The sequence below is a fragment of the Jidongwangia harbinensis genome, from assembly GCF_020216025.1.
GTDB classification, from domain to species: domain Bacteria; phylum Actinomycetota; class Actinomycetes; order Mycobacteriales; family Micromonosporaceae; genus Actinoplanes; species Actinoplanes harbinensis.
Genome location: NZ_JAIWNC010000010.1, coordinates 172,787 through 286,113, shown reverse-complemented (window position 1 = coordinate 286,113; position 113,327 = coordinate 172,787). Strand labels below are relative to the sequence as shown.

Here is a 113,327-nt window from a genome sequence, read left to right as displayed (position 1 = left end):
CGGTCGCCTGCCCGGCGCCGGCACCGCCCGGCGCCTGGCCGCCCGGGCCGCCACCAGCCGGCTGCTGGCGCTCGGCGTGATCGCGATCAGCGGCCAGCCGCTGACCCCCGGCGAGGCCATGCACGCCCCGGTGCGGATCTTCGTGCTGGGCAGGTTCGACGTGGTGGTGGCCGGCCGCCCGGTGCCGCTGCCGGCCTGGCGCTCCCGGCAGGCCCGTACCCTGCTGAAGATCCTGGTGGCCCGGCGGTCCCGCGCGGTGCCGCGGCCGGAGCTGTGCGAACTGCTCTGGCCGGACGACGAACCGCGCCGCACCGCACACCGGCTGTCCGTCCTGCTGTCCGCGGTCCGCGCGGTGCTGGACCCGGACCGCCGCCGCCCGGCCGACCACTACGTGCGGGCCGACTCGGCCGGGGTGTCCCTCGACGCCGCCGCGGTCCGCGTGGACGCCGAGGAGCTGATCCGCGACGTGGCCCACGCCGACGATCTGGCCCGCACCGGCGATCCGGAGAGCGCCCGCAAGGTGCTCGCCGAGGTGGACACGGCCTACCGGGGCGACGCGTTCGACGACGAACCGTACGAGGACTGGGCCGACCCGCTGCGCGAACTGGCCCGGGCGGCGTGGCTGCGCGGGCTACGCCGCCTCGCCGCCCTGTCCCGGGCCGGCGGCAACCTGGACCAGGCGGCGACCTGCCTGGTCCGGCTGCTCGCCGTGGACCCGTTCGACGACTCCGCGCACCGGGCCCTGGTCCGGGCGCTGGTCGCCGCGGGCCGGCACGGGGAGGCCCGCCGGGCGTTCGACCGCTGGTCCGCCGCGATGCGGCAGATCGACGCGCCGGGGCCGGACCGGGCGGCGCTCGCCGCTCCGGCCCCGAGACGGACCGGTCAGCAGGCGTACGGCCCGGCGTAGGTCAGGTACACGATGTCGTAGGTCGCGGTCGCCCAGCTCTCCCAGCACTGGTCCGTACCGCCCTCGCCGTCCAGGTCGTCGACGCCCACGCCGGAGTACAACGTGTCGTCGCCGGCGCCACCGCGCAGCTCGTCGTCGCCGGCCAGCCCGGCCAGCAGATCCGGGCCCGGGCCGCCGGTCAGCGCGTCGGGGCACCCCTCGCCGAAGATCTGGTCGCTGCCGTGCCCGCCGTAGAGGGCGTCCGATCCGCCGCGGCCGTAGATCTCGTCGTCACCGCCGTTGCCGTGGATCTCGTCCGTGCCGATCGTGCCGATCAGCACGTCGTCGCCGTCCGTGCCGATCAGCGTCACGCCCGGGATCGACCCGCAGAGCGACGCCTCGGTGGCCGCGGCGGGCGCCGCGAGGACGGTCGACAGCAGGCTCCCGGCCGCCAGCGCCGCGATCGTGTTGCGGATGCGCATGAGTGCTCCTCCCCGTACCGGCCACCCGGTGCGGCCGGTCGGGGACACGGTGGCACCCGCACGTCAGCGTGGCGTCATCACGGCGGTCGCGCTGAGCCGGCGCTGACCCGGTACTGACGCCGCCGCGGAGTCTGGCATCGCACCGCCGCCGAGTCCCGGACGGCGGGCCGACCGAAGGGCAACACCATGACCAGAAGGATTCCGCGCCGGGTGCTGGCGACGTCCGCGGCGGCCGCGATGGCCACGCTCGGCGTCGCGGCACCGGCAGTCGCCGACCCGCCCGCCGACGGACCGGGCTGCGTGGTCACCGTGGACCACACCCGGCCCGACACCTGCTTCGCGACGTTCGCCGCGGCACTCGAGTTCGCCTCCGGCGGCCGGCTGGCGCCGGGGCCGAAGAACACGCCGAAGGACCTGCGGGGCCCCGGCCTGGACGCCCGGATCGACGCCGCCAACGCGGAGTCGGAGCGGCAGGTCCGCGCCGGCGCACGGGCCGCCGTGGTGTGGACCGTGCTGAGCATCGAGTACGCGGAGCCCAGCTACACCGGCGCCTACGTGATCTACAGCGGGTCGAACGGCAACTGCACCACCCGGACCACCGACCGGGACTACGCCACGCCGTCACTGCTCGCCGGGTGGGTCAACGAGATCTCGTCGTTCCGCTCGTACGCGAACTGCTGGGTGAAGCACTGGGAGAACCCGAACTACGGCGGTGCGTCGGTGGGACCCACCGGCTCGCGCGCCTCGCTGGGCCTGCTGGACGACGCGACCAGCTCGATCGAATGGACCTGATCGGCTGAGCGCCGGGCGGCGTCCGGAATATCCGGGGTACCGGATCGAACTTTCCGGGCGCCGCCCGCATCAGGCCGGTATGGGAACCTCGACCACCGCCATCGACTCGATCCACGACCTGCAGCCCCAGCTGGCCAACTGCCGCGCCTACTGGCTCGGCTGGGGCAGCGCCGACGACGTGCACGCCGACCTGCCGGTCTACCGCAGCGTCGTGCCGCGCCCCCTGCTCAACGGGGTGCTGCGGCTGCGCGGCCGGCGGGTGGCCCAGGTGCTGCCGGAGGTCCGGGAACGCCTGGCCGGCACGCCGTGGCTCTGGTGGGCCGGTGCCGACTCCGACCCCGCGGTGGGCGACGACCTGCGCGCCGAGGGCGCCACCGAGGTGCAGACGCTGCCGGTGATGGCGCTGTCGCTGGACCGCATCCCGGAGACGCCGCTGCCCGCCGGGACGCGCATCGACCGGGTCACCGACGCGGCGGACATCACCGCGTACGTCGAGGCGTACGCGCCGCCGCTGGGCGTGACCGGGACGGCCGTGGCCGCCACCGTCGAGGGCGAACTCCACCGCTCCGCCCGCTACGACGACCTGCTCCGCTTCGCCGCCCGGATCGACGGACGGGTGGTCGGCACCGCCGCGGTCTCGATCAGCAACGGTGTGGCCGGCATCTACGTCGTCGCCACCGACGCCCGCTACCGGCGGCGTGGCATCGGCGCCGCGGTCACCGGCGCGGCGCTGCGCGCGGCCCGGTACCGGGGACTGCGCGTCGCCACGCTGCAGGCCAGCCCGGCCGGCGAGCCGGTGTACCGCCGGCTGGGGTTCCGGACGGTCGGCTCCTACCGGCTGTTCAGGTTCTGACCTGGTCCGCCCGCGCGGGTGGGTGGAACAGCCGGAGGTGGCCCACCCGGCCGCCGTCGAGGTGTTTCACCCACACCGCGCTGGGCGGGCAGTGGAACGGGTCGTGCGGCGGGCTGATCAGGTCGGTCCGCAGGATCACGATGTCCCGGTCCGCCGCGACATCGGTCAGCCGGTACCGGACGCCGTCGCCGATGTCGCCGTCCATCACCCGGACCAGGAAGTCCTGGCCGCGGGAGCGCAGGCCGTCCGGCCAGGACGTGGTGACCGACGGTGCGTACGTCTGCGCCAGCGCCTCGGCGAACCGTCCCCGGTGCGCCGCCTCCAGCAACTCGACGGCCTCCCGCCGGCGGGCCCGCCGCAGCGCCGCCGCATCGTCGTGGACCTGGTCGGCCGTGGCCAGCAGCGCCTCCGCCAGCCGGGCCCGGGCCTGGCTGAGCCGGCTGCGCACGGTGCCGACCGGCACCCCGCACACGGCCGCGATCTGGTCGTATGCGGTGACGTCGGTGAAGTACCGCAACATGGTCACCAGGCGCAGGGCCGGCGACAGCTCGTGCACCGCCCGCCACACCCAGTCCCCGGTGGCCTGCCGGTCGACCAGGTCGGCCGGGTCCGCACCGGCGGGCAGGGCCAGCGCGTCGAGCTGGTCCACCGGAACCTCCCGGGCACCGCGGAGCTGCATCCGGCAGGCGTTGCGGACGATGGCCCGCAACCACGGCCCGACGGCGTCCGGATCGCGCAGGTCACCGATCCGCCGCAGCGCCACCAGCGCCGCCTCCTGCACCGCGTCCTCGGCGGCCGGCCGGTGACCGAGCAGGCTCAGCGCCACGGCGACCATCCCGGCGCGGTGCCGGGCCAGCAGCACGCCCAGGCATTCCACCGCGCCGCCCCGGGCGGCCCGGACCAACTGCGCCTCGTCGGTGTCCCGCACCGCCTCACCTCCGCGGGGCAGATTACCGGCGCCGCGCCATCCGGTTGTCGACAGTTGTCTTGGCAGGCCGGTCGGCGCACCGCTCAATGGCAGTGAACCAGGGCGGCCGCGGCGCGGTACACGCCGGTAGACGCTGGTGACAGGAGACGCCCATGACGGCAGCCGACGAGACCCTGACCCGGCCGGGCCGGCTGACCGGCCGGCCCGGCACCCTGCTGCCGGGCCGCCACCCGGCCACCCTGGCACGCGCGGTGCTGGTCGCGTTCGTCCTGATCAACGTGGTCGTCGTCGAGGCCCTGTTCGTCACCTCGGACGTGGCGTCCAAGCACGTCCTGATCGACGTGGGCAAATTCTTCGGCCTGCACGTGGCGCTCGTGATGATCTTCCAGCTGCTGCTGGTGGCCCGGCTGCCCTGGCTGGACCGGCGGATCGGCATGGACCGGCTCACCGCCTGGCACCGCTGGGTGGGATTCACCCTGCTCTGGACGCTGATCCTGCACGTCACGTTCATCGTGCTCGGCTACGCCCGGCGGTACGCCACCCCGGTGCCGCGCCAGGTGGTCAGCCTGGCCGGCTCGTTCCCGGTGCTGCTCGGCATGGCCGCGCTGGCCGTCATCGTGGTGGTGGCCGGGCTGTCCGTGCGGTACGCCCGCCGCCGGCTGCAGTACGAGACCTGGCACGCGCTGCACCTGGCGCTCTACCTGGCGGTGACCCTGGCCCTGGTGCACCAGATGTTCGAGGTCAGCACGTTCACCTCGTCCGCGCTCGCCACCGCGTACTGGTGGTCGCTGTGGGCGTTCGCCGGGCTGGCCCTGCTCGGCGGCCGGGTGGTGCTGCCGCTGTGGCGCAACGCCCGGCACCGGCTGCGCGTCGCCGCGGTGGTGCCGGAGTCGGACACCGTGGTCTCGGTCCACCTGCGCGGGCGCCACCTGGACCGGATGCCGGCCCGGGCCGGGCAGTTCTTCGTGTGGCGGTTCCTCAGCGCCGGACGATGGTGGCAGGCGAACCCGTTCTCGTTGTCCGCGGCACCGGACGGCCGGTCCCTGCGGCTGACCGCGAAGGCGGTCGGCTCGGGCAGCGCCGGCCTGCGTCACGTGCCGGTCGGCACGAGGGTGTTCGCCGAGGGCCCGTACGGCGCGTTCACCGCGCTGCAGCGGGTCACCGACGCCACCCTGCTGATCGCCGGCGGGGTCGGTGTCACGCCGATCCGGGCGCTGCTGGAGGAACTGGACGGTTCCGTGGTGGTGCTCTACCGGGTGCCCACCCGGGCCGACGCGGTGCTGCTGGCCGAGCTGGAGGCGCTGGCCCGGATGCGCGGCGCCCGGCTGCACGTGCTGACCGGCCGCACCGGCGCCGGATCGCCGCCGAACACCCCGTTCGCGCCGGAGAACCTGCACGCGCTGGTGCCCGACATCACCGGGCGCGACGTGTACGTGTGCGGCCCGCCGGCCATGACCGACGCGGTGCTGCGCAGCCTGCGGGCGTTGCGGGTGCCCCGCCGCCAGGTGCACGCGGAACGGTTCAGCCTGGCCGGCTGAGGCCGATGAACCGGCCCGTGCAGTTTAGATGAACGGGGCGTGCCACCGTCTCCGGACGTGGGCTGGCCGGTGCTCCCCCGTGGCGCCGGTCAGCCCCGCGGGGCCACCGGATCGCGGGCCGGGCCGGGTGGCCGGGCGGCGTTCATCACGCCGTTGCACCAGCCCACCGCCTGCAGGTACGCCTTGACCGCCTCGCCCGGCTCGAGCAGTTCCGCGAGCGCCGACGGTTCGCCCTGCTCATACCGGCGCACCGCGGTGAGCAGCCCGCCCAGCTTGCCCGAACCGTCGGCCAGCGCGGCGGTGACATCGGCGGACAGCGGCAACTCCCCGGCCAGCTCCGCCGGGGCCCGCCCGAGCAGGTCGGCGACGCCGGAGAGCAGGCCGGCGCTGAACGCGGAGGCGCCGGACAGCCGCACCTGTTCGGCCGCGGTCTGGCACATCCGGGCCCGGGTCATCACGGTGGCGAGCTGGTCGTCGGAGGCCTCGGCGAGGTCGCTGAGCAGCATCAGCGTGACCCACTGCCGGACCGTGTCCAGGCCGAGCAGCACCGCGGCCTCGCGCACCGACGAGACCCGCACCGAGAGGCCGGACGCCGCCGAGTTCGTCGCCTGCAGCAGCCGGTAGGTCAGCGCCGGGTCGCCGGCGATGTGCTCGACCACCTCGTCGAAGTCGACGTCCGCGACGGACAGCGCGGTGAGCAGCCGGACCCGGCTGAGCCGGGCCGGGCTCAGCGTCGCCGTGGAGAGCACGTGCGGGCGGCCCAGCACGTGGCCCTGGAAGAAGTCGAAGCCCAGCCGGAACGCGCGTTGCAGGTCGTCCTCGGTCTCCAGCCGCTCCGCCACGAGCTGGACGTGCGGATGGTCGGCGCGCACCCGGCGGACCACCGCGGCCACCTCCGCCACGTCCGCGTCGAGCACGTCGATCTTGACGTAGGTGGCCAGGTAGAGCAGCCGGTCGTGCGCGCCGGGCTGGTAGTCGTCGAGCGCGATGGTGAAGCCCCGCTCGATCAGCCCGGTGACGCCGGCCACCACCGCGTCGTCCACCTGCACGGTCTCGACGATCTCGAGTACCGCCTGGTTGGAGTCGAACGGCACGGGCAGGTCCCCGACCAGGAACTCCCGGGTGACGTTGATGAAGCAGGCCCGGGTGTCCACCAGCTGTTCCAGGCCGAACTCGGTGAACGCGGCCACCATCACCCGGCTGGTCGCCTCGGCCGAGCGGCGGGTCGCCCGGGTCGCCCCGGCCGCGTCGCGGAACAGCAGCTCGTAGGCGACGACGTCGCCGGACCGGTCGTAGATGGCCTGCCGCCCGACGTGGATGAGGGGGGCCTGGTCACCGTCTCGTGGCATCACTGAATCAGGCTAAACCGGAACAAGAGCCCTCGGAGGGTAATAGGCGCGGGGCCGCAACCGGACTGCACCCGGCAGGCACCGCGACGCCACCCGGCCCCGGGCACCGTGGCGGGTCGGAACCGGATCGGGGGCGACATGGCGACGTACACCTGGCCGCGTGCGGCCCCGGGCCTGCGCCCGCGGGCCTGGTCCGGCTACCTCGTGGCCACCGTGGTGGCGGGCGTGCTGTACTTCGCGCTGCCCCCGCTCGGCGCCCCGGAATGGTCCGGCGCCGTGCTGTACCTGGGGATCTGCGCCGCCACCCCGATCGCCATCGTGGCCGGCACCCGGCGGCACCGCCCGGCGAGCCGGCGCGGCTGGCGGCTCCTCGCCGCCGGGCAACTGCTGATCACCGCGGCCGAGGCGCTGACCTACGTGTCCGAGTACCTGGCCGGCGGCTTCGAGGAACCCGACCCCAGCGACGTGCTCTACCTGAGCGCGTACCCGCTGCTCGCGCTCGCGCTGCTCACCTTCGTCCGGCGCCGCACCCCGGAGTGGGACCTGGCCAGCGCGCTGGACGCCACCATCGTGGCGGTCGCGGCCGGCCTGGCCTGCTGGGTGTTCCTGGTACACCCGCTGGCCACCGACGCCGACTCGTCCACCGTGTCCCGGGTGATCCAGGGCCTGTACCCGATGCTGGACCTGGTGCTGCTGGTGATCACGGTGCGGATGATGCTCGGCACCGGCGTCCGTACCCCGGCCTTCGGTCTGCTGGTCGGATCGGTCGCCATGCTGCTGGCGGCGGACGGCATCTGGGCCACGCTGAGCATCCTGGAGGTCGAGACCTTCGTCAGCCCGCTGGACTCGCTCTGGATGGCCTCGTACGCCCTGATGGGTGCCGCCGCGCTGCACCCGTCGATGCGCCGGCTCGACGAGCCCAGCGGCGTCGCCACCCCGGACGCCTCGCTCGGCCGGCTGGCGATCCTCGGCGTCGCCGTGCTGGTCGCGCCCGGCGTCCAGGTGGTGCAGGACCTGCGCGGCGAGGACGTCCAGACGCCCCTCACGGCGGGCGCCTGCGCGGCGATGCTGCTGCTGGTCATGGCCCGGATGGCCGGCATGGTCGCGGCCCAGCGCCGGGCCGCCATCACGGACGGGCTGACCGGCCTGCACACCCGCCGCTACTTCGAGCAGTGCCTGGCCACCGAGGTGCACCGGGCCCGGCGCACCGGCCAGCCGGTCGGCCTGCTGCTGGTCGACGTCGACCACTTCAAGGCCGTCAACGACACCTACGGCCACCCGGGCGGCGACCGGGTGCTGATCGAGGTGGCCCGCCGCCTGCTCACGAGCAGCGGCGAGGGCGCCGTGGTGGCCCGCTTCGGCGGCGAGGAGTTCGCCCTGCTGCTGCCGCACACCGGCCCCGACGGCCTGGACACCGCCGCGGAGCGGATCCGCCGGGCGATCGGCGGCACCCCGATCGCGGTACGCGGCGAGACCCTGATCCGGGTCACCGTGTCGGTCGGCGCGTCCTGCCTGCCGGAACACGCCGACACGCCGGAGACGCTGGTGCTGACCGCGGACCACGCGCTGTACGCGGCCAAGGACGCCGGCCGCAACCGGGCCGTGGTGTCCACCGCCGCCGCCTGACCCGGCGGGCGGTTCCGGGCGTTCCGGCGGTTATCCCGCCCCGGAACGGGAAGTCTGAGCCCATCAGACCCGAAACCCGGAAGGCAGACCATGGCCGAGGACCAGTACGGCAAGCAGGACCCGCAGGATCAGTACCGGACCCCGGAGTCGCAGGACAGCGACAAGATCCCGCACCCCGGCCGGACCGCCGACATGGACGACAAGCCGGACCACGGCGAGGACAGCTACCGCGGCAGCGGCCGGCTCACCGGCAAACGGGCGATCATCACCGGCGGCGACTCCGGCATCGGCCGGGCGGTGGCCATCGCGTTCGCCCGGGAAGGCGCGGACGTGCTGCTGTCGTACCTGCCCGAGGAGGAGGACGACGCCCGGGACACCGCCCAGCTGGTGGAGAAGGCGGGCCGCCGGGCGGTGACCGTGCCCGGCGACATCCGCGACGAGTCGCACTGCGCCGCCATCATCGAACGCGCGGTCGCCGACCTCGGCGGCATCGACATCCTGGTGAACAACGCCGCGTACCAGATGGCGCAGGACGGCGGCATCGCCGACATCACCACCGAGCAGTTCGACCGGGTGATGAAGACCAACCTGTACGCGATGTTCTGGCTCAGCAAGGGCGCCGTGCCGCACATGCGGGCCGGCTCCACGATCATCAACACCGCGTCCATCCAGGCGTACCAGTCGTCGCCGAACCTGCTCGACTACGCCACCACCAAGGCCGGCATCATCGCGTTCACCAAGGCGCTCGCGGCCGGCGTGGCGGAGCAGGGCATCCGGGTCAACGCGGTGGCACCCGGTCCGATCTGGACCCCGCTGATCCCGGCCACCATGCCGGACGCGAAGGTCGAGTCGTTCGGCGCGGACACCCCGATGGGGCGGGCCGGTCAGCCCGCCGAGCTGGCGCCCGCGTACGTGTTCTTCGCGTCGCAGGAGTCCAGCTACGTCAGCGGCGAGGTGCTCGGCGTCACCGGCGGTAAGCCGCTCGCCTGACCGTCGCCGGTCCGGCAGGATGCCGGCATGGATGTCGATTCCGGAGCCGGGCTGCTGCACCAGCTGACGTCGTACCAGCCGGGCCGCGACTGGGACGAGGCGGCCGACGACCCCCGGATACGCCACGACCTGACACCGAGCGATCCGGCCACCCGGCCGCCGCAGGTCAAGGCGTACCCGGCGGACCTGCCGACGGTGGCGCTCCCGCGCGACCTGCCCGACCCGCAGGTCCCGGCGACCGCGGTCCTGGCCGGCGCCGCAGTCCCGGCGCAGCCGCTCGACGCGGCCCAGCTGGGCCGGGTGCTGTTCCTCGGCGCCGGGGTGGTGCGCACCGGCGTGCGCGACGGCCACGAGTTCCGCTTCCGGGCGTCCGGCTCGGCCGGCGCCCGGTTCCCGCTGGAGGTGTACGCCAGCACCCGCGGCGTGGCCGGCGTGCCGGACGGCGTCCACTGGTACGACCCGGACCGGCACGCCCTGGTGCGGATCGGCCCCGCCGCCGGTGGAGAGGCGACCACCCTGGTGGTGACCGGCGTACCGTGGCGCACCGGCTGGCGGTACGCCGAACGCGGCTGGCGCCACCTGTACTGGGACGCCGGCACGCTGCTCGCCCAGCTGTCCGCCGCGGCGGCCGGCGCCGGCTTCGAACCGCGGCTGCGGTCGCTGTTCCCGGACGCCGCGGTGACCGCCCTGGTCGGCGCGGACGGTGTGCACGAGTACCCGCTGGCCCTGCTGTCGCTCGGCGACGGCGCACCGGCCATCGACGCCGGCGGTCCCACCGCGACCGGCGACCTGCCGGCGGTGGAGTTCCCGCTGTGCACCGCCGCCCAGCGCGCCGGCGACCGGGACACGCTGGGCGAGCCGTGGCCGCCGGGTGACCCCCTGATCGACGTGCCGCCGTCCGACCCGCTCAACCAGGTGGTCCGGCGGCGCGGGTCGCAGCGGCTGATGGACCGGTCCCGTACGGTGCCGCGGGCGCTGCTGGACTGGCCGGTGGCCGCCGCCCTGCGCGGCGTGACGGTGCCGCACTGGGTCGTCGTGCACGGTGTCGACGACGTGCCGCCGGGGCTGTACCGCTGGCCCGACCTGACCGCGCCGATGCGGACCGGCGACCTGCGTGCCGAGCTGGAACGGCTCACCCTCGGACAGACGCTCGCCGCGGACGCCGCGTACGTGGTCATCGGCGCCGCGCCCGGGTCCGCACTGGACGACCGCGGCTACCGGGCGGCCCAGCTCGCCGCCGGGCTGGTCGAGGGCCGGCTGCACCTGGCGGCGTACGCGCTGGGCATCGGCGCGTCCGGGATGACCTTCCGCGACTCCGACGTGCCGGCGTTCCTCGGCGAACCGGACAACCTGGCGACGCTGCTGTTCACCTGCGTCGGGGTCCCGGAGTACCGGTCCCGGCCGGGCGGCGGGCCGGGTGCACCGGTCACGGTCCGCATGGTCATGCCGCGGCTGGTCGACTGAGCCACCGTTTCGCCGGCCGGCGACCGGGTACGCGGACCTCGGACGGCGGAACCGACGCCGAACGCACCACCGCGAACCGCGACTCCGACGGCGTACCCGTCGGCCGGGCGGACGCCGAAGCCGACGCCCGCCGGTCCGGAGCGGACACCGACTGACCACCGTGCCGTGCCACACCGTGCGCCCGGCGAGCAGCCGATGATCACGGTGTGGCACGGCGTCGCAGCCATCGGTGCTCATATCTAGTGAAACGTGACTATTTCCAGGTCGTCAGGTACGTTCACGCCCGGCCGCCGACATTGATCGAGCGGTGAGGAAAGCCATGGCGGACGGGGCGGCGGATGCGGGACGACGACATCGAGGAGAAGGACGCTCCCCCACCGGACAGCGACCGGCTCCTGGTGCGCCCGTACGTCCGGCGCCCGGACGGCGGCACCGACCCGGCCGACGACCCCTACCGGCTGCCGGAGAGCGGTGACTCCATCCGGGACGACGCCGCGCCGGCGTCCGTCTGGGACGGCGCTCCGGCCACGGCCGGCCGGGACGACGTTTCCCTCGCCGCCGTCTGGGACGACGGCCCGGCCGACGGGGATGGTCCGCTCCGGCACGACGCGCCCGCCGTTGATGACGCGGGTTTCCGCGGCGGGGCCTCGCCGGGCGACGACGCATACGTCCCGTCCGACGGGTCTTACCGGGACGACGCCGCCTACCGGGACGACGCCGCCTACCGGAACGACACAGACCTTCGGGACGACGCACCGTTCCAGGACGACACAGGCTTCCGGGACGACGCGCCTTACCGGGACGACGTCCCCTTCCGCGATGACGCGCCTCATCAGGACGACGCGGCGTACGGGGACGACGGTTCGGCTGGGCGCGACGCGGGCCGGGCCCCGGGAGCCGCATACACCGGCGCGGGGACGGCGGGCGCCGATCTGCCGACCGCCGCGCTCCCCCGCGTACCGGCGCCGGTCGAGCACCCCGACCCCGCCCTGGACGACCGGGACCGGCGGCAGGTGTTCTGGCTGGTCGGCGTCGGCATCGCCATCGCGGTGGCCGCGGTGGCCGGTCTGATCGCGCTGTGGCCCCGCGGCGAGGAGGCACCGCCGACGGTCGCCGCCCCGCCGGACAGCGTGGCCTGGCCCCGCGACTCCGGACCGAGCTCCGCCGTCTCCGGCGGCGCACCGGCCCGTTCCACCTCGCCGTCCGCCGCCTCCACCACCACCAGCAGCAGGCCGACGAGCCGGCCCGCCACACCGTCCACCACCACGGTGGCCCCGGGCGCCACGGTGACCGACGCGCCGCGGGACCCCGGCGCGCCCCCGCCGGCACCGCCTCGGACGACCGAGCCCACGCTGGCCCCGCCGCCCGCGTCCGACCGGGTCGGCCCGATCACCGCCGCCGGGCGGTGCCTGGACGTGGCGAACGGCATCGTGTTCCCGGGCAGTTCGGTGGCCGTGTACGACTGCAACGGCACACTGTCGCAGCGCTGGACGGTCGCCTCCGACGGCACGTTGCGGGCGGCCGGGTCGTGTGCCACCGCGGACGGATCAGGCGCCGTGGAAATCGCCGGCTGCGGCGACGCACCCACCGGCCAGTGGCGTGGCGGACCGGGCGGCACGCTGGTCAACGTCGATTCCGGCCGGTGCCTGACCGACCCGACCGGCGGCGACGAGAACGGCGCCCGGGTACGGCTCGCCGCATGCGGCGGCAACGGCCAACGGTGGAACCTCCCCTGACGCGGCCGATCAGGACCCAGGCCTGACGCCACGCGCCGCCGGCCGGAGAAGTCGTGCAGCCACGGCTCTATTTCGACCACAACTCCACGACATCGCCGCCGATCCGCGACGTCGGCGCTCAACGGTCGTGGCCGCCGCGTGCGCGTAGCTACGGCGCACCACAGCTCCCCACACACCCAACGCGGGACCTCCGTGTGCAGGGTTACGGCACGCAGCGCACCACAGCTCCCCACGCCCACAACGCAGCACCTGCGCGTGGACAGTTACGGCACGCAGCGCACCACAGCTCCCCACACACCCAACGCAACACCTGCGCGTGCACAGTTACGGCACGCAGCGCACCACAGCTCCCCACACACCCAACGCAGCACCTGCGCGTGCACAGTTACGGCACGCAGCGCACCACAGCTCCCCACGGGCGTCGCCGCCGCTGGACCGGGCGGCCGGGGTGGAGGCGGGATGGAGGCGAGGCGGCGCGGGGCCACGTGGCCGTTCAGCCGTGGGTGGGTGGCGCGCTGTCGGGCTCCGGCGTGCGCGGCTTCACCGGCGGCTCCGCCTCGCCCTGCCGGTTGAGCACCCGGCTGCCGCCCGAACCGCCCGACCCGCCCGAACCGTCCGACCCGCCCGACCCGCCCGAACCGCCCGACCCCGGCCACGGTGCACCGGCCCGGCCGCCGCCACGCGGCCCCTCCGCGGCGTCCGCGACCAGCCACCTGTCCCCGGACCGGCCCGCCACCCGTGCCCCCGTTCCGCGCACATCCGCAGCCCGGCGTCCGGCCTCGGCGCCCGGCCGCCGGTCCGGAACCTCCCCGCTCAACCGCTGTTCCCCCACCCACTCCCCATCCCGGCCCGCGCCCCGCTCCTCCGAATCCCCACCCTGCTCCGCCGAGGCCGGACGCCGCTCCACCGGGGCCGCACGCCGTCCCTCGGAGGCCGCATGCCGTCCCGCCAAGCTCCAGCGCCGCTCCACCGCCCGGCCGACCCGTTTCCCCAGCGCCTGGCCGGGCAGTTCGACCCACCGGTACGCCAGGCTCGACCCGATCAGCACGATCGACAGATAGCCCACCGCGATCAGGAGCTTCACCGGCACCGCGAGCCGGCGCGCCTCGTCCAGGTAGGGGTCGAGGATCCACAGCAGCAGGGGGTGCAGCAGGTAGACGGAGTAGCTGATCCGGCCCAGCCAGGCGGCCCAGTCCGGCACTCGCCGGTGCCGCCAGGCGTACCCGATGGCGAAGGTGACGGCGACCGCGAGCAACGTGCCGATCGCCACGGTCCGGGCCCGGTCGGCCGCCTCGGCGGACTGGCCGGGGCGGGGGGTGTTCCACCAGGCCGACAGCAGCAGGCAGGCCGCCGCCGTGGCCAGCGCGGCGGCCGCGGCGCGGCGGCGCAGGCGGCCGTGCTGGGCGGCGTGGATGACGCTGCCGCAGAACATGATCGCCAGGAACGTGAGCGCCTGCCAGGACCCGGAGGCGTGGCTGGCGGCGACGGCGGCACCGTTCAGCGCCGGCAACGCGATGATCCCCAGCCCGGCGCCGGCGGCGACCACGGCTGCGGTGCGCCGGCCACTCAGGTACGCGAGCACGCTGCCGATCACCACCGCGGTGACCAGGACCGTGGTGACCAGCGGGCCGGGGCCGCGTGCGGTGAACGCGCCGTCCGGCAGGTTCCAGCCGCCGGCCAGCGCGGCTGCGGCGATGCCGATCGCGAACACGGCCGGCCTGCGGTGCAGGCCGAACACGAACAGCGCGGACATGAACAGGTAGAACACCATCTCGTAGGACAGCGTCCAGAAGACGCCGAGCAGGTTGGGCAGCCCGAGCAGTTCCTGCAGCATGGTCAGGTGGGCCAGCGCGCCGGCCACCGGGTCGGCGGTCAGCGCCGCGGGCATCCGCCGGTGGTCCAGGACCGCGATCGCGACGCCGGCCAGCACCACGGCGAGCAGCCACGCCGGGTAGATGCGGAAGAGGCGGCCGAGCCAGAAGCGGCGGAGGTTGCCGTACCGCTCCAGGGACATCGGGATGACGTAACCGCTCACCAGGAAGAAGAGCATGACCCCGTAGCGGCCGGTCCACAACCAGCCGTCGAAGAGCCGGAGTACCCCGCCGAGCAGATGGTCGGCGAAGTGGTAGAACACCACGACCAGCGCGGCCAGGCCGCGGAGGGCGTCGAGCCAACCCATCCGGGGTACGGCCGGCGCCGGGCCGGACCGGGGCGCGGTGTCGGAGCCCGGGACGGAGCGTCGGGTCCGCGGTACGGGCGTGGCGGTGGACGCGCTGGGCAGCATGGTGCTCCGGACGGTGAACGGCTGGTGCGAACGCTGTTACGCCGTTCCAACCGTCCGGTTCCCGCCGCCGTTACGGCGCCGGGTGGGCATTCCTGAGAACGAGACCGAGGACCGGGGTCAGCCCGGGCCGGCGCCGCGCATCAGGCGGTACGACCGGTGCAGGTGCACCGCCCACACGGTGACCAGTTCCCGGGCGACGTCCAGCCGGCTCTGCCGCCGGTCGCCGATGCTCCAACTGCTGATCACCACCACTCGTCGAGTCTGGCGGCGGACCGGCGGTGGAACGGTAGCGGTTCGGCAGTGACCCGGGTGCGGGCCCACGGAAATCGGGCGGAGTAATCGTCCGTACGCGGGGTAGCCAAGCGACACAGACGCGACCTGCGGAGGAATCATGACCGACAACCAGACCGGCGACGTGATCGACATTCTGATCAGCGATCACCGCGACGTGACCGCCCTGATCGGTGAGATCTGGACGATCCGGGACCCGATGATCCGGCGCGACCTGACCGACACCGCCATCAGTGAACTCGTCCGGCACGCCGTGGCCGAGGAGATGTACGTCTACCCGGCGATGCGCAAGTACCTGCCGGAGGGCGACAAGGCGGTCGAGCACGACGTCGAGGAGCACAAGGAACTCGAAGTGACCATGAAGGCCCTGGAAGGGGCCGACGTGTCCAGCCCCGAGTTCGACGAGGCGCTGCGCAAGCTGGAGACGCTCCTGGCCGACCACGTGCAGGACGAGGAGTCCGAGCAGTTCCCGGAGCTGCGCCGGCGGATCCCGCGGGAGGAACTGACGGAACTGGCCGGCAAGGTGGAGACCGCTAAGAGGCTCGCGCCCACCCGGCCGCACCCGGGCGCGCCCAACAGCGAACTGTTCCACAAGGTGGTGGGCCCCGGGGTGGGCCTGGTCGACCGCCTCAAGGACAAGCTGACCGGGCGCGCCACCCGCTGACCGCTCCGCCCGGTGGAACGCCGGTCGCGGTCAGCGCCGCGGTCGAGCAGGTGGCCCGCGCACTGCTCGCTTCCGCCGTGGGAGGCGTTCCAGAACGCCGCGGTGACCTCGTCCGGACCGGGCGGCGCGGGGCCGGCGAAGAACGCCGCCACGTCGTCGATCCGGCCGAGTGTGGCCGCGTCGTGCAGGGTGATCCGGGCACCGCGCTCGATCAGCCGCTCCGCGGCCCGACGTCCCCGGCCCGGATGACGACCACCGGGACACCGTCACACCTGCAGGGCGGCCTCGAGCGCCTTCTCCGCCGGGCTGGCCACGTCCGGGACCACGCCGGTGCCCTCCCAGTTGCCGCCGGTGGCCGCGTCCAGCACGTACGCCTCGGGCAGGATTCCGAACACCTGCCGGGTGAGCCGGATCGGCGTGACGTGGTCGGCGGCGCCGCGGGTCGGTTCGCCCACCACGGTGACCCGGCGCCGCGCCTGCAGGTGGTAGGCGAGCGCCTCGGCCGAGGAGTACGTCCGGGGGCCGACCAGGACCGCGACCGGGCCGGTGAACGTGGTGCCGTCCGGCCGGTCGGGAGTCCACCACTGCCGGCGGCGGTCGCGGTAGACCACGTCGGACAGGTGGCGGGCGTCGTCGCCGAGCAGGCGGCCGGCCACCGCGGCGACGGTCGCCGGGTCGCCACCGCCGTTGCCCCGCAGGTCGAGGACCAGCCGTGGCGCGCCGGCGGCCAGCGTGAAGGCGGCGCCGACGTAGGGCAGCGCGACGACGGCCGACTCCAGCGCGTCGAGCGTGACGACGGCCGTACCGTCGTCGAGCCGGCGTACCCCGGTGACGCCGCCGCCGTGTGCCCGCGCCGCGGCCGGGTCCGCCGGTGGCCAGCCGGCCGGCTCGTCGTCCGGTCTGGCCGTGCTCGCCGACTCGAAGTGCAGTTCGAGGTGGCGGGAGTGGCGCTGGGCGCAGTCCTGCACCGCGCGGCAGGCGGCCTCGTCGAGCGGGGTCCGGTCGGTGGCGAACGCCGCGGTCAGGTCGGCGGTGAGCCGGTCGAGTCGCGGGCCGGCCGGCATCAGCCGGTGCAGCCAGTGGACGAGCCGGCCGCTGAGGTCGGCGACGGTGTCAGTGGCGTCGGTCGGCATGATCCGACGGTAGGGCAGCCCGGGCGCTTCCGGCGGGCGATCCGCTGCGCCTACGGCGAAACGCCCGGCGGTGAGGGGGTGTCGAGGTACGCCAGCAGGGCGGCCTGGCCGGACCGGAACCGGTCGATCTCCTCGCCCGCGTCGCAGGTGAGCAGCGCGACGACCACCTCGGTCGGGGTGCGGCCCAGCACCTTGAAGGTGCCGCCGGCGTCCTCCCAGCGGCGCAGACGGTCGAGGTCGTCGCTCATGCCGCCCACCTTACGATCCCGGCGGCCACGCTCAGCCGGACGCCGGCAGGTCCTCGTGCGGCCAGTTCAGCGCCCGCGCGCCGAGCACCGCCGCCTGCAGCGTGAAGCGCTGCGTGGGGTCGGCCGGGCGGTAGCCGGTGAGGACGTGGATGCGGTGCAGCCGGTAGGTCACCGCCCGCACCGACACGTGCAGGCGCTTCGCCGACTCGGTCGCCACTCCCCCGGTGTCGAAGTACGCCTGCAGCGTGTCGAGCAGCGGTTCGGCGCCGCCCCGGGCCTGCTGCAGCGGGCTGAGCACGGCGTGCACCAGTTCCACGATGGCCGGTTGGTCGCGCAGCAGCACCCGGTAGATGAGCAGGTCACGTGCGCTCACCACGGGAGAGTTGACGCGCAGCCGGGCGGCCATGGTGAGCGCCTCGCGCGCCTCTTCGTAGGAGCGGGCGATGCCGTACAGCCCGGGGTGCGGGCGGCCGACCGCGACCTGCCACGGCCGTCCGCGCGGCAGCCGGCACAGCTCGCCGTGCAGCAACCGGCCGAGGTCGTCCGCCGGGTCCCGGTCGGGCGGGGCCGGTCCCGTGCCGACGGCGGCCGGCGCCAGCACCACCAGCAGGCCGTCCTTCGTCGCCACCAGCACGTCGCGGTCGCCCAGCCGGTCGAAGATGACCGCCTCCAGCGCGGTGATCGCGGCGTCGGTGTCCGGCAGCCGCCGGCTCGGCGCGGCCAGGGCGACCTGATGCACGCGCGCCAGGTCCAGGCCGAACGGTTCGGCCCGGTCCATCAGCGCACCCAGGTCGGAGTCGCCGCGCAGCAGGTCGTCGACGAGTTCCCGGCGCAGGGACTCCTCCCGGCGGACCAGGTCGCGCCGGGCCACGGCGTACCCCTCGGCGAGCGTCGCCACGGCGTCGTCGATCACCTGCAGGACCGCGGCGGCCGCGGCGCGTACCGCCTCGCGGTCGCGGGTCTGCACCACCGCGGGCAGGTCGTGCCAGAGCCGGCGCGCCGCGGACAGGTACAGCTGGACCACCCGGCCCGCCGAGATGCCCTGTTCGGCGGCCCGCCGGCCGAGCACCTCGACCGCGTCGAGTTCCGCCCGCCTGGGCTTGCGCCCGGTGGTGGCGGCGTCGGCCAGCAGGGTCAGGTAGTCGCCGAGCAGCGAGACCGGGATGTCGCCGGCGTCGCGGCCGGCGCCGGCGGCGACCTCGGCGAGCCACCGGTCGTCGGGGGCCGGCGGTCGGCGATCGCGCTCCTTACCGGTAGGCACCCGTTCACGCTACGGCACCCGGGGCCCGGATGCGGACCCGCGGGGACGGCTCGTGAACCGCGGCTTCGTTGCCGGGCACCGGAAGCGTCCGGGGCCTTTTTCGACCGGCGCCGACTCCTGTGCGGGCCGGGCGAAAGGTGCAGTCTGGGCGTACCGCGACGCCCTCTCCGAGAGGAGTCACCCCCGTGCCCGACACCGTCCACCGCCCCACCGCTCTGCTCCGCGCGATGCTCGAGGAAAGCCTGCACACCCACACGATCTGGCTCACCGAACTGACCCGGCACGGCCGTCCGGCCGGCACCGACGAGTACCACCACGACGTCCTGGACGCGCTGATCACCGCGGCCCGGCAGGGTGTCACCGACACGACGCGGGCACTGCACCGGATGGCGGAGGGCAGGTACGGCATCTGCGAGGCCTGCGGTCACGACATCCCGCTGGGCCGGCTGCGGGCCGCTCCGGACGCCCGGTTCTGCACGCCCTGCGGCTCGGTCCGGGAGCCGTCCTAGCCGGGGCCGGTGCGGCCGGCCGGGCCGCTGCCGGCGTACCCCCGAAGGTCAGACCGCCTCGTCGAGCGCGAGCAGGCCCGCCATGCCGACGAAGCACACGCCCGCGCCGACGTCGACGCGGCGCTGCATCCGGGCCGGGACACCGACCGCGCCCAGACCCGCGCCGGCCGCCACGTAGCCCAGCCCGACGAGCAGCTCGATGCCGAGGTAGGCCGCGCCGAGGACGGCGATCTGCGCGCCGCCCCCGCCGCCGGTGACCGTGGCGAACTGCGGCAGCAGCGCGGCGAACAGCAGCAGCGCCTTGGGGTTGCTGATCGCCACGGCGAACTCGGTCGCGGCGAGCGGCCACCAACCCGGCGCCGGGGCGGTGGCCGGCCCGGTCACCGGCGGGGGCGCCAGCGCGGCCCGGCGCAGCGTGGTCACGCCGAGCCACACCAGGTAGCCGACGCCGATCCACTTGACGACGGTCAGTGCGGTGCTGGACGCGGCCAGCACGGCGCCCAGCCCGGCCACCACGAGACCGATCAGCACCACGAACGCGGCTAGTCGCCCGGCGATCCCGGCGAGCGCGCGGGCCACGCCGTACCGGACCGCGTTGCTGAGGCCGAGCAGCTGGTTCGCTCCCGGGATGAGCGACACCAGCACGGCGGCGAGGAGGAAGCCGGACCAGTTGATCATGCCGCGATGATGGCCGCCCGCCGGACGGTCCGCCGTCACGCCGGTCACATCGGGGCCGGATCGGGTCCGGTCGTACCCTCGTGCCGGGTTCGTCCGGACCGCGTCATGATGGGTGCACCGCGTGCGGACCGCCGCGGTTAGCGGCTCCGGCTGCGGGTAGCGACAACGGCAACGGCCAGCAATGGAGGTGACGGATGCCGATCGCGACGACGAACCCGGCCACCGGCGAGGTGCTCAAGACGTTCGATCCGATGCCGGACGGTGAGATCGACGCGGCGATCGGCCGCGCCTCGGCGGCCTTCCGGGCGCTGCGGGACACCACGTTCGCGCAGCGCGCGGCCTGGATGCGGGCCGCCGCGGACCTGCTGGAGGCCGAGCAGGACGAGCTGGGCGCGCTGATCACCCGGGAGATGGGCAAGACGCTGACCGCGGCGAAGGCCGAGGTGGTCAAGTGCGCCGCGGGGTGCCGGTTCTACGCCGAGCACGCCGAGCGGTTCCTGGCCGACGAGCCGGCCGACGCGGGCGCGGTGGGCGCGGCCCGGGCGTACGCCCGCTACCAGCCGCTCGGGCCGGTGCTGGCCGTGATGCCGTGGAACTTCCCGCTCTGGCAGGCCATGCGGTTCGCCGCCCCGGCCCTGATGGCCGGCAACACCGGCCTGCTCAAGCACGCCTCGAACGTGCCGCAGACCGCCCTCTACCTGGGTGAGCTGTTCGTCCGGGCGGGGTTCCCGGCGGGCGCGTTCCAGACCCTGCTGGTCGGCTCGGACGCGGTGGAGAAGGTGCTCACCGACCCGCGGGTCCGGGCGGCCACGCTGACCGGCAGCGAGGGGGCCGGCCGGGCCGTAGCCGCGATCGCCGGGCGGGAGCTGAAGAAGACCGTGCTGGAGCTCGGTGGCAGCGACCCGTTCCTGGTGCTGCCGTCGGCCGACCTGGACCGGGCCGCCCAGGTGGCCACCACGGCACGCTGCCAGAACAACGGCCAGTCGTGCATCGCGGCGAAGCGGTTCATCGTGCACACCGACGTCTACGACGCGTTCGTCGCCCGGTTCGTGGCCGCGATGGCCGCGCTCACCGTGGGCGATCCGATGGCGGACGGCACCGACGTCGGACCGCTGGCCACCGAGCAGGGCCGCGCGGACGTCGAGGCGCAGGTGGCGGACGCGGTCGCCAAGGGCGCCACGGTGCGCACCGGCGGCCGGCGCGGGGACGGTCCCGGCTGGTTCTACCCGCCCACCGTGGTCACCGATCTCACCCCGGACATGCGGATGTACGCCGAGGAGGTGTTCGGCCCGGTGGCCGGCGTGTACCGGGTCGGCTCGTACGACGAGGCGGTCGCGGTGGCCAACGGCACCTCGTTCGGGCTGGGTTCGAACGCCTGGACCACCGACCCGGACGAGCAGCAGCGGCTGATCACCGACCTGGACGCCGGCGCGGTGTTCGTCAACGGGATGACCACGTCGTACCCGCAGCTGCCGTTCGGCGGGGTGAAGAACTCCGGATACGGCCGGGAGCTGTCCGCGGCCGGCATCCGGGAGTTCTGCAACCTGAAGGCGGTGTGGGTCGGCACCGGCGCCAGGGCGGAGTGACCGAGGCGGAACCTAGCTCGCCCGGGCCTTGCGGGTGCTGCGGGCGTTCGCCTTGCGGATGGCGTCGACCAGCTCCGTCTTCGTCATCCGGGACCGGCCCCGGACGTCCAGCTTCTTCGCCACCTCCAGCAGGTGTTCCTTGCTGGCGTTGGCGTCCACGCCGCCGGCGGTCTTCGCCTTCGTGGCGCGCCCGCCGGCGGCCTTGGCGTCGCTGGGGCCCTTCTTCGCCTTCGGCTCCCAGTGGTCGCCCACCTTCTCGAACGAGTGCTTGACCGCGGCGAACGCGGTCCGGTGTGCGCGTTCACCCTCGCCGTACTCGTCGACCGCGGAGTCGTGCGCCTTCGCGTACGTGTCCTGTGCCTTCTTCGGCGAGCGCCGCAGGGTGCCGGGCATGTCCTTGCGCGCGGGCATGTCGAACCTCCTTCGAAACGAGCTTCCTCCCGTTTCGATGCCCGGCCCGGACCACACCCAAACGGCCGTGACCTGCGGGACTGCCGGGGTGCGGGTTTACTCGAATGTCACGAGGTGATCATCAGGGCACGCGGCAAACACTTGAGGATTAAAGGAAACAGGTGGTTCTTCACGGCCCAAGGAGTACGCGTGCCGCATCCCCCGCACCCCGCCGTCAGCGTCGTCGTGCCGACGCACAGTGAGAAGCGCTGGTCCTCGCTGCTGCGCACGATCGAATCGGTGCGCCCGCAGCAGCCCGCCGAGATCATCGTCGTGGTCGACCACAACCCCGCCCTGCGCCGCCGCGCCGAACGGGAGCTGCCCGGCGCGACCGTGCTGGACAACGCGTACGACCGGGGCGCCTCGGGCAACCGCAACACCGGCGCCGTCCACAGCCGTACCCCGCTGATCGCGTTCCTCGACGACGACACCGCGGCCTGCCCGGCCTGGCTCGCCGCGATGGTCATCCCGTTCGCCGACCCGGCCGTCATCGGCACCGGCGGCGGCATCGTGGGCGCCTGGGCGGGTTCCCGGCCGCGGTGGATGCCCGACGAGTTCCTCTGGACCGTGGGCATCTCGTACACCGGCATGCCCACCGAGACCGCCCCGATCCGCAACGTCTGGTCGGCGAACATGGTGGTACGCCGGGAGGCGTTCCAGGCGGTCGGCGGTTTCCGCACCGGCTTCGGCAAGCTCGGCGACCAGAACCGGCCCGAGGACACCGATCTGTGCCTGCGGATGAGCGCCGAGACCGGCGGCTGCTGGATGTACGTGCCGGGCGCGGTGATCCGCCACGAGGTGCCCGCGGACCGGACCACGTTCGGGTTCTTCCTGCGCCGCTGCTACGCCGAGGGACGCGGCAAGGTGCAGATGGCCGGGCTGCTCGACGACACCCACGACCTCGGCACCGAGCGGGACTACCTGCGCCGGACGCTGCCCCGCGCGGTGGGCCGCGGCCTCGCCGCGGCCGGCCGGGGGCGGGGTGTGGCGCACGCGCTGCGCGCCGGTTCGGTGCTCGCCGGCGTAGGCGCGGCCGGCTTCGGGGGCGCGGTGGAGTCGCTGGCTACCGCCCGCACCCGCCGCTCATCCCGGCTCGCCCACTGAACCGAGGCCCGGTCCACCCGTTGAACCGAGGCCGGGCCCGCCCGCTGGGTCGAGGCCGGGCAGCAGCGCGGACAGCGCCGCCTCGTGCGGCGCGAACTCGGCCCGCAGCCGCGCCCGCAGGTCCGGCGTCAGCTGCGACGGGCCGTCCGCGTCGGCGCGCCGGGTGTGCCGGGTCAGGTCCGGCGTGTGCCCGGCCAGGCCGAGGAAGTCCAGCACCCGGGGATAGTCGGTGCTCAGCCGCTCGGTCCGCAGCACCAGCATCCGCTCCCGGGGCACCTGCGCGAACCAGCGTTCGAGCTGCTCGGCGTACCGGCCGCGGGCCACGTACGACCAGCGGCGGCGGGCGGTGTGACCGGCGCCCGCCAGGCGGGCCGGTTCCGCGTCGAGCGCGTCCGCGAAGGACAACGGCTCCACGCCGTACGCCCGGGAGTGCAGGTAGTGCGAGTATGCCCGCTCGACCGGATCGCGCAGCAACGCGATGAACCGCGCCCGCGGCAGCAGCGCCGCGGCGCGCGCCGGGACGTCCGGGTCGAACAGGTAGTACGGGCTGGCCTCGAAGCTCAGCACGCCGGGCGGGCGGGCCGGGAAGTGGCCGCGGTACCAGCGCAGGCCCCGGCCGTGGTGCAGGCTGAGGAACTGCAGTTCCTTGCCGCTGGCGGTACGCACCGACGGATGCCCGGCCAGGTACCGGTACAGCGACGTGGTCCCGCAGCGCTGCGCTCCGATGATGACGAACTCCGGCAGCGCACCGGGCGCGCCGGGCAGCCCGTCGGGCACCGCGGCCCGCGCCCACGCCCGGGTCGCGCGCACCGTCCGGCGTACCGGATCGACCAGCGCCCGGCGGCTCACGACGCGGTCACCGCCTCGGCCCGGTCCGCGCCGGCCCGGCGGCGGACCAGCGCCCGCAACACCATCCGGTCCTCCCGGCTCAACCCCAGTCCCAGCACCACGCCCAGGTAGACCACCGCGATCGCGGCCACTCCGGCGGCCAGCGCGCCGAAGCCGGACGGCAGCAGGGCCCGCACCGCCAGACCGGCCAGCAACGCCGCCGCGCCCGCGGCCAGGCCCTTGAGCATGCCGGCCGACACCGGCAGCGCCCGGATCAGGCGCCGCACCTGCAGCACCCGGGCCGCGTTCACCACGGCCAGCGACACCGCCCAGGCGACCGCCGCGCCGACGATGCCGTGCGCCGGGATCAGCCACAGGTTCAGCAGCACGTTGAGGACCAGCGCGGCCAGGTTGTCCCACATGTTCAGGGCCACCCGGCCGGACATGTTCAGCACCGTGCCGCACGGTCCGGTGGCGGCGTTGACGAACTGCCCGGCGGCCAGGATCACGGTGACCGCCGCGCCGGTGACGAACGCGCCGCCGAACAGCCGGAGCAGCTCGTCCGGGAACGCCAGCAGAACGGCGAACGCGGGCAGCGACAGCCGAACCACCCAGCCGGTGACGGCCGCGTAGCTGCGGCGTACCTCGGTCATCCGGTCCTGGTGGTAGAGGTGCGCCAGGTACGGGCCGAACGCCGCGTTCAACGGCGCCAGCACGAACACCGCGACCGTGACCAGCCGGGTGGCGACGTTGTAGACGCCGATGTCGGGGTTCGCGTAGAAGCCGAGCAGCAGCGTGTCCAGCCAGATCAGGCCGGTGGACGACAGCGACGACACCCAGCTCACGGTGGAGAACGAGAACAACTGGCGGGGCCGGTAGGTGCGCCGCTCGCCGGCCAGCGCGCGCAGCCGCCGGCGCAACGCGAGCAGAGCCCACCCGGCGGCGGTCCAGCCGGCCACCACGATCGCCCAGAACGCACCGGTCAGCCCCGCACCGAGCGCCAGCAGGACGGCGGTCAGCACCAGCCGGCAGACCGGCTCGTACACCTGCCCGATCAGCGTGAAGGCACGCTGGCTGCGCCATCCGCGGGTGGCCGCCAGGGCCGCCTCGCAGATCGTCATGGCGGGCAGGGTGAGCGCCATCAGCCGCAGGCCGGTGGTGAGCGCCGGATCGTGCAGGCGGTCGGCCAGCCACGGCGCGGCCAGCGCCAGCCCGCCGCCCAGCACGGTGGCGGCGCCACCGGACACCAGCAGCGCCAGCCGGACCGTGCCGCGCACCGCGGCCGGGTCGTCGTCGGCCAGGTGCACCGCCACGAACCGGGTCACGCCGGCCCGGAACCCGGACAACGACAGCAGCCCGAGCAGCGACAGCACCGCGTAGCACTGGGCGTACCGGCCCACGTGCCGGATGTCGAACCAGCGGGCCAGCAGCAGCAGGACCGCGAAGACCGCGGCCTGGCCGAGCACCGCCCCGGCCAGGTTCAGGGTGCCGCCGCGAGCTATCCCGGTGACCTGGCGGTCGCCGCGCTCAGCCATGGCTCATCCGTCCTGGCGGGGCCGCAGCACTTCCAGCAGGACCACCACCAGGACCGCGATCAGCAGGCCCGCACCGGCCACCGGCGGCACCGTGCGCAGCAGCGAGGACAGCTTCGACGGCGTGCCGACCGCGCCGACGCTGGAGACCTCCGCCGGGTCCGCGGCACCGACCTGGGCGCGGGCCGCCTGCAACCCCTGCCGGGCCTCGGCCAGCGCGCCGGTCGCGGCGTCGCGCTGGGCGATCAGGGCCTGGTATCCGGGCAGTTTGGGGCCCAGGTCGTCGAGCCGCTTCTGCCCCTCCTCGAGCGCGTCGGCGGCCGCGTCGGCGCCGCGGGTGTTGCCCACCGCGGACATGCTCATCTCCTGCTGCCGCAGGCTGCTCTGCTCGCTGAGCGTGGCCTGGAACAGCTTGTCCGGCTGGGAGACCTTGTTCGACGCCTCCCACTCGCGGATCCCCTCGGTCGCCGCGGTCACGTCCGCCTCGGCCGCCGCCACCTGCTGGGTGGCGACGTCCACCTGGGAGGCGAACAGGAACGTCAGCGCCCGGCTGGTCATCGCCCGGGCCGCCGGGGCCACCTGGTCGCGGTCCGCGCCGGTGTAGGTCAGGGTGAGCTGGCTGCTGGCGCCGACCTGCTTCACCGTGACGCCGTCGCGCAGCTCCGCGGCGGGCACGCCGGTGTCCGCGGCGACCTGCTCGACCACCTTCGGCGAGGTGGCCGCGGCGGCGAACGCGGCCACGAACTGGTTGGCGCCCTGGCTGCCGGTGTACTGCTGGGCCGCCACGCCACCGACCAGGGCCGGCGCCGCCACGTACGCGGTGACCGCGTACCGCTGCGGGGTGAGCAGGACGACGCCGGTGGCGACCACCGCGGCGAGCAACGGCAGACCGGCCAGGATCCAGACCCGCTTCCGGGCCACGCGCAGGTAATCCACTGTCTCCATGTCTCCGACCAGCTAGTGCGTCAGTTGCTTCACGGGTTCCGCGGCCCGGGCCGCGAGCGGGACGCCGGCCACGGCGGCGAACGCCACCAGATACCACAACGTCGCCACGTTGGACAGCACGTTCGACACGGCGCTCACCGCGACGAACGCGACGGCGCAGCTGAGGAAGCCGGCCGCGACACCGCGCTGGAGGGTACCGGGCGGCGCCCGGCGCAGCGCCCGCAGCCCGGCGTGCACCAGCAGGACCACCATCGCCAGGTACGCGAGCAGCCCCACCACGCCGGTCTCCACGTACGCCCGCAGGAAGTCGTTGTGCGGCTTCTTCGCCTCGTCGGTCTGGAACTGGGTCATGTTCGGCCCGATCCCGGTGACCGGGTTGCGGTTGGCCAGCGGCACGATCTCGGCCCAGTAGCCGAGCCGCCACGCCAGGGTGTTGCCGGTGGGCGCACCGCCGACCTGCCGGGCGTCGGCCAGCTGCGCGAACCGCTCCCCCACCGAGGGCATCAGCGCCAGGCCGACCACGGCCGCGACCGCGAGCGCCGCCACCATCCGGGCGCTGCGCTGCACCAGCGCCACCACGACCAGGCCCACGGCCACCCCCAGAATGGCGCTGCGGGTGTTGGTGAGCAGCAGGAAACCCAGCGACAGCACCAGCAGCACGGCCAGCGCGGCGCGCAGCCGGCCGGACAGGTACCGGTAGATCGCCACCCCGAACACCACCATGAACATCAGGTAGCGGCCGAACGTGGTGGACTGCGCGAACGGCCCGCTGATCCGGACGAAGCTGCCCTTCACCTCGGCCGGCGGGTTGCCGCCCAGCGAGGCCAGCACCGTGTAGCCGATGGTCAGGGCCAGGGCGAGGTACGCGGCGAGCAGCACCCGGCGGGCGTACCGCTGGTCGGGCACCAACTGCTCCAGCACCACGAACATCACCACCACGGTGAGGATCCGCAGCGCCTCCAGCAGGCTGTTGGTGGGCCGGTCCGCCCCCAGCGCGCTGATCAGGCCGGTGGCGCCGACCAGCAGCATCGCCGCCGCGAGCGGGGACGTGCGCAGCCGGCCGTCGCGCCGGGCCCGGGCCGCGAGCCACAGCCCGGCGGCGACCAGGAAGAGCACCGCCAGCAGGGTGGACGGGTCGAACGTGCGGCTCACCCCGCCGCCGTCGACCCCGGCCCGGCCGGCGGTCGGCCCGCTCAGCTTGAACAGGTCGACCATCGGCCGGACCGCGAGCATCAGCAGGACGTACCCGGAGAACCGGGTGAGCGCGAGACCGGCCACGATCAGGCCGAGCACGGCCGCCACCGGCAGCACCGCGGCCAGCCGCTGCCCGGCCGCCAGCGACACCGTGGTGTACCCGGCGGCGCCGGCCGCGGCCAGCGCTCCGGCACCGATGAGGACGGTGTCGCGCCGCATCACCGCCGCCGCACCAGGTCCAGGTAGAGCTCCTCGAGGTCCAGGGCGGCGGCGTCCCAGGAGTACGCGGCCCGCAGCCGGGCTCCGGTGTCGACCGCCGCGCGGTGCTCGGCAGGCAGGTCGGCGAGCACCCGCCCGAGCGCCTCGACCAGGTCGTCGACGTCGCCGTCGCGGAACAGCCGGCGGCCCGGGGCGTCGCCTTCGAGCAGCTCGCAGTGCGGCTGGATGTCGCTGGCCACCAGCGGCAGCCCGTACGACGCCGCCTCCAGCAGGGTCAGCGGCAGCCCTTCCAGCCGGGACGGCTGCACGAAGGCGGCGGCGTTGGTGTACAGCTCGGCCAGCAGGTCGCCGTACGCGAAGCCGGTGAACACGATCCGCGGGTCGTCGCCGGCCACGTCGCGCAGCGTGGCCACGTAGTCGTCGGTGAACGACGAGCCGCCGACCACGGCCAGCTTGAGGTCCGTGTCGACCTTCCGGAACGCCCGGATCAGCAGGTCGGCGGCCTTCTCCGGGACCAGCCGGCCGACCAGCAGCAGGTAGCCGCCGGCGCGCAGCCCGTACCGGGTGGTGATCTGCTGCGCCGGGACCAGCCGCGGCGCCGCGACGCCGTTCGGCACGTACCGGGTGTCGGTGCCGAACCGGTGCCGGTAGTGCGCGGTGAGTTCCTGCGACACCGCGATCCGCACGTCCGGGACGTGCCCGCTGAGCCAGTGCGCGGTGCCGAGCGCGGCCCGGGCGGCGCGGTTCCACTTCGCCCGCCGGTTGTCCAGGCCGTGGATGGTCTGCACCACCCGCACCCGGGACAGGTACCGCGGCAGCGGCGCGACCAGGGCCGGCCCGATGCCGTGGTAGTGCAGCACGTCCGGGCGGTCGGCGAGCGCCGCGAAGGTGGCGGTGGCGGAGTGCACGATCGCGTCGAGGTGCTTGCTGGCCACGGTCGGCACCCAGCGCAGCCGCACCCCGCGGTACTGGTCCATCGGCATCGCATCGTAGCTGTGCCGGCAGTACACGGTGACCTCGTGGCCGAGGGCGACGAGCCGACTGCTCATCTCCTCGACGTGCCGCTCGATCCCGCCGTAGGTGGCCGGCATGCCCTTCTGCCCGACCATCGCGATCCGCAGCGGCCGCCAGCCCGGCGGGCGCTCGGGAACGACGTTCTCGACCGAGACACGGGGGCGGATGACCGCATGCCGGTGGCCGGGTGGCGCATGGCCGGCGTCCAGGTGGTGCAGCGTCACGTCGTCCTCGGGGGGTGTGAGGGGTCAGCGGTCCCGGACCACCACCTCCCCGGCGAGGGTGGCCAGGGCGGCACGCGCCTCCTCGCTGACCGGGGCTCCCGCCAAAGCCGCGATCGCCGATTCGGCGCGTTTGGTGATCATGTCCTCGACGCGGTCCCGCGCGCCGGTGGCGGCGATGATCGTACGCAGTTCACGCACCCCGTCCAGGTCCAGGTCGGACCGCCCGAAGAGATTCTTGAGTTTTTCGATCTGTTTGGGCTCGGCTCGGGCCCGCGCAAGGGCAATGAGGACGGTCGGTTTGCCCTCCCTGAGATCGTCCAGGACGGGTTTGCCGGTTATCGATGGGTCGCCGAACACCCCCAGCACATCGTCACGCAATTGAAATGCATCACCGAGCGGGTCGCCGAACGCCAGCAGCGCGGCGAGCGTCTCCGGGCCGGCGCCGGCCAGGGTCGCGCCCAACTGCAGCGGCCGGGTCACGGTGTACCGGGCCGCCTTCATCCGGATCACGGTCAGCGCACCGGCCACCGAGCCGTCACCGACCGCGGACACCAGATCCAGGTACTGCCCGGCGATCACCTCGGTGCGCATCAGCGAGAACACCCGGTGACCGCGCTGCAGCCACTCCGGCGGCAGGCCGGACTCGGCGTACATGTGGTCGGCCCAGGCCGCGCAGAGGTCGCCGGCGAGCAGGGCGGCGCTCAGGCCGTACCGGGCCGGGTCGCCGCGCCAGCAGCGCGCGGCGTGCACGTCGGCGAAGTGCCGGTGCACCGACGGCTGGCCGCGCCGCCGCTCGCTGCCGTCCATAATGTCGTCGTGGATCAGCGCGAACGCGTGGAACAGCTCCAGCGCCGCGGCGGCCGCGATGAGCTCCGGCCGGTCGTCGCCACCGGCGCCGCGCCAGCCCCAGTAGCAGAACTTGGGCCGCAGCCGCTTGCCGTCGGCCAGCACGAACCGGCGGACCGCGTCCAGCACGCCCAGCGGCGTGCCCTCCGGCCACAGCGGCCGCTGCCGGTCCAGGTAGTCGACCAGGGCCTGCTCGCAGCGGCGGGCCAGCTCGTCCGCGGCGAGGTCGGCCGCGGTGCCCACGGTCACGACCGGATTCCCGCCAGCCGCAGCAACAGGTCCTTGACCTCGGTCGCGGCCACGCTGTCCCGGGCCGCGGCCGGATCGGAGCACAGCAGCACCGGCGCGTCCCACTGGTCGGCGGGCAGCCGGCCGTGCGAGCCGCGGACCGCGCGGGCCCCGGCGTCCAGGCCCACCACGTTCATCAGGTACCGCATGCCGAGCTTCTTGCGCAGCAGCGCCTTCGCACCGCGGGCCTTCGCGGCGCCCGGGTTCGCCGGGTCGAAGAACAGCTCCGCCGGGTCGTACCCCGGTTTGCGATGGATCTCCACCAGGCGGGCGAAGTCCGGCGCGCGGGCGTCGTCCAGCCAGTAGTAGTAGGTGAACCAGGCGTCCGGATCGGCGACCAGGACCAGTTCCCCGGCCCGCTCGTGGTCCAGGCCGTGCGCCGCCTTGCCCTCGGCGTCCAGCACCTCCGCGACACCGGGCAGCTCGGCGCAGCGCTTCGCCACGGCCGGCAGATCGGCCGGATCACGGACGTAGACGTGGGCGATCTGGTGGTCGGCCACCGCGAACGCCCGTGACGTCCACGGATCCAGGTACTCCATGCCGGCCTGGGTGTGCACGTTCAGCAGGCCGTCGGCGCGCAGGGCCCGGTTGATGTCGACCGGGCGGGACACGTCGGTGATGCCGTACTCGGACAGCACCACCACGGTGGCGTCCAGGTCCAGCAGCGGGGCCAGCGTGGCGTCCAGCTCCCGGGCGGCGGCCGCGGCCTGCGGCGCGGACGGGCCGTAGCGTTGCAGGTCGTAGTCCAGGTGCGGCACGTAGACCAGGCTCAGGTCCGGGTGCCGGGTGTCGAAGACGTGCCGGGCGGCCCGCACGATCCACTCCGACGAGGCCAGGCCGGCCCGCGCCCCCCAGTAGCTGAACAGCGGGAACGTGTCCAGCTCGTCGTGCAGCTCGGGCGGGTACGTGTAGCAGTCCGGGTCCTTGCGGCCGTCGGCGTGGTAGACCGGCCGCGGCGTGATGGTCCAGTCCACGTCCGCGCCCATGGCGTACCACCAGCAGATGTTGGCCACCGTGAAGCCGGGACGGACCTGCCGCGCGGCGTGCCACAGCTTCTCGCCGCCGACCAGCCCGTTGTGCTGGCGCCACAGCAGCACCTCGCCGAGGTCGCGGAAGAACCAGCCGTTGCCCACCACACCGTGCCCGGACGGCAGCTCGCCGGTCAGGAACGTGGACTGCACCGAACAGGTGACCGCGGGCAGCACGGTGCCCAGCGGCGCCTGGAAGCCGCGGTCGGCGACGGCCCGCAGCCGGGGCATGTGCTCCAGCAGGCGCGGCGTCAGGCCCACCACGTCGAGGACGATTACCGGTTTCATGCTTCTTTGACTCCCAGTTCCTCGAGGACGGTCCGGGCATAGCCGAGTTCGGCGGCGATGCCCGCCACCAGCTCGGCGGGGCGGTCCGGGCGCAGTTCCCCGGGCAGCACACCCCAGGTGTACGTCTCGACGTCCAGGTGGTCGCAGATCGCGGCCGGCCCGCCGACCAGTTCCCGCAGCGCGGCGGTGAGGACGTCGGTGGTGGCCCGCAGCGGCGGCTCCGGCGCGGCGTGGATCGGCACGTGGTAGTGGATCCGCCAGGGTGTTCCACCGGAGCGCTCCAGTGCCTCGTCCAGGTCGTCGGTGGACAGTCCGTCACGGCCGCGGGTCTGGTGCAGGAAACGCGGCTCGACGTACCGCCGCAGCACCTCCGCGTCCGCCGCCGGGTCGTCGCTGGCCAGCGCCGCGGACACCTGCGTCTTGACCACCGGCACGCCGGCCGCGCGCAGCGTGGCCAGTGCGGTCGCCGGGTCCTCCCAGGCGCAGGCCAGGTGGGCCAGGTCGAGGCAGACGCCGAGCCGGCCGGTGTCCGCGTCGCGCAACGCCTCGGCGGCCTGGCTGGTGGTCTCCACGACGCAGCCGGGTTCCGGTTCGAACGCGACCCGGACCTCCCGGTCCAGGCGGGCCAGTTCGGCGGCCAGGTCGTCCAGCGCGCGGCGGCAGGTGCCGGCCCGGTCCGGATCCCAGGGGGTACGCCAGGCGAGCGGCAGCGTGGACACCGAGCCCCGGGCCGCGTCCGCGGGCAGCAGCTCGGCCAGGATCCGGGCCAGGTTCACGGTGTACGCCAGCCGCGCCGGCGACGTCCAGTCCGGCTGGTAGACGGCGCCCTTGACGACCGGCTGCTGGAACGCCGCGTACGGGAAACCGTTGAGCGTGACCACCTCCAGCCCGCGGGCGTGCAGCGCGGTCTTGAGCCGGCGCAGCGCCGCCGGGTCGGTGACCAGCGCGTCGGCGGCCGGCGCGGCCAGCCACAGCCCGAGGCCGAGCACGTCGGTGCCGAGCCGCTCCCGGACCGGCACCGCGTACGTGTCCAGCTGGGCCAGGATGCCGTCCAGGTCCTCGGCGGCGTGCACGTTGGTGCAGTAGGACAGGTGCACGACCTGGCCGTCGCGGTGCCGCAGCCGCATCAGCTGCCGCCCCGCAGGATCGAGCTGCCGGCGAAGGTGGCCTCCGGCGCCTCGACGTCGGAGAGGTCGAGTTTCTGCGACTGGCCGTAGAACTCGACCGGGTTGCGCCACAGCACCCGGTCCACGTCGTCGGCGGAGAAGCCGGCCGCGAGCATCGCCTCGGCGGTCCGTACGGTCAGCAGCGGGTCGCTCTTGCCCCAGTCCGCGGCGGAGTTGACCAGCATCCGTTCCAGGCCGTGCTCCTTCAGGATCTCCACCATCCGCGGCGGCGACATCTTGGTCTCCGGGTAGATCGAGAACCCCATCCAGCAGCCGGTGTCGCGGACCTGCCCGACGGTGACCTCGTTGAGGTGGTCGATCAGTACCCGGCCGGGTGCGATGCCGGACTCGCGGACCACGTCGAGACTCCGCTTGGTGCCGCTGGCCTTGTCCCGGTGCGGGGTGTGCACCAGGGCCGGCAGTTCGTATTCGACGGCGAGCGCGAGCTGGGCGGCGAACGCCTCGTCCTCGGCCGGCGTCATCGCGTCGTACCCGATCTCGCCGACCGCCACCACCCCGTCCTTGTCCAGGTACCGCGGCAGCAGATCGAGCACGCCGCGGCAGCGCGGGTCGTTGGCCTCCTTGGGGTTCAGTGCCAGCGTGGCGTGGTGCCGGATGCCGAACTGCGAGGCCCGGTACGGCTCCCAGCCGATCAGCGAGTCGAAGTAGTCGGCGAACGAACCCGGGCTGGTGCGCGGCTGGCCCAGCCAGAACGCCGGCTCCACCACGGCCCGGACGCCGTGCGCGGCCATCGCGGTGTAGTCGTCGGTGGTCCGTGAGGTCATGTGGATGTGCGGGTCGAAGATGCGCATCACTGCTTCTCCATCCGGGTCAGCAACGCCACGGCGTCGGGGGGCATGGTGCGTCCGGCGGCCGCGCGTTCCTCGGCGAGGCCGGTCAGCATGGCGGCCAGTTCGGCGTCGGCGCGTTCGTCGAGACGGTCCACCCGGTCCAGCGGCACGCCCATGAACACGCACTTGACCACGCCCTGCCGCCAGGTCGCCGCGTCCAGGTGGGTGGCGCACCGGCCCAGGGCCGCGGCCACCAGCCGGGGGTCGTTAGCGCGCAGCGCGTCGTGCAGCAGCGGCACGCCGGCGTCGCCGATGTCGAGCAGCGGCAGCGCCTTCAGCACGGCCAGCCGCTCGGCCGTGTCACCCTGCTGGTACAGCCGGACCACGTGGTCCGGCGGCAGCAGGGACAGCAGCACCGCCCGCCCGGCCTCGGCGGCGGTCCAGCCCGGCACGCCGCGCAGCCGGCCCCGGCCGAGCGCCCGGGCGGCCCGGGCGAACAGCGGCCCGGCCGCGTCCGGGTCGGCCCGCACCTGCTTCTCGGCGGTGGCGAGCCAGGCCGGATCGGTGGCCCGGCGCAGCTCCTCGACGGTCATCGCACGCCTCCCTGCTCCGCCGCCTTCGCCGCGTCGGTGAGGAACTCGATCGACCGGCGCGCCACGTCCGGCGCGGCGTGCGAGTGCCGGGGCAGCTCCACGGCGACCAGGCCGCGGTACCCGCCGTCGGTCAGCGCCCGCAGCACCGGCGGGAAGTCGATCTCGCCGTCGCCGAACTCCAGGTGTTCGTGCACGCCCCGGCGCATGTCGTCGATCTGCACGTTCACCACGTGCTCGACCACCGCGGCGACGCTCTCCGGCACGCCGACCGGCTCCAGGCACCGCAGGTGTCCGATGTCGAGGGTGAGCCCGAACACCGCCGGCGCGCCCAGTTCGGCCCGCAGCCGCCGCCACCCGGCGAGGTCCTCGACCAGCATCCCGGGCTCCGGCTCGAAGCCCAGCGGCACGCCCGCCGCCGCGGCCACCTCGGTGATCTCCGCGACGCCGTCGACCAGCCGCCGCCACGCCAGGTCCGGGTGCACGTCCGGCGGGCGGACCCCGGCCCAGCAGGAGACCGCCTCGGCACCGAGGTCCGAGCCGATCACCACGGCCCGGCGCAGGAACCGCAGGCGGAGTTCCCGGTCGTCGTGCAGGAACGTCGGCGCGTGCTTGCGCCACGGGTCGAGCAGGTAGCGGGCGCCGGTCTCGATCACCACCGCCAGGTCGTGCTCGCGCAGCAGGTCGGCGGCGCGGGCGACCTGCCGGGCGGCGTCCGGCGCGAACGGGTCCAGGTGGTCCTGGTCGAGGGTGAGCGCCACGCCCCGGTAGCCGAGGCCGGCGATGACCGTGACCGCGTCGGCGAGGCGATGGTTGGCGAAACCGTTGGTGCCGTACCCGAATCGCAGTGTGCTCATGTCGCGGACACCTTCCGGACCAGCGCCGAGGCCACCGGCGCGGCCGACGCGACGGCGACACCGGCCCAGGGCGCGCCGGCCCGGGCCGCCAGCGCACCCTGCAGGGCGGGCAGCGAGGTGATGCCGGCGCCGACCGCCTTGCGCACGGTCCCGGCGGCCGGATCGGTGAACACGGCCGCCTGCGCCCGGCCGTAGCGCCAGGCGTAGGTCGCGGCGAGACCGGCCACTACCGGGCCGGAGCTCTGCCGTTGCGCCGCCACCACGCCGGTCAGGGCGGCGGTGACCGCCATCGTCGCGGCGGCCAGGCCGGGTCGCGCGCCGGACACCTCGCGGCGGGACAGCTCGGTCACGGTCCAGGTGTGCACGGCCACCGTGGCCGCGGCCGGCACCGCCCGCGCCATCCGTCCCCGGCTCGCGCCCAGCAGCACGTCCAGCGCCCGGCAGGCGGCCATGCCGGCCGGGCCCGCCGCGGTGTTCTTCAGGCGCAGGTCGTAGAACCACACCGCGGCGGCCAGGGCGGTCGCCACGCCCAGCGACCGCCGTCCGCCGCCGAGACCGGCCGCGACCAGGCCGGCGGCGGTCAGCCCGGCCGCCACCCCGAGCGCGGCCGGTGGCGAGATCCGGCCGGACGGGATCGGCCGCTCGGGGCGCTCGACCGCGTCCAGCGCCCGGTCGGCCCAGTCGTTCGCGGCCATCCCGGCCCAGTACAGGCACACCGACGAGCAGGCCAGGCCGGCCGTCCGCCGGTCCACCAGGTTCGCCGCGGCGGCACCGGCCACCACGTCGCCGGGCACCGACAACGCGGCCGGCGCCCGGACCAGTTCGAGCAGAGCAGACAGGTTCACAGCGCCGCCACGAACGCGGTGAGCTCGGCCCACTGCTCGGCCAGCGCGGACGGGCCGTCGCCCAGCGGGTCCTTGAAGAAGAAGCCGAGTTCCGGCAGCGGGCCGGAGCGCCCGGCGCGGTGCGCGGCCGCGGTGAGCCGGGCCAGGTCGAGCACCAGCGGGGCGGCCAGCGCCGAGTCGCAGCCGTGCCAGGTGAACTCCAGCCGCATCCCGGTGCCCAGGAACCCGGAGAACGTGACCAGGTCCCAGGCGGTCTTGAAGTCGCCGATGTCCTCGACGTAGTCGATCCGGCTGGTGCCCTCCGGCTGGTAGCCCAGCGCGTCGGCGAGCACGCGCTGCTTGCTGGCCACCTTGGCGGCGTTGGCGGCCGGGTCGGCCAGGTTGGCGCCGTCACCGCCGCCCAGCAGGTTGAGCCCGGACCAGCTGCGGACCCGCAGGTTGCGCAGCGCGAACATCGGCGCCAGCACGGACTTCACCAGCGTCTCGCCGGTCTTGCCGTCGCAGCCGGCGTACGGCACGCCGCGGCGCCGGGCCAGCTCGTCCAGCGCCGGGAGCCGGGCCCCGGTGGACGGGGTGAACTCCACGTAGGCGCAGTCGGCGGTGAACGCGGCGTACGCGGCGAGCGCACTGGCCGGCAGCACCGGATGCGACCGGCGCAGCGCGTCGGCGAGCGTGTCCAGGTGGTCGTGCGCGGCGTGTGGGTGCGGGGCCGGTTCCGTCGTGGACACGTTGACCACCACCACCGTGTCCAGTGTGTACCGGCGGCGGAACGCCGTCAGGTCCGCGGCGATCAGCGCGGCGGTCTCGCCCTGGGTGGCGGCGGACGGCAGCGGGCGCAGGTCGTTCTCGTGCGCGGTGAGTTCGTCGTGCAGCGCCGCGACCAGCCGGGCCGGCACGACCCCGGCCGCGGCGAGAGCCTCGGCCTTCTTCAGCACCGGCGTGGTCACCACGTCGTGGCCGCCGATCACCAGGTCGGTCCAGGCGGGCAGCGACGGTACGCGTAACGGCGGCAGTTCGGTGACGCAGCCGGTGGTGTCGGTCAGCCGGGCCCGTACCGCCAGCGCGCCGACGGTGGCGGTGACCGCCACCGAGCCGCGCGCTCCGATCAGCCAGATTCCGGTTCGCATGCCGCGTCCCTCTCCTTCGGTTCCGCTGCGCGGGCACGGTCGAACGGCCCGAGGGATGGGCAGGATTGTGTCGTTGTGGTGTCCCCGATTGGCAACCGTGTCCGGCGTGTTACGTATGTCTGGACGCTAGCCGTGCATAGACAGAAATGAAACCCCGTAACAGAAACTTCTTCACTCCGGTCGGCAACTTCCGTCGCATCGGACAAAAGTCCCGGATGGTTCCGCTGTCCGCCAATCGGCGGTTACGTTACGAGCAGGGCCGGCGACGGGAGGATCGCATGATCGACGTTCTCGCCGGCCGGCTGCGGGCCGTGCTCGGCGCCGAGCGGGTGCTCAGCGACCGGCAGCAGTTGCGCACGTACGAATGCGACGGCCTGGCCCACTACAAGGTGATCCCGGCGCTGGTGGCGTTCCCGCACACCGCCGAGGAGTGCGCCGCCGTGGTCCGCGCGTGCGTGGCCGCGAACGTGCCGTTCGTGGCCCGCGGTTCCGGCACCGGCCTCTCCGGCGGCGCCCTGCCGCACGCCGACGGCGTCCTCGTCGTCACCTCGCAGATGCGGGAGATCCGCGACGTCTCCCCCGCCGACGAACGCGCCGTGGTCGAACCGGGCGTGATCAATCTGCACGTCACGCGGGCCGCCACCCCGCACGGGTACTACTACGCACCGGACCCCTCCAGCCAGCAGATCTGCTCGATCGGCGGCAACGTGGCGGAGAACTCCGGCGGCGCACACTGCCTCAAGTACGGCTTCACCGCCCACCACGTCACCGGCGCCCGGGTCGTCACCCCGGACGGCGACCTGGTCCGGCTGGGCGGCCGCGCACCGGACGCACCCGGGTACGACCTGCTCGGCGCGTTCGTCGGCGCCGAGGGCACGCTGGGCATCGCGGTCGAGGTGACGCTCAAGCTGGTCCGGTTGCCGGAGTCGGTGCGTACCCTGCTCGCGGCGTTCGCCTCCACCGACCAGGCCGGCGCCGCCGTCTCCGCGATCATCGCCGCCGGGGTGGTGCCCGCGGCCGTGGAGATGATGGACGCGCTCGCCATCGAGGCGGCCGAAGCGGCCGTGGCGTGCGGCTACCCGGCCGGCGCCGGCGCCGTCCTGATCGTCGAACTGGACGGGCCGGCGGCCGAGGTGAGCGCACAGTTCGACGAGGTACGGACACTGTGCCGGGACAACGGCGCGTTCGAGATCCGGGTGGCCGCCGACGACGCCGAGCGGGCGCTGTTCTGGAAGGGCCGCAAGTCCGCGTTCGCCGCGGTGGGCCGGATCAGCTCCGACTACATCGTCCAGGACGGGGTGATCCCGCGCACCGCCCTGCCCGAGGTGCTGCGCCGGATCGGCACGCTCGCCGGGGACCACGGCATCCGGGTGGCGAACGTCTTCCACGCCGGCGACGGCAACCTGCACCCGCTGGTGCTGTTCGACGCCGAGGTGCCCGGCGAGGCCGAACGCGCCGAGGAGGTGTCCGGCGCCATCATCGACCTGTGCATCGAGTACGGCGGCTCGATCACCGGCGAACACGGCGTCGGCATGGACAAGTCGCGCTACATGCCGCGCATGTTCACCGCGGACGACCTGGACACCATGCAGCTCGTCCGGTGCGCGTTCGACCCGGCCGGACTGTCCAACCCGGGCAAGGTGTTCCCCACCCCCCGGCTCTGCGGTGAGGTGCCGGGACGCCACCGGGGCGCGCACCCACTGCAGGAGGCCGGGATCGCGGAGGTCTTCTGATGGGCGACCTGGCGGACCTCACCCGCCCGGCCGGCGACGACGACGCGGTGGCCGGCGTACCGGCCCGGCTGGTCGCCGCCCCGGCCAGCACCGAGGAGGCGTCGGCGGTGCTGGCCGCCGCGGCCGCCGCCGGGCTCGCCGTGGTGGTCCGCGGCGGCGGCAGCAAACTCGACTGGGGCATGCCGCCGGAGCGCCTCGACCTGATCCTCGACACCCGGCGGCTGGCCGGCGTGGTCGAGCACGCGGCCGGCGACCTGATCACCGTGGTCCGCGCCGGCACCCCGACGGACGACCTGGACCTGCCCGGCCAGCAGCTCGCGCTCGACCGGCCGGTGCCCGGCGCCACCGTCGGCGGCACGGTCGCGGTGAACACCAGCGGCCCGCGGCGGGTGCTCTACGGCACGGCCCGGGACCTGCTGATCGGCATGACCGTGGTCCGGCCGGACGGGCGGGTCGCGCACGCGGGCGGCAAGGTCGTCAAGAACGTCGCGGGGTACGACCTGGCCAAGCTGTTCACCGGCTCGTACGGCACGCTCGGCCTGATCACCGAGTGCGCGTTCCGGCTGCACCCCCGGCCGGCCGCGACCGCCGTGGTGTGCGCGCCGGCACCGGACCCGGCGGCGGCCGGACGGCTGGCCGCCGCGGTCCGGGACGCCCAGGTGGTGCCGAGCGCGGTCGAGGTGGACGCCCCGCCCGGCGGACCGGTCGAGGTGGCGGCGCTGGTCGAGGGCTCCGTGGACGGCGTCGCCGAGCGGGCCGCGGTGCTGCACAAGGTGCTCGGCGACCAGGCCCGCGACGGCGTACCGGAATGGTGGGGCACACTGCCGTGGCGGACCGGCCAGGTCGGGATCAAGCTGACCGCGCCGCTGTCCCGGGTGCCGGCGCTGCTGACCGAGGCACGGGCGACGGGCGCGGCCGTGACGGTCCGCGGCTCGGCCGGCGCCGGCGTGCTCTACGCGGGCCTGCCGGCCGACCCGCCCGGAGACGTCGCGACGGTGGTCGAGCGGCTGCGCGCCGCCGCCGTCCGGGCCGAGGGACACGTGGTCGTGCTGACCGCGCCGCCCGCCGTGCGACAGCTTGTCGACCTGTGGGGCCCGGTCGGCGGGCTGGCCCTGATGCGACGGGTCAAGGACCAGTTCGACCCGGAGCACCGGTTCGCGCCGGGGCGATTCGTGGGAGGCATCTGATGGCGCACGACGCGGTGGACGCCACCTGGGGCAGCGAGCCGCCGCCGCGCGACGTACTCGGCCCGGTCCGGGGCGAGCCGGCGTTCGACGACCACCGTCCACCCCGAGCCGACCTGGTGGCGGACTGCGTGCACTGCGGGTTCTGCCTGCCCACCTGCCCGACGTACGTCCTCTGGGGCGAGGAGATGGACTCGCCCCGCGGACGGATCTACCTGATGAACGAGGGGCTGGGCGGCGAGCCGCTGAGCGGGTCCATGGTGGAACACTTCGACCGCTGCCTCGGCTGCATGTCGTGCGTGACCGCGTGCCCGTCCGGCGTCCGCTACGACCGGCTGATCGCCGACACCCGCGCCCAGGTGGAACGGCGCCATCCGCGGACCCGCCGGGAACGGGCGCTGCGCGCGGCGATCTTCGCGCTGTTCCCGTACCCCCGCCGGTTGCGCCTGCTGCGCGGACCGCTGCGCGCCTACCAGGCCGGGCTGCAACGCCTGGTCGCGCGGACCGGCCTGCTGGAACGCCTGGCGCCCACCCTGGCCACGCTGGAGTCGCTGGCACCGAGGCTGCGGCCGGTGCCGCGGCCGCCGGACCGGGTCCGGGCCCGCGGCCCGCGCCGCGCCGTGGTGGGCATGCTCACCGGTTGCGTGCAGGACGCGTTCTTCCCGCACGTCAACTCCGCCACGGTACGGATCCTCGCGGCCGAGGGCTGCGACGTGATGATCCCCCGCGGACAGGGCTGCTGCGGCGCGCTCAGCACGCACAACGGGCGCGAGGCCGAGGCGCAGCGGTTCGCCCGCCGGCTGATCGACACCTTCGAGTCCGTCGCGATGGACTACTTCGTGGTCAACGCGGCCGGGTGCGGGTCGGCCCTCAAGGAGTACGGCGACCTGCTACGCGACGACCCGGCGTACGCGGACCGGGCCGCGGCGTTCGCGTCCCGGGTGCGCGACCTGTCCGAGGTGCTGGTCGAGCTGGGCCCGGTCGCGCCCCGGCATCCGCTGCCGGTGACCGTGGCGTACCACGACGCCTGCCACCTCGGACACGCCCAGGGCGTCCGGGCGCAACCGCGGCAACTACTGGCCGGCATCCCCGGCCTGGATGTGCGGGAGATCGCGGATCCGGAGATCTGCTGTGGTTCGGCCGGTATCTGGAACGTGCTGAACCCCGGCCCGGCCGCCGAACTGGGCGCGCTCAAGGCCCGCAACGTGCTGGCCACCGGCGCGCAGCTGCTGGTCACCGCGAATCCCGGCTGCCTGATGCAGGTCGCCGCGTCGGTACGCCGGGCGGGCGGCACGATCGCCCTGGCGCACACCGCGCAGGTGCTGGACGCCTCGATCCGCGGCCTGCCGGCGGAGGACCTGGTCCGGGCTGAGTGATCACCGGCCGTACCCGCGGGCGTGCGCACTCTGCAACTAACCTGACCGGGATGACCGTTACCTCGGGCTCCATCATCGCTCAGGAGCCGGTAGGGCTCCGGGAGTATGTCCAGCATCATGGAGAGCGTGGGGAATAGACGATCGAGGGGCTCGGCGGGCGTTCACATCGCAGTTCAAGGCCGAGATTGTGGAACTGTGTCAACGTGGTGACCGCACGATCAGGCGACGCGCGAGCTGCCCACGCTGTGCCGCAAAGACGAGTAGCGGCCGTCGGTGACGGGGCCGGCGGCGCACATTGTGTCGGGTCAGCAAAGTCACGGGCAGGCCGCTGCCCGCCCGTTAGGTCGCGCGCCGCCGCACCCGACACCCAGGCGCTATTAGAGCGCTGGGGCCAAGATCGCATCACGCGGCGACGAACGTGGCCCAGGGCCATCAGCGTCAATGCCCATGCCGCTGGTGGCAAGATACGACTGTGACGGCGGAGGGTTCCCGGTGCTGAGAGGTTCGGTGCTGCGTGTAGCGCAGAAGTTCCTGGGGGCCATGGCAGCCCTCCTCATTGTCCCGATTGCGATAAACGTGGGCACCGGTGGGACACCGCCGCCGTGGCTTGCGCCGCTTGCTGACTGGGTCTGGCCGGTCGCCGTTGTCTGCGTGCTGGTCATTGTTGCGTTGGAGGTGATCGAGCAGCGCGGCTCTCGCGGCGAGGCGATCTCCACTCGACACCCCAACGACCCACGGAACATCGATCGCGCGCTCGATCAGGTGGCCCGCTATATAGATCTGCGGCAGCGAAATTCGTTTGCAGAAAAGGTGCGAATCGCGCTTTCGCTCGACGAGCGACCGGACGCCGTCCGGCAGCCGGCGCACCTCGTGCAGCGGATCGACGCCGGGACGTTTCAGGTGTCGGAGGCGGGTGACATCGGTGCGGTGTTCGAGGAGCTCAGCGGCTCCATGCTCATCCTGGGCGGGCCGGGCGCGGGAAAGACAACGCAACTGCTGGACCTGGCGGAGCGGCTGATCGCCGATGGGCGCGCCCAGCGTCGGCGGAGTCCGGATAACGAGCCACCCGTACCGGTTGTCGTTGATCTCACCGACTGGTCGCGGCCACGCACGCGCCGACGCTGGCTGCCGTCGCGAACGCGCTCGTCGGATCCGCAGCCGATGTCCTTGTGGCTGGGAACCACGCTGCGCGAGCGGTATGGCATCCCCGCGATGGTGTCCGCGACATGGCTGGCAGAGGACCGTCTGGTGCTCCTCCTGGACGGTCTGGACGAGGTGAGCGAGCGTGATCGCGAGCGGTGCGTCGAAGAAATCAACGAGTTGCAGCGGGCGGTCACCCGGCTAGCTGTGTGCAGCCGGACAGCCGACTACGATTCGCTTCGCGGTCGGCTGCGGCTACAGGGCGCAGTGGAGATCCAGCCGTTCCGGCGGGAGCAGGTAGTCGCATTTCTGCACGCGATCAGTCCCCAGCTGAATGGGGTGGCCGAGGCGCTGTCCGGCGACAAGGAGTTGTGGGAGATGCTCACCACTCCGCTGATGCTGAACGTCATGGCACTCGCCTACGGCGAGAAGTCGGCACGACTGGTGCCGCACGACGGAAACCCGGAGACTCGACGCAAGCTGCTCTTCGACGCCTATGTCATCGAAGTGCTGGCCCGCCACCGAGCGCGCACCTGGAGTCTTAGCACCGAGCGGACGCTGCTCGCGCTGCGTGCGCTGGCCCACATCTCGACAGCGACGAATTCTGGGGTCCAGGTAGCTCGGCCATCGGTGCAAGCGTTGGACGCGGGCCTCGATGATGCCCAGAAGAGGATTCAGGCGGGGTGGCTTACCGTCGCCCCCGCCTTCACCGGAGCGATCGCATTGGCGGCAGTCATCGCGCAGAAAACCGGAATGGTAATCGGTCTGCTGGCTGGAGCCGCTGCCTGCTTCCTGGGTATGCTATTTCTTACCAACGCCCAGTTGGTAGCCTCCCCAAACCGGATGACCACGGCGCGATACCTGCTCCTGTTCGCCTGGTCGGTTTTTATCGGTACCGTACTGTACCTCGAGTTGTGGGTTCTGTTGGAGTTGATGCCGGCGGACTGGGAGGTCAGCAGCAACTTCTGGTTAACCGGGTTGATAGGATTTCTTGCGTTTGTATCCTGGACGACGCTGGTGTACGGCCCGATGACAACCGACCGGGACATACCGGTCGGCCGCGCGCCTTTGGCGCTTGTCATTCAGGCGTTGCTGTCTGCGCCGGGCGTCATCATCGCCAGCGCATTCTGGCCACTTCCGGCGTTCATCGGTTTATGGCCGACGTTGTCCGCTGTCATCGGCATAGTAGTGGGTTGGGTGATCGGTATGGCGCTTTCCCAGACGACGCTGGCGTCGCTGACCCGCTTCGTGCTGGTGTTCGCGGGGGAACCGGATCCTTGGCGGCCGGGCTTGCTCCAGTTCGCGGCCGACCGGAGCCTGCTGTCGTTTGTCGACACCGAGTACCGGTTCGTGCATCTCCTGGTACGCGACCATCTCGCCGTATGCGACCCGGCCCTGCTGGCCTCCACAGTGACGACCCGTCGCGATGAGCTTGCGCGGCGTACGTGAGCCGCTCTGGGATCGCTGTCCGAGCCAGGTCGCTCGGCTTACCTTTAAGCAACGAGATTTCGTCGAGCGGGTGGGGCCGCGGCTGGCCTGCCGAACAGTGTCGCCGCCGTTGCCGACGCGCATCTGAAGCGGTACCCGCCGACGGCTGTCACCCTGCCGTGGAAGACCCAGCACGCCGATCCCGGATTCACGTTGCGGGTGTACGGCCATCTGATGCCCGGACAGCCCGCAACGTGCTCGGCGCGCCCTCGACTCCCTGTTCGCCGGCTACTTCAGCCCGCACAGCCCACAGACCGCCCAGAGACGGCTCAGACGGAAGAATGATCTCCATTGGCGACCGTTGGAAAGACGTCAGGGCTGATAGATATTCGCCGGTCGTGGCGGATCGGCCATGCCGGCGCCGAGGAAGAAGCTGGGGTGCGGCGGCTGGTTGTAGGCGGTGTTCTGCCAGGCCAGGGCGAGCCGGTACTGGGCGTCCTGGAGCAGCGTGGTGATCCGCCGGTCGGTCGGCGTGGGACTGGCGTAGATCCGCAGCGCGGTGTCGCCGCTGGTCGGCCAGATCACCTCCTCGCGCCAGTCGCCCAGCAGGTCGCCGGAGATCGAGGGCGTGGACTTGGTGCCGTTGGCCGAGTGCACCCCGGACGCGGTCAGCAGCCGGGTGTCGCCGCCGGTGCCGTACTTGTCGATGTGCGTGGCGTCCAGCAGTTCGCGGACCGGGTCGCCGTCCCACCAGGCCAGGAAGTTGGCCGAGCCGGGCTTGCGGCTGGTCACCACCGCGCCGGAGGGGCCGCGCACGCCGTCCGCGGCCGACGACCAGGACTCGGCGCCGGCGCTGCCGGACCAGACGTCGGCCGAGACGCCGCGGCCGTTGTCGCCGCCGGGTGGGGTGGTCCAGAGCACCTGACCGGTACGGGCGTCGGCGAACCAGGACGACGGCTTGCTGGTGTCCTCACTGACCTTGAACACCTCCAGGCCGGCCCGGGCCGGGTTCAGGTCGCCGACGTGCAGCGCGTCGCCGTGGCCGTGGCCGGTGTTCCACAGCCGGGCGCCGTTGTCGTCGACGGTCAGTGACCCGTACACGATCTCGTCGCGGCCGTCGGCGTCCACGTCGGCCACGGACAGCTGGTGATTGCCCTGGCCGGCGGTCCCGGCGTTGGTGGAGCTGTTGCTGTCGAACGTCCAGCGCCGGGTCAGCGTGCCGTTGCGGAAGTCCCAGGCGGCGATCACCGTGCGGGTGTAGTACCCGCGCGCCATGATCAGGCTGGGCCGCTGGCCGTCCAGGTACGCGGTGCCGGCCAGGAACCGGTCGACCCGGTTGCCGTACGAGTCGCCCCAGGAGGAGACGTTGCCCCGGGACGGCACGTAGTCGACGGTGGACAGCGCGGCGCCGGTCCGCCCGTCGAACACGGTGAGGAACTCGGGACCGTCGAGGACGTACCCGCTGGCGTTGCGATAGTCGGCCGAGCCGTTGCCGATCACCTGGCCGGTGCCGGACACGGTCGCGTCCGCGGTCTTCATGGCCACCTCGGCGTCGCCGTCGCCGTCGTAGTCGTACACCTGGAACTGGGTGTAGTGCGCACCCGCCCGGATGTTGCGGCCCAGGTTGATCCGCCACATCCGGGTGCCGGTCAGCTGGTACGCGTCGAGGTACACCGGGTCGGTCACGCCGGACTGCGAGTTGTCCTTGGCGTTAAGCGGCTCCCATTTGAGCACGATCTCGAGCCGGCCGTCGCCGTCCAGGTCGGCCACGCTGGCGTCGTTCGCGGCATACGCCGCGGAGTTCGGATTCTGGATGGGTACGTCGAGATAGCCGGCCGGGAACTGCAGCGCGGCCGGCGAGGGGTCCTGCTCGGTGCCGTCGACCACGGCCCGCACGGTGTACGCCGCGCCGGCCGCCGCCCCGGCGTCCAGGTAGTTGGTGGAGCCGGTGACCGGGGTGGCGTTGACCCGGGTGCCGGCCCGGTAGACGTTGAACGCCACGCCCGCCGGGTCGCTCGCCAGCCAGCGCCAACTGACCAGGTTGCCGCTGCCGGACCGGACGCTGATCAGTCCCCGGTCGAGCCGTTCCATCTGCCGCCCGTCGGCACCCCCGGCCGGCGGCGGGCTGGGGCTGGGCGTCCCGCCCATGCCGCCGGTGCAGGCGGTCCCGTTCAGCGTGAACGAGGTGGGGTCGGTGTTGGTGCCGCTGAACGCGCCGTTGAAGCCGAAGGAGACGGTCCCGTTCGTGCCCAGCGCGGCGTTGTGCCCCGCGTCGCGCACGCTGACCTGACTGCCGGACTGCGTGTGGGTGCCGTTCCACAGTTGACTGATCGTCTGCCCGGACGGGAACCCGAAGGTCAGCGTCCAGCCGTGCACCGGGTCGCCCAGGTTGGTCACGTCGACACTCGCGCCGAAGCCGCCCTGCCACTGGTTGGTGACCGCGTACGTGACCCGGCAGCCGGCCGCGGCCTGCGCCTGGGCCGCGACGGCGGCGGTGGCCCCGCCGACCACGACGGCGGCGAGCACGGCAAGCGTTCTCCTGGTGGACATGCGGTCTCCTGGATCGACATCCGTAACTGGAAGCGTTCCCAGACTGACCGCCCGCCCCCATGCCGTCAAGGGTCGACTTAGGCTGGAGTCCAAACTAATAGATAATCGTGGATTGCGGTTGGGAGCGCTCCCATGCGACTCTTTCACGGTTAAGCGCCGCTGTCACCTCCGCCCACCGAAGGAGACCCCATGCGACCCCCCGCGCTCCTCTCCGCCGCCGTGGCCGCGCTGGCCGTCGGCGCCGCGGTCGCCGTCGCCGCCGGCCCCGCCTCGGCCGCCGCCGGCTGCCGCGTCGACTACCGCGTCACCAACGAGTGGCAGGGCGGCTTCGGCGCCGCCGTGTCCGTCACCAACCTCGGCGACCCGCTCCCGTCCTGGTCACTGACGTTCACCTTCGGCGCCGGCCAGACCGTCACCCAGCTGTGGAACGGCACGGTCACCCAGTCCGGCAGCCAGGTCACGGTGCGCAACGCGCCCTACAACGGCACGGTCGGCACCGGCAGCGCGGTCTCCTTCGGCTTCAACGGCAGCCACACCGGCGCCAACCCGGCACCCGCGTCGTTCGCGCTGAACGGCACCACCTGCACCGGCAACGTCGGCGAGCCGTCCACCCCGCCGTCCACGCCCCCGTCCACCCCGCCGTCCACGCCGCCCTCGGGTGGTCCGGTGCGGGTGATGGCGCTCGGCGACTCGATCACCGGCTCCCCCGGCTGCTGGCGCGCCCTGCTGTGGCAGCAGTTGCAGCGCTCCGGGCACACCAACGTCGACTTCGTCGGCACGCTGCCGGCGCAGGGCTGCGGCTTCCCCTACGACGGCGAGAACGAAGGCCACGGCGGCATCCTCGCCACCAACGTCGCCGACCAGAACCAGCTGCCACCGTGGCTGTCCGCGACCCGGCCGGACGTGGTGATGATGCACTTCGGCACCAACGACGTCTGGAACAACCGCTCCCCCGCCACGATCCTGGCCGCGTTCGGCAAGCTCGTCGACCAGATGCGCGCCAGCAAGCCGACCATGAAGATCCTGGTCGCGCAGATCATCCCGATGACACCGGCGAACTGCGCGGCCTGCACTCAGCGCGTGGTCGACCTGAACCAGGCGATCCCCGGCTGGGCGGCGGCGAAGACCACGGCGGCGTCCCCGATCACCGTGGTGGACCAGTTCACCGGCTTCGACACGGCGGTGGACACCGGCGACGGCGTGCACCCCGACGCGAGCGGCGACCAGAAGATGGCGGATCGCTGGTATCCGGCACTGGTGTCCGCGATCGGGTGACCCGGCCCGGATTCCGGGACGGTGACCCGGTCGCGTTCCGCACATCCGTGAAACGTGCACACAGGGTGGTGGTGGCGTTGCTCCGAGGAGCGGCGTGGGGACGGGATTGTCTACCGAATCCGCCGCGCCGTCTCCCACCTCGGCCACGTTCCGGCAGATCTTGTGGACCTGCGGTCGGATATCGACCACGGCTGCACGACTTCGACGCTCCGGCCGGTCGCGTCGCCCGATGTGCCCGGTTCGCAGCGGATCACCCGCCTCCTTGCCGGCCGGGGCGTGTGGAGCAGCGGCTCGCTACGCACCGCAACTCCACACGCCCCCAGCACCCAGCCCCCGCGTGCTGAACTGCGGCGCGCTACGCACCGCAACTCCACACGCCCCCAGCACCCAGCCCCCGCGTGCTGAACTGCGGCGCGCTACGCACCGCAACTCCACACGCCCCCAGCACCCAGCCCCCGCGTGCTGAGTTGCGGCGCGCTGCGCACCGGGGAACCACACACCGCGCCACCCCGGCCCCGCGTGGAGAGTTACGGCACGCTCGGTACTTCGCAGGAGCGCCCGGCCTCGACCGCGGGAGGTGACGGACCGGCGTAGAGGACGGCCTCGGCTGGGGTTGGGGTCGGGTGGAGCGAACCGGCGGGCGCCGGGATCCGTACCCCTGGGCACAGCCATGGGAGCGGAGGCACCACTTGCAGCACGACCCCACACCCGGCACCTATGACGCCGAATCCGGCCAGGACGCCGGGATGGAGCCGACGACGGCGATCTCCGGCAGCGCTTCGCCGGCCGGTGGGAACCTGATGCCGCCCGTCGGCCTGGAGTGGATGGCCGGTGCACGCCCCCGGGCCGGCCTCGACGAGAACACCCGGGAACTGCCGACGACCGGCCCGCTGCACCACGACGAGCCCACGCCCTGGAACGCTTCCGAGTCCCCGCCTGGCCCGCGGGACACCGGCAACGCACGGCGAGAGAACACCAGCGACACGCCGTGGGAGGGCAACAGCGACACGCCGTGGGAGGGCAGCATCGACACGCCGTGGGAGGGCAGCATCGACGCGCCGTGGGAGGGCAGCAGCGACGCACTCCGGGAGGACACCGGTGAACTCCCGTTACCGGTCACCGCCGTCCCGGCCTCGACCGCACCGACCGGAAACGGGTTGCATCCGCCGCACGTGCTGCGCCGCCTCGCGCTGGTGGTCGGCGCCGGAGTCCTGCTGGCCGGCACGCTCGCCGTGGCGTCCCTGGGTGGCGACGAGGACACCACCGCACCACCGCCGGACGCTCAGGGTGCGCGCTGGGGCTCGGCGTCGCCCGCGTCCGGGCACACGGTCAGCGGGCCGCTGGACGGGCGTACCGCTGCGGGTCTGGATCTGGTCAGTGCCGCGGCCGCGGTCACCGTGCGGTCGGCCGCGATCGGTGACGACCTGTACCGGGTCAGTACCCCGGTGGACGGCGGGCGGCCGTACGCCACCGAGGCGGGCGGCCGGGTCCGGTTGGCGCTGGACGGTGCCGGCGGCCGGGTGGTGGACATTGTGCTGAACGAGCGGGTGCGCTGGGACCTGAGTGTGGCGGGCGGGGCCGAGCAGCATCGCATCGATCTGTCCGGCAGCCGGCTGCGGCGGGTGGAGCTGGCGGGCGGCGCGGGGCGGATCGTGCTGACGCTGCCCCGGCCGGAGGGCACGCTGAACGTACGGATGGCGGGCGGTGTGCGGGACCTGGCGGTGCGTACGGCCGGGACGGCGCCGGTGCGGGTACGGCTGGGCAGCGGCGCCGGGCGGGTGGTGCTGGGCGGGCGGATCCACGCCGGGGTGGCCGCGGGCGCGTTGTTCACGCCGGAGCGGTGGGACGACGCCGGCGACCGCATCGATCTGGATGCGGTCGCCGGCATGGCTCAGTTGACCGTGGACGGCACCTGAGGTTCGGGGTCGGCCGGCACCGCCGCGGGTTCCGGCGCGTCCGGAACGTGCTGGAGCTTGCTGGGCCACCACATCCGGCCGCCGAGGTCCAGGTTCAGCGCGGTGACCAGCACCGAGCGGACCACCAGGGTGTCCAGCAGCACGCCGAACGCCACCGCGAAGCCGATCTCGGCGAACGCCACCAGCGGCAGGCTGGCCAGCGCCGCGAACGTGCCGGCCAGCACGATGCCGGCGGAGGTGATCACCCCGCCGGTGGCGGCGAGGCCGATCAGGGCGCCGCGGCGGGTGCCGTGCTGCTGGGTCTCCTCGCGTACCCGGGTCATCAGGAAGATGTTGTAGTCGATGCCGAGCGCCACCAGGAAGACGAACACGTAGAGCGGGAACGAGGTGTCCTCGCCGGCGAACCCGAGCACGTGCCGGAAGACCAGCGCGCTGACGCCCAGTGCGGCCGCGAACGACAGCACCACGGTGGCGATCAGGATCAGCGGCGCCACGATGGACCGCAGCAGGATGCCGAGGATGACCAGGACGACCAGCAGCACCAGCGGGATGATCAGCCGGTTGTCGTGTTTGTTGGCGTTGTTGATGTCCAGCGTCATCGCGGTCATGCCGCCGGCCTTGGCGTCGCCGTTGGGTACGGCGTGCACGGCGTCCCGGACCCGTTCCACGATCCGCTGCGCCTCGGGCGTGTCCGGCGCCACCTGCAGCGTGCCCTCGAACAGCACCAGGCCGTCCTTGACGACCGGGTCGGCGACACTGCTGATGCCCGGCGTACCGGAGAACGCGCCGCGGATCTGGTCGGCGGCCGCGGCGTTGCCGATGACCGTGACCGGCTGTCCCCCGCCGGCCGGGAAGTGCCGGGCGAGGACCTTCTCGCCGGCCACCGACGGCTGTTCCGTGGTGAACTGGTCCGCGGTGGACAGGCCGTTCGCGTTGAGCTGGAACAGCCCGAGCGACATGACGCCGAGCGCCAGCGCGGTGCCGATCCAGACCGTGCGGGGACGCCGGGAGATCTGCCCGCCGAGCCGCGCCCACAGGCCGGTGGCGGTCGGTTCCGCGGAGCCGAACGCGGGCCGGACCGGCCAGAACAGCCACCGGCCGCAGATCACCAGCAGCGCGGGCAGCAGCGTCATCATGGCGAGCAGGCCGACGATGATGCCGAGTGCGGACACCGGGCCCAGGCCGCTGGTCGAGTTGACCTCGGCGAACGTCAGGATCGACATGCCGATCGCGACGGTGGCGGCGCTGGCGATGATGGCCGGGCCGGACCGGTGCAGGGCGAGCGCCATCGCCTCGTGCCGGTCGTCGTGCCGCCGCAACTCCTCGCGGTAGCGGGCCACCAGCAGCAGCGCGTAGTCGGTGCCGGCGCCGAACACGAGCACGGTCAGGATGCCCGCGCTCTGCGCGTTCACCACCAGACCGGCGTTCTTGGCGAGCAGGTAGATCAGCGCCTGCGACCCGATCAGCGCGGCGCCCGCGCTGATGATCGGCAACAACCAGAGGATCGGACTCCGGTACGTGATGAGCAGGATGATCGTGACGATCGCCAGCGTGGTGAGCAGCAGCGCGCTGTCGACGCCCTCGAACGCCTTGGCTGAGTCGGCGGCGTTACCGGCCGGACCGGTCAGGTGCACCCCGAGCCCGGCCGGGCCGGAGCCGGTGGTCTCCTTGATCGCGTCGACGACGCCGACGATCTGGTCCCAGCCGTCCGCGTCGACCCGGATCGGCGCGACCACCTGCAGCGCCTGGCCGTCCTTCGCCGGGATCGGGCCGACCACCTGGCCGGTGACGCCGTCGATGCGGCCGAACGCGGCGACGTCGGCGGTCGCCTTCGCGGTGTCCGCCGGGGTGATGCCGGACGGGCGTTCGTAGACGATCACCGCGGGCACGATGTCGTCGGACTGGAACCGGGCCTGGAGTTCGAGTACCTGGGTGGCCTCGGCGCCGCCCGGCAGCCAGGCCGAATTGTCGTTCTTCTGTACCTCGGTGAGCTTCCCGGCCATCGGGCCCGCTATCGCGAGCACGCCCAGCCACAGGGCCAGCACAATCCATTTCGACCAGCGTCCGCAAACCAGCTTCGCCATCGCGCGGTCCCCCCTTTGACGAGCGGGAGCCTACGACCGCGTGGGAGCGTACCCAAGCCAATAACCACGAGGTCAGGGTAGGTTTCAGGGTGTTCTGCATCACCCCTAAGGGCAATGCGTCATGCATTGGACCGCGCGGTGACCAGATAGAACGTGAAGCCGGCCAGGAACGGGCCGCCGGCCAGCCGGCGCAGCCACGGCCGCGCCTCCGCCTCGGTCAGGTCGCCGGCCCGCACCGCCCGGTCGGCGTTGCGGCGCAACCCCAGGATCTGGTCGGCGGTGCCGAAGTCCTGAAAGGTCACCGGCACCGCGTCCACCGACTCCACCCGCAGCCCGGCCTGCTCGCAGAGCCGCGTCGCCTGCCGGCCGATCGTCGCGTTGCGCACCCGCCCGGCCACGAACCGGGCGAACCGCCGGCTGGTCCGCTCGTCGGGGTCGGCCACCGCCAGCGTTTCCCAGTCCGGCTCGGCCAGGCCGAACAACCCGCCCGGGCGCATCACCCGGCGCACCTCGGCGAGCGCGCCGGCCGGGGCGGGCAGGTGCTGCAGCACCCGGTCGGCCCTGATCCGGTCCACGGTGGCCCCGGCCAGCGGCAGCGCGTGCGCGTCACCGCGGCAGAGCAGCACGCCCGGGCGGCCGCCCAGCCGCCGGCGGGCCTCGGCCAGCATGCCCGGGTCGGGGTCGAGGCCGAGCACGGTGGCACCGGTGCCGGCCAGGCGGGCCAGGTCGGTGCCCGGACCACATCCGATGTCGAGCACCAGGTGACCGGGGCGCACGTCCAGGGCGCGGACGAAGCGCTGTTTGTAGGAGCGGCCCACGGCCGTACCGGCCGCGGTGTCCAGGTATGCGATCGGGTCCGGATCCATCCGCTCAGCCAAGCACAGGGTCCGGACGGCGGAAACCACACCGTGACGGCATAATCGATCTCGTGGCGAACTGGGAATATGCGCGGCTGGAATACCGGTCCGCGGGCACCTTCGGGGCGGACAAGTTCATGGACTGGACCGCGACGTTCCATCACCCCGGCGGAGTGCTTCGCTGGGGCACCGACGAACGGTTCGACGACCTGCGCCACCTGAACCGGGCCGGGGCGGCCGGCTGGCAGGCCTACGACCGCGCCGCCATCCACGTGATCAACGAGCCGCACCGGCTGGCCTCGGTGACCTACTCCATGCGCCGCCGGATTCCCGCGCCGAGCTGACGCCGCCGCGACCGTCGGTAAGGCGACACCCGGCGTTCCGGCGTATCTTCTCGCGCCCCGCCGCTTCCTCTCCTGTGGACGCGGCCGAGGGGGACGCGTCCCGCCGGTCGTCCTGCCCTGGGCGGGCGGCCGGCGACATGCAGGCGAAGGGTACGCCACGTGAAGCGTCACATGCGCGAGAACTACTACGTGGTCGGTGAGGGAATCCTGACCACCGACTCCAACGGCGGTGTGTGCGAGCGGCCGTCGACCGAAGCCGCACTGCGCAAGTTCCGGTTCTCCCGGATCGGGCCCAAGGGCGAGCCGCTGGACCCGGCGTTGCTGGAGAAGGTCGCCCGGGCGATGACCGTCGCACCGGCCGAGGAGGGCACGACCCAGCCGGTGTCCGCGGACCCGGTGGTGCCGGCCGGATTCACCTATCTCGGCCAGTTCGTGGACCACGATCTCACCCTGGACAACACGGCCAAGGCGCTGGGCGACCGGGTCACCGTCAACGAGCTGCTGCAGGGCCGCTCGCCCGCACTGGATCTGGACTCGGTGTACGGGCGCGGTCCGCGGGACGCCGACGACGACCGCTTCTACGCGCCGGACAAGGTGAAGCTGAAGGTCGGCCTCACCGCGGCCATCGACGGACCGGGCACCAACATCAACCTCAACGGGTACGACCTGCCGCGCGTCACCCAGGGCTCGAAGAAGGCGGAACGGCAGGCCGCGCTGATTCCGGACCTCCGCAACGACGAGAACCTGATCGTGGCGCAGACGCATCTGGCGTTCCAGCGCTTCCACAACCGGGTCGCGGACGAGCTGGCCGACCGCGGCGTGCCCAGCGCGGTGCTGTTCGAGCGGGCCCGCGGCAGCGTGGTCCGGCACTACCAGTGGATGTTGAAGACCGACTTCCTGCCGCGCATCGTGGACCCGTCCATCGTGGACGACGTGTTCGCCAACGGCCGCCGGTTCTTCGAGACCCCGGCCGGCACCAGCGGGCCGTACCCGCACGTCAAGGCGGGCGACACCCCGACCATGCCGATCGAGTTCTCGGTGGCGGCGTACCGGCTGGGGCACAGCATGGTGCGGGCGGCGTACGACTGGAACCGGATCTTCTCCGGCACCCGCGGCACGCTGCCGCTGTTGTTCGTCTTCAGCGGCACCAGCGGCAACTTCGACCCGTTCGCCGAGGACCTCAACGACCAGGAGTCCGGCCTGTTCGAGCGGCTCCCCACCAACTGGACGGTGGACTGGCGGCGGCTGTACGACTTCGCCGTGGAGGCGAACCGCCCCGACCTGGCCGCACCGGCCGGCATCAACCTCGCCCAGCGCATCGACACGCTGCTCGTCGACCCGCTGGCCGCGCTGCCGCGCGGGGCGTTCGGCGGCACCGGCAACCCGCCGCCGATCGAGCTGAACCTGGCGTTCCGCAACCTGGTCCGCGCCAACATGGTGCAGCTGGCCAGCGGCCAGGAGATGGCGGAGTTCCTGGGTCTGGGCGCGCTCAAGCCGGAGGAGATCCTCGCCGGCTCGGGCGGTGCGGTGCTGGACGCCCTCACCGAGGAGGAGAAGACCGCGTTCGCCAACCGCACCCCGCTGTGGTTCTACATCCTCCGCGAGGCCGAGCTGCACGGCGGCCGGCTCACCGGGGTCGGCGGCCGGCTGGTCGCCGAGGTGTTCCACCGGGCCATGGAGGGCAGCCGGATCTCCATCGTCCGCGACCCGGGCTGGCGTCCCACGCTCGGTCCGGACCGCGACACGTTCCGGATGGTGGATCTGCTGCTGTTCGCGTTCGAGGGCCGCGCGGATCTGCTGGCTCCGCTGGGGGACACCGCACCCGGCGCGTGAGAGACGGGGACGCGGGCCGGTGTCACCGGTCCGCGTCCCGTACCAGTTCCGCCAGCACCTCGCGGAACACCCGGTAGCGGTCCGCACCCACCGCCCGCCGCCAGCGGTCCTCCAGGTCGTCCAGCGCGTCCCGGACGCCCCGGACCACCCGGTCGCCCTCGGCGGTGCGCCGGACCACCTTGGCGCGCCGGTCGCCGGCCTGGTCGGTGATCTCGACGTAGCCGCCGGCCGCCAGTTGGGCGACGAGCTGACCCAGTCCCTGCTTGCTCACCTGCAGCTCGCCGGAGAGGTCGACGATGCGGCACCCGGCGGCCGGGATCACGTCCAGGATCCGGGTCGACTACCCGTTCGGCTCGCCGAACACCGAGGGCGCGGTCCGGCTGCGCCACGGCGCCGAGGTGGTCTTCGTCAAGCTGCTCCGGGGATACCGGCACTGGCCGCTGATCGGCACGCTCCCACCCGCCCTGCGCGACCAGGCGCTGGCCAGCCCGCTCTGGCACTACGAGGCCGACGTCTACTCCGCCGGCGTCGGCAAGCTACTGCCGGACGGCCTGCGGCTGCCCGTCGTGCACGCGGTCATCGACCTCGGCACCGACCGGATGGCCGTGGTCATGGAGAACGTCGAGGTCACCCCCGCACCGTGGGACGCCGGCCGGTTCGCCCGCGCGGCCCGCCGGCTGGGCCGGATGAACGCGCTGCTCACCCGGCACGACGCGCTCCCGCCCACGGCCTCCCGGAGCCCCGGCTACCTGACCGGGCTGCACTACGCCAGCCGGCTGCAGGTCGCCGAGCTGCCGGCACTGGCCGACGCCCGCACCTGGGAGCATCCGCTGCTGGCGCCGCACACCGCGCTGCGGTCCGCGCTGGACCGGCTGGCCGGGCACCTGCCCGCGGTGATCGCGCGGCTCGCCACGCTGCCGCACCTGATGGTCCACGGCGACTTCAGCCCGCAGAACCTGCTGGTTCCGGCGGACCGCCCGGACGAGTTCGTGGTGATCGACTGGAGCATGGGCGGGCTGGCCGCGGCCGGCGACGACCTCGGCCAGCTCCTGGTCGGGCTGGCGCACGCCGGGATGCTCGGCGCCGGCGACCTGCCCGCGCTGCACGAGATCCTGCTCACGGCGTACGCGCAGGGGCTGGCGGACGAGGGTGCCGCGGTGCCCGAGGCGGACCTGCGGTACGGCTTCGACGGCGGCCTGTTGCTGCGCAGCGCGTTTACCGCACTCCCGCTGGAACGGCTCGGCGAACCACTGACCACGGACCTCGCCGAGCTGGTCGAGGCACGGCTGGCGCTGACCGCGTACCTGTGCGACCTGGGGCCCGGGTTGGTGCCCGGACCCCAGGGACGCACCGGTATCAGCTGCTGAACACCTGGAACTCGGCCGCCACCACCTGGCGCGCCGCCACGGCCGCCGAGGTGGCACAGTCCGTCGAGCTGCGCGGGTCGTTGTCCTGCTCGCCGGCGTACATCGGGTTGCCGGTGCACTGGTTGCTCACCACCCGGAACCGCACGTGGGTGGCCGGGACCGGCCGCACCGTGAACGACCGCATGATGAGCTGCGGCGTCTTGGGCCGGTACGCGCCGCCGGGCAGCGCGTCCGCCGGGCTGGTGTACGCCGGCCGGTACCCGCCGTCCGTGGCGCAGTCCGCGCCGCGGGTCGCGTCGCAGGTCAGCACCTCGAACGCACGCACCGCGGCCATCTGCCCGGAGAAGCCGCTGACCTGTACCCGCGACACCAGCTGGGCCCGGTCGGCGGGCAGGTCCACGGTGACCTGCCGGCCGGCCACTCCGCCGGTGCCGGTCCACACCGTGCCCTCGGCGTCGTCGATCAGTGCCGGCAGCGCGGCCCCGTCGCCGGTGACCGTGGCCCCGGACGTCGCGGACGCCAGGTTGGCGGTCAGCACCGCGGTCACGGTGGTGTTGCCGCCCGGGTAGATCGGCTGGGTGAACCGCTTGTGGCCCAGGCCCTTGCCGACCGCGAGGAACCGGTACGTGCCGGGCACCACGGTGAACGTCTCCGGGATCGCGGTCGCCGGGTCGGTGTCCGCGACCGGCACCGCACCGAACTCGTGGTCGCCCAGGTAGAGCCGGACCGGCTTGCCCGCCCCGGCGCCGGCCGGCTTGAACGTCAGCTCGACATTCTCCGCGTACGGTGACGCGAAGCTGGGTGCCGGGTCGGTGTCGGCCGGCGTGCTGGCCGCGCCGGCGCCCAGGCCCCGGGCGGCGAACGCGTTCCACAGCAGGTCGGCGTTGGCGCCGTCGAAGCGCAGCGCGTCCGCGGTGAGCATGTTGTCGCGCATGTCCAGCATGCTGATGTTCCCGGTCGCGGCGAGCAGGAACGAGTCGAACACCAGCTGCGCCCAGCGCCGGTTGCCCGGGCAGTCGGTGACCGGCGTGGCGCCGTTCGCGCAGCTCTCCTGCACCGCCCGGGTGCCGGCGCCGTACCGGGACAGCATCGCGCGGCGGACGTCGAAGTTGGTGGCGCTCCAGATCTCGCCGTCCGGGTGCACCGCCGGGAACCGGTCGTAGCCGATGTTCGAGTAGTTCAGCGGGCTGTTGCTCATGTCGTAGTTCCGGATGCCGGCGTTCAGGTCACCGGTGACGAACCCGCCGGTCACGTACGGCGTGCTGCCGCGCGGGGTGTACCCGCTCTCGAACAGGTACTCCATCGCGATCAGGTCGGACCAGCTCTCCCCCATCGCGCCGCCCTGCGCCGAGCTGATGTTGTTGTCCGGGCCGGCGATCATCCGGTTGCTGATCGCGTGGGTGTACTCGTGCCCGATCACCGTCATGTCGAAGTCCCCGTCCCCGCACGGCGGGTACGTGTTGCCGGCGATCGGCTGCCACATGTACATGTTGCTGACCGGCTGCATGCCGTCCGGCGGGCTGTTCTGGTTGGCGTTGTTCCGGGTGGTCTGCGTCGGTGCGCCCTGCTGCGCGTTGCCGCGTTCCGCGTCGCCGCCCTTGCCGTACGGCCCGGTGTTGGTCTTCTGCAGGTTCCAGGTCGCCTCGGTGAAGCCCAGGTGGTAGGACCAGTCGTGCATTCGGTTGTGCATGGCGAACAGGTTGGCGGTGGCCGCGTCCACATCCGCCTGCTGCGGCGAGGCCAGCGTGGCCGGGTCGCACTTGCTGGTCGCCCACTGGTTGGTGAACGGGTACGTGTACTCGCGGTCGGGCCGCGGCGTGGCCGGCACCTGCGGCGTGACGGCGTCCCAGAACCGGACCGCCTCGGCGGAGTTGCCGATCGTGGTCTGCGACGGCGTGCCGGTGGCCGGGTCGATGTCCCATGCCCGGCCGGTCGCCGGGTCGGTCACCGCCCGCGCGCATTCCGCGGCGGCGACGGCGCACCAGGTCTGCCGGGTGTCGGTGGCGCCGGTCGGGGTGGCCGGGAACACCTTCCAGCGCGGGTTGTCGTCGGCGAAGTTCACCAGGTTCTCGCGGACGAGCACGGTGCCGGCCCGGGCGTCGACGTACGTGGTGTAGCCGTGTTCGCCGTCCGCGGCGACCAGCACCACCTCGTACGCGGCCCGGGGCGCCGCCCCGGGCATCGGCACCGCGACCAGGCGGACCCGGTGGTCGCCGAGGGCGGGACGGGTGAGCTTGGCGTCCCGCAGCGCCACGGTGAGCGCCTCGGCCGCCGTCCGGGTGGCCGGCTCGGGTTCGGCCACCTCCGGGCTCAGCGAGGAACTCACCGCGAGCACGTCGCCGTCGCGGACCGCCACCGCGACCATGCCGTCGTGGGCCGCGGGCAGCTTGCCGTACCGCTGGCGCAGCAGCACCACCGCGCCCTTGCCGACCGGCGTCTCGGCGACCGTCTGCAGCGTGTCGACCGCGCCGGCGCCGAGCGCGAAGAAGGCGGTGCTCCGTTTCAGGTACTGCCGCGCCGCCTTCTCCGGGTCGGCGTCGAGGCCGGTGGCGAGCTTGCCGGTGAGCGAGGCCGGGGTGCCGAGCCGGTTCCACCGCACCGTGATCCCGGCGGCGGCGCGCGCCGCGCGGGGCGGCGGGACGGCGCCGGGCCGGTTGTCCACGAAGTCGTACGCGGAGTCGGTGGTGGGGTCGGCGGGTGGGGGTGCGGTCGGAACGGCGGCCGCGCCGGTCGGCGCGATGCCGATCAGGGCCGACGTGGTGAGCAGGGCGGCGACTAGCGCGGGCCGGGTGCGTCTGTGCACGCATGCCTCCTGGAGGGGGCGCCCGAAGGATCTCTTCAGGACAGTCGGAGAGTAACCGCAACATCGGCGATCGTGGATGTCTCGATCGAATTGTTAACAGCCCTGATAAAAAGCGGTGTGAGACAGTGGGCCGGTGCCCCGCGAGACCGGTCAGAAGCTCATCGCCACGAACTCCAAGGCGCGTCACGACTACGCGATCCTCAAGACGTACGAGGCCGGGCTGGTGCTGGCCGGCACCGAGGTCAAGTCGTTGCGGGCCGGCTACGTCTCGATGCGGGACGCGTTCGCCGGGGAGCACGAGGGCGAACTGATGCTGTACGGCCTGCACATCGCCGAGTACGGCTTCGGCAGTTGGACCAACCACGCGCCGCGCCGTACCCGGAAACTGCTCCTGCGCCGGATCGAGATCGACCGCATCCGGGCCCAGTTGCGGGACGGCAACGGCCTCACCCTGGTGCCGCTCTCGCTGTACTTCGCGAACGGCTGGGCGAAGGTCGAACTGGGCCTGGCCCGTGGCCTCAGGTCGTACGACAAACGCCAGGTCCTGGCGGAACGGGACGCGAAGCGGGAGATCGCCCGCCAGCTCGGCCGGCACCTCAAGGGCCGGCCCCGCGAGGGCGCTAGCGGCGGCGCTCGGCGGCGGTGATCCGCTGGTCCACCCGGGCCACGTCGGCGGTCCGGCCGAGCCGGGCGTAGGTGGCGCGCAGGTTGCGCAGCAGCACGAGCTCCCGTTCCACGAACGTCGGCCGGACCACGTCCATCCCGGCCAGCAGCCCCAGCGCTTCCTCGTAGGCGGTCGCGGCGGCCGCCGGGCGGCCGCCGGCCAGGGCGTTGAGGGCCTGCCCGGCGCGCGCCTCGGCGGCGAACCACCGGGCCTGCCGGGCGCTGCCGGAGTCCAGCCGCGCGCCGTGGTACAACCGCGCCACCGCGCCGAACTCCGTCTCGGCCAGCGCCCAGCGGGGCGCCGCGCCGGCCAGGCTCAGGCACTGGTACGCCAGCCCGAGACCGAGCCGGGCCTTCATGTCGAGGAAGACCGCACGGGCCGGGTCGACCGTCGGGTCCATGGTCAGCGCCCGGCGGTAGTGCCCGATCGCCTCCTCCAGACGGGCCCGGTTGCGGTCGCCGGGCCGGCAGTGCGCGGTGGTCCGGGCGGTCTCGGCCAGGCCCATCTCCGCCCGCCGGTACCCCGGAGCGTCCTCGGCGGCCCGCCTGAAGTGCACCGCCGCGCGGGCCGGATCGGCGGCGCCGACGGTGTTGCCGAGCATCAGGTGCACGACCTCGCGCCGGATCCGGTGCCCACCGGGGCCGCGTTCGACGGTCGCCAGGATCCGGTCGGCCAGCTGGAACTGCTCCTCGGCGGCGGACAGTTCACCCCGGCCGTACGCGCCGAGCCCGCGGACGAACGCCACCACGGCGTCGAGGTAGTGGACCGTGCTCTCCGCGAGTTCCTCGTTGAGGCGCAGGTCGCCGTCGATCACGTCGGCCGGCTCGGTGAGGCCGAGCTTGTGCAGGCCGGCGAACTCCGGGGTCTCGCCGAGCGTCCGCTCCGCGATGAAGATCTCGATGGTCACGGTCAGGCCGTCGCCCGCCGCCCGGAAATCCGGCCGCAGGACCACGTCGGCGCCGTGCGCGCGGGCGACCTGCGCGAATCCGGCCTCGCCGTCGATCCGGCTGATCCGCTCGGGACCGCGGGTCCGCGCCGAGGGCGTCCGGGCCGACCAGGTCCGCAGCTCGCCGCGGATGGCCGCCTGCAGCCGCGGCGCGACGGCGGGCAACGGTCCGGGCCCGGACCAGCGGTAGGGCGCCAGCACGACGTTGAACAGACCGGTCATCGGCGGCGGTCCGGGCGCCACGCTGCCGGCGAGCGCGCACACCAGGGCCAGGGCGACGGCCGCGACCAGCAGCCGGCGGCCGGTCCGGCCGCGCCGGGCCGGTGGCACCGCCGGCCGCGCCGGGACGGCCACCGGCGGCGGGGTGGCGTCGTGCTCCGCCTCCGCGGCGGCGGCCCGGTCCCAGCGGACCCGCCACTGGGCGGACAGCCGCGACGCCTCCGCCTCGCGCCCGGCGTGGCGCAGGCACCCGGTGACGAACGCCCGGGTGGTCTCCCAGGTCGGCAGCCGGCGGCCGTTGGCCGCCTCGGACAGGGTTCCGGACGCGCAGTGCGAGAGCTCGCTCAGCACCCGGTAGGTGGGTCCGCCACACTCGGCCTTGAGGTCGCGCAACTGCTGCGCGAGCTCCCGCCGGTGCGGTGGCGCAGCCGGATCGAGCGGCGCTTCCTTCCGCCCCCGGCGGGGCGGCGCGTCCGGCATGTCAGTCCCCCCGGTTGGTGCCCCGGCGATCGGTCACGCACCCATGGTCGCCGAGCCTGGTGGAGCCGTCCGTGCTGGGTCAGGAATATGTCATCCGCTGTGGACGCCACCCCTGATCTGTTCGGGCCGCAGCCCCGAACAAACCCCGGACCTGCGGAAACATCCGCCATTGTTCGGCGTTCGGCGTCCGTGGTTCCGCCCGGCCCGGGCCCAGGTCACGCTGGTTGCCTGCCGGTCGCTGTACGGCATCAACGGGGGGCGGCCGACCGGGAGGACGCCGGCTACAGGCCGGCGTCCTCGCAGGCCTGGGCGAACTTGGGGGTACAGACCGCCTTCCGGTCGACGAAGCCGTCCTCGATGACCAGATTGATGTTGGTCTTGTCGATCGCGACCGGGTTCAGCTTGACGAACGGCACGTACGCCCCGGACTCGACGTCCTTCTGGCGGTCCAGCTCCTTGACGTCCGGCGTCTGGCCCTTGAACAGCGTGATGGCCAGTTTCGCGGCGGCCTCGGCCTCCGGCTTGATCGCCTTGTAGACGGTCATGCACTGGTCCCCGGCGAGGATGTTCTGCAGGCCCTGGACGCTGGCGTCCTGCCCGGTGACCGGAACCTTGCCGTTCAGCTTCTTCTTCTTGAGCACGTTGATCACCGCGTTGCCGAGGCCGTCGTTGGCGGCCAGCACACCCTCGATCTCCGGCTGCTGGTTCAGCATCTGCTGGAAGATGGTCGAGCCCACGCTGTCCTTCCAGTCCGGGACGGACTGGTCCGGGCCCTTGCGGTACACGGCGGCGTCGTACTTGGGCTGCAGCACCGAGTCGTACCCCCGCTTGAACTCGGTGGCGTTGTTGTCGGTGGGCGAGCCGTTGAGCTGGGCCACGACCGGGTTCTCGTAGCCCTTCTCGGTCAGGCACCGGACCAGGCCCTGCCCCTGCAGCACGCCGACCTGCCGGTTGTCGAAGCTGACGTAGTACTCGGCGCCGCCGTTGAGCGTCAGCCGGTCGTAGTCGATGGTCTTGACCCCGGCCGCCTTGGCCCGGTCCAGCGCGGCCTTGCCGGACACCGCGTCCAGGGCGACGATGATCAGCACCTTGGCGCCGCTGGAGATCATGCTCTCGGCCAGCGCCACGAACCGCTCGCGGCTGCCCTCGGCGTTCTGGATGTCGACCGGCACCCCGGCGGCGTCGAACGCCGCCTTGAGGAACTTCGGGTCGTCGGTTCCCCACCGCTGGGTGTCGCGGTCCGGCATGATCACGCCGACCTTCGCCGGTCCCCCGTTGGTCGTGGTGGTGTTGCCGCCGCCGTCGTTCCCGCCGCTGTCCCCTCCGTCGTCGGTGCAGGCAGTCAGGCTGCCGGTGGCGAGCATGCCGAACGCGGCGAGGGCGGCCATTGCCTTACGCATCGCGGGGGTCCTCTCGGGGCGAGGTGGGGTGCGTCGAGGCTGGCGGTGCCTCGAGCCGGTGCCAACATACGTCGTGCCGGTTGCCTCGTCGCCGGGTAGATCGAGGTCCGGTGCAATTCATGACCGAACAGTGGATTCGCGCCCACCGACTGTCATACGGCCCACACGAGCGGTGACGAAATGCCTGGTGGGAGCGCATGTGGTGTGACGAATCCAACAATCTGACCGATCGGCCAGCTTCTGACCGATCGGTCAGACACAGTGATAATCATGGCCCGCTCCAAGACCCGCGACGAGATCCTGTCCGTCGCCGCCCGGCAGTTCGCCGCCGCCGGCTTCAAGGGCACCTCGTTGCAGACCATCGCGGACGAGGTCGGCTGCTCCAAGGCGACGGTGCTCTACCACTTCGACAGCAAGGACGCGATCCTGGTCGCGCTCATCGCCCCGGCCGGCCAGGACCTGGCCGCGCTGACCGCCCGGCTCTCCACCCTCGACGCGGACGCCGCCCGGGACGCCGCCATCGAGGGCTTCGCGGAACTGGTGGTGCGGTACCGGGGCGAGGTGGCGCTGATCTTCGATCAGATGCTGAGCATCTTCGACCTGCCCGCCTTCGAGCCGCTGTGGCCCGACTTCGAGACGCTGCACCACGCGTTCGCCGGCTGGTCGTCCGACCCCGACGAGCTGCTGCTCGCGGAGGTGATGCTGGCCGGCATCTCGTCCGTGGTGCTCAACCACCCGGACGACGAACTACCCACCCTGCGGGACGCGGTCGCCCGCGTGGCCCGCCGAGCCCTCACCTCCCGATAACACCCCTCTACAGGAGAAACCCATGGCAACCCTGCTGTACCGCCTCGGCCGGGCATCGTTCCGGCGCCGGGGACTCGTGGTCGTGCTGTGGCTGGTGGCGCTCGTCGCCCTGGGCGTGGCCGCGGCCGCGTTCCGTGGTCCCAGTTCGAGCGACTTCTCCATCCCGGGCACCGAGTCACAGCGGGCGATCGACACGCTGCGGCAGGAATTCCCCGAGGCCAGCGGCGCGACCGGCACGATCGTCGTGGTGGCGCCGCCCGGCCGCCAGCTGGCCGCGGACCGGGCCGTGGTGGGCCAGCTGGTACGCGAGGCGTCCACCCTGCCCGGCGTGGTCGGCGCGGTGGACCCGTTCCAGTCGCGGTCGGTGTCCCCGGACGGCCGGTACGCGCTCGTCCAGGTGCAGTTCGCCGAGCAGTCGGATGCGGTGACCGAGGAACAGCGGGCCGCGTACGAACGCACCGGCGCCGCCGCCGAAGCCGCCGGCCTGCAGGTCGCGCACGGCGGTGAGGTGATGAGCGCCGCGCCGGAGGTCGGCGGCGGCGAGGCCATCGGCGTCGTGGTCGCGTTGATCGTCCTGTTCCTCACGTTCGGCTCGCTGGTGTCCGCCGGGATGACCATGCTGAACGCCCTGATCGGCGTCGCCGCCGGCATGGCCGGCCTGTTCGCGCTCAGCAGCGTGGTGGAGCTGACCAGCACCGCACCGGTGCTCGCGCTGATGCTGGGCCTCGCGGTCGGCATCGACTACTCGCTGTTCATCACGTCCCGCCACCGGCAGAACCTGCTGGGCGGTGTGGACCCGGAGGAGTCCGCCGGGCGGGCGGTCGGCACCGCCGGCTCCGCGGTCGTGTTCGCCGGCATCACCGTGATCATCGCCCTGGCCGGCCTGTCCGTGGTCAACATCCCGTTCCTCACCGTGATGGGCCTGGCCGCCGCCGGCACGGTCGCGGTGGCGGTGCTGGTGGCGATCACGCTGCTGCCCGCGCTGCTCGGCTTCGTCGGCCTCCGCGTGCTGCCGCGCCGGCGGCGGGCGAACCCGGTGGCGGACACCGGCCGGCCGTTCGGCGCCCGCTGGGCCGAGATCGTCATCCGGCTGCGCGTACCGGTGCTCCTGGTCGGCGTGCTCGGACTCGGCGCGCTCGCCATCCCGGCCGCCGACATGCGGGTCGCGCTGCCGGACGCGAGCACCAGCCCGGTCGGCTCGCCGGAGCGTGCGGCCAGCGACCTGATCACCGCCGGGTTCGGCCCGGGCTTCACCGGCCGGCTCGCGCTGGTGGTCACGTCCGACGCGCCGCAGACCACGGCACGGATCGCCACCGAGGTCACCGCGGCCCTGCAGGGCACGCCGGACCTGATCGCGGTCAGCCCGCCGACGCCCAGCCGGGACCAGCGCACCGCCCTGCTCGCGGTGATCCCGCGGACCGGGCCCACCGACGACGCCACCGAGACGCTGGTGCACGAGATCCGGGACCGGGTGGCCCGGTTCGACGGCGTGGCGCTGACCGGCGCGACGGCGGTCGGCATCGACGTCTCCGCCAAGCTCTCCGACGCCATGCCGATCTACCTGCTGCTCGTGGTCGGGCTCTCGGTGCTGCTGCTGATGCTGGTGTTCCGGTCCATCCTGGTGCCGGTGAAGGCGGCCCTGGGCTTCCTGCTCACGGTCGGCGCCACGTTCGGCCTCACCGTCCTGGTCTTCCAGCAGGGGCACCTGGCCGGCGCGGTCGGCCTGGACACGCCCGGGCCACTGGTCAGCTTCCTGCCCATCCTGATGATCGGCATCCTGTTCGGACTCGCCATGGACTACGAGGTGTTCCTGGTCTCCCGGATGCGGGAGGACTTCGTGCACGGCGACACGCCCCGGCAGGCCACCGTCAACGGCATGGCGCACGGCGCCCGGGTCGTCACCGCGGCCGCGCTGATCATGACTGCCGTCTTCGCCGGCTTCATCCTGATCGACGATCCGGTGATCAAGTCCATGGGCTTCGCACTGGCGGTCGGCGTCGCGATCGACGCGTTCGTGGTCCGGATGACGCTGGTCCCGGCGGCGATGTCGCTGCTCGGCCGCGCCGCCTGGTGGCTGCCGCGCCCCCTGGACCGGGTGCTGCCCAACGTCGACATCGAGGGCGAGGGTCTGCGGCACCACCTGGCCGGTGCCGAGGAGTCCGGCCGCGACCCGGTCCGGGTCTGAACGCGGCGGGAGTCTACCCACGCGGTGCGTGCGTAGACTCCCGCCATGGCGTTCGAGCAGCACGGACACACGCACCGGCTGGACTGGGTCGACCCGACCCTGCGCGAGTGGGACTGCACCGTGGTGTGGTCCGACCCGGCCGACCCGGAGGCCGGCGTGGTCCTCGACCGGTCCGCGTTCTACCCGGGCGGCGGGGGCCAGCCGCCGGACCACGGGGTGCTGCTCTGGCAGGGCGTACAGACCCAGATCGTGGACACCCGCAAGCGCGACGAGCTGTACCTGGTCCCGGCGCCCGGTGACCCGGTGCCGCCGGTGGGCACCAGCGTGCGCGGCGCGATCGACGACGGCCGCCGGAGCAGCCTCATGCGGACCCACTCCGGCCTGCACATCCTCTGCGGCACCGTGTTCCGCGACTTCGGCGCGCTGGTGACCGGCGGCAACATGCAGCCCGGCGAGGCCCGGATGGACTTCAACCTGCCCGAGGTGCCGCCCGGCTTCAAGCAGGCCCTCGAGGACGCGGTGAACGCGGAGATCGCCGCCGACCGCAAGATCGTCGCGCGGGTGCTGCCCCGGGAGGAGGCCCTGGCCATCCCGGACCTGGTCCGCACGCAGGACGCGCTGCCGCCGCTGGAGATGCCGGAGATCCGGGTGGTCGACATCGTCGGTCTGGACGTGCAGGCCGACGGCGGCACGCACGTCGCCTCGACCGCCCAGGTCGGTCACGTGCTGGTGCAGAAGGTGGAGAGCAAGGGCCGGCAGAACCGCCGGGTCCGGATCCGCCTCACGCCGTAGCGCCGCCGGCCCCGGATCCGCCTCACGCCTAGGCCGGCCCCGGCGAGCTACCGGTGACCGGCGGCACGGCCGCCGCACTCTGCACCTGTTGGTGCCCGTTTGGCCATGTTGGGCCGGTCCGGACCGGTCTACCGTGCCGGGCGGGGAGCCAATCCTGCAGGGAGCGTGGCATGCAGTACGCGCTCGGTGTCGACCTCGGGACCACCTACACCGCGGCGGCCGTGTACCTCGACGGCCGGGTGGAGATGGTGCCGCTCGGGGTCCGGCACGCCGAGATGCCGTCGCTGATCTACCAATCGGCGGACGGCCGCACGATCGTGGGCGAGAGCGCGGAACGCCACGGGTTGTCCGACCCGGCCCGGCTGGTACGCGAGGTGAAGCGCCGCCTCGGTGACCCGGTGTCGCTGCTGGTCGGCGGCACACCGTACTCGGCGCACGCCCTGCTCGCCCGGCTGCTGCGGCACGTGCTGGACACGGTGACGGCGCGCCACGACGCCCCGCCGGCCCGGGTGGTGGTGACGCACCCGGCGAACTGGGGACCGTACAAGCGGGAACAGCTCGACCAGGTCTTCCGCGGCGCCGGCCGGACCGACGTCCGGACCGTCACCGAGCCGGAGGCGGCGGCGATCCACCTCGGGTCCACCGAGCGGGTGCCGCCCGGGCAGGTGATCGGCGTGTACGACCTGGGCGGCGGCACGTTCGACGCGGCGGTGCTGCGGCGCACCGGCGACCGCTACGCGATGCTGGGCACGCCCGAGGGCATCGAACAGCTCGGCGGCGCGGACTTCGACGACGCGGTGTTCGGCCACGTTGCCGGCGTGCTGGGCAGTGCGATGTCCGGCCTGGACCTCGAGGCGGAGGACGTCCGCGCGGCGCTGGCCCGGCTGCGCCGCGAGTGCGTCGAGGGCAAGGAGGCGCTGTCCTACGACACCTCGGTGGACATCGGCGTGGCGCTGCCCGGGCTGCACACCCGGGTGCGGCTGGTGCGCGCGGAGTTCGAGGGCCTGATCGGGCCGGCGCTCGACGACACGGTCCGCGCGATGCGGCGGGCACTGGACTCCGCCGGGGTCGCCCCGGACCGGATCCTGCTCAGCGGCGGTTCCTCCCGGATTCCGTTGGTGGCGCAGGTCCTGACCGCGGCCTTCGACCGCCCGGTGGCGCTGGATCCGCATCCGGAGCACAGTGTCGCGCTGGGCGCGGCCCGGCTGGCGGGCCGCGACCTGGCCACGACAGGAACCACCGCTCCCCCACCCGGCAGCGCGGGCTCCGGCGCATCGCCCCGGCCCGGCCCGCCGGCGGCCGCCGTCCCACCCAGCCACGCGGCCACCATCACCGCCGACACCCCCATCTCCCCGCCCGGCCCCGCGACCCCCACCCCACCCGGCAAGACCGACCCCACCGCAGCCGGCAATCCCCCCACACCCGGCCCCACTCCATCCGGCCCCACTCCACCCAGCACCACTCCATCCGGCACCACTCCACCCGGCACCACTCCATCCGGCCCCACTCCACCCAGCACCACTCCATCCGGCACCACTCCATCCGGCACCACTCCACCCGGCACCACTCCACCCGGCACCACTCCACCCGGCGGCGCGGCCGCCACTCCGCCCCGCAGCGCGGCCGCCGCTCCACCCGGCACCGCCGCCACCGCTCCACTTGGCCATGCCGGCATCCGGTCGACGACGGCCGAGATGCCCGCGGTTCGCGGAGTGGCGAGCGTGCCGCCGCCTCCCGCGGCCCGCCGCCCCGGCAGCGACGTCGAGGAGCCGGCCGAGGACGACCCGGCCCGGGCCAGGACCCGCCGGCGTCTCCTCGTCGCGGGCGCGTTCTTCGCCGTGGTGGTGTCGACCGGCGCCACCGCCTGGGCCCTGCAGTCCGACAACCCCGGACCGGGCGACGGCGACGACGGCGAGCGGGTCACCACGGCCGGCTCGGCGGCGGTCCGCACGTCGGCCACGCCCGGGGTGGTCGGGACGCTGCAGTCGTCGCCCGTACCCTCGCGGTCGTCGCGGACCCCGGCCGACGACCGGCTGAGCGTGTCCGTCCGCCTCTCCGCCGAGCGCACCTCCACCGACGAGGCGTGCGACGGCTTCGACGGGCTTCCGGTCCGGGCCCGGATCAGCGCCGACCGGCCGGCGGCGGTCCGGTTCCGCTGGCACGACGACAGCGGCACGTTGCACGAGGACGGCGTGGGGTTCACCGGCGCGGACCGGCGCACCGTCGACTACCGCTACGGCCACGGGCTGGCGCCGGGCGAGTCGGTGTCGGCCGACCTCAGGATCACCGTCACGTCACCGGCCGGCAGCGTGTCGAAGTCGATCCGGCTCTCGCTGTCCTGCCCGGGACCGACGGAACCGCCGCCGCCCGATCCGAACCCCAGCAAGCCGAACACCAGCCCGGCGGTCGATCCGGACCCGTCACTGCCGCCCGCCGACGAGGACTGACCCGGCAGGGCCGGCGGCCGACGTGCTACCGGGCACGTCGCCGGGGAGCCGCGCGCGCCGCCGGGTTCCGGCGCACCGCGGCCGGTGCCCGACCGCCGTCCAGGTGCGAGAACGCCCACGCCGCCTGTGCCACCCGGCCCGACAGGACGCCGAGCCGGGCACCTTCCCGGACGTGTTCGGCCCAGTCGATCGTCCGCACGTGGTCCGAGGCGTGGGCCGGCGGCCGGTACACGTCGAGGGTCTCGGCGGCCGCCAGCCGCTGCTGCCGGGCCTCCGCGGCGAGCAGGCCGCGGACCCGGCCGGCGGTGGCGGAAGCGACCCGGTCGGGCACCGTGACGGAAACGGCCCGATCAGGCACCGTGACGGAAACGGCCCGATCAGGCACCGTGACGGAAACGGCCCGATCAGGCACCGTGACGGAAACGGCCCGATCAGGCACCGTGACGGAAACGGCCCGATCAGGCACCGTGGCGGGCAACCACGCGGCCTGCCGTCGGCGCCGCCGGGCGGCCGGGTCGTTCTGCGTCGCCATGTCTGCGTCCCTCCTCGCACCGGTCCTCCCCGAACGACGGAACGCACGGCGATCGGTTCACCGATCTCAGCCCTTGTCCGCGCCCGCGGTCAGTCCCTCGGTGAGCAGCCGCTCGGCGGCGAAGAACAACGCCACGATCGGCAGCGTGAGCACCACCGAGCCGGCCATCAGCACGGTCTTGCTGACCTCGATGCCGCCGGAGAGCTGGGCCAGCCCGAGCGACACCGTCCAGTCCGCCCGGTCCTCGACCAGGAACAGCAGCGCGAACAGGAACTCGTTCCAGGCGATCATGAAGACGTACAGCGCGTTCGCCATGACCGCGGGCGCGGCCAGCGGCAGGATCACCTTGCGGATGGTCTGCAGCCGGGTGTAGCCGTCGACCGCGGCCGCCTCCTCCAGGCTGATCGGGATCGTGGACAGGTAGTTGCGCAGCATGTAGATGGAGACCGGCAGGGTCTGCGCGATGTAGACGATGGTCAGCCCGAACAGCGAGCCGCGCAGGCCGAGCCGGGTGAACAGCACGAACAGCGGGATGGCGAGCAGGATCGAGGGGAACAGGTACACCGCCAGGAACAGGAAGTGCACCTGGCGCCGGCCGGTGAAACGCAGCCGGGTGACGGCGTACGCGCCGGGGATGCTGACCACCAGGGTGAGCACCGTGGCGGCCACCGAGACGATCGCGGAGTTCGCCAGGAACCGCAGGAAGCCCTGCCCGCCGCGGGACGTGGGCGTCAGCACCTCGCGGTAGGTCTGCACGGTCCACTCGGCCGGGCCGGCCCAGATCCGGCCGGGATTCTGCAGCACCTCGTCGATCGGCCGCAGCGACAGCAGCAGCATGTAGTAGAACGGGAACAGCGTCACCACCACGAGGCCCGCGATGATCACCCAGCGCAGGACGCCGAACACCCGTGTCTCGACGGTGGCCCGGTCCATCACTCGTCGTCCCCTTCCACCCGGGGGGCCAGATAGCGCAGGTAGACCACCAGCAGGGCGACCAGGCCGAGCGCCAGCACCAGCGCCTGCGCGGACGCGGCGCCGATGTCGAAGCGGGCGGTGAGGTACTCGTACACCCGGACGCTGACCACCTCGGTGCCGGCGCCGCCGCCGGTGAGCAGGTAGACGTCGTCGAACTTGTTGAAGGTCATGATGAACCGCAGCACGGTGAGCAGCGCGATCACCGGGCCCAGCTGGGGCAGCAGGATGTGCCGGAACGTCTGGGTGGGCGCGGCGCCGTCGACCAGCGCGGCCTCCTCCAGCTCGCGGGGCACCGCCTGCAGCCGGGCGAGCAGGAACAGGAACGCGAACGGGAAGTACCGCCAGGCCTCGAACGCGATGACGGTGAGCAGCGCCAGCGGTACGTCCACCTCGGCGCCGAACAGCGACACGGTGTACTCGCGCTGGCTGAGGAACGCGATCGGCCGGTCCCAGCCGAGGAACCGCACGCCCCAGTCGTTGGCCAGGCCGAACTGCGGGCTGAGCAGGATCTCCCAGACGAACGTGACGGCCACGACCGGGGCCACGTACGGCAGCAGCACCGACGCCCGGACCAGCGTGCGCCCGCGGAACGCACCACGCAGCGCGAGCGCGGCGACCAGGCCGAACCCGATCGACAGGACGGTGGCGCCGACCGTGTAGACCAGCGTGGTCCACAGCGAGGACCAGAAGCCCGGCGAGGTCAGCACCAGCTCCAGGTTGGCCAGCGTGTACTGGCCGAACACCCCGGCCCGGCGCACGTTGATCAGCCGGATCCGCTGGAAGGCCAGCATGACCGTCCACAGGATCGGCAGCACCACGACGACCAGGACGACGATCAACGTCGGCGACAGGTACGCCAGCCCGGCCCGGTTCTCCCTCTGCCGGCGGGTCGGCGGGCGGCGTCCGGGCGGCGCCCCGGCCGACCGGGGTTCGCGGGTGGCGACCACTACTCGAGCGACTTCTGGATCGTCCGCACGTCCTCGGCGGCCCGTTTCGCGGCGCCGGCCGCGTCGAGTTCCCCCGAGGTCAGCGCGTTGATCGCCTTCGGTACCGGCAGCTCGCTCAGCGTCGCGCCGACCAGCTCGCCCTGTTTCTGCGGGAACCCCCACCGCTGGAACGAGTCCGGGCTCTTCTGCAGTGCGCTGATCACGTCCGCGGGATAGACGTCGCCGAGCGGCTTCTTGGTGTCCACGCCGGCCGGCAGGTCGTTCCAGGCGGTGGTGAACTTGTCGGCGTCCTCGGCGGTCCCCTTGCGCACCGGGAACTTGCCCTCCGGCGCGATGCCCAGCCACTGCGGGTAGCCCTCGTTCATCATGTACGTGGTGAACCGGCGCGCCGCCTCGGTGTCGCCACCACCCTTGGTGATCGCCCAGCTGGTGATCTCGCCGAACTGGGCGGGCCGGCCGCCGGGGCCGGAGACCGCGGTGACCACGCCGCTGTTCTTGGCGAGGAACTCCTTGTCGCCGCGGCACGGTCCGCAGGTCGGCAGCGCGTCGCTGCGCAGCCCGGCCATCTCGTCCAGCAGGAACGACGACCACACCACCATGGCCGCCTTGCCGGAGAAGTAGGTGGCGCGGGTGGTGTCGACGTCCTGCGCGCCCGGCACCGAGAAGTCCCGGATCAGGTCGCCGTACAGCTGGAACGCCGCCACGCACGGCGGGGTGTCCAGGGTGACGGTCTTGTTGGCGTCGACCAGCTGGCAGTTGTTGCCCAGCGCCAGCGTCTCGAACGTCTGGGCGGTGAACGCGTCGTTCGGCACGGTGGCCATGCTGATGCCGGCCACGCCCTTGGTGTTGAGCCGCTGGGCGGCCTGCCGGATCCGGTCGTAGGTGTCCGGTGCGGGCAGCCCGGCCGCGTCGAACAGGTCCTTGCGGTAGAACAGCAGCTGCGCCCAGCCGTCCGAGGGCACCGCCAGCTGCCGGCCGTCCTGGCCGGTCAGCTCCAGCGCGCGGGCGGAGAACGTGCCGGCGCCGAGTCCGTCCACGACGGCCTTGGCGGCGTCCGTGTCGACCAGGTCGTTGGTGGACATCTGCGCGACCGCGGCGAGCGGCAGCGCGCCGACCACGTCGGGCAGCGTGCCGGCCGCGGCGGCGGAGGTGATCAGGCTGCTGAACTGGTTCTCGTCGGTCGCCACGATCTTGACCTTGATGCCGGTGGCGGCGGTGAACCGGTCGGCGATGGCCTGGGTGGCCTGGACCCGGTCGGTCTGGTTCTCCAGGCTCCACACCGTGAGGGTGCCGTCGCCGCCGCCCTGGTCGTCGTCGCCGCACGCGGCGAGGGTGGGCGCCGCGAGGAGGGCGGTCACCGCCCCCAGTGCCAGTCGTCTCCGGTGTCCGCCCCGATCGATCCTCACGAGATGTCCTCTCGATCACGCATCGATGAACTTCTTCACCAGATCACACCAAGCGCGATCGATCGCCGCAACCGGAGACGATCAGGTGGCGGCCGGGACGGACGTGCCGAAGTAGTCGCTGCGGCGCGGTCCGGCCGCGTGGGCGAGGTGCCGGCGGTCGCCGGAGTGCCGGTACAGCCGGGGAATGTGCTTGGCGCAGTGGATGTACGCCTCCTCCACATCGGCCACCACCCACTGCTCGGGCCGCCGGCCGGGCAGCTCGTCCGCGGGCAGGCCCGCCTGCCACGCGCGGACCACGCCGTCGTCGATCAGCGCCGCGCGTCCGTTGACGTGCAGGCCGATCACGTCCTGCACGAAGTCCACGAACAGCAGGCCGACGTGCGGGTTCTCCAGCAGGTTGCCGCGGCTGGCCAGCACGCCGTTGCCGCGGTACTCCGGCCAGGCCAGCCGGTGCGGGCCGAGCACCCGGACGAAGCCGGGCGGGCCGGCCCGGAGCGTGCTGTCGCAGGCGCCGCGGGCGTCGCTGGTGGCCACGAACATCATGTCCTGGGCGGTGATGAACTCGCGCATCCGGTCGTTGAGGTGGTCCAGCACCTGACGCTGGTAGAACTGCTCGGCGCGCTCCCGGCTGCCGAGCCGTTCCTGCAGACGACGCTCGCCCGACATGTCTTCATCCGGCATGGACTACTCCTTCACGGAGGTCGACAGACCCGCAACGTATCGCACCGTCATCGATTCGTCACGCTGGGTGCAAGTTGCACGTACGCGGAGCCGACCTAGAATTCCGGCATGCCCGCCGGCCCGCCCCGCATCGGCGTGATCGGCGCCGGCATCATCGGGCTGGCCGTCGCCCGCCGGTTGTCCGGGCACGCCGAGGTGACCGTGCTCGACAAGGAGGACCGGGTCGGCGCCCACCAGACCGGGCACAACAGCGGAGTGGCGCACGCCGGGCTCTACTATCCGCCCGGATCGCTGAAGGCGGCACTGTGCCGACGCGGAGTCACCCTGCTCCGGGCGTACTGCACGGAGCGTGACCTGCCGTACGTGACGTGCGGCAAGGTGGTCGTGGCACGGGACGGCACCGAGGCGGACCGGCTGGCGGAGATCGAACGACGGGCCCGGGCGAACGGCGTACCGGACCTGCGCCGGCTGGACGCCGACCGGCTGCGCGACGTCGAGCCGCACACCCGGGGCGTGGCCGCGCTGCACTCGCCGCGTACCGCCATCGTGGATTTCGGCGCGGTGGCCCGGGCCTTCGCCGGTGACCTCCGCGCCGGCGCCCTGCGGCTCGGTTTCCCGGTCGCGGCGATCCGCCGTGGCCCGCGTTCGGCGGTGGTCCGGTCCGCGGCCGACGAGGAACTGGAGTTCGACACGGTGATCGTCTGCGCCGGCCTGCACAGTGACCGGGTGAGCCGGCTCGCCGGCGACTCCCCCGGTCCGGCGATCGTGCCGTTCCGCGGCGAGTACCACCGCCTGGTCGCGAACCGTACGCACCTGGTGCGCGGCCTGATCTATCCGGTGCCCGACCCGCGGTATCCGTTCCTCGGCGTCCACCTCACCCGCCGGGTCGACGGCACCGTGGACGTGGGCCCGAACGCGGTGCTCGCGCTGGCCCGGGAGGGCTACCGCTGGGGTACGGTCGCCCCCGGCGACCTGTGGCAGACCCTGCGGTGGCCCGGCTTCCGGCGGATGGCCCGCACCCATTGGCGCACCGGGGTACGCGAACTGCACGGCAGCCTGTCCCGGCGGGCGTTCGTGGCGGCGGCGCGCCGCTACGTGCCGGAGCTGACCGTGGCGGACGTGGAACCCGCCGGGGCGGGCGTGCGGGCACAGGCGGTGGACGCGGACGGCACGCTGGTCGACGACTTCCGGATCCACCGGCTCGGCCCGGTGGTGACCGTCCGTAACGCGCCCTCGCCGGCCGCCACGTCGTCGCTGGCCATCGCCGACCATCTCGCCGACCAGCTGGCCGACCGGCTCTGAGCCGGCTCAGCCCAGGACCAGGCCGCCGCCCACCTCGAGGACCTGCCCGGTCAGCGCGGCGGCGCCGTCGGACACCACGTACCGGATCGTCGCGGTCAGATCCTCCGGCACCAGGCCGCGCGGGACCGCCTGGGCGGCCACGACGCCGGCGTGCGCCGCGGCCACGTCGCGGTCGCCGGCGAGTTCGGCCTCGCCCTCGGTGCGGACCGCGCCCGGCGAGATCGCGTTCACCGTGATGCCGGCCGGCCCCAGCGTCCGGGCCAGCGAGCGGGTCAGGCCGACCAGCGCGGACTTGCTGGCGACGTACGACGGCCCGGACGGCCCGCCCAGCCGCACCGTCGCCGAGGTGATGTTGACGATCCGGCCCCAGCCGCGCTCGGCCATGCCCGGGCTGAGCGCCTGGGCCAGCAGCATCGGCGCGGTGACGTTCACCGCGAAGGTGCGCTGCCACTCCGCCAGCGGCAGCTCGCCCAGGTCCACATTCGAGGCGTGCGCGGCGTTGTTGACCAGGACGTCCACCGGACCGGTACGCCCGGCCAGGTCCCGCACGGCCGCGGCGTCGGCCAGGTCGGCCGCCAGCACCTCGGCCTCCGCTCCCCGGTCCCGGCACCGCCCGGCCACCCGGTCCGCCTCGCCGGCCGCGTCCAGGTGGTGCAGCAGCAGGGTGACCCCCGGTTCGGCCAGCGCCACGGCCAGCGCGGCACCGATGCCGCGCCGGGCCCCGGTGACCAGGATGCGCCGGCTCACCGGGCCGCCCCGGTGAGCCGGGGGCGCAGCAGCATGGCGGTGTCCCAGGCCCGGCTGCCCGGGGTGCCGCCCTCCGCGGTCCACACCTCGGACAGCACGCCCACCACGAAGCCCCAGGCCACCACGCGCTCCACCGGGAGACCGAAGCCGTCGGCCAGCTGCTCGACCCGGGCCGGCACCAGCTTCAGCAGGCCGTCCTCGCGCCGGTCCGGCTCCGGGTTGTAGAGCATCGCGCCGCAGTCGTAGCCCGGGTCGCCGACCACGCCGTGCGGGTCGATGGCCAGCCAGGGCTCCCGCTCGGCCCGCAGCACGTTGTCGTGGTGCAGGTCGCCGTGCAGGACCAGTCGTTCCGGCGCGTCCGCGCACAGGTCGCCGAACAGGTCCGCGGCGTGCTGCACGATCCGGCGCGGCAGCGGATCGTCGCCGGGGAAGCGGCCCAGATGGGTACGGAACGAGCGGCTCACCTCGGTGTGCAGGTCCGGCAGCGTGCATCCGGCCGGCGGCGCCCGGTGCAACCGGCGGGCCGCCCCGATCAGCACCGCCGTGGCCGACTCGTCCTGCTCCGGCACCAGGGCGGTGGCCGGGGTGCCCGGCTCCGCGCGCTCCAGCAGCAACGCGCCGCGCACCGGGTCGGCGGCGAGGAGGCGGACCGCGCCGCTCCCGTCGTACACCCGCAGTGCCTCCTCCTGGTGCGCCAGGTCCGGGCCCGGCACGCCCAGCTTGAGCACCGCCGGGGTGCCGTCGGCGCGGGTGACCGGCAGGACCCAGCTGAAGCTGAGCGGGTACGTCGGGCCGGCGGTGAGCTGCCAGCCGGCGGTGACGTCGTCGAGCAGCGCGGGCAGCCGGGCGAGCCAGTCCCGGCCCTGGTCACCCCAGTTCTCTCCGACGTTGCGCGCGAGCACGGGCGGCACGGTGACGGACACCCGGCGAGCATCCCACACGGGAGGGTGCTAGTCCCGGCCCTGCCAGGTGGTCACGCAGGCCTCGTTGCCTTCCGCGTCGGCGAGCACCCAGAACGCCGGCGCCCGGTCCGCCGAGAGCAGCCGGCCACCGGCGGCCAGCGCGGCCTCGATCCGCCGGGGCGCCTCGTCGTGCGGTACGCAGACGTCGAAGTGGATGCGGTTGCGCTGCTCCCGGGGCCGGTCCATCCGCTGGAACCAGATCGCCGGGCCCTGACCCACCGGGTCGACGATCGGATCCTCGGGACCGTCCGCCCCGGCCTCGTCCACGTAGCCCAGCACCGCCTTCCAGAACGGCCGGACCGCCGCGATGTCCCGCGCGTCGATCGCGATCTCCACCAGCTGGACCGACCGGGGCGCCGCCGTGCCGGTCTCCGGCTCGGTCCGCCGCCCGGCTTCGCCCACCGCGGCCGAGATCCGGTGGGCGAGGTCGACGTCGCGGGCGGTCAGCGCGGCCACGTCCCGCGACTGCAGGGTGAGCACCACCCGGTCGGGACGCAGATCGAGATGCAGGTGCCGGTCGGCGTCCGGGCCGCACGCCGCGACCGCCCGCGCCGCGGTGTCCACCGCGCCGGAGAGCGAGTCCACCGGTACGGAGGTGCGCAACGTGCCGAGCAGGAACCGCCAGCCGTGGTCGCCGACCGCCTCGGAGGCTTCCCGACGACTCAATGTGCGTGTCATCCCGGCATTCTGCCGCGCGCGGGGAACGGCGCGGGCCCCCGAGGCGCCGTGTCGGCATCTCGGGGGCCCGTGTTCCGCTGCGTCAGCGACCGATCCGGTGGCTCTCCGGCGGGCCGAGGTAGCTGTACTTCACGCCGCCGGTGTCGACGACCAGTTTCTGCACGATCACCGTCGGGTCGACCATCCAGACCTTGAGCGTGTGCACGCCCGGCTGGTCGATCACGTGGGTGGTGCTCGTGACGTTGGTGTTGTCCGAGGTGTTCCGCTCCCACTGCCGGTTCATGCCGCCGTCGTCGGCGCCGGTGGCCGTGGTGATGTTGACGATCTGCGGCGGCGCGTCGTCCACCGAGATCGCGTACTTCAGGCCGTCACCCGGGAGCACGTTGTTGCGGGGCATCAGCATGGCCGACACCTTGACCGGACCGGTGGTGGTCAGCGTCATCCGGTACTCCAGGCGCGGGCTGTCCCCGCCCGGCGTCACGCTCGGCGCCGTCTGCGGCCACGGCGTGATCCCGTTACCGGTCTTCGCGATGTCGGGCAGCACCTTCCAGGTGCCGACCTTGCTGGTGTAGTGGTCGGCCAGCATGGACACGTACCCGTTGGCCTCGACGAAGCCCTTGGCCGCGCCCCTCGGCAGGCTGTTGTCCACCGTGGCGGTGACCGTCACGGTGCCACCGGGACCGGTCACGGTCAGCGGCACCTCGGTGATCCCCTTCGGGGCCCTCGACCAGTCCACCCGGACGGTGGCCCGGACCTGCTTCTCCACCGTGCCGCGGGACGGCGAGACCTGGACGTACGGCTGCGCCGAGGTGATCCGGTAGTCGTACGGCGTGGTGCCGCGGTTGAACACCTCGACGTACTGCTGCGGCTGGCTCTGGTACGGGCTGAACGTCGGCAGCACCGCGGGCGTGGTGGCACCGGCGGCCCACCAGTGCGAGGAGCCGTCGATCGCCACGCCCATCTCCGCCGCCGTGGGCACCTCGATCCGCTTGACGTACGGGAAGATCTCGTCCGGCAGGGCGACGTGGTTGTCGGTCTGCGGCTGCTGCCATCCGGCGTTGTTGTACCGGGCCGAGTTGCCGTACCCGATCTTGGGCTGGGTCTGCCAGCCGGCCCACTTCCCGCCGGCGAGCTTGGTGTTGTAGTACTCCGACATCGCCTGGTCCTCCGCGAAGCGCGCTTCGGTCTCGGCCGCCAGGTCGTTCGTGGCGGCCCGGCCCTGGGCCGCGTACAGGATGTTGGTGAACTCGGCGTGCCGCAGGCGGTACAGGTTCGCGGTCGCCTTCACCTGGTAGTAGACGAGCTGGTAGTACGCGTCGTCATAGGCGTCCGGGAGCCGGTTGCGCAACCGTTCGGCTCGGGCCGCCAGGGCCTGCCATTCGGCGGTGACCCGGTCCATCTCGCGGTAGTCGGTGAGGGTGAACGGGTTGCCCTGGTCGTCGTAGACCACCGCGTCCTCGGTCTTGGTGATGTCCTTGGTCGGATCCAGCGTGATCCGCCGGTTGAGCAGCTCCGGCTTGCGGCGCGACTGGAGGACGCCGTAGTCGCCGAGCACCTCGCCGATCTCCTCGGCGTGCCGGTCGCCGAAGTTCTGCTCGGCGTACTTCCGTTCCCAGTCGTCGATACCGTCCAGCGGGATGCTCTTCGGGTCCCAGGCGTAGTCCAGGAAGAACTGCAGCGGCAGCTCCTCGTTCTTCATGTCGCCGACGTTGACCATCCAGAGCTTGTCCACGCCGTACGTGTACGTCAGGTTCAGCTGCTCCCAGGTGTTGGTCAGGTTGACCGTGTCCACCCACTTGTAGTTGCGGCCGTCCCCGACGTAGTCGAAGTGGTAGTACATGCCGTAGCCGCCGGGGCGCGCGGGCAGGCTCTGGTCGGGCAGCTTGCGCATGTTGCCCCAGTTGTCGTCACAGAACACGATCGTGACGTCGTCCGGCGGGCGGTAGCCGCGGTCCCAGTACCGCTGGACCTCCTTGTAGAGCGTCTGCACCTGCGGCGCCTCCTGCAGGCCGAACTCGGCCAGGATCTGCCGCTGGGTGTCGATGATCTCGCTCATCAGGTCGATGCCGTCGCCGTCCGGCAGGCCGACGTCGCCGTTGCCGCGCATGCCGAGCGTGATGACGCCCTCGAAGCCCTGCTCCTTCATCCGCTTGGCGCCGTCCCGCCAGTACTGGATGATCGCCTCCCGGTTGCGCCGGAAGCTCCACTCGCCGTTGCCGCCGTACGGGTCGGTGCCGTTGACCGCGTGCCGGTTCCACTCCTCGATGCCGCGCATCATCGGCGCCTCGTGCGAGGTGCCCATGACCACGCCGTACTTCTGCGCGACCTCGTGGTTGAGCGGGTCGTCCTCCGCGAACGCCCGGCCCCACACCGCCGGCCACAGGTAGTTGGCCTTGAGCCGCAGCATCGTCTCGAAGATCTTGGCGTAGTAGTCGCTGTTGAAGCCGTTCGGGAAGCCGGGCGCCTTGCCCGGACCGAAGTACTGCGGCACCCAGGTGCCGGAGGCCGGGTTCTCGTCGTTGATGAAGAACCCGCGGTACTTGACCGCCGGGGTGCCCTGGGTGTGCCGGCCGGGCAGCACGTACAGCGCCCGGGCCTGCTTCACCGGGACGTCGTCCCAGAAGTACCAGGGCGAGACGCCGATCTGCTCGGACGTCTCGTAGGCGCCGAAGATGGTGCCGCGCTGGTCGCTGCCGGCGATCACGAACGCCCGGCGTACGCCCGGCAGCGGGTTCTCCACGACCTGCTCGATCGTGGTCTCCCACTTGCCCTTGACGCCGCGGACGTCGAGCTTGCCGCCGGCCACCAGGCCGTCGATCAGCGGGCTCTTGCCGATGGTGCCGATGATCACCGGGGCCGATCCGGCGGGCACCCGGTCGTGCGCGACGGCCGGCTCGACGCCGGTGACCTTCTTGATGTCGGCCCGCAGGTCGCCGACGGCGCGGACCACGCCGGCGTGGTCGCTCGCGCTGACCACCAGCGGAGCGGCGCGGCCGCCGGCCACGAGCGGGAACCGGCCCGGACCGCCGCGGGTGGCGATGTAGGTGCCGGCGTCCTGGTGCGGCTCGGCCACCGCGGGCGCGGCGGGGGCGACGAGTAACGGAATAACGAGCGAAAGGGTGGCCAGAAGGGCTTTCGGTTTCATGGTCCGAGTCCTCACCGGAACAAACGCAGGGGTACGGCTTCGGCCATCGCGGCCATGCCGGCGTCATTGGGATGCAGGTGATCGCCGCTGTCGTAGGCCGGGAGCAGCCGCAGCGGGTCGGCCGGGTCCCGGGTGGCGGCATCGAAGTCGATGACGCCGTCGTACTCGCCGCCGTGCCGGATCCAGTCGTTCACGGCGGCGCGCTTGCGTTCGTTCCCGGCGCTGTAGAAGCCGAGCGTGTCGCCCTTGAACGGCAGGATGGTGGCGCCGTACGCCCGCAGCCCCGCCTGATGCGCGCGGAGGATGAGCTGCCGGTGCCCCCAGATGATGTCCAGCGCGCTCACCTCCTCGGCGGCGGGTGCCGCGGTGCCCGGGTGGCCGAGGTCGTTCACGCCGAGCAGGACGACCAGGTAGCCCGCGCCGGGCTGGGCGAGCACGTCGCGGTCGAAACGGCGCAGGGCGCTGTGCCCGAACAGGGCCGCGTACCCCACCGCGTCGCTGCCCGCGGGCGGGTTCGGGTCGTGCAGCAGCCGGTTGCCGGCGATGCCGACGTTCACCACGCCGCGCGGCAGCCGGGCGGCGTGCAACCGGGCCGCGAACACGTCCGGCCACCGGTGGTTGGCGTTGGTCTCGGTGTTGGCGCCGTTGGTGATCGAGTCGCCGAGCGTCACCACCGCGCTGCCGCGGCTGCGCACGCTCACCCCGGAGAGGAAGTGCACCGAGGTGACCGTGCCGGTCGGGGTGATCCGCCGGGCCGCCGTGACGTTCCCGGCCGCGATCTGGTTCTCCTGGAAGGCGAACGCGAACAGCGTGGTCGCCTCGGTGCGCTCGGGCAGGAAGATGCTCACCGTCAGGTCGGCGCCGGCCGGCACGCGCAGCCGGACCGGGTCGCTGACGCACGGCGCGCCGGCCGGCACGGTGACCGCGCCCCGACCACCGAACGTCACCCGCCGGTCGGTGCCGGGCACGGTGTCGGTGCTGGCGCCGCTGCCGGCCCGCACCGCCACCCGCACCTCGCCGATCCGCAGCGGGGCCGCGCCGAACTCGTTGGTGAGGCGGATCTGCAGTTCGTCGCCGCCGATGCTGGTGTGCACGACGTGCCGGACGGTCTGGTTCGCCAGCACCGTCGGCGGGCCGGGCGGGACGGTGGTGGGCGGAGCCGCCCAGGTGCCGACCCACCCCGGGTCACCGTCGCCGGGCCCGGCGACGGCCGCGCCGGGTGCCACGGCCACGCCGATCGCCGCACCCGAGGCCAGCGCCAGTACTTCGCGTCTGCTGGACATGGGTCGCCTCTCAGCCACGGCGCTCGGGCAGGGTGAACCGGTACTGCTGGCCGCGCAGCTCCGGGATGATCCGGTTGACCGCCTGGACGGTCTGGCTGCGGTCGCCGCCGCCGTCGTGCATCAGCACCACCGCGCCGGGCGTGATCCGGTCCCGCAGGCGCTGCACCAGGGCGTTGGCGCCGGGCGGTTCCCAGTCGGCGATGTCCATCCGCCAGCCCAGCGGCTGCATCCGCAGCTCCGCCGCGATCTGCGGGCTCTCCCCCCAGGCGCCGTACGGCGCGCGGAAGTACGGGATGCTCGCGTACGGCACCGCCTCCCGGATCGCCGCGTTGGTGTCGAGCAGGTCGGTGCGGATCTCCTCGGCCGTCTTGGTGGTCAGGTCGTCGTGGCGCATCGAGTGGTTGCACAGCACGTGGCCGTCGGCGGCGATCCGGCGGACCACCTCGGGGTACTGGCGGACGTGGTCGCCCCACAGGCAGAACACGGCGCGCACCTGGTGCCGGCGCAGCACCTGCAGCAGGCGCAGGGTGTCCGGCGGGTTCGGGCCGTCGTCGAAGGTGAAGCTCACGACGTTGCCAGCACCGCGTGCCGTGTCCACAATGGTCGGTGTCGGCGGCTCGGCGGACGCCGGCGCCGGTATGGCCGTGGCGGAGGCCACCACAGCGATCAGCGCCACCGCGGAGCGGCGCATCGCGGTCAAGGACGGGAAAGACAGGGGCACGACTATGCCTCCGAAAGTTTCGGAAATATGCCGGTCGAGTTCTCGTAACGTAAAGCCGGTCGTCTATGCCGTCAAGTCCCGAAGAAATCCCAGCTTCAGCCGCATGTCTGATGAAGTTGATCAATGCGATGCCATTGACGCCGGGAGCGCCACACGCCTAGCGTTCCGGCGGAGTAACGGAAGTTTCGGAGACAAGGACCAGCCATGAGGCTTCGCCATACCGTTCCCGGGGCCGTGGCCCTGACATCACTAGCGTTCCTGCTGATCATCCCCGCCGCACCGGCCGCCGCCGCGTCCGCTTCGGACACGCTGCGCGCGTCCGCCCGCGGCACCGGGGTGCGCATCGGCACCGCCGTGAACACCGACGCGCTGGCCGACGAGGCGCAGTACCGCGACCTCACCGCGGCCGAGTTCAACACGGTGACCGCCGAGAACGTCATGAAATGGCAACTGACCGAACCGGAACGCGGCGTGCACGACTGGGCCGCCGCCGACCGCCTGATCGAGTTCGCCCAGGCCAACGGCCAGAAGGTACGAGGCCACACGCTGGTCTGGCACAGCCAGAACCCGGACTGGCTGAACGAGGAGGACTTCACCCCCACCCAGCTGCGGGCCATCCTGCGACAGCACATCTTCGACGAGGTACGCCACTTCAAGGGCAAGATCTGGCACTGGGACGTGGTCAACGAGATCTTCGAGGACGACGGCTCCTGGCGCGACACCATCTGGTTGCGCAACCTCGGCCCCGGCTACGTGGCCGACGCGTTCCGCTGGGCCCACCAGGCCGACCCGAAGGCCAAGCTCTACGTCAACGACTACAACAACGAGGGCATCAACCCCAAGAGCGACGCCTACTACGACCTGATCAAGCAGCTCAAGTCCGAGGGCGTGCCGGTACAGGGGTACGGCATGCAGGGCCACCTGGCCGTCCAGTACGGCTTCCCGGCCGACGTCCTCGACAACATGCGCCGGTTCGAGAAGCTCGGCCTGGACACCGCGTTCACCGAGGTCGACGTCCGCATGCTGCTGCCCACCGACACCGCCAAGGTGCAGGCGCAGGCCGAGGGCTACAACAACCTGCTGCGCGCCTGCCTGCTGGCCCAGCGCTGCGTGTCGTACACCGTCTGGGGCTTCACCGACAAATACTCGTGGGTGCCCGGCGTGTTCACCGGCGAGGGCTACGCCACCCTGATGGATGAAAACTACGTCCGCAAGCCGGCGTACGCCGCCGTCCGGGACACGCTGAGACTGGCCGCCTAAGCTTCGCCGTGTGGCGAAGTACTTCGACGTGCACCCGCTCAATCCGCAGCCCCGCGCGATCCAGCAACTCGTGGACCTGGTCCGCGACGACGGCCTGATCGCGTACCCCACCGACTCCTGTTTCGCGCTGGGCTGCCGGATGGGCACCAAGGAGGCGCTGGACCGCATCCGCGAGATCCGGCACCTCGACGAACGGCACCACTTCACGCTGATGTGCAGCGACTTCGCCCAGCTGGGCCAGTTCGTGACCATCAACAACGCACTGTTCCGCACCATCAAGGCGGCCACACCCGGCCCGTACACGTTCATCCTCCCGGCCACCCGGGAGGTCCCGCGCCGGCTCCTGCACCCCAGGAAGAAGACGGTCGGAGTACGCATCCCGGACCACGCCGTGGCCCAGGCCCTCCTCGCTCAGCTCGGTGAGCCGCTGGTCTCCAGCACGCTGCTGCTGCCGGGCGAGGAGGAGCCGATGACGCAGGGCTGGGAGATCAAGGAAACGCTCGACCACCAGATCGACGCGGTGGTCGACTCCGGCGAGTGCGGCACCGAACCCACCACGGTGATCGACTTCTCCTCCGGCGAGGCCGAGATCCTCCGCAAAGGCGCGGGAGATCCGTCCCGGTTCGAGTGATCGCGGCACAGCTGCCCTGTGGCCGAGCCCGTCCCGTGGCCGAGCCGGTCCCCCGGCGCACCCGTCCCTCGGCGCACCCGTCCCGCGGCAGCGCCCGCCCCGCGGCAGCGCCCGCCCCGTAGCAGCGCCCGCCGCGGCAGCGCCCGCCCCGCGGCCAAGGTGCGTCGTTAAGCGACGGTGCCTCGATCTTGGACTTGCGGTGCCTGGATTGTCAGTGGGATTCGGCTTTTGTCCCGCCACAACTCCAAGATCGAGCCACCGTCCTTCTTGAGGGGTCGCGGGGGCAGTGAGCGCCCCGGACGCGCGGGAGTCCGGGGGCGAGGAGGTCGCCACACGACCCGCACTCCACGCACGCGAGCGAGCCCCACCGCCCGTGCGGAACCCGGGCAACCACCGCACCCCCAGTCCACACACGCCAACAGGCCCCACCCGCCGTGCGGAATTCCGGCAACCACCGCACCCCAAACCCGCACACGCCAACAACCCCCACCCCGCCGTGCGGAACCCCGGCAACCACCGCACCCCAAACCCACACACGCCAACAACCCCCACCCCGCCGTGCGGAACCCCGGCAACCACCGCACCCCAAACCCACACAAGCCGGCAAGTCCCGCGCGCAGGTACAGCGGTTCGGTGGGCCCGGGTGCCGGCTCGCACCGCCGCCTCGCCCTGCCGAGGCGTGAGTGCTTGGGCGGAAACTGGCCGGGGGACGGCGCATCAAGGTGACGGGGCGGCGAGGGCCCGAGGCCGTACCGTCGGATGCATGAGGGTTGGCTTTGTCGGGCTTGGAGTCATGGGGCGGCCGATGGCGCTCAATCTGGTACGGGCGGGCACGCCGCTCGTCGTCTGGAACCGGTCCGCCGCGGCCGGGGAGGCACTGCGGGCGGCGGGCGCCGAGGTGGCGGACAGCGTTGCCGGGGTGTTCGAGCGGACCCGGGTCGTGTTTCTCATGCTCGCCCACGAGCAGGCCGTGGACGAGGCTCTGCAGCGCGGCACCCCGGGCTTCGCGTCGCTCGTGGCCGGGCACATCGTGGTGCCGATGGGCACTACGTCACCGGGGTATTCGCGGGCGCTCGCCGCGGATGTGCGCGCGGCCGCCGGGCGGTACGTCGAGGCGCCGGTGTCCGGGTCCCGCCGTCCGGCTGAGGACGGGCAGCTGGTGAGCATGGTGGCCGGTGACCCGGACGCGGTCGCGGAGGTACGCCAGTTGCTGGCGCCGATGTGCCGGGAAGTGGTGACGTGCGGGGACGCTCCGCAGGCGTTGCTGATGAAGCTCAGTGTCAACATCTTCCTGATCAGCATGGTCACCGGGCTGGCCGAGGCGGTGCACTTCGCCGAGCGGCACGGTGTCGACCTGCAGCGGCTCCGGGAGGTCCTGGACGCCGGGCCGATGGCCAGCAGCGTCTCCACGATCAAGGCGGCGAAGCTGGTGGACGGGGACTTCGCCGTGCAGGCCTCGATCCGGGACGTGCTGATGAACAACGGCCTGATCGTCGATGCGGCCCGGGCGGCGGGGGTGGCGTCACCGTTGCTGGACGTGTGCCAGGCGCTGTACCGGGAGACGGTGGCGCTCGGGCACGGCGACGCGGACATGGCGGCGGTGGTGCACGCCGTGGCGGCCCGGACGAAGGACGCCGGCTGAGACGCGACGGGGCAGCGCCGGGCGGCCCGGGCCGATAAGGTGTTCCTCGTGACTGCCGGGTCGGCCTTGAGCCATTACCGAGTGGGGCACCCGGCCGGCGCGTGACCGTCCGGCGGTCCCATCGGCCGCCTGCCCGCGCCCCGCCAACCAGCTAGGTGGTTAGTCCGCCGGCCAGCCAGTCGGCGCTTCCACCACGAGCGCCCAGCGGCCCAGCGCCAGCGCCAGGCCCAGCGCCGGAGTCCAGGTGCGGTGTGCCGGCCAGGTGCAGGCGCCAGCGGCACAGCAGCAGCGACCCAGCGGCAGCGGCAGCGGCTCAACGCCAACGCCAGCGGCTCAACGCCAACGCCAACGCCAGCGGCTCAGCGCCAGCGGCTCGGCGCAGACAGCACCCGGCGCAGGGCGTCAGTCGACGCGCTGAGCAGCGGCTCCTCCGACGCCACCCGGCCCAAGGAGCCACCCAGCCAAGACCTCAACCCGCCACGTCGTCCCCGTGGCCCGAACACCGAAAGCGACGAATGCCCAACGACTTCAACACTCCCGTCATCGAGGAGTTCCGCGCCAACCACGGCCGGGTACGCGGCTGGCTCGACGGCGCCCGCCTGATTCTGGTGACCACCACCGGCGCCCGGTCCGGCCGGCCGCACACCGTACCCGTGGGGTATCTGCCGGACGGCGGCCTGCGGGTGCTCGTCATCGCGTCGGCGGCCGGCGCGCCGCGGCACCCGGCGTGGTATCACAACCTGCTGGCCCATCCGGTGGTCACCGTCGAGGACGGGATCTTCACGTACGAGGCGGAGGCCACGGTTCTGGCCGGGGCGGAACGGGACCGGGCGTTCGCTCGGGCGGTCGAGGCCGATCCGGGCTGGGCCGACTATCAGGCCCGGACGGACCGGGCGCTGCCGGTGGTGGCGCTGACCGAGATTCCGGGGCCGCCCCGCACCGGCGCCACCACGATGGGCGAGGGGCTCCGGCTGATCCACGACGCGTTCCGCCGGGAGCTGGGCCGGATTCGCGTCGAGGTGGCGGGGTCCGGGCCGGTGCTGGGTGCCCAGTTGCGGATCAACTGCCTGACCGTGTGCGGCGGCCTGCACGCTCATCACACGATGGAGGATCGGGCGTTGTTCGGGCGGCTGGGCGGGGAACGGCCCGACCTGGCTCCGGTGCTGGACCGGTTGCGGGGCGAACACGACGCCATCGCGGCGCTGGTGGCGCGGTTGCAGCGGGTGCTCGGCGACTCCGGTGTGGGCCGGGCGGACCTGCGCGCCGAGGTGGACCGGCTCGCCACCGAGGTCGAGCGGCACCTCGACTACGAGGAGGAGGCGCTGATCCCGGTGCTCGACGGGGTCAGCTGACTGGCACGAACCGGGCCCGGTACTCCGACGGCGAGCAGCCGTGACGCCGGTGGAAATGCTGGCGGAGCATGCCGGGTGACGGGAACCCGGTGTGCGTCGCGACGTCTTCGACGGTCAGGGCCGGCTCCGATTCGAGCAGGGCCTGGGCGCGCCGGATGCGCTGGTCGACGATCCACCGGTACGGCGTGGTGCCGGTCGCGGCGCGGAACCTGCGGGCGAAGGACCGCCGCGACTGGTACGCCCGCCGGGCCAGCACGTCCACCGACAGGTTCTGGTGCAGGTTGCGCATCGACCAGTCCAGCACGGCGTCGATGCCGTTGTCGTGGCGTACGTCCGGGGTCGGGGTCTCCACGACCTGGGCCTGGTCGGCGGACCGGTGCGGGCCGACCACCATCCGGCGGGCTATCGCGTTGGCCACCGCGGCGCCGTGGTCGCGGCACACCAGGTGCAGGCACAGGTCGATGCCGGCGGCGGTGCCGGCCGAGGTGAACACCGGGTCGGCGTCGACGTAGAGCACGTCCGGGTCCACCGTGGTGCGCGGGTACCGGCGGGCGAGTTCCGGGGCGTACATCCAGTGGGTGGCGGCCCGGCGGCCGTCGAGCAGTCCCACCGCCGCCAGGGTGAACGCGGCCGAGCAGACGGCGACCACGCGGGCGCCGCGGCGTACCGCGGCGTGCAGTGCCTCGGCCACGGCGTCGCTGACCGGTTCGTCGACGCGTTCGCCGGGCGCGATCGCGACGAGGTCGGCTTCGGCCATCCGGTCCAGGCCGGCGGACGCGGTCATCTGGAGGCCGCCGAGCGTGCGGGCCGGTACGCCGGGGTGTTCGGAGACGACGGCGAAGTCGAAGGCGGGTACCCCGTCGGCGGTGCGGTCGATGCCGAAGACCTCGGAGTAGATGGCGAGTTCGAACGGCCGCACGGTGGCCGGCATGAGCACAGCGACGTTCTTCACGTCTTGCACTGTGCCAAGCGCGGGCGGCACCGGCCGCGGTCCAATCCGCGATCGGTGGCTGTGACGTGGATCGCCCGCGATGGATCGAACCCTTGTTGCCACATCTTTGCAACAGCAATCTCTGCCCAATATGCTGGCCCGGACCAGACCGCCCAGGGAGGCCGCATGGACGTCACGGCGATGCACATCGCCAACGGGATCGTGAACGGCCAGGTGTCCGCGGTGTTCGCCGTGGTCGCCGCGATCGCGCTGGCCTTCTGCGTGCTGCGCAGCCGCGCCGACCTGGACGACCGGCTCGCCCCGATGGCCGGGCTGGTGGCGGCGTTCATCTTCGCGGTGCAGATGCTCAACTTCCAGGTGCTGCCCGGCGTCTCCGGCCACCTGCTCGGCGGCGCGCTCGCCGTGGTGCTGGTCGGGCCGTGGGTCGGCGCGCTCTGCGTGGCGACGGTGCTGATCGTGCAGTGCCTGCTGTTCGCGGACGGCGGGCTCACCGCGCTGGGGCTGAACATCACGAACATGGCGCTGCTCGGGGCCGCGGCCGGCTATCTGCTGGTCGCCGTGCTGCTGCGGGTGCTGCCGAAGACGGCCCGCGGCGTCGCGGTCGCCACGTTCGTCGCCTCGGTGGTGAGCGTCGTGGTGGCGTCCCAGGGCTTCGTGCTGCAGTACTGGATGGGCGGTACCACCGAACTCTCGCTGGGCACGATCGCGGCCGCCATGGCCGGCGTACACACACTGATCGGCATCGGCGAGGGCCTGATCGCCGCGACCACGGTCGCCACGGTGGTCCGGGTCCGCCCCGACCTGGTGTACGCGCTGCGCCGGTTCCGCACCGCGACCGCCCAGCCGATCGGAGTCCCGGCATGAACAGGCGACTCGGCTGGTTCCTGGCCGGCGGGCTGCTGGTCGCGATGCTGCTGGCCGGCGTGGTCAGCTCGTTCGCCTCGTCCAGCCCGGACGGGCTCGACGACACCGCCCGGGCCGGCTGCACGTTCGGGCCGGACGACGAGATCACCGGCGGCACCTGCATGCTCCAGCAGGAACGGGAGCACCAGCTCGGCGACAGCCCGCTCGCCGACTACGGCATCCGCGGCATCGGCAACGAGCACCTGTCCACCGGTCTGTCCGGCATCCTCGGCGTGATGCTCACGTTCGCCATCGGTGGCGGCCTGTTCTGGCTGGTCCGCCGCCGGCCCGCGGAGGGCACCGGCGACCGCGAGCGGGAAGGTGCCGGTCCGGCCTGATGGGTGCCGGCCACACCTCGGTGCTCCACCTGGACCACGACAGCCCGGTCCACCGCCTGCCGGCCGAAGCGAAGATCGTCGCGATGGTGCTGTACACCGTCGTCGTGGTGGTCACCCCGCGGGCGGAGTTCGCCGCGTTCGCCGGGTACGCCCTGCTGATCGTCGCGGCGGCCGCCGCGGCGCGGATCCGGCCCGGCTGGCTGGCCCGGCGCGCCACCATCGAGCTGCCGTTCGTGCTGCTGGCCGTCGCGCTGCCGTTCGCCGGGCACGGGGAACGGGTCACCTGGCTGGGCATGTCGCTGTCGGTGGACGGGCTCTACGGCGCCTGGAACATCGCCGCGAAGGGCACGCTGGGCGTACTCGCGTCGCTGGTCCTGGCCGGCACCACCACCATGCGCGACCTGATCGGCGGGCTGGACCGGCTGCACTGCCCGGTGGTGTTCACCCAGATCGCCACGTTCATGCTGCGCTACCTGGACATCCTGGTCGACGACGCGCGGCGGATGCGGATCGCGCGGCTGTCCCGCGGGTACGACCCCCGGTTCCTCTGGCAGGTGAAGGCGTTCGCGATCAGCATCGGCGCGCTGTTCCTGCGGGCGTTCGAGCGCGGCGAGCGGGTCTACCTGGCCATGCTGTCCCGCGGCTACACCGGACGGCTGCCCCGGCCGGACCGGGCCCCGGTCACCGCCGGGCAGTGGGCCGCCGCCGCGCTGCTCCCCGCGACGGCCGCCGGGATCGCCGTGGTTACGGTGCTGCAGTGACCCCGTCGCTGCGCATCCAGGACCTGCACTACGCCTACCCGGACGGAAGCGTGGCGCTCACCGGCGTGGACCTGACCGTCGGCGCCGGCGAACGGGTGGCCCTGCTCGGCCCGAACGGGGCCGGCAAGACCACGCTGGTGCTGCACCTCAACGGCATCCTGCACGGCGGGGGCGGCACGGTGGAGATCGCCGGGGCCCGGGTGGACCCGCGCGACCGGGCCGCCGTCGCGGAGATCCGGCGCCGCGTCGGCATCGTCTTCCAGGACCCGGACGACCAGCTGTTCATGCCCACGGTCGCCGAGGACGTCGCGTTCGGCCCGGCGAATCTGGGGGTACGCGGACCGGAACTCGCCGCCCGGGTGGACGAGGCGCTCGCCGCGGTGGACATGAGCGACGTCCGCGACCAGGTGCCGCACCACCTGTCGTTCGGCCAGCGCCGCCGGGTGGCGGTGGCCACGGTGCTGGCCATGCGCCCGGAGATCCTGGTGCTCGACGAGCCCTCCTCGAACCTGGACCCGGCCAGCCGGCGCGAGCTGGCCGAGGTCCTCCAGGGCCTGCCGGTCACCGTGCTGATGGTGACCCACGACCTGCCGTACGCGCTGCAGCTGTGCCCGCGGTCGGTGATCCTGGACGCCGGCCGGATCGTCGCCGACGGACCCACCCCGGACCTGCTGGCCGACCGCGAGCTGCTGCACGCGCACCGGCTGGAGCTGCCGTTCGGTTTCGACCCGGCGGCGGCGCGCCCCGCCGGAAACTAGTCCTTCACCGGCAGCCAGGCGCCGACGTCGGCGATGTCGACCGGCTGCAGCCCGTCCACGATCCGCCGGATGTCGGCCTCGGTCAGGTCCCCGGCACCGCGGCCGTCCACGTCGATCAGGTACTCGCCGAGGACCACCGTGCAGGCCGCCTGCGGCGGATAGCAGTGCACGCCGTTCCGGCCGCGGATCCGCTCGTCCTTGGGCTGGGCCTTCATCACCACGATGTGCACGCCGGGCAGCCGGATGTCGACCTGCCCGGCCAGGCGGGCGTCCGGCACCGGCCCCTTGTGCAGGTAGACCTCGGACAGCACGGTGCCGTCCTTCTCCCGGGTCTCGGTGACCGCGACCGTCTGCCAGCCGTCCGGAACGACGTCGAGGCGGTACGGCACCCGCAGCTCCCGTTCCGGTCGCGGGGTCACCGCCGCGGCGATGCGCAGGGCGTCCGCGGCGGACTCGTCGCGGTCCACCGAGGTCGGCACGTAGGTGGCCCAGGCGTCCGGCGCGTACTGCCACGCCAGCGCGGTGCGCACGTGGCCGTCCGGCGCCGGCGAGGGCGGGGCGGAGCCCACCGAGACCGACTTCGACACGGTACGGGAGACGGCGGGACGGCCGGCCACGGTGAGCGGGGACGGGACGCCGTACACCCCGCTCGGGTCGTCGCGGCCGAGCCGGTCCGGGTGGTACACGCCGGGGCGGTAGACCGTGATCATCCCGTCCGCGAGCGGGAACCGGCGACCGTCGTCGGCCGGCCAGGTCAGCCCGTCCCGGTGAACCGGCAGCTGCTGGTATCCGGCGGTGACCTGACGGACCGGGCCGATCCGGTACGGGCCCACCCGGTACTCGCCGAGCACGGTGCTGAACGTGTCCGGCGGCAGCAACGGCGAGGCCTGCACCGGCTGCACGGCGGCCGGCACCCCGGTGCCCGGCGCCTTCGTTCCGGACGGGCCCAGCGCGGTCACCGCCGCGGTCATCACGGCGAGGCAGGCCGCCGCGCCACCGGCCATCGCCGCCCGCCGGCGGGCCCGGATCCGGCGCGCCGTGGCGATGATGTCATCGGCGGTCGTGTGCGGCGCCGGCGCCGTGTCCCGCACCGACTCCAATACGTCCCGGACGTGGTACGACATGGTCCTCCCCCTCTTCCCCGCGCAGGGTGATGTCCTCGGCCGCCAGGACGGCCCGCAGGGTGTCCAGCCCTCGTGCGCTCTGGCTCTTGACGGTGCCGGTCCGGCACCCCAGGATCTCCGCGGTCTGCTCGACGCTGAGGCCCTCGAGGAACCTCAGCACCAGGACCGCCCGCTGCCGGGGCGGTACGTGCCGCAGCGCCGCCTGCAGCCGCAGCCGTTCGTCGACGTCCGCCGACGTGTCCGGCACGGGCACCTCGGGCAGGGCGTCGCCGACCGCGCGCTCCCGCCGCCACGGCCGGCTCTTCTCCCCGATCGCGGCGCGCACCACCATGGTGCGGGCGTACGCGTCCGGCGACGCCACCCGGTGCCAGCGCAGGTAGAGCCGGGCCAGCGAACCGGCCACCGCGTCCTCCGCGGCCTGCCAGTCACCGCACGTCACGTACGCCAGGGCGCGCAGCGGCTCGAACCGGACGCGGACGAACTCGCGGAAGCTCTCGGTGTCTTCGGCATCCACTCGGTCCTGCTCCCTTCTCCGACACCTAGAGGCGCGCCGAGGGCAGCAGGGTTGCACGCCCGGTCCACCGATTTCTCCGGTCGGTGGCCAGGCCGCCGGATCAGCCGTCGAGCAGGGCGCGGGCGATCCGGGGCAGGTTGTCGAAGGTGGGCGGGCGGCGCACCCGCAGCATCGGCAGTGCGGCGAGGCGCAGCGGCACACCGAGGTCGCCGTCCACCATCGGGACGGTGCGGTGGGTGCAGAGAAGGGCGAGCCGTTCCTGCGGCGGTACGGAGCTGATCCGGAGGTCCGGCCCCCATTCGAGGACCGCGGTGCCGATCACCGGCGCGCGCAGGCACGCCGGTGGCTTCACCTCCAGCCGGATCCGTTCCCCGGAGCGAACCTCCCGGCCCTGCGAACGCAGGCCGAGCCGCTCAGCCGCGTCGGGGCGCAGGTCCAGGCAACCCGGTCCGGCGTGGGCCAGACCGTCGCGCAGGGTGAGCTGATCATCGGTGAAGACGTCCAGGCCCGCCTCGAACGCCAGCCAGGCCATGGTCGAGGTCTTTCCGCCGCCGCGGGCGGCGAGGACCGCCACCACGCCGTCCGGGGTGAGTACCGCACCGGCGTGCAGGCAGTCACCACCCCGCTCCAGGGTCGCCGCGCACGCCACCAGCGACAGCAGCGGATGCACGCGGGCGTCGGTGGACAGCGCGGCGGCACCGGACCACCAGGCGGCGCCACCGCCGCGGCGGACCCGCACCGTCCAGTCGTCGGCGGCGAACGCCTCTCGCCACCCGTCCTGCTCAGGCGGCGAAGGGACGCCCAGCTGGACGGTGAGTTCCGGCCAGTCGGGTGCGGCCGCGTGCAGGTACCGCCGGCCGAACACGTCCGGATCGACCCGGAAGCCGTAGGCGCCCACCGGGTCCGGGAGACGATGGCGGTTCATGCATCGTTTGTAGCATATGCCTCATAGATGGACACAAGCCGCACTAGATTACTCAGGTGACACCCGCCGAACAGAAGGGACCTTGAGATGACGGTCAAGAACCGCGACCAGCTGACGGCCGACCGGACGGCGCCGGCGAGCGACCCACCGGCGCTCGACAGCGCCGAGATCGGCTATGTGCGGCCCAGACTGACGATCCTCGGCACCATGCAGAAGCTGGCCACGAAGTTCGGCTCACCGAAGGCCCTCGGCGGCAGTCTCTGACGGGCGGCGCCCGGCGTCCCCGGTGGCGGGGCCCGGCTCCCCCGGGGCCGCCAGCGGGCCGGGCGGAAGCGTCCACCGGGCGTCGACGGCCAGCGGCGCCCAGCGGTCGAAGAGGGCGGCGGCCCGCCCGGATGCCGCCAGCGCCTCGTGCGCCGGCCGGTCCAGGGCGGCGGAGGCCAGGCGGAACAGCGGGAACCGCTCGGTGTGCGGGCTCCCGGCCGGCCGCTCGCCGCGCCGCACCAGAGCCTCGATGACGTCCGCCAGCAACTCCGCCGCCAGGTCGTCTGCCGCGACCTCCAGCTCCCGGAGGCCGGCCGGACCGGCCGGCACCGGCAGCAGCCGCCGGGCGACCACCGGGCCGGTGTCGATGCCGGCGTCGACGAGGTGCACGGTCGCGCCCAGGGCCGTCCCGGTCTGGAGCGAGTACCCCGTCACGCCGCTGCCGCGGGCCCACGGCAGCAGGGCCGGATGCGCGTTCAGCACGCCCGAGCCCGCGGTCGCGATGATCCGGGGTGGCAGGACTCCCCCGCCGCCGACCACCAGGTAGTCCGGTGCGAGCCGCCGCAGGTCCCGTTCGAGCCGGAGGCTGTCCAGGTCCCCGGTCGAGATCACCCGCCGGCACCGGGACGCGTACCACCGGTGGGTCCGGCGATACAGGCTGATCTTCCGCCGGGCGGACCAGACCGCGGCCGCCGGCCACCGCACCAGCCGGTGCCGGATGCTCTCCCCCGGCCGGGCCGGTGGCGGGCCCCATCCGCCGGTCGACACCAGCACCGCGTCCAGCACGATCCCGCGCCGGTGCAGGCGATCGAGGAACAACCGGCTCCGTCGCCCGCCGGGCGTGGTCATGACGATCCGGGTCATTTACGGATCATACGGACGCACGATCTCCATGCCCGCCGGCGGTAGCGGCGCCGATTCCACGGAGGGTTCGTGAAGGTGTCGTGCGGACGGCCGTCCACCGGTCCCCGCGCCGCTACCGTCGGCGGGCATGGAGATCGTGGACGTCCTCGTCGTGGGCGCCGGCCTGGCCGGGTTGCACACCGCCCGACTGCTCGCCCGGCAGGGTCACGACGTGCTGGTCGTCGACCGCCGGCGCACCCTCGACTCGGGCATCCGGACGACCGGCATCTTCGTCCGCCGTACCCTCGAGGACTTCGCCCTGCCGGCCGGGCAGCTGGGACCGCCGATCCGCCGGGTGGTGCTCTATCCGCCGTCGCTGCGCGGGCCGGTCGAGCTGGTCAGCGCACGCGACGAGTTCCGGGTCGCGGACATGGCCGGCGTCTACGCCCACGCGCTGGCCGGTGCCCGGCGGGCCGGTGCCCGGGTCCGGCTCGGCGTCTCGTACCCGGTACCCGGCGTCGTGGCCCGGTTCACCGTCGGCGCGGACGGCGCCCGGTCGACGGTCGCGCGCCGCCTCGGGCTGGACGTCAACCGGCACCTGATCGTGGGCGCCGAGGAGGTGTTCCCGGTGGCCGGCGGCGGCGCCCCGCCCACGTTCCACTGCGTGGTCGACCCCCGGCTCGCGCCCGGCTATCTGGCCTGGGTGGTCGACGACGGCCGGCATGCCCACGTGGGGCTGGCCGGGCGGCCGGACCGGCTGGCCGGGCCGCTGCCCGAGCTGGTGCGGGCGTTCGGCCGGCGGTTCGGCGCGCTGCCGGCCGCGACCGGTCCGGTGCGCCGCCGGGGCGGGCCGATCCCGGTCGGCGGCGTGCTCCGGCGGCTGGCCGGACCGGACGGGCTGCTGGTCGGCGACGCGGCCGGCGCGGTGTCGCCGCTGACCGCCGGCGGCCTCGACCCGTGCCTGCGCCTGTCCGAGCTGGCCGCCGCGGTGACCGGCGACTACCTGCGCACCGGGGACGTGTCGGTGCTGCGGCACTACGACGGGGCGGCGCTGCGCAGGCGGTTCCGGGGGCGGCTGCTGATGCGCCGCGCCCTGAGCGGCGTGCGGTCACCGGCCGCGGTGGCGGCCGCCTTCCCGCTGCTGCGGACCGGGCCGGGGCGGGCCGCCGCGTCCCGGGTGCTGTTCGGCGACGGCTCGTTCCCCGACCCGCGGATCCGGTGGACCACGGCGCCGGCCTGACGCCGCTACAGATCGCGGCGCTGGAAGGCCAGGCCGGCCAGCCCGAGGGCCAGGGCGACCCAGAGCGCGGACCAGCCCAGGTAGGTGGCGGTGAGCGGGGACATGCTCAGGAACGGCGAGTCCTCGAACGCCGGGAACTGGGCCAGCCCGGGATGCTGGAAGGAGTGCATGGCGCCGCGCCACAGGCCGTCGGTGGGCAGCAGCATCCGGGAGACCGTGCCCACCTGGGCCACGCCCGGGTTGCCGAAGGCCTCGCCCACCATGCCGACCACGCCGGCGATCCAGGTGGCGCCGAACAGGCCGACCGCCACGATGCCCGAGGCCATCGGCGAGATCACCGTGGACAGCAGCAGCCCCAGGGTGAGCAGCACCGTGGTCTGCGCGGCGAGCAGCGCCAGTCCGGTCGCCGGGTGCGGCGGCCAGTAGCCCACCGTGGCCCGGACGATGACCAGCTGGCCCAGCCCGGCGACCACCACGAACCCGCTGCCGAAGACCACCAGGCCCAGCCACTTGCCCAGCAGGACCGCGGCGCGGCGTACCGGCCGGGTCATCACGGCCAGCGCGATCCCCGACTCGATCTCCCCGGCCATGGTGGGTCCGGCCAGGAACGCCGTGCCGAGCGCGGCGATCAGGCTGAGGCCGAACATCACCAGGTTCAGCACGGTGGACGCGGCGATCCGGGCCTCGCCGGTGGTGAACGTGCCGAACTCCGCGTCGAGCCGGTAGAACCCCCAGGCGCTCAGCGTGAGCAGCACGACCGTCATCACGACGATCGCGCGCAGCACCCGGCGGCGGACGGCCTCCTGCAGGGTGAGGCCGGCGATCACGAAGACGGTACGGGCGGTGCTCATCGGTGCTCCTCGCTGGAACCGGTACGCAGGATGTCCAGGAGCCGTTCCTCCAGGCTGATGTGTCCGGGCTCGACCGCGTGCACGCGCACGCCCAGGGCGACCAGGTCGGCCACGAGGTCCGGCACGGTGGTGGGGTCCGGGTCGGCCGGCAGGGCGACGGTGTACCCGTCACCGTCGCGGGTGAGCCGTCCCGCGGCGGCCAGCCGGGCCTCCGCCGGCGCGCCCACCCCGTCCAGCCGCAGCCGCAGCTCGCGCTGGCCGAGCAGTTCCGGCAGCGTGCCGGCGGCGGCGACCCGGCCCTTGTCCAGGATGACGACCCGGTCGCAGACCCGTTCCACCTCGCCGATCAGGTGCGAGTTGAGCAGGACCGCCACCTGCCGGGTCTTCAGCGACAGCAGCAGGTCCCGGACGTCGGCCCGGCCGAGCGGGTCCAGCGCGCTGGTCGGCTCGTCGAGGACCACCAGTTCCGGGCGGGCCACCAGCGCGACGGCGAGCCCGAGGCGCTGCTGCATGCCCTTGGAGAAGCCGCCCACCCGGTCGCCGGCCCGGTCGGCGAGACCGACCAGGGCCAGGCAGTCGCGCCGCTCGGCGTCCGGCACCGCGGCGCCGGCCAGCCGGACGTGCAGGTCCAGCACCTCGGCGGCGGTGAGCCACGGCTGGTACCGGAACAGCTCCGGCAGATAGCCGACCCGGCGCCGGGCCTGCGGGTCGGTGCCGGGCCGGCCGAGCAGCAGCACCTCCCCCGCGTCCGGCCGGACCAGCCCGAGCAGGATCTTGATGACGCTGGTCTTGCCGGCCCCGTTCGGTCCCAGCAGGCCCAGCACCTCGCCGCGGGCGACGGTGAACGACACGTCGTCGACCGCGGTCTGCCGCCGGTACCGCTTGCGCAGCCCGGAGCACCACACCGCGGACGCCGGGGGCAGCGTGGCGAGCAGGTGGTCCGCGACGTCGAGCGCGGTTCCGGCGGCCGGCCGGGCGGTGTGGTCGGTGGTCACCGCGGCTCCAGCCCGCGGGCCACCGACAGCACCTCGTCCGTGCTCATCGAACCGGCCACCACGGTGACCACGCCGTCGTTCACCCAGACCGCGATCGCCACCAGGCCGTCCCGGGAGGTCAGCACCGTGGCCGGGGATCCGCCGACGTCGGCGGTGGAGCTGGTCAGGTACTGCGAGTTGACCGGCAGCGGCAGCGTCGTGCCGCCGGCGGTGAAGCCGCGCAGCTGCGTCGCCACGGCGTCCGGCAGACCGGGCAGCGTCAGCAGGTAGTCCACCGCCGTCGTGAACGGGATGCCCGCCGAGTACGCGGTGGGTGCGACCACGCGGGCCACGAGCAGGGCCGGCACACCGCGGGCCTCGGTCCAGACCGCGGCCAGCCCGGGACCGGCGCTCAGCTTGAACTGGCTGCCGTCGAGGCCGGGCGGTGGCGGCGGCAGCGTCCGTCCGGTGGCCGCCGCGGTCCGCGCCGCCCGGTCGGCGGAGAAGGTGAACACCGCGTTCACCCGGTCGCCGACCTGGAACGTCGGTTCGCCGGTCACCCCGCGGGGCAGCTCGTTCACCCGGGGTACGGCCAGGCCGGTGGCCTGCTTCGCGGCGGCGGCGTCGGCGACCTCGCGCACGTTGAGGTCGTCCGCCTGGACCGTCCCGTACGCGGTGAGGTCGGGCAGGGCGACCAGGTCGGCCTGGGTCAGCGTGACCGGGGCGATCCGCTCGGTCCGGTAGATCTGCAGCCAGTCCGCGGCGGCCGCGGCGCTCGCCCCGCCCAGGATGGCCAGCACGGCGACCACCGCGACCACCGGCTTACGCACCGCCGCCCGCCATCGCGACGCCGCGGTCACCGGCCGGGGCCGGACACCCTCGGCGGTGATCGCCTGGGACAGGCGGGACCAGCCGCGGTCGGTGTCCACTGCGAGGTCGACGTCCAGTGCCGCGCGGCTCAGCGCCGCGTCCTGCTGGGCGGCGGCCAGGCCGGACCGGCACACCGGGCAGCCGGCGACGTGTTCGCGATCGGCGTCGGCGACACCGGCGGGCTCGTCCAGGAGCCGGCGCAGCGTGCCGTCAGTGGGATGACGCATGACGGTTCAACTCCTTACGCAGGGCGGATTCGGCGCGCCGCACGGTGGTGCCCACGCTGCCGGGGGAGAGATCGAGGGCGGCCGCGACCTCGGCGTAACTGAGGCCGCTGTGCCGCAGGACCAGGGCGACGGCGTGCTTGCGGGGCAGCCGGGCCAGCGCCTCCCGGACCCGGCGGCGCTCCTCCAGGGTGACCACCGCGTCGGCCACGTCGGGGGTGACGGCGCCGTGGTCCCCGGCGGCCTCCTCCCGCCAGGCGCGCCGGCGGTGCGACCGCAGGTGGTTCAGCGCGATGTGCGCCGCGGCCACGGACAGCCAGGCCATCGCCTCGCCGGGCGGCACCGTGGACCGCCCGAACGTCAGGAAGACCTCCTGCGCCACGTCCTCGGCCTCGTCGCGGGACCGCAGCACCCGGGCGGCGACCGCGACGACCCGCGGGTAGGCGGTGCGGAAGACCTCCTCGAGGTCGGCACGGACGGCTCCGCGCCCGGGAGGAGTCAAGGAGGACATGCCGTCCTTCCGCTCGGTGCGCGGTGCCGCCGGGCCGGGTCCGGCCGGGGGCGGCAGCGCCGCCTCACCAGGCCCGGCCAGCTCCACATCGTGTTTCACATACGGTTAGCACCGCCCGGGCGCCGGATGTGACACGAACCGTGGAAAAACCCGTCAGTGCGATTCGCGCGACACCTTGTCCCCGCTGGAACCGACCAGGAAGTCGCAGTCCGCGCCGGTGTCCGCGCCCAGCACGGTCTCCACGTACAGCTTCTCCCACCCGCGCCGGGGCCGGGCCAGCGCCGCGCTCATCGCCTCGGACGGCGGGCGGGCCGCCAGTTCCTCCGCGGTGATCTCCACGTCCAGGCTGCGGCCGGGCACGTCCAGGACGATCCAGTCACCGGTACGCACCCGGTCCAGCGGCCCACCGGCCGCCGCCTCCGGCGCCACGTGCAGCACCACCGTGCCGTACGCCGTGCCGCTCATCCGGCCGTCGCAGATCCGGACCATGTCGCGGACGCCCTGCTGCAGCAGCTTGGCCGGCAGCGGCATGTTGGACACCTCGGGCATGCCCGGGTAGCCCCGCGGGCCGCAGCCGCGCAGCACCAGCACGCTGTCCGCGTCGACGTCCAGGTCCGGGTCGTCGATCCGGGCGTGGAAGTCCTCGATCGAGTCGAACACCACCGCGCGCCCGCGGTGCCGCAGCAGGTGCGGCGACGCGGCGGCGGGCTTGATGATCGCGCCGTTCGGCGCCAGGTTGCCGCGCAGCAGGGCGATGCCGGCGTTGGGCTGCAACGGCGCCTCCCGCGGCCGGATCACCTCGCGGTCCCACACCTGCGCGTCGGTCAGCGACTTGACCAGCGGTTCGCCGGTGGCGGTGATCGCGTCGTGGTCGAGCAGGTCGACCACCTCGCGCAGCACGGCGGCCAGCCCGCCGGCCCGGTACAGGTCCTCCATCAGGTACCGCCCGGCGGGCTGCAGGTCGACCAGGAGCGGGACCTCCGCGGCGATCCGGTCGAAGTCGTCCAGGGTGAGCGGCACGCCGACCCGCCCGGCGATGGCCAGCAGGTGCACCACGGCGTTGGTGGAACCGCCGATCGCGGCCAGCGCCACGATCGCGTTGTGGAACGAGCCGGCGGTCAGCATCGAGCTGGGCCGCCGGTCGGCGGCCACCATGTCGACGACGAGCCGGCCGGTCTCGTGCGCCCGGGCCAGCAGCCGGCTGTCCGCCGCCGGGATGCCGGCGATGCCGGGCATCGTGGTGCCCAGCGACTCGGCGAGCAGCCCCATGGTGGAGGCCGTGCCCATGGTGTTGCAGTGCCCGCGGCTGCGGATCATCGAGGACTCGGAGTCCATGAACGCACCCTCGGTGAGCGTGCCGGCCCGGACCTCCTCGGAGAGCCGCCACACGTCGGTGCCGCAGCCCAGCGGGGTGCCCCGGAACGTGCCGGTGAGCATCGGGCCGCCGGGCACCACCACGGCCGGCAGGTCGACCGAGGCGGCCGCCATGAGCAGCGACGGGATCGTCTTGTCGCAGCCGCCGAGCAGCACCACGCCGTCGATCGGGTTGGCCCGCAGCATCTCCTCGATGGCCATCGCGGCCATGTTGCGCCAGAGCATCGCGGTGGGCCGGACCTGGGTCTCCCCGAGCGAGACCACGGGCAGGTTCAGCGGCACCCCGCCGGCCTCCCAGACGCCCTGCTTGACGTGCTCGGCGACCTCGTTGAGGTGGCTGTTGCACGGGGTCAGGTCGGACGCGGTGTTGGCCAGGGCGATCTGCGGGCGGCCCTGGAACGACGAGTTCGGCGTGCCCCGGCGCATCCAGGCGCGGTGCATGTAGGAGTTGCGGTCCTGTCCCGCGTACCACTCGTCGCTGCGCAGGGCTGTCATGACGGTTCGCCTCCCGAATCCACCGGATCGTCTTCCGATAAACGGAACGCCGGTTTAACATCTGGAACATCATGGACCTTACCGCCGCACCGCCGCTGCCGGAACAGGACGGGCCCGACCGACTGGTCGGCGCCGACCGCGTCCTGGCCATCCTCGCCGAACTGGCCAGGCATCCGGAGGGAATCGGGCTGGACGAGATGGCCCGGGTGGTGTCCAGCAACAAGGCCACCGTGCACCGGGCGCTGGCCGCGCTGCGCCGGGCCGCGTTCGCCAGCCAGGACGGCCGTGGCCGCTACGTGCTGGGCGACGAGTTCCTGCGCCTGGCGTTCGCCCACCACGAGGCCCGGCCGGAGCACGTCCGGATCAGCCCGGTGCTGCACACCCTGGCCGAGCGGTACGGCGAGACCGCGCACTACGCCGTGCTCGACGGCGCCACCGTGGTCTACCGGGCGAAGGTCGACCCGCCGACCGGCCCGGTGCGGCTCACCTCCACCGTCGGCGGGCGCAACCCGGCGCACTGCACGGCGGTGGGCAAGCTGCTGCTGGCGTACGCGCTGCCGGACGACGCCGCGGTGACCGCCTGGGTCGGCCACCGGGTACTGGAACGGCGCACCGACCGCACCCACACCACGGCCGCCGCGCTCGCCGCCGAGCTGCGCACCGTCCGGTCGCAGGGCTGGGCCGCCGACGACCAGGAGAACGAGCCCGGCGTCACCTGCGTGGCGGTGCCGGTGTTCCTGGGCTCGCCGACCGTGCCGACCGGCGCGGTGAGCGTGTCCGCGCCGGCGTACCGTACGCCGCTGTCCCGTCTGGTGGCCGACGTGTCCGCGATCCGCGACCTGGTGCGCGCGTGATCGCCCGCTGGCGGGCCGCGCCGGCCGCGCCGGAGGTGCACGCGCTGGGCGAGGGTCCGCTCTGGGACGGGCCGCGGGACCGGGTGCTCTGGGTGGACATCCTGGCCGGCACCGTGCACGAGGGGCGCCTGGACGACGACCGGGTGTTCACCGAGCGGGTCCACCACCTGGACCGGACGGTGGGCGCGGTGGTCGCCGGGCGGACCGGGGAACTGCTCGTGGCCGGGACCGAGAACCTGCTGGTGGTGGATCCGGGCGGGGCCGTGACGCCGGGCCCGGCGGTGCTGCCGGCCGGCAGCGGCCGGCGCCTCAACGACGGCGCCTGCGACCCGTCCGGCACGTTCCTGGTGGGCAGCCTCGCGTTCGACGACCGGCCCGGCGGCGAGGTGCTGGTCCGGGTGACCGCGGACGGCGCGGTGCACACCGTCGACGCCGGCCTGAGCCTGTCGAACGGAATGGGCTGGAGCCCGGACGGGGCCCTGTTCTACAGCATCGACAGCGTTCCCGGCGTGGTCTACGTGCGGGACTGGCCGGACGGTCCGCGGCGGGTGCTGCTCACCCCGGACGTGACGCCGGACGGCATGTGCGTGGACGCACGCGGCGACCTGTGGATCGCGTTCTGGGACGGCGGCGAGGTCCGGCGGTACTCCCCGGCCGGCGAGCTGACCGGCGTGGTCGAGGTCGGCGTGCCGCACGTGACCAGCGTGGCGTTCGTCGGGCCCGGACTGGACCGGCTGCTGATCACCACCGCCACCAAGGATCTGACCGACGCCGACCTGGCCCGCCACCCGGACTCCGGACGGCTCTTCCTGGCCGACGTCGGCGCGACCGGCCAGCCGGCCACACCCTGGGCCGGTTTCCGCTGAGAGGACTGCCATGCAGCTGATGCGCATCGGGCCGGCCGGGGCCGAGAAACCGGTGGTGCGGGTCGACGAGGAATCCTATGTGGACGTCTCCGACCTGGTGCCCGAGTTCGACGCCGGCTACTTCGCCGGCGGGCACGACGCGCTGCGGTCCGCGGTCGCGGACCGGATCGCCGCCGGGGACACGGTGGCGTTCGCCGGTGAGCGGATCGGCGCACCGTTCGCCCGGCCGCACCAGATCCTCTGCATCGGGCTGAACTACCGGGACCACGCCGCCGAGTCCGGGATGCCGGTGCCGGACGAGCCGATCCTGTTCACCAAGCCGCCGAACACCCTGATCGGCCCGAACGATCCGGTCCGGATGCCGCGCGGCGCCACCAAGCTGGACTGGGAGGTCGAGCTGGGCGTGGTGATCGGCCGGCGGACCAGCTACCTGGACTCGCCGGCGGACGCCCGCGACGCGATCGCCGGCTACGTGGTCTGCAACGACGTCAGCGAGCGGGCGTTCCAGAAGGAACGCGGCGGGCAGTGGTCGAAGGGCAAGAGCGCGGAGACGTTCAACCCGGCCGGGCCGTGGCTGGCCACCCCGGACGAGATCGCGGACGTGGGCGATCTGGGCATGTGGCTGGACGTCAACGGGGTACGCCGGCAGACCGGCAACACCGCGACGATGGTGTTCGACCCGTACACGATCGTGCATTACCTGAGCCAGTTCCTGGTGCTGGAGCCGGGCGACCTGATCGACACCGGCACGCCGCCCGGCGTGGGTGACGGCCAGCGGCCGCCGGTCTTCCTGCAGCCGGGCGACGTGGTGGAACTCGGCATCGACGGTCTCGGCACGCAACGCCAGCAGATCCTGCCGCCACGGTGAGCATGCGCGCCTTCGTGATCACCGAACCGGGGCGGGCGGAGGTGCGCGAGGTCGACGAGCCCGTGCCCGGCCCCGGCGAGGCGGTCGTGCGGGTGGAGCGGGCCGGAGTCTGCGGCACGGACCTGGAGTTCTTCTCGGGCGACATGACGTACCTGCACACCGGTGAGGCCGCGTACCCGATCCGGATCGGACACGAGTGGTGCGGCACGGTGTCCGCGGTGGGCGCGGAGGCGGACCCGGACTGGGTGGGCCGCCGGGTCACCGGCGACACCATGCTGGGCTGCGGCCGGTGCCCCCGCTGCCGGTCCGGGCGCCAGCACCTGTGCGCCGACCGGTACGAGATCGGCATCCGGCGCGGCTGGCCCGGCGCCCTGGCCACGGCGCTGCGGGTGCCGGTCCGGGCCCTGCACGAACTCCCGGACAGCGTGGACGCGACGCTCGGCGCGCTGGTCGAGCCGGGCGGCAACGCGCTGCGGGCGGTCCTCGCCGCCGGCCTCTCCCCCGGCTCGCGGGTGCTGATCACCGGGCCCGGCACGATCGGCCTGCTGGCCGCCCAGTTCGCCGCCGCCCAGGGCGCCGAGGTGCACCTGCTGGGGCTGACCGTGGACTTCCCCCGTACCCTCGGCTTCGCTCACGCCTGGACCGTTGAGACCCTGCCCGGCCTGCCGTTCGACGCGGTGATCGACGCCTCCACCGCGCCGCACCTGCCCGCGCTCGCGCTGGATCTGGTCGAGCCCGGCGGCCGGGTGGTCTACATCGGCATCGCCGGCGAACCGAGTCTGGCCGACACCCGCCGGATCGCGCTGCGGGACCTGACCGTGACCGGCATCCTCAGCGCGTCCGGCGGCCTGGCCGAGACCATCGGCCGGTACGCCTCCGGCACCGTCGATCCCCGCCCCCTGGTGGCCGCCACGGTCGGCCTGGACGACGCGGTCGCGGTGCTGGCCGGCGAGCGCGACCCGTCCTGGGGTTCCGCCCCTAAAATCCACATCGATCCGCGACGTTAGGAGTGGTCCGGTGTCTGACTTCGACGGCCTGGTGGCCGTGGTCACCGGCGGCGCCAGCGGCATCGGCGCGGCCACGGTCGCCACGCTGACCGGCCGCGGCGCCACCGTGGCGAGCCTCGACCTGGCCGACGGCTGCGACGTCCGTGACACCGCCTCGGTCGACGCCGCGATCGACGCCGTGGTGGCCCGGCACGGGCGCCTCGACGTGCTGGTCAACAACGCCGGCATCGGCGCGGTCGGCGACGTCACCGCGAACGACGACGACGAGTGGCACCGGGTCCTCGACGTCAACGTGGTCGGCATCGCCCGGGTTTCCCGGGCCGCGCTGCCGCACCTGCGCCGGTCCTCGCACGCGGCGATCGTCAACACCTGCTCGATCGCTGCCCAGGTGGGGGTACCGCAGCGGGCGTTGTACTCGGCCAGCAAGGGCGCCGTGGCCGCGCTCACCCTGGCCATGGCGGCCGACCACGTCCGGGAGGGAATCCGGGTCAACGCGGTGGTGCCCGGCACCGCGGACACCCCGTGGGTGGGCCGGTTGCTGGACGCCGCGGACGACCCCGACGCCGCCCGGACCGCGCTCGTCGGCCGGCAGCCGATGGGCCGGCTGGTGACCGCGGACGAGGTCGCGCACACGATCGCGCACCTGGCCAGCCCGCTGTCGTCGGCCACCACCGGAACCCTGCTGACCGTCGACGCGGGCGTGATCGGGCTACGGCTCCCCCGTTGACTCTAGATTTCTAGGAATCTAGAGTCCTAGACATGTCCACGCCTCCCGCCGCCGACGAGAAGCGCCAGTTCAACGTGCTGCTTCCGGCGTCCCTGATCCGCGAGATCAAGCTGGCCTCGATCGAGCGCGGCGTCTCCCTCTCGGCGCTCGTCGAGGAGGCCATGCGCAGTCATCTCGGAAAGGACCAGCGATGATCCGGCTCGCCCCCGTCTACTACACCGGCGACATGGCCCGCACCGGCGACTTCCTGGCCGCCCTGGGCTTCGCCGTCGAGGCCGAACACCGCAAGGGCGGCTGGGCCGAACTGGCCGCCCCGTCCGCACTCCTCTGCCTGCACACCGCGCCCGGCGACAGCGGCATGGCCGGCGGGGGGACCGAACTCTCCTTCGAGAGCGACGAGGACCCCGACGCGGTCGCCGAACGACTGACCGGGGCCGGATTCCCCGACGCCGTGGTGCTGGACGAGAACTTCGGCCGCATCCTGCGGGTCACCGGACCCGACGGCACCCCGGTGCAGATCAACTTCTCGGACCGTTCGCTGTACCGCACGCCCTGACGCCGGGCCTTCAAAGTGGTCCGGCGGTGAAGGCAGGCGTGGAGCCCTAGGTAGGCGGTTCTACACCACAAGCATCGGCACCATCGTCCGCGCCACACTCGCCGTAGCCCCCGACGAGCATCGCCACACCACAAGCTCCCAACCTCGCGCCAGTGGAACACCACCGTCATTCCAGCCCGCGCATAACGACGTTGGTGTGCCACTGGAGCGCTCCAGTGGCACACCAGCGTCGTTATGGGCACCGCATAACGACAGTGGTGTTCCACTAGCACACCACTGTCGTCCGGTATCGGCGGGCATGTCGCACAGGAGTGGGAACGGGACGGATCGGGTCACCCGGTAAGCCACGACGGCCAAGGAGCCGATCGTCGGTATGCGTATCTCACACCGGCAGCGGTCACGGGAGTCGGCGCGGATCGGACCCGAAATCCGGCCGCGTTCGCATGTTCGACTTACCGAGATCGTTCCAGTGGAGCGCTCCACTGGCACACCAGCGTTGGTATTCGGGGCTGAAACCACGGTGGCGTTCCGTTCGTGGTGTACCGACGCTGCTGCGCGCGGCCGGAACGACGGCGGTGACGATGAGCGGCGGGGCGGGCCCGGATCGGCGCTGACATGGGTCCGGCGGCCCGCTGACGGCGCGCACCCCCTCGCGACGGCACCAGCGCCCCGCGCGGCTCAGACCTGGCGGTCGCGGCCGGCCGCGAACCCGGCGATCAGCTGCGGCACCATCAGCACCACCATGAACCCGAGGGGCAGCCGCCAGCCGCCGCTCACCTCGTGCAGCAGCCCGACCAGGATCGGCCCGGGGATGGCGATCAGGTAGCCGACGCCCTGGCCGAACGCGGACAGCCGCACCACCGTCGCCGGGCTGCGGCCGCGCAGCGGGATCATGGTCAGGGCGAGCGGGAACGCGCAGTTGACCACGCCCAACAGCACCGCCCACAGCCAGGGCGCGGCGGCCGGTGAGGCCCACAGGCCGGCGTACCCCACGGCACCGCACAGGCCCAGTGCCACGGCCAGCGCGCTCTGGCTGCGCAGCCGCCCGGCGACCGAGGTGATCAGGAAACCGAGCGGCACGCCGAGGAACGACGTCACGGCGAACAGCAGCCCGGCCTTCTCCGCGGACAGGCCGGCGTCGCGGTAGATCTGCGGCAACCAGCCGATCATGACGTACGCGGAGGTGGCCTGCAGACCGAAGTACGCGCCCAGCGCCCAGGCGACCGGGCTGCGGACGATCCGCACGTCCGGCGCCACCGGGCCGGTCACCACCGGCGTGGGGGTGCGGTGCCGGGCCAGCAGCAACCAGGCCGGCACGGCCAGCGCCGCGACCAGCGCCCAGGACGCCAGCCCGAAACGCCAGTCGCCGCCGAGCGCCGCGCTGATCGGGACGGTGGCGCCGGCGGCCGCGGTGGCGCCGACGTTCAGCGCGACCGAGTAGATGCCGGTCATGGTGCCCACCCGGTCCGGGAACCGGTCCTTGACGATCACCGGCAGCAGCACGTTGACCAGCGCGATGCCGGCCAGCGCCAGGCCGCTGAGCAGGACGAAGAGCGCGGTTCCGGGTACGTACGCGCGGGCCGCCAGTCCGGCGGTGAGCAGGGCCAGCCCGGCCGCGATCACGGTGGCCGGGCCGAACCGCCGGGCCAGCCGGGGTGCCGCGAATCCGACGGTCGCGAAGCACACCACCGGCAGCGAGGTCAGCAGGCCGGCCACGGTGGCGCTCATCCCGGTCCCCTGCCGGACCTCGGCCAGCACCGGGCCCACGCTGGTGACGGCGAGCCGCAGGTTCACCGCGGCCAGCACGAGGGCCACGAGCGGCAGCAGCGCGCCGGGCGCCCGTACCCTCGGCCGGGTCTGCTCTGTCACCACCGAACCATCATGTGCCCCTTACCGGCGCCCCGCCCGCCGATGTGGCCGTGTTCACCGCCCGCTCCGGCGCGGGTCACGGCGCGAAGGGTGCGCCGCCGGCCGCCGTCGGCGCGAAGGGTGCGCCGCCGGCCGCCGTGGGGTGACCGAGGCGCGACGGGCGGCCGGGGTGCGGCGCCCGGCCGGGGTGCGGCGCCCGGCCGGTCAGAGCAGTCCGGACCGGCGCCACAGCGGCAGTCCCGGGCCGCCGATCAGCCCCAGCCCGTCCAGGTAGGCCACCACCCGCCGGGCGGCCCAGCGCAGGCTCGCCCGGTAGTGCGGGTTGGCCCGCGCGGCGCGCCGGCCCACCGCCGGGTCGATGCCGACGGACCGGTAGACGTCGTGGTGCACCAGCCGGGTGCCGACCAGGTACGCCGCCCGCCCGATGATCATCTGGTCGAACCGGAGCCGGGCGGTCCCGGCGGCGCGGATCTGGCGGGCCAGTTCCTCCCGGGCGTACCGGACGTGCCGGGCCTCCTCCACCACGTGCAGCCGGGACACCATCCGGACCAGCGGCTGCACCCGCTCGTCGGCGGACGCCTCGCGCTGGAACGTGTCCAGCACCTCCTCGCCGATCAGGATGGCGGCGTACATCCGGGGTCCGCTGGCGGTGGCGGCGACCCACCTGCCGAGCACGTCGTTGATGCCGCCGGGGCGGTAGTTCGGGCAGCCGAGGCGGTCGATCATCCGGCCGAACATCACCGAGTGGCGGCACTCGTCGGCGATCTCGGTGAGCGCGTACTGGGCGTGCGCGTCGGTCGGGTCCTGCCGGTAGTAGGCGCGGATGAGCAGTTGCATGAGGATCGTCTCGAACCAGACGCCCAGGCCGGCCACGCTGGCCGCCTCGTGCCGGGTGAGCGTGATGCGCTGCGGTTCGCTGAGCGCCTCCCACAGCGGGGTGCCGTACAGCGTGGAGCGTTCCGGCGGGGTGAAGAAGAGTCCGGGTGCCAGGTCGGCGTCCCAGTCGATCTCGACGGCGGGGTCGTAGGTGCGCTCGGCCGAGGTGTGCAGCAGCCGGGTGGCGGTCAGTTCGCGATCGGGGGTGGCCATGCGGACCTCCGGGACCGGGGGGACTTGACGTTACCGGAAGTAACAGTTACTTCTCGTACTATGAACTTCGTCGATCCGGGCGTCAAGGACGGCCGCCGGCAGCGCTGGGCGGACCACCGCGAGCAGCGCCGCGCCCAGCTGACCGTCGCCGCGATCGAGGCGATCCGCGCGCACGGGCCGGACATCGGCATGGAGGCCATCGCCGCCCACGCCGGCGTCAGCAAGCCGGTGCTGTACCGGTACTTCGCCGACAAGTCGCAGCTCTGGCAGGCGGTCGGCGTCGAGGCGGCGGCCATGCTGGTCGCCGCGATCGAACCCGCGGTGGCCGCGGTCCGCGCGGACCGCGACGTCGTGGGCGCCGCGGTGGACGCCTACCTGACGCTCATCGAGGCCGATCCGCACGTGTACCGCTTCGTGGTGCACCGGCCGGACGTGGAACGGCACCGCGACGTGGTGGCGGACGTGGTGGACACGGTGGCCAGCGCGCTCGCCCGCATCCTCGGCGACCGGCTGCGCGACGCCGGCCTGGACGCCGGCCCGGCGCTGCCCTGGGCGTACGGCGTCGTCGGGTACGTGCAGACGGTCGGCGACTGGTGGCTGCGTCACCAGCAGCCGATCAGCCGGGCCGCGCTCAGCGAGTACCTGACCACGTTCCTGTGGAGCGGCGTCGCGGGCGTCCGCAGCGCGGCCGACCTGCCGGGCGGGCTGGCGGCCACCGGCCGTGACTGACCCGGCGGAGGAGTACCGCGGCCCGGCCACCGTCCGGGTCGGCACCGAGATCCGGGCGGTGACCGTGCGGCTGTCGGTCACCTTCGAGCCGGTCGAGGGCCGGTACCGCTGGGCCGGCCGCACCTCGCCCGACCCGGCGCTGGTGGCACGGGTCCGGTCCGGCGCGCGGGAGGCGGAGGTCCGGCTGCCGGGCGGGACCGGACGGGCCGCGCGGATCGGCGAACCGGACCCGTGGGGCGGGGTGCGCCTCTCCGGCGTGGGCCCGCCGCCGTGGACCGAACCGGCCACCGCACCGGGCAGACTGGCGCCATGACCGAACACGTCGACGTGCTGATCATCGGTGCCGGGCTGTCCGGGGTCGGCGCGGCGTGGCGGTTGCGGCAGCACCGCCCGGGCACCAGCTACCTGATCCTGGAGGCGCGCGAGTCGGTCGGGGGCACCTGGGACCTGTTCCGCTACCCGGGCGTGCGCTCCGACTCCGACATGTTCACGCTGAGCTATCCGTTCCGGCCGTGGCGCGGCGAGCGTTCGATGGCCACCGGCGACACCATCCTGGACTACATCCGGGACACCGCCGACGCCGGCGGCATCACCGGGCGGATCCGGCTGCGCACCCGGGTGCTGAGCGCGGCCTGGTCGTCGGGGCCGGCCCGCTGGACGGTACGAACCACCGCGGGCACGTACACCTGCGGGTTTCTGCATGTCTGCGCCGGCTACTACGACTACGAGCGCGGCCACCAGCCGGAGTTCCCGGGGCGGGCGGACTATGCCGGGCGTTTCGTCCATCCCCAGTTCTGGCCCGGCGACCTGGACCACGCCGGCAGGCGGGTGGTGGTGATCGGCAGCGGATCGACCGCGGTCACGCTGGTGCCGGCGCTGGCGGAGCGCGCCGGGCACGTCACGATGCTGCAGCGCTCCCCGTCGTACGTGACCCCGCGGGACCCGCGCGACGCGGTCGCCGACCGGCTGCGCAGGTGGCTGCCGGCCGGGGCCGCGCACCGGCTGGCCCGCGCCCGCAACATCCTGGTGACCCAGGGCTTCTACGAGCTCAGCCGGCGCCGCCCGGAACCGGTGAAGCGGGCGCTGCGGCGGCGGGCGCTGCGGGTCCTGCCCGACCCGGCGTACCTCGACGCCCACTTCACGCCGTCCTACCAGCCGTGGGACCAGCGCCCGTGTTTCGTGCCGTCCGGCGACCTGTTCCGGGCCATCCGGTCCGGCGCCGCGTCGGTGGTCACCGACCGCATCGACCGGTTCGTACCCGAGGGCATCCGGCTCGCGTCCGGGCCGGTGCTGCCGGCCGACATCGTGGTCTCGGCGACCGGCCTGACGCTGCTGCCGGTCGGGGGCATCCGGCTGACCGTGGACGGCGAGCCGGTGGATCCGGGCGGGCGGGTGGCGTACCGCGGAATGATGTTCAGCGGCGTGCCGAACCTGTCCTACTGCCTCGGGTACGCCAACGCGTCCTGGACGCTGCGCGCCGACCTGTCGTCCCGCTACCTCTGCCGGCTGCTCGCCCACCTGGACCGGCACGGATACACGACCGCAACCCCGAACGAGCCACCGCCCGGACCGCGCCGGCCGTTGCTGGACCTCACCTCCGGGTACGTGCAGCGGGCCCGGGACCGGTTCCCCCAGCGCGGCAGTCACCAGCCCTGGACGGTACGCCAGAACTACCTGGTCGACCTGGTCACCACGATGCGCGCGGACGTGACCCGGGACATGACGTTCCGCTAGCGCGGCCTTGACCGCACACCAACGGACGGAGTATCTCTATAGTTTCGATAGGGATTCTCGACGGGGGGAGGACGGAGTGGAAAAGCTCATCCTGCTCGTCCTGGTGGGGGTCGGAGCGCAACTGGTCGACGGCGGCCTCGGCATGGCCTACGGCGTGACCTCGACGACGTTGCTGCTGGCGATCGGCACCAACCCCGCCGCGGCGTCGGCAACGGTGCACCTCGCCGAGATCGGGACCACGCTGGTGTCCGGGCTGTCGCACTGGAAGTTCGGCAACGTCGACTGGCGGGTGGTGTGGCGGGTCGGCCTGCCCGGCGCGGTCGGCGCCTTCGCCGGCGCCACGTTCCTGTCCCGCATCTCGACCGCCGCCGCCGCGCCCGTGATGGCGATCGTCCTGCTCGTTCTGGGCGCCTACATCCTGGTCCGCTTCACCGCCTTCGGCCTGCCCCGGGCCCGGCTCGGCCAGCCGCTGAGCGCGAAGTTCCTGGCCCCGCTCGGGCTCGCCGGCGGATTCGTGGACGCCACCGGCGGCGGCGGGTGGGGACCGGTCGGCACCCCGGCGATCCTGGCCAGCGGACGGCTCGAACCGCGCAAGGTGGTCGGTTCCATCAACACCAGCGAGTTCCTGGTCGCGGTCGCGGCGAGTGCCGGCTTCCTGCTCGGCCTCGGGTCGGAGAACATCAACCTGGGCTGGGTCGGGCTGCTCCTGCTCGGCGGCGCGATCGCGGCGCCGGCCGCGGCCTGGCTGGTCCGGCACGTACCGCCGCGGCTGGCCGGCACCGCGGTCGGCGGCCTGATCATCCTCACCAACGCCCGGTCCCTGCTGCGCAGCGACTGGATCGACGCCGCCGACCAGGTCCGCTACGGCACCTACCTGGTCATCGCCGTGGTGTGGGCCGCCGCGTTCGGGTACACGCTGCGCGAATACCGGATCCACCGGGACGAGGACCGGATCGCCGTCGCCGAGGCCGAGGCCCGGGCCGTGGCGACCGCACCGGCCCCGGCCGCGCCCCGATGACCGCCGGCCTCCGCCGGGGCCGGCCGGCCACACCGGCGTGATCGGCGCGGGACCGCCCGCCGACCCGGTCCGGCCTAGGATGACGCGGTGGGTCAGCTTGATCTGCGGCGCCTGCGGCTGCTGCGGGAACTCCGGGACCGCGGCACCGTGACCGCGGTCGCCGGCGCGCTGCACATGACGTCATCGGCGGTGTCGCAGCAGCTGGCGTTGCTGTCCAAGGACGTCGGCACGCCACTGCTGGAGCCGCACGGCCGCCGGGTCCGGCTGACCGACGCGGCCCAGCTGCTGCTGCGGCATGCCGACGTGCTGTTCGCCCAGCTGGAGCAGGCGCAGACCGAACTGGACGCGTACGTGACGGGCGCCGCGGCCACGGTGCGGGTGGACTGCTTCGCCACCGCCGTACCCGCGCTGGCCGTGCCCGCGATGCGGGACCTGGCCGTGGCCGAGCCGCGTCTCACCCTGCGGCTGCAGGAGATGGACACCGAGCCGGCGATGGACCGGCTGGTGCGCGACGACACCGATCTGGTGGTGGGCCTGGACGGGGACGTCCGCGTGGACGACCCCCGGTTCGAGCGGCGGCCGCTGCTGATCGACCCGTTGGACGTGGCGCTGCCGGCGGTGCATCCGCTCGCCGGTTCGGAGGTGACGCTGGCCGACCTGGCCGGCGAGGCGTGGATCCTGCCGCCGGGCGGGTTGTGCCGCACGATCGCCCTGGAGGCCTGCGCGGCAGCCGGGTTCACGCCCCGGGAGGCGCACACCGCGGACCACTACGACGCCGTGTTCGCCCTGGTCCGGGCGGGGCTGGGGGTGGCGCTGGTGCCGCGGATGTGTGTGCTCCGGCACGACCCGGAGATCGTGGTGCGGGCGCTGCGGGCGGAGCAGCCGCGCCGGCAGGTGGTGCTGTACGCGCGGCGGGCCGGGGACCGGGCACCGCACCTGCGCTCGGTGGTGCGGGCCTTCGTCGTCGCGGCGGCATCGTTCAGTTCCGCTACCTGATTCCGGGCGGAAAAGCCTCGTGGACCCGGCCCCGGCGGGCGGGGACGATCAGATCGTGACGAACGCGACGGTAATCCGGTTCCTGGCCCTGGCCCTGCTGTGGGGCGGCAGCTTCACGCTCATCAAGGTGTCCCTGGAGGGCCTCAGCCCGGCGCAGCTGGTCCTGGCCCGGCTGGCGCTGGGCGCGCTGGTGCTGGCGGTGATCGCGGCGGTCCGGCAGGTGGGGTTGCCGCGCGGTGGGACGGTGTGGGGGCATCTGACGGGCGCCGCCTTGTTCGGCCAGGTGCTGCCGTTCCTGCTGTTGTCGTACGGCGAGCGCAGCGCCGGTGCGGGCGTGGCGGGGGTGCTGATCGGGGCGACGCCGC

Annotated in this window: 103 protein-coding genes (2 of these 103 running past the window's edge); 50 read left to right on the top strand and 53 right to left on the bottom strand. The window is 73.4% G+C overall.

The genetic code is table 11. From position 1 onward, the window contains the following. Window positions 1-907, top strand: the 3' end of a protein-coding gene (locus LDL48_RS16130) for a BTAD domain-containing putative transcriptional regulator (protein WP_225255943.1). The gene continues 2,405 nt to the left of window position 1, outside the view; the window shows 907 of its 3,312 coding nt (coding positions 2,406-3,312); the start codon falls outside the window, past its left edge; it ends in the stop codon at window positions 905-907. On the opposite strand, the gene LDL48_RS16125 is transcribed toward LDL48_RS16130, so the two are convergent. Beyond that, window positions 883-1,368 carry a calcium-binding protein gene (locus tag LDL48_RS16125; protein ID WP_225255942.1) on the bottom strand — a complete coding sequence of 162 codons (486 nt, stop codon included), beginning with the start codon at window positions 1,366-1,368 and terminating at the stop codon, window positions 883-885. The two genes, LDL48_RS16130 and LDL48_RS16125, sit on opposite strands and share 25 nt — an antisense overlap. 186 nt (window positions 1,369-1,554) lie before the next feature. On the opposite strand from LDL48_RS16125, the gene LDL48_RS16120 reads away from it, so the two are divergent. Beyond that, window positions 1,555-2,160, top strand: a complete 606-nt coding sequence (locus LDL48_RS16120) for a hypothetical protein (RefSeq protein WP_225255941.1) — start codon at window positions 1,555-1,557, stop codon at window positions 2,158-2,160. Window positions 2,161-2,239: 79 nt separating this feature from the next. Next, window positions 2,240-3,013, top strand: coding sequence for a GNAT family N-acetyltransferase (locus LDL48_RS16115; RefSeq protein ID WP_225255940.1), 774 nt, complete (start codon window positions 2,240-2,242; stop codon window positions 3,011-3,013). Here the strand turns inward: LDL48_RS16115 and LDL48_RS16110 are convergent. Beyond that, on the bottom strand, window positions 3,003-3,941 hold the full coding sequence (locus LDL48_RS16110) for an RNA polymerase sigma factor (RefSeq protein ID WP_225255939.1): 939 nt from the start codon (window positions 3,939-3,941) through the stop codon (window positions 3,003-3,005). The genes LDL48_RS16115 and LDL48_RS16110 overlap by 11 nt on opposite strands. Window positions 3,942-4,093: 152 nt before the next feature. Here LDL48_RS16110 and LDL48_RS16105 point away from each other — a divergent pair, with 152 nt between their 5' ends. Next, entirely contained in the window at window positions 4,094-5,479 is a 1,386-nt protein-coding gene (locus tag LDL48_RS16105; protein ID WP_225255938.1) for a ferredoxin reductase family protein, read from the top strand. Window positions 5,480-5,568: 89 nt separating this feature from the next. On the opposite strand, the gene LDL48_RS16100 is transcribed toward LDL48_RS16105, so the two are convergent. Further along, window positions 5,569-6,828, bottom strand: a complete 1,260-nt coding sequence (locus LDL48_RS16100) for an EAL and HDOD domain-containing protein (protein ID WP_225255958.1) — start codon at window positions 6,826-6,828, stop codon at window positions 5,569-5,571. 138 nt (window positions 6,829-6,966) lie between these two features. On the opposite strand from LDL48_RS16100, the gene LDL48_RS16095 reads away from it, so the two are divergent. The 4 genes from LDL48_RS16095 to LDL48_RS16080 all read left to right on the top strand — a co-directional run bounded on the left by LDL48_RS16095 (window position 6,967) and on the right by LDL48_RS16080 (window position 12,644). After that, entirely contained in the window at window positions 6,967-8,454 is a 1,488-nt protein-coding gene (locus LDL48_RS16095) for a GGDEF domain-containing protein (protein WP_225255937.1), read from the top strand. A gap of 90 nt (window positions 8,455-8,544) precedes the next feature. Beyond that, window positions 8,545-9,444, top strand: a complete 900-nt coding sequence (locus tag LDL48_RS16090; protein ID WP_225255936.1) for an SDR family oxidoreductase — start codon at window positions 8,545-8,547, stop codon at window positions 9,442-9,444. Between the two features lie 27 nt (window positions 9,445-9,471). After that, a complete protein-coding gene (locus LDL48_RS16085) occupies window positions 9,472-10,908 on the top strand; it encodes a nitroreductase family protein (RefSeq protein WP_225255935.1) in 1,437 nt (478 codons plus the stop codon). Between the two features lie 338 nt (window positions 10,909-11,246). Next, window positions 11,247-12,644, top strand: coding sequence for a ricin-type beta-trefoil lectin domain protein (locus LDL48_RS16080; protein ID WP_225255934.1), 1,398 nt, complete (start codon window positions 11,247-11,249; stop codon window positions 12,642-12,644). A gap of 493 nt (window positions 12,645-13,137) precedes the next feature. Here the strand turns inward: LDL48_RS16080 and LDL48_RS44210 are convergent, their stop codons facing one another. Then, window positions 13,138-14,928, bottom strand: a complete 1,791-nt coding sequence (locus LDL48_RS44210) for an acyltransferase family protein (protein WP_272493056.1) — start codon at window positions 14,926-14,928, stop codon at window positions 13,138-13,140. Between the two features lie 117 nt (window positions 14,929-15,045). Then, window positions 15,046-15,174, bottom strand: a complete 129-nt coding sequence (locus LDL48_RS43505; protein WP_255628225.1) for a hypothetical protein — start codon at window positions 15,172-15,174, stop codon at window positions 15,046-15,048. 145 nt (window positions 15,175-15,319) lie between these two features. Here LDL48_RS43505 and LDL48_RS16070 point away from each other — a divergent pair, with 145 nt between their 5' ends. Then, window positions 15,320-15,883 carry a hemerythrin domain-containing protein gene (locus LDL48_RS16070; protein ID WP_225255933.1) on the top strand — a complete coding sequence of 188 codons (564 nt, stop codon included), beginning with the start codon at window positions 15,320-15,322 and terminating at the stop codon, window positions 15,881-15,883. 266 nt (window positions 15,884-16,149) lie between these two features. Here the strand turns inward: LDL48_RS16070 and LDL48_RS16065 are convergent, their stop codons facing one another. The 3 genes from LDL48_RS16065 to LDL48_RS16055 are packed head-to-tail and all read right to left on the bottom strand — an operon-like array spanning window position 16,150 to window position 18,525. After that, window positions 16,150-17,016: a S41 family peptidase gene (locus tag LDL48_RS16065; protein WP_225255932.1), complete on the bottom strand. Its 867-nt coding sequence runs from the start codon at window positions 17,014-17,016 to the stop codon at window positions 16,150-16,152. Between the two features lie 50 nt (window positions 17,017-17,066). Beyond that, entirely contained in the window at window positions 17,067-17,264 is a 198-nt protein-coding gene (locus LDL48_RS16060; protein WP_225255931.1) for a hypothetical protein, read from the bottom strand. Between the two features lie 31 nt (window positions 17,265-17,295). Beyond that, the gene (locus LDL48_RS16055; protein ID WP_225255930.1) at window positions 17,296-18,525 is read right to left on the bottom strand and encodes a PucR family transcriptional regulator; all 1,230 of its coding nucleotides are present in this window, start codon (window positions 18,523-18,525) and stop codon (window positions 17,296-17,298) included. Between the two features lie 185 nt (window positions 18,526-18,710). Here LDL48_RS16055 and LDL48_RS16050 point away from each other — a divergent pair, with 185 nt between their 5' ends. Continuing rightward, window positions 18,711-19,034 (top strand): TraR/DksA family transcriptional regulator, encoded by a 324-nt coding sequence (locus LDL48_RS16050; protein WP_225255929.1) that lies wholly within the window; start codon window positions 18,711-18,713, stop codon window positions 19,032-19,034. Window positions 19,035-19,082: 48 nt separating this feature from the next. Here LDL48_RS16050 and LDL48_RS16045 read toward each other — a convergent pair whose 3' ends face one another. Beyond that, on the bottom strand, window positions 19,083-19,712 hold the full coding sequence (locus LDL48_RS16045) for a LysE family translocator (protein ID WP_225255927.1): 630 nt from the start codon (window positions 19,710-19,712) through the stop codon (window positions 19,083-19,085). 194 nt (window positions 19,713-19,906) lie between these two features. Between LDL48_RS16045 and LDL48_RS16040 the strand changes: the two genes are divergently transcribed. Further along, window positions 19,907-21,298 (top strand): NADP-dependent succinic semialdehyde dehydrogenase, encoded by a 1,392-nt coding sequence (locus LDL48_RS16040; protein WP_225255925.1) that lies wholly within the window; start codon window positions 19,907-19,909, stop codon window positions 21,296-21,298. 12 nt (window positions 21,299-21,310) lie between these two features. Here LDL48_RS16040 and LDL48_RS16035 read toward each other — a convergent pair whose 3' ends face one another. Next, window positions 21,311-21,709: a ChaB family protein gene (locus LDL48_RS16035; protein WP_225255924.1), complete on the bottom strand. Its 399-nt coding sequence runs from the start codon at window positions 21,707-21,709 to the stop codon at window positions 21,311-21,313. A 189-nt stretch (window positions 21,710-21,898) separates the two neighbouring features. Here LDL48_RS16035 and LDL48_RS16030 point away from each other — a divergent pair, with 189 nt between their 5' ends. Continuing rightward, entirely contained in the window at window positions 21,899-22,852 is a 954-nt protein-coding gene (locus tag LDL48_RS16030; RefSeq protein ID WP_225255923.1) for a glycosyltransferase family 2 protein, read from the top strand. Here the strand turns inward: LDL48_RS16030 and LDL48_RS16025 are convergent. Genes LDL48_RS16025 through LDL48_RS15965 form a run of 13 tightly spaced genes read right to left on the bottom strand, consistent with a single transcriptional unit; the run spans window position 22,832 to window position 36,634 of the window. After that, window positions 22,832-23,701 (bottom strand): sulfotransferase domain-containing protein, encoded by an 870-nt coding sequence (locus LDL48_RS16025; RefSeq protein ID WP_225255922.1) that lies wholly within the window; start codon window positions 23,699-23,701, stop codon window positions 22,832-22,834. The genes LDL48_RS16030 and LDL48_RS16025 overlap by 21 nt on opposite strands. Continuing rightward, on the bottom strand, window positions 23,698-25,215 hold the full coding sequence (locus LDL48_RS16020; RefSeq protein WP_225255921.1) for a flippase: 1,518 nt from the start codon (window positions 25,213-25,215) through the stop codon (window positions 23,698-23,700). Before LDL48_RS16020 ends, LDL48_RS16025 begins: the two co-directional genes overlap by 4 nt. Before the next feature lie 3 nt (window positions 25,216-25,218). Beyond that, entirely contained in the window at window positions 25,219-26,157 is a 939-nt protein-coding gene (locus tag LDL48_RS16015) for a Wzz/FepE/Etk N-terminal domain-containing protein (protein WP_225255920.1), read from the bottom strand. Window positions 26,158-26,169: 12 nt separating this feature from the next. Further along, window positions 26,170-27,570, bottom strand: coding sequence for an O-antigen ligase family protein (locus LDL48_RS16010; RefSeq protein WP_225255919.1), 1,401 nt, complete (start codon window positions 27,568-27,570; stop codon window positions 26,170-26,172). Further along, on the bottom strand, window positions 27,570-28,808 hold the full coding sequence (locus LDL48_RS16005) for a glycosyltransferase family 4 protein (RefSeq protein ID WP_225255918.1): 1,239 nt from the start codon (window positions 28,806-28,808) through the stop codon (window positions 27,570-27,572). The genes LDL48_RS16010 and LDL48_RS16005 overlap by 1 nt, the downstream gene beginning before the upstream one ends. 24 nt (window positions 28,809-28,832) lie before the next feature. After that, window positions 28,833-29,903 (bottom strand): polyprenyl synthetase family protein, encoded by a 1,071-nt coding sequence (locus tag LDL48_RS16000; protein WP_225255917.1) that lies wholly within the window; start codon window positions 29,901-29,903, stop codon window positions 28,833-28,835. Beyond that, a complete protein-coding gene (locus tag LDL48_RS15995) occupies window positions 29,900-31,258 on the bottom strand; it encodes an alkaline phosphatase family protein (protein WP_225255916.1) in 1,359 nt (452 codons plus the stop codon). The genes LDL48_RS16000 and LDL48_RS15995 overlap by 4 nt, the downstream gene beginning before the upstream one ends. Continuing rightward, a complete protein-coding gene (eboE, locus tag LDL48_RS15990) occupies window positions 31,255-32,385 on the bottom strand; it encodes a metabolite traffic protein EboE (RefSeq protein WP_225255915.1) in 1,131 nt (376 codons plus the stop codon). Before eboE ends, LDL48_RS15995 begins: the two co-directional genes overlap by 4 nt. Then, window positions 32,385-33,236 (bottom strand): TatD family hydrolase, encoded by an 852-nt coding sequence (locus LDL48_RS15985; protein WP_225255914.1) that lies wholly within the window; start codon window positions 33,234-33,236, stop codon window positions 32,385-32,387. Before LDL48_RS15985 ends, eboE begins: the two co-directional genes overlap by 1 nt. Continuing rightward, window positions 33,236-33,808 (bottom strand): EboA domain-containing protein, encoded by a 573-nt coding sequence (locus LDL48_RS15980; RefSeq protein WP_225255913.1) that lies wholly within the window; start codon window positions 33,806-33,808, stop codon window positions 33,236-33,238. The genes LDL48_RS15985 and LDL48_RS15980 overlap by 1 nt, the downstream gene beginning before the upstream one ends. Continuing rightward, window positions 33,805-34,662: a sugar phosphate isomerase/epimerase family protein gene (locus tag LDL48_RS15975; RefSeq protein WP_225255912.1), complete on the bottom strand. Its 858-nt coding sequence runs from the start codon at window positions 34,660-34,662 to the stop codon at window positions 33,805-33,807. The genes LDL48_RS15980 and LDL48_RS15975 overlap by 4 nt, the downstream gene beginning before the upstream one ends. Continuing rightward, a complete protein-coding gene (locus LDL48_RS15970) occupies window positions 34,659-35,507 on the bottom strand; it encodes an SCO3242 family prenyltransferase (protein WP_225255911.1) in 849 nt (282 codons plus the stop codon). Before LDL48_RS15970 ends, LDL48_RS15975 begins: the two co-directional genes overlap by 4 nt. Beyond that, window positions 35,504-36,634 carry an inositol-3-phosphate synthase gene (locus LDL48_RS15965; RefSeq protein WP_225255910.1) on the bottom strand — a complete coding sequence of 377 codons (1,131 nt, stop codon included), beginning with the start codon at window positions 36,632-36,634 and terminating at the stop codon, window positions 35,504-35,506. Before LDL48_RS15965 ends, LDL48_RS15970 begins: the two co-directional genes overlap by 4 nt. A gap of 278 nt (window positions 36,635-36,912) precedes the next feature. On the opposite strand from LDL48_RS15965, the gene LDL48_RS15960 reads away from it, so the two are divergent. The 4 genes from LDL48_RS15960 (at window position 36,913) to LDL48_RS15945 (ending at window position 43,516) form a co-directional block, all read left to right on the top strand. Continuing rightward, window positions 36,913-38,367: an FAD-linked oxidase C-terminal domain-containing protein gene (locus tag LDL48_RS15960; protein WP_225255909.1), complete on the top strand. Its 1,455-nt coding sequence runs from the start codon at window positions 36,913-36,915 to the stop codon at window positions 38,365-38,367. Beyond that, complete coding sequence (locus tag LDL48_RS15955) at window positions 38,367-39,554, top strand: FAD-binding oxidoreductase (protein WP_225255908.1); 1,188 nt, start codon at window positions 38,367-38,369, stop codon at window positions 39,552-39,554. The genes LDL48_RS15960 and LDL48_RS15955 overlap by 1 nt, the downstream gene beginning before the upstream one ends. After that, the gene (locus LDL48_RS15950) at window positions 39,554-40,927 is read left to right on the top strand and encodes a (Fe-S)-binding protein (protein ID WP_225255907.1); all 1,374 of its coding nucleotides are present in this window, start codon (window positions 39,554-39,556) and stop codon (window positions 40,925-40,927) included. Before LDL48_RS15955 ends, LDL48_RS15950 begins: the two co-directional genes overlap by 1 nt. Window positions 40,928-41,374: 447 nt before the next feature. Next, window positions 41,375-43,516 carry a hypothetical protein gene (locus LDL48_RS15945; protein WP_225255906.1) on the top strand — a complete coding sequence of 714 codons (2,142 nt, stop codon included), beginning with the start codon at window positions 41,375-41,377 and terminating at the stop codon, window positions 43,514-43,516. A 351-nt stretch (window positions 43,517-43,867) separates the two neighbouring features. Here the strand turns inward: LDL48_RS15945 and LDL48_RS15940 are convergent, their stop codons facing one another. Next, window positions 43,868-46,045, bottom strand: a complete 2,178-nt coding sequence (locus LDL48_RS15940) for a rhamnogalacturonan lyase family protein (RefSeq protein WP_225255905.1) — start codon at window positions 46,043-46,045, stop codon at window positions 43,868-43,870. A 189-nt stretch (window positions 46,046-46,234) separates the two neighbouring features. Here LDL48_RS15940 and LDL48_RS15935 point away from each other — a divergent pair, with 189 nt between their 5' ends. Both LDL48_RS15935 and LDL48_RS15930 read left to right on the top strand, forming a co-directional pair. Next, window positions 46,235-47,320: a cellulose binding domain-containing protein gene (locus tag LDL48_RS15935; protein ID WP_225255904.1), complete on the top strand. Its 1,086-nt coding sequence runs from the start codon at window positions 46,235-46,237 to the stop codon at window positions 47,318-47,320. Window positions 47,321-48,009: 689 nt separating this feature from the next. Further along, the gene (locus LDL48_RS15930) at window positions 48,010-49,236 is read left to right on the top strand and encodes a toast rack family protein (protein WP_225255903.1); all 1,227 of its coding nucleotides are present in this window, start codon (window positions 48,010-48,012) and stop codon (window positions 49,234-49,236) included. Here LDL48_RS15930 and LDL48_RS15925 read toward each other — a convergent pair. Next, the gene (locus LDL48_RS15925) at window positions 49,212-51,320 is read right to left on the bottom strand and encodes an MMPL family transporter (RefSeq protein ID WP_225255902.1); all 2,109 of its coding nucleotides are present in this window, start codon (window positions 51,318-51,320) and stop codon (window positions 49,212-49,214) included. The two genes, LDL48_RS15930 and LDL48_RS15925, sit on opposite strands and share 25 nt — an antisense overlap. 119 nt (window positions 51,321-51,439) lie before the next feature. Further along, window positions 51,440-52,186 carry a methyltransferase domain-containing protein gene (locus LDL48_RS15920; protein WP_225255900.1) on the bottom strand — a complete coding sequence of 249 codons (747 nt, stop codon included), beginning with the start codon at window positions 52,184-52,186 and terminating at the stop codon, window positions 51,440-51,442. A 62-nt stretch (window positions 52,187-52,248) separates the two neighbouring features. Here LDL48_RS15920 and LDL48_RS15915 point away from each other — a divergent pair, with 62 nt between their 5' ends. Both LDL48_RS15915 and LDL48_RS15910 read left to right on the top strand, forming a co-directional pair. Further along, window positions 52,249-52,521 carry a hypothetical protein gene (locus LDL48_RS15915; RefSeq protein ID WP_225255898.1) on the top strand — a complete coding sequence of 91 codons (273 nt, stop codon included), beginning with the start codon at window positions 52,249-52,251 and terminating at the stop codon, window positions 52,519-52,521. A 159-nt stretch (window positions 52,522-52,680) separates the two neighbouring features. After that, a complete protein-coding gene (locus LDL48_RS15910; RefSeq protein WP_225255897.1) occupies window positions 52,681-54,354 on the top strand; it encodes a peroxidase family protein in 1,674 nt (557 codons plus the stop codon). A gap of 22 nt (window positions 54,355-54,376) precedes the next feature. Here LDL48_RS15910 and LDL48_RS15905 read toward each other — a convergent pair whose 3' ends face one another. After that, window positions 54,377-54,676: a MarR family winged helix-turn-helix transcriptional regulator gene (locus tag LDL48_RS15905; RefSeq protein WP_225255896.1), complete on the bottom strand. Its 300-nt coding sequence runs from the start codon at window positions 54,674-54,676 to the stop codon at window positions 54,377-54,379. Here LDL48_RS15905 and LDL48_RS15900 point away from each other — a divergent pair. After that, a complete protein-coding gene (locus tag LDL48_RS15900) occupies window positions 54,651-55,721 on the top strand; it encodes a phosphotransferase (RefSeq protein ID WP_225255895.1) in 1,071 nt (356 codons plus the stop codon). The two genes, LDL48_RS15905 and LDL48_RS15900, sit on opposite strands and share 26 nt — an antisense overlap. Here the strand turns inward: LDL48_RS15900 and LDL48_RS45380 are convergent. Further along, a complete protein-coding gene (locus LDL48_RS45380; protein ID WP_308016462.1) occupies window positions 55,711-58,524 on the bottom strand; it encodes a M36 family metallopeptidase in 2,814 nt (937 codons plus the stop codon). The genes LDL48_RS15900 and LDL48_RS45380 overlap by 11 nt on opposite strands. Before the next feature lie 133 nt (window positions 58,525-58,657). Between LDL48_RS45380 and smpB the strand changes: the two genes are divergently transcribed. Further along, the gene (gene smpB / locus LDL48_RS15885) at window positions 58,658-59,170 is read left to right on the top strand and encodes an SsrA-binding protein SmpB (RefSeq protein WP_225255894.1); all 513 of its coding nucleotides are present in this window, start codon (window positions 58,658-58,660) and stop codon (window positions 59,168-59,170) included. On the opposite strand, the gene LDL48_RS15880 is transcribed toward smpB, so the two are convergent. Next, window positions 59,145-60,833, bottom strand: coding sequence for a hypothetical protein (locus LDL48_RS15880; protein ID WP_225255893.1), 1,689 nt, complete (start codon window positions 60,831-60,833; stop codon window positions 59,145-59,147). The two genes, smpB and LDL48_RS15880, sit on opposite strands and share 26 nt — an antisense overlap. A 281-nt stretch (window positions 60,834-61,114) precedes the next feature. Further along, the gene (locus LDL48_RS15875) at window positions 61,115-62,233 is read right to left on the bottom strand and encodes a sugar ABC transporter substrate-binding protein (protein WP_225255892.1); all 1,119 of its coding nucleotides are present in this window, start codon (window positions 62,231-62,233) and stop codon (window positions 61,115-61,117) included. A 270-nt stretch (window positions 62,234-62,503) separates the two neighbouring features. On the opposite strand from LDL48_RS15875, the gene LDL48_RS15870 reads away from it, so the two are divergent. The 4 genes from LDL48_RS15870 to LDL48_RS15855 all read left to right on the top strand — a co-directional run bounded on the left by LDL48_RS15870 (window position 62,504) and on the right by LDL48_RS15855 (window position 68,464). Further along, window positions 62,504-63,040, top strand: coding sequence for a TetR/AcrR family transcriptional regulator (locus LDL48_RS15870; RefSeq protein ID WP_225255890.1), 537 nt, complete (start codon window positions 62,504-62,506; stop codon window positions 63,038-63,040). A 22-nt stretch (window positions 63,041-63,062) separates the two neighbouring features. Beyond that, window positions 63,063-65,225 carry an MMPL family transporter gene (locus LDL48_RS15865; RefSeq protein WP_225255889.1) on the top strand — a complete coding sequence of 721 codons (2,163 nt, stop codon included), beginning with the start codon at window positions 63,063-63,065 and terminating at the stop codon, window positions 65,223-65,225. Window positions 65,226-65,270: 45 nt separating this feature from the next. Continuing rightward, window positions 65,271-66,017, top strand: a complete 747-nt coding sequence (locus LDL48_RS15860) for an alanyl-tRNA editing protein (RefSeq protein ID WP_225255888.1) — start codon at window positions 65,271-65,273, stop codon at window positions 66,015-66,017. Window positions 66,018-66,187: 170 nt separating this feature from the next. Next, window positions 66,188-68,464: an Hsp70 family protein gene (locus LDL48_RS15855; protein WP_225255887.1), complete on the top strand. Its 2,277-nt coding sequence runs from the start codon at window positions 66,188-66,190 to the stop codon at window positions 68,462-68,464. Between the two features lie 25 nt (window positions 68,465-68,489). Here LDL48_RS15855 and LDL48_RS15850 read toward each other — a convergent pair whose 3' ends face one another. The 5 genes from LDL48_RS15850 to LDL48_RS15830 all read right to left on the bottom strand — a co-directional run bounded on the left by LDL48_RS15850 (window position 68,490) and on the right by LDL48_RS15830 (window position 73,005). Beyond that, window positions 68,490-68,822 (bottom strand): hypothetical protein, encoded by a 333-nt coding sequence (locus LDL48_RS15850; protein ID WP_225255886.1) that lies wholly within the window; start codon window positions 68,820-68,822, stop codon window positions 68,490-68,492. Between the two features lie 240 nt (window positions 68,823-69,062). Beyond that, entirely contained in the window at window positions 69,063-69,929 is an 867-nt protein-coding gene (locus tag LDL48_RS15845) for a carbohydrate ABC transporter permease (RefSeq protein ID WP_225255885.1), read from the bottom strand. Then, window positions 69,929-70,918, bottom strand: coding sequence for a carbohydrate ABC transporter permease (locus LDL48_RS15840; RefSeq protein ID WP_225255884.1), 990 nt, complete (start codon window positions 70,916-70,918; stop codon window positions 69,929-69,931). Before LDL48_RS15840 ends, LDL48_RS15845 begins: the two co-directional genes overlap by 1 nt. Further along, window positions 70,918-72,276 (bottom strand): ABC transporter substrate-binding protein, encoded by a 1,359-nt coding sequence (locus LDL48_RS15835; RefSeq protein WP_225255883.1) that lies wholly within the window; start codon window positions 72,274-72,276, stop codon window positions 70,918-70,920. Before LDL48_RS15835 ends, LDL48_RS15840 begins: the two co-directional genes overlap by 1 nt. Before the next feature lie 129 nt (window positions 72,277-72,405). Continuing rightward, window positions 72,406-73,005, bottom strand: coding sequence for a pyridoxamine 5'-phosphate oxidase family protein (locus tag LDL48_RS15830; RefSeq protein ID WP_225255882.1), 600 nt, complete (start codon window positions 73,003-73,005; stop codon window positions 72,406-72,408). Window positions 73,006-73,113: 108 nt separating this feature from the next. On the opposite strand from LDL48_RS15830, the gene lhgD reads away from it, so the two are divergent. Beyond that, a complete protein-coding gene (lhgD, locus tag LDL48_RS15825) occupies window positions 73,114-74,307 on the top strand; it encodes an L-2-hydroxyglutarate dehydrogenase (RefSeq protein WP_225255880.1) in 1,194 nt (397 codons plus the stop codon). A gap of 6 nt (window positions 74,308-74,313) precedes the next feature. On the opposite strand, the gene LDL48_RS15820 is transcribed toward lhgD, so the two are convergent. From LDL48_RS15820 to LDL48_RS15795, 6 genes are all read right to left on the bottom strand, one after another. Next, window positions 74,314-75,054, bottom strand: coding sequence for an SDR family NAD(P)-dependent oxidoreductase (locus LDL48_RS15820; protein WP_225255879.1), 741 nt, complete (start codon window positions 75,052-75,054; stop codon window positions 74,314-74,316). Next, entirely contained in the window at window positions 75,051-75,977 is a 927-nt protein-coding gene (locus LDL48_RS15815; protein WP_225255878.1) for an aminoglycoside phosphotransferase family protein, read from the bottom strand. The genes LDL48_RS15820 and LDL48_RS15815 overlap by 4 nt, the downstream gene beginning before the upstream one ends. 27 nt (window positions 75,978-76,004) lie before the next feature. Further along, a complete protein-coding gene (locus LDL48_RS15810; protein ID WP_225255877.1) occupies window positions 76,005-76,694 on the bottom strand; it encodes a 4a-hydroxytetrahydrobiopterin dehydratase family protein in 690 nt (229 codons plus the stop codon). 82 nt (window positions 76,695-76,776) lie between these two features. Continuing rightward, entirely contained in the window at window positions 76,777-79,839 is a 3,063-nt protein-coding gene (locus LDL48_RS15805) for a glycosyl hydrolase 115 family protein (protein WP_225255876.1), read from the bottom strand. 11 nt (window positions 79,840-79,850) lie between these two features. Further along, the gene (locus tag LDL48_RS15800; RefSeq protein ID WP_225255875.1) at window positions 79,851-81,122 is read right to left on the bottom strand and encodes an SGNH/GDSL hydrolase family protein; all 1,272 of its coding nucleotides are present in this window, start codon (window positions 81,120-81,122) and stop codon (window positions 79,851-79,853) included. Window positions 81,123-81,132: 10 nt separating this feature from the next. Then, window positions 81,133-81,843 (bottom strand): polysaccharide deacetylase family protein, encoded by a 711-nt coding sequence (locus LDL48_RS15795; protein ID WP_225255874.1) that lies wholly within the window; start codon window positions 81,841-81,843, stop codon window positions 81,133-81,135. Window positions 81,844-82,047: 204 nt separating this feature from the next. On the opposite strand from LDL48_RS15795, the gene LDL48_RS15790 reads away from it, so the two are divergent. From LDL48_RS15790 to LDL48_RS15775, 4 genes are all read left to right on the top strand, one after another. After that, entirely contained in the window at window positions 82,048-83,103 is a 1,056-nt protein-coding gene (locus LDL48_RS15790; RefSeq protein ID WP_225255873.1) for an endo-1,4-beta-xylanase, read from the top strand. A gap of 10 nt (window positions 83,104-83,113) precedes the next feature. After that, window positions 83,114-83,734: an L-threonylcarbamoyladenylate synthase gene (locus LDL48_RS15785; RefSeq protein ID WP_225255872.1), complete on the top strand. Its 621-nt coding sequence runs from the start codon at window positions 83,114-83,116 to the stop codon at window positions 83,732-83,734. 763 nt (window positions 83,735-84,497) lie between these two features. Beyond that, window positions 84,498-85,376 carry an NAD(P)-dependent oxidoreductase gene (locus tag LDL48_RS15780; protein ID WP_225255871.1) on the top strand — a complete coding sequence of 293 codons (879 nt, stop codon included), beginning with the start codon at window positions 84,498-84,500 and terminating at the stop codon, window positions 85,374-85,376. Window positions 85,377-85,891: 515 nt separating this feature from the next. Then, a complete protein-coding gene (locus LDL48_RS15775) occupies window positions 85,892-86,728 on the top strand; it encodes a nitroreductase/quinone reductase family protein (RefSeq protein WP_225255870.1) in 837 nt (278 codons plus the stop codon). Here LDL48_RS15775 and LDL48_RS15770 read toward each other — a convergent pair. Further along, window positions 86,721-87,680, bottom strand: a complete 960-nt coding sequence (locus tag LDL48_RS15770; protein ID WP_225255869.1) for a helix-turn-helix domain-containing protein — start codon at window positions 87,678-87,680, stop codon at window positions 86,721-86,723. The two genes, LDL48_RS15775 and LDL48_RS15770, sit on opposite strands and share 8 nt — an antisense overlap. Window positions 87,681-87,845: 165 nt before the next feature. On the opposite strand from LDL48_RS15770, the gene LDL48_RS15765 reads away from it, so the two are divergent. Genes LDL48_RS15765 through LDL48_RS15750 form a run of 4 tightly spaced genes read left to right on the top strand, consistent with a single transcriptional unit; the run spans window position 87,846 to window position 90,440 of the window. After that, window positions 87,846-88,544 carry an energy-coupling factor ABC transporter permease gene (locus tag LDL48_RS15765; protein WP_225255868.1) on the top strand — a complete coding sequence of 233 codons (699 nt, stop codon included), beginning with the start codon at window positions 87,846-87,848 and terminating at the stop codon, window positions 88,542-88,544. Then, complete coding sequence (locus LDL48_RS15760; protein WP_225255867.1) at window positions 88,541-88,921, top strand: PDGLE domain-containing protein; 381 nt, start codon at window positions 88,541-88,543, stop codon at window positions 88,919-88,921. The genes LDL48_RS15765 and LDL48_RS15760 overlap by 4 nt, the downstream gene beginning before the upstream one ends. Next, entirely contained in the window at window positions 88,921-89,682 is a 762-nt protein-coding gene (cbiQ, locus tag LDL48_RS15755; RefSeq protein ID WP_225255866.1) for a cobalt ECF transporter T component CbiQ, read from the top strand. Before LDL48_RS15760 ends, cbiQ begins: the two co-directional genes overlap by 1 nt. Continuing rightward, on the top strand, window positions 89,679-90,440 hold the full coding sequence (locus LDL48_RS15750; protein WP_225255865.1) for an energy-coupling factor ABC transporter ATP-binding protein: 762 nt from the start codon (window positions 89,679-89,681) through the stop codon (window positions 90,438-90,440). Before cbiQ ends, LDL48_RS15750 begins: the two co-directional genes overlap by 4 nt. Here the strand turns inward: LDL48_RS15750 and LDL48_RS15745 are convergent. The 3 genes from LDL48_RS15745 to LDL48_RS15735 form a co-directional block, all read right to left on the bottom strand. Next, on the bottom strand, window positions 90,437-91,564 hold the full coding sequence (locus LDL48_RS15745; protein WP_225255864.1) for a hypothetical protein: 1,128 nt from the start codon (window positions 91,562-91,564) through the stop codon (window positions 90,437-90,439). The genes LDL48_RS15750 and LDL48_RS15745 overlap by 4 nt on opposite strands. After that, window positions 91,491-92,078: a SigE family RNA polymerase sigma factor gene (locus LDL48_RS15740; protein ID WP_225255863.1), complete on the bottom strand. Its 588-nt coding sequence runs from the start codon at window positions 92,076-92,078 to the stop codon at window positions 91,491-91,493. The genes LDL48_RS15745 and LDL48_RS15740 overlap by 74 nt, the downstream gene beginning before the upstream one ends. A gap of 100 nt (window positions 92,079-92,178) precedes the next feature. Further along, window positions 92,179-93,003, bottom strand: coding sequence for a hypothetical protein (locus tag LDL48_RS15735; protein WP_225255862.1), 825 nt, complete (start codon window positions 93,001-93,003; stop codon window positions 92,179-92,181). 87 nt (window positions 93,004-93,090) lie between these two features. Here LDL48_RS15735 and LDL48_RS15730 point away from each other — a divergent pair, with 87 nt between their 5' ends. Beyond that, complete coding sequence (locus LDL48_RS15730) at window positions 93,091-93,267, top strand: hypothetical protein (RefSeq protein WP_225255861.1); 177 nt, start codon at window positions 93,091-93,093, stop codon at window positions 93,265-93,267. On the opposite strand, the gene LDL48_RS15725 is transcribed toward LDL48_RS15730, so the two are convergent. Then, window positions 93,238-94,131 (bottom strand): formyltransferase family protein, encoded by an 894-nt coding sequence (locus LDL48_RS15725; protein ID WP_225255860.1) that lies wholly within the window; start codon window positions 94,129-94,131, stop codon window positions 93,238-93,240. The two genes, LDL48_RS15730 and LDL48_RS15725, sit on opposite strands and share 30 nt — an antisense overlap. A 127-nt stretch (window positions 94,132-94,258) precedes the next feature. Here LDL48_RS15725 and LDL48_RS15720 point away from each other — a divergent pair, with 127 nt between their 5' ends. Next, entirely contained in the window at window positions 94,259-95,350 is a 1,092-nt protein-coding gene (locus LDL48_RS15720; RefSeq protein ID WP_225255859.1) for an FAD-dependent oxidoreductase, read from the top strand. A gap of 5 nt (window positions 95,351-95,355) precedes the next feature. Here the strand turns inward: LDL48_RS15720 and LDL48_RS15715 are convergent, their stop codons facing one another. Genes LDL48_RS15715 through LDL48_RS15695 form a run of 5 tightly spaced genes read right to left on the bottom strand, consistent with a single transcriptional unit; the run spans window position 95,356 to window position 100,649 of the window. Then, window positions 95,356-96,201 carry an ABC transporter permease gene (locus LDL48_RS15715; RefSeq protein WP_225255858.1) on the bottom strand — a complete coding sequence of 282 codons (846 nt, stop codon included), beginning with the start codon at window positions 96,199-96,201 and terminating at the stop codon, window positions 95,356-95,358. Continuing rightward, window positions 96,198-97,196, bottom strand: a complete 999-nt coding sequence (locus LDL48_RS15710; protein ID WP_225255857.1) for an ABC transporter ATP-binding protein — start codon at window positions 97,194-97,196, stop codon at window positions 96,198-96,200. Before LDL48_RS15710 ends, LDL48_RS15715 begins: the two co-directional genes overlap by 4 nt. Beyond that, window positions 97,193-98,272 (bottom strand): hypothetical protein, encoded by a 1,080-nt coding sequence (locus LDL48_RS15705; RefSeq protein ID WP_225255856.1) that lies wholly within the window; start codon window positions 98,270-98,272, stop codon window positions 97,193-97,195. Before LDL48_RS15705 ends, LDL48_RS15710 begins: the two co-directional genes overlap by 4 nt. Further along, entirely contained in the window at window positions 98,256-98,879 is a 624-nt protein-coding gene (locus tag LDL48_RS15700; protein ID WP_225255855.1) for a sigma-70 family RNA polymerase sigma factor, read from the bottom strand. The genes LDL48_RS15705 and LDL48_RS15700 overlap by 17 nt, the downstream gene beginning before the upstream one ends. Window positions 98,880-98,933: 54 nt before the next feature. Continuing rightward, complete coding sequence (locus LDL48_RS15695) at window positions 98,934-100,649, bottom strand: IlvD/Edd family dehydratase (RefSeq protein WP_225255854.1); 1,716 nt, start codon at window positions 100,647-100,649, stop codon at window positions 98,934-98,936. A 71-nt stretch (window positions 100,650-100,720) separates the two neighbouring features. On the opposite strand from LDL48_RS15695, the gene LDL48_RS15690 reads away from it, so the two are divergent. The 7 genes from LDL48_RS15690 to LDL48_RS15660 are packed head-to-tail and all read left to right on the top strand — an operon-like array spanning window position 100,721 to window position 105,527. Next, window positions 100,721-101,503, top strand: coding sequence for an IclR family transcriptional regulator (locus LDL48_RS15690; RefSeq protein ID WP_225255853.1), 783 nt, complete (start codon window positions 100,721-100,723; stop codon window positions 101,501-101,503). Next, a complete protein-coding gene (locus tag LDL48_RS15685; protein WP_225255852.1) occupies window positions 101,500-102,369 on the top strand; it encodes an SMP-30/gluconolactonase/LRE family protein in 870 nt (289 codons plus the stop codon). Before LDL48_RS15690 ends, LDL48_RS15685 begins: the two co-directional genes overlap by 4 nt. Window positions 102,370-102,379: 10 nt before the next feature. Beyond that, the gene (locus LDL48_RS15680; RefSeq protein WP_225255851.1) at window positions 102,380-103,237 is read left to right on the top strand and encodes a fumarylacetoacetate hydrolase family protein; all 858 of its coding nucleotides are present in this window, start codon (window positions 102,380-102,382) and stop codon (window positions 103,235-103,237) included. A gap of 2 nt (window positions 103,238-103,239) precedes the next feature. Then, entirely contained in the window at window positions 103,240-104,244 is a 1,005-nt protein-coding gene (locus tag LDL48_RS15675; protein ID WP_225255850.1) for a zinc-dependent alcohol dehydrogenase, read from the top strand. A gap of 10 nt (window positions 104,245-104,254) precedes the next feature. After that, window positions 104,255-104,971 (top strand): SDR family NAD(P)-dependent oxidoreductase, encoded by a 717-nt coding sequence (locus tag LDL48_RS15670; protein WP_225255849.1) that lies wholly within the window; start codon window positions 104,255-104,257, stop codon window positions 104,969-104,971. Window positions 104,972-105,003: 32 nt separating this feature from the next. After that, window positions 105,004-105,165, top strand: a complete 162-nt coding sequence (locus tag LDL48_RS15665) for a CopG family transcriptional regulator (protein ID WP_225255848.1) — start codon at window positions 105,004-105,006, stop codon at window positions 105,163-105,165. Then, window positions 105,162-105,527, top strand: coding sequence for a VOC family protein (locus LDL48_RS15660; RefSeq protein ID WP_225255847.1), 366 nt, complete (start codon window positions 105,162-105,164; stop codon window positions 105,525-105,527). Before LDL48_RS15665 ends, LDL48_RS15660 begins: the two co-directional genes overlap by 4 nt. A 678-nt stretch (window positions 105,528-106,205) precedes the next feature. On the opposite strand, the gene LDL48_RS15655 is transcribed toward LDL48_RS15660, so the two are convergent. Next, entirely contained in the window at window positions 106,206-107,396 is a 1,191-nt protein-coding gene (locus LDL48_RS15655) for a CynX/NimT family MFS transporter (protein ID WP_225255846.1), read from the bottom strand. 204 nt (window positions 107,397-107,600) lie between these two features. Next, complete coding sequence (locus LDL48_RS15650; protein WP_225255845.1) at window positions 107,601-108,485, bottom strand: AurF N-oxygenase family protein; 885 nt, start codon at window positions 108,483-108,485, stop codon at window positions 107,601-107,603. Between the two features lie 60 nt (window positions 108,486-108,545). Between LDL48_RS15650 and LDL48_RS15645 the strand changes: the two genes are divergently transcribed. The 6 genes from LDL48_RS15645 to LDL48_RS15620 form a co-directional block, all read left to right on the top strand. Then, window positions 108,546-109,214 (top strand): TetR family transcriptional regulator, encoded by a 669-nt coding sequence (locus LDL48_RS15645; RefSeq protein ID WP_225255844.1) that lies wholly within the window; start codon window positions 108,546-108,548, stop codon window positions 109,212-109,214. Then, complete coding sequence (locus LDL48_RS15640) at window positions 109,207-109,527, top strand: DUF4873 domain-containing protein (protein ID WP_225255843.1); 321 nt, start codon at window positions 109,207-109,209, stop codon at window positions 109,525-109,527. Before LDL48_RS15645 ends, LDL48_RS15640 begins: the two co-directional genes overlap by 8 nt. Next, window positions 109,524-110,948: a flavin-containing monooxygenase gene (locus LDL48_RS15635; protein WP_225255842.1), complete on the top strand. Its 1,425-nt coding sequence runs from the start codon at window positions 109,524-109,526 to the stop codon at window positions 110,946-110,948. The genes LDL48_RS15640 and LDL48_RS15635 overlap by 4 nt, the downstream gene beginning before the upstream one ends. Before the next feature lie 76 nt (window positions 110,949-111,024). Further along, window positions 111,025-111,966, top strand: a complete 942-nt coding sequence (locus tag LDL48_RS15630; RefSeq protein WP_225255841.1) for a sulfite exporter TauE/SafE family protein — start codon at window positions 111,025-111,027, stop codon at window positions 111,964-111,966. Between the two features lie 87 nt (window positions 111,967-112,053). Beyond that, a complete protein-coding gene (locus LDL48_RS15625; protein ID WP_225255840.1) occupies window positions 112,054-112,962 on the top strand; it encodes a LysR family transcriptional regulator in 909 nt (302 codons plus the stop codon). A 55-nt stretch (window positions 112,963-113,017) separates the two neighbouring features. Beyond that, window positions 113,018-113,327: the beginning of a DMT family transporter gene (locus tag LDL48_RS15620; protein ID WP_225255839.1), read on the top strand. The gene runs 608 nt beyond the window's last position; 310 of the gene's 918 nt are visible here — the first part of the coding sequence; the start codon lies at window positions 113,018-113,020; its stop codon lies off the right edge, out of view.

Excerpts from the sequence above, each read along its gene's own strand:
- LDL48_RS16080 (WP_225255934.1), top strand. The coding sequence starts at position 11,247 with ATGCGGGACGACGACATCGAGGAGAAGGACGCTCCCCCACCGGACAGC.
- LDL48_RS15920 (WP_225255900.1), bottom strand. The coding sequence starts at position 52,186 with ATGGATCCGGACCCGATCGCATACCTGGACACCGCGGCCGGTACGGCC.
- LDL48_RS15960 (WP_225255909.1), top strand. The coding sequence starts at position 36,913 with ATGATCGACGTTCTCGCCGGCCGGCTGCGGGCCGTGCTCGGCGCCGAG.
- LDL48_RS15870 (WP_225255890.1), top strand. The coding sequence starts at position 62,504 with ATGGCCCGCTCCAAGACCCGCGACGAGATCCTGTCCGTCGCCGCCCGG.
- LDL48_RS16010 (WP_225255919.1), bottom strand. The coding sequence starts at position 27,570 with ATGCGGCGCGACACCGTCCTCATCGGTGCCGGAGCGCTGGCCGCGGCC.
- LDL48_RS15945 (WP_225255906.1), top strand. The coding sequence starts at position 41,375 with ATGCCGCTGGTGGCAAGATACGACTGTGACGGCGGAGGGTTCCCGGTG.
- LDL48_RS16120 (WP_225255941.1), top strand. The coding sequence starts at position 1,555 with ATGACCAGAAGGATTCCGCGCCGGGTGCTGGCGACGTCCGCGGCGGCC.
- LDL48_RS15940 (WP_225255905.1), bottom strand. The coding sequence starts at position 46,045 with ATGTCCACCAGGAGAACGCTTGCCGTGCTCGCCGCCGTCGTGGTCGGC.
- cbiQ (WP_225255866.1), top strand. The coding sequence starts at position 88,921 with ATGGGTGCCGGCCACACCTCGGTGCTCCACCTGGACCACGACAGCCCG.
- LDL48_RS15765 (WP_225255868.1), top strand. The coding sequence starts at position 87,846 with ATGGACGTCACGGCGATGCACATCGCCAACGGGATCGTGAACGGCCAG.
- eboE (WP_225255915.1), bottom strand. The coding sequence starts at position 32,385 with ATGCGGCTGCGGCACCGCGACGGCCAGGTCGTGCACCTGTCCTACTGC.
- LDL48_RS15965 (WP_225255910.1), bottom strand. The coding sequence starts at position 36,634 with ATGCGAACCGGAATCTGGCTGATCGGAGCGCGCGGCTCGGTGGCGGTC.
- lhgD (WP_225255880.1), top strand. The coding sequence starts at position 73,114 with ATGCCCGCCGGCCCGCCCCGCATCGGCGTGATCGGCGCCGGCATCATC.
- LDL48_RS15720 (WP_225255859.1), top strand. The coding sequence starts at position 94,259 with ATGGAGATCGTGGACGTCCTCGTCGTGGGCGCCGGCCTGGCCGGGTTG.
- LDL48_RS15900 (WP_225255895.1), top strand. The coding sequence starts at position 54,651 with ATGCGGCACCCGGCGGCCGGGATCACGTCCAGGATCCGGGTCGACTAC.
- LDL48_RS16085 (WP_225255935.1), top strand. The coding sequence starts at position 9,472 with ATGGATGTCGATTCCGGAGCCGGGCTGCTGCACCAGCTGACGTCGTAC.
- LDL48_RS44210 (WP_272493056.1), bottom strand. The coding sequence starts at position 14,928 with ATGCTGCCCAGCGCGTCCACCGCCACGCCCGTACCGCGGACCCGACGC.
- LDL48_RS15855 (WP_225255887.1), top strand. The coding sequence starts at position 66,188 with ATGCAGTACGCGCTCGGTGTCGACCTCGGGACCACCTACACCGCGGCG.
- LDL48_RS15725 (WP_225255860.1), bottom strand. The coding sequence starts at position 94,131 with ATGACCCGGATCGTCATGACCACGCCCGGCGGGCGACGGAGCCGGTTG.
- LDL48_RS15790 (WP_225255873.1), top strand. The coding sequence starts at position 82,048 with ATGAGGCTTCGCCATACCGTTCCCGGGGCCGTGGCCCTGACATCACTA.
- LDL48_RS16125 (WP_225255942.1), bottom strand. The coding sequence starts at position 1,368 with ATGCGCATCCGCAACACGATCGCGGCGCTGGCGGCCGGGAGCCTGCTG.
- LDL48_RS15780 (WP_225255871.1), top strand. The coding sequence starts at position 84,498 with ATGAGGGTTGGCTTTGTCGGGCTTGGAGTCATGGGGCGGCCGATGGCG.
- LDL48_RS16090 (WP_225255936.1), top strand. The coding sequence starts at position 8,545 with ATGGCCGAGGACCAGTACGGCAAGCAGGACCCGCAGGATCAGTACCGG.
- LDL48_RS15690 (WP_225255853.1), top strand. The coding sequence starts at position 100,721 with ATGGACCTTACCGCCGCACCGCCGCTGCCGGAACAGGACGGGCCCGAC.
- LDL48_RS16115 (WP_225255940.1), top strand. The coding sequence starts at position 2,240 with ATGGGAACCTCGACCACCGCCATCGACTCGATCCACGACCTGCAGCCC.
- LDL48_RS16105 (WP_225255938.1), top strand. The coding sequence starts at position 4,094 with ATGACGGCAGCCGACGAGACCCTGACCCGGCCGGGCCGGCTGACCGGC.
- LDL48_RS15935 (WP_225255904.1), top strand. The coding sequence starts at position 46,235 with ATGCGACCCCCCGCGCTCCTCTCCGCCGCCGTGGCCGCGCTGGCCGTC.
- LDL48_RS16100 (WP_225255958.1), bottom strand. The coding sequence starts at position 6,828 with ATGCCACGAGACGGTGACCAGGCCCCCCTCATCCACGTCGGGCGGCAG.
- LDL48_RS15705 (WP_225255856.1), bottom strand. The coding sequence starts at position 98,272 with ATGCGTCATCCCACTGACGGCACGCTGCGCCGGCTCCTGGACGAGCCC.
- LDL48_RS15645 (WP_225255844.1), top strand. The coding sequence starts at position 108,546 with ATGAACTTCGTCGATCCGGGCGTCAAGGACGGCCGCCGGCAGCGCTGG.
- LDL48_RS15865 (WP_225255889.1), top strand. The coding sequence starts at position 63,063 with ATGGCAACCCTGCTGTACCGCCTCGGCCGGGCATCGTTCCGGCGCCGG.
- LDL48_RS15995 (WP_225255916.1), bottom strand. The coding sequence starts at position 31,258 with ATGAAACCGGTAATCGTCCTCGACGTGGTGGGCCTGACGCCGCGCCTG.
- LDL48_RS15675 (WP_225255850.1), top strand. The coding sequence starts at position 103,240 with ATGCGCGCCTTCGTGATCACCGAACCGGGGCGGGCGGAGGTGCGCGAG.
- LDL48_RS15950 (WP_225255907.1), top strand. The coding sequence starts at position 39,554 with ATGGCGCACGACGCGGTGGACGCCACCTGGGGCAGCGAGCCGCCGCCG.
- LDL48_RS15805 (WP_225255876.1), bottom strand. The coding sequence starts at position 79,839 with ATGAAACCGAAAGCCCTTCTGGCCACCCTTTCGCTCGTTATTCCGTTA.
- LDL48_RS16020 (WP_225255921.1), bottom strand. The coding sequence starts at position 25,215 with ATGGCTGAGCGCGGCGACCGCCAGGTCACCGGGATAGCTCGCGGCGGC.
- LDL48_RS15875 (WP_225255892.1), bottom strand. The coding sequence starts at position 62,233 with ATGCGTAAGGCAATGGCCGCCCTCGCCGCGTTCGGCATGCTCGCCACC.
- LDL48_RS15830 (WP_225255882.1), bottom strand. The coding sequence starts at position 73,005 with ATGCCGGATGAAGACATGTCGGGCGAGCGTCGTCTGCAGGAACGGCTC.
- LDL48_RS16070 (WP_225255933.1), top strand. The coding sequence starts at position 15,320 with ATGACCGACAACCAGACCGGCGACGTGATCGACATTCTGATCAGCGAT.
- LDL48_RS15925 (WP_225255902.1), bottom strand. The coding sequence starts at position 51,320 with ATGGCGAAGCTGGTTTGCGGACGCTGGTCGAAATGGATTGTGCTGGCC.
- LDL48_RS15860 (WP_225255888.1), top strand. The coding sequence starts at position 65,271 with ATGGCGTTCGAGCAGCACGGACACACGCACCGGCTGGACTGGGTCGAC.
- LDL48_RS15775 (WP_225255870.1), top strand. The coding sequence starts at position 85,892 with ATGCCCAACGACTTCAACACTCCCGTCATCGAGGAGTTCCGCGCCAAC.
- LDL48_RS15660 (WP_225255847.1), top strand. The coding sequence starts at position 105,162 with ATGATCCGGCTCGCCCCCGTCTACTACACCGGCGACATGGCCCGCACC.
- LDL48_RS15985 (WP_225255914.1), bottom strand. The coding sequence starts at position 33,236 with ATGCGCATCTTCGACCCGCACATCCACATGACCTCACGGACCACCGAC.
- LDL48_RS15800 (WP_225255875.1), bottom strand. The coding sequence starts at position 81,122 with ATGTCCAGCAGACGCGAAGTACTGGCGCTGGCCTCGGGTGCGGCGATC.
- LDL48_RS15735 (WP_225255862.1), bottom strand. The coding sequence starts at position 93,003 with ATGAACCGCCATCGTCTCCCGGACCCGGTGGGCGCCTACGGCTTCCGG.
- LDL48_RS15635 (WP_225255842.1), top strand. The coding sequence starts at position 109,524 with ATGACCGAACACGTCGACGTGCTGATCATCGGTGCCGGGCTGTCCGGG.
- LDL48_RS15955 (WP_225255908.1), top strand. The coding sequence starts at position 38,367 with ATGGGCGACCTGGCGGACCTCACCCGCCCGGCCGGCGACGACGACGCG.
- LDL48_RS16095 (WP_225255937.1), top strand. The coding sequence starts at position 6,967 with ATGGCGACGTACACCTGGCCGCGTGCGGCCCCGGGCCTGCGCCCGCGG.
- LDL48_RS16035 (WP_225255924.1), bottom strand. The coding sequence starts at position 21,709 with ATGCCCGCGCGCAAGGACATGCCCGGCACCCTGCGGCGCTCGCCGAAG.
- LDL48_RS16065 (WP_225255932.1), bottom strand. The coding sequence starts at position 17,016 with ATGCCGACCGACGCCACTGACACCGTCGCCGACCTCAGCGGCCGGCTC.
- LDL48_RS15730 (WP_225255861.1), top strand. The coding sequence starts at position 93,091 with ATGACGGTCAAGAACCGCGACCAGCTGACGGCCGACCGGACGGCGCCG.
- LDL48_RS15715 (WP_225255858.1), bottom strand. The coding sequence starts at position 96,201 with ATGAGCACCGCCCGTACCGTCTTCGTGATCGCCGGCCTCACCCTGCAG.
- LDL48_RS15745 (WP_225255864.1), bottom strand. The coding sequence starts at position 91,564 with ATGTCGTACCACGTCCGGGACGTATTGGAGTCGGTGCGGGACACGGCG.
- LDL48_RS15975 (WP_225255912.1), bottom strand. The coding sequence starts at position 34,662 with ATGAGCACACTGCGATTCGGGTACGGCACCAACGGTTTCGCCAACCAT.
- LDL48_RS15880 (WP_225255893.1), bottom strand. The coding sequence starts at position 60,833 with ATGCCGGACGCGCCGCCCCGCCGGGGGCGGAAGGAAGCGCCGCTCGAT.
- LDL48_RS16045 (WP_225255927.1), bottom strand. The coding sequence starts at position 19,712 with ATGATCAACTGGTCCGGCTTCCTCCTCGCCGCCGTGCTGGTGTCGCTC.
- LDL48_RS15680 (WP_225255851.1), top strand. The coding sequence starts at position 102,380 with ATGCAGCTGATGCGCATCGGGCCGGCCGGGGCCGAGAAACCGGTGGTG.
- LDL48_RS15810 (WP_225255877.1), bottom strand. The coding sequence starts at position 76,694 with ATGACACGCACATTGAGTCGTCGGGAAGCCTCCGAGGCGGTCGGCGAC.
- LDL48_RS16015 (WP_225255920.1), bottom strand. The coding sequence starts at position 26,157 with ATGGAGACAGTGGATTACCTGCGCGTGGCCCGGAAGCGGGTCTGGATC.
- LDL48_RS16040 (WP_225255925.1), top strand. The coding sequence starts at position 19,907 with ATGCCGATCGCGACGACGAACCCGGCCACCGGCGAGGTGCTCAAGACG.
- LDL48_RS15695 (WP_225255854.1), bottom strand. The coding sequence starts at position 100,649 with ATGACAGCCCTGCGCAGCGACGAGTGGTACGCGGGACAGGACCGCAAC.
- LDL48_RS15845 (WP_225255885.1), bottom strand. The coding sequence starts at position 69,929 with ATGGACCGGGCCACCGTCGAGACACGGGTGTTCGGCGTCCTGCGCTGG.
- LDL48_RS15650 (WP_225255845.1), bottom strand. The coding sequence starts at position 108,485 with ATGGCCACCCCCGATCGCGAACTGACCGCCACCCGGCTGCTGCACACC.
- LDL48_RS15760 (WP_225255867.1), top strand. The coding sequence starts at position 88,541 with ATGAACAGGCGACTCGGCTGGTTCCTGGCCGGCGGGCTGCTGGTCGCG.
- LDL48_RS16060 (WP_225255931.1), bottom strand. The coding sequence starts at position 17,264 with ATGAGCGACGACCTCGACCGTCTGCGCCGCTGGGAGGACGCCGGCGGC.
- LDL48_RS15665 (WP_225255848.1), top strand. The coding sequence starts at position 105,004 with ATGTCCACGCCTCCCGCCGCCGACGAGAAGCGCCAGTTCAACGTGCTG.
- LDL48_RS15980 (WP_225255913.1), bottom strand. The coding sequence starts at position 33,808 with ATGACCGTCGAGGAGCTGCGCCGGGCCACCGATCCGGCCTGGCTCGCC.